Source organism: Undibacterium parvum (genome assembly GCF_003955735.1).
Lineage (GTDB): Bacteria > Pseudomonadota > Gammaproteobacteria > Burkholderiales > Burkholderiaceae_D > Undibacterium > Undibacterium parvum.
The window spans coordinates 3,282,644-3,397,986 of sequence record NZ_CP034464.1 but is presented as its reverse complement, the minus strand read 5'-3'; the positions used below and the strand labels follow the sequence as shown (position 1 = coordinate 3,397,986).

At 50.3% G+C, this 115,343-nt stretch carries 97 protein-coding genes and 3 tRNA genes (2 of these 100 running past the window's edge); 34 read left to right on the top strand and 66 right to left on the bottom strand.

Features of this window, described 5'->3' with window-relative positions; all coding sequences use genetic code 11:
- Positions 1 to 81, top strand: the final stretch of a protein-coding gene (locus tag EJN92_RS14850; RefSeq protein ID WP_126128539.1) for a Rossmann-fold NAD(P)-binding domain-containing protein. The gene continues 555 nt to the left of window position 1, outside the view; 81 of the gene's 636 nt are visible here — the last part of the coding sequence; the start codon falls outside the window, past its left edge; it ends in the stop codon at positions 79 to 81.
- Between the two features lie 67 nt (positions 82 to 148).
- On the opposite strand, the gene EJN92_RS14845 is transcribed toward EJN92_RS14850, so the two are convergent.
- Positions 149 to 2,494: a PAS domain-containing sensor histidine kinase gene (locus tag EJN92_RS14845; RefSeq protein ID WP_126128538.1), complete on the bottom strand. Its 2,346-nt coding sequence runs from the start codon at positions 2,492 to 2,494 to the stop codon at positions 149 to 151.
- Between the two features lie 526 nt (positions 2,495 to 3,020).
- On the opposite strand from EJN92_RS14845, the gene EJN92_RS14840 reads away from it, so the two are divergent.
- Positions 3,021 to 4,043: a SphA family protein gene (locus tag EJN92_RS14840; protein ID WP_126128537.1), complete on the top strand. Its 1,023-nt coding sequence runs from the start codon at positions 3,021 to 3,023 to the stop codon at positions 4,041 to 4,043.
- Positions 4,044 to 4,080: 37 nt separating this feature from the next.
- Positions 4,081 to 4,695 (top strand): chalcone isomerase family protein, encoded by a 615-nt coding sequence (locus tag EJN92_RS14835; protein WP_126128536.1) that lies wholly within the window; start codon positions 4,081 to 4,083, stop codon positions 4,693 to 4,695.
- Between the two features lie 115 nt (positions 4,696 to 4,810).
- Here EJN92_RS14835 and EJN92_RS14830 read toward each other — a convergent pair whose 3' ends face one another.
- The 14 genes from EJN92_RS14830 to EJN92_RS14765 all read right to left on the bottom strand — a co-directional run bounded on the left by EJN92_RS14830 (position 4,811) and on the right by EJN92_RS14765 (position 19,253).
- Complete coding sequence (locus tag EJN92_RS14830; protein ID WP_126128535.1) at positions 4,811 to 5,317, bottom strand: DUF3016 domain-containing protein; 507 nt, start codon at positions 5,315 to 5,317, stop codon at positions 4,811 to 4,813.
- A gap of 193 nt (positions 5,318 to 5,510) precedes the next feature.
- Positions 5,511 to 6,602 carry a porin gene (locus EJN92_RS14825; RefSeq protein WP_126128534.1) on the bottom strand — a complete coding sequence of 364 codons (1,092 nt, stop codon included), beginning with the start codon at positions 6,600 to 6,602 and terminating at the stop codon, positions 5,511 to 5,513.
- A 361-nt stretch (positions 6,603 to 6,963) separates the two neighbouring features.
- On the bottom strand, positions 6,964 to 8,199 hold the full coding sequence (locus tag EJN92_RS14820; RefSeq protein WP_126128533.1) for a multidrug effflux MFS transporter: 1,236 nt from the start codon (positions 8,197 to 8,199) through the stop codon (positions 6,964 to 6,966).
- A gap of 206 nt (positions 8,200 to 8,405) precedes the next feature.
- The gene (locus EJN92_RS14815; protein WP_194074940.1) at positions 8,406 to 9,620 is read right to left on the bottom strand and encodes a THUMP domain-containing class I SAM-dependent RNA methyltransferase; all 1,215 of its coding nucleotides are present in this window, start codon (positions 9,618 to 9,620) and stop codon (positions 8,406 to 8,408) included.
- A 145-nt stretch (positions 9,621 to 9,765) separates the two neighbouring features.
- Positions 9,766 to 10,368 carry a 2-hydroxychromene-2-carboxylate isomerase gene (locus EJN92_RS14810; RefSeq protein ID WP_126128532.1) on the bottom strand — a complete coding sequence of 201 codons (603 nt, stop codon included), beginning with the start codon at positions 10,366 to 10,368 and terminating at the stop codon, positions 9,766 to 9,768.
- Between the two features lie 53 nt (positions 10,369 to 10,421).
- Positions 10,422 to 10,844 carry a CopD family protein gene (locus EJN92_RS14805; protein ID WP_126128531.1) on the bottom strand — a complete coding sequence of 141 codons (423 nt, stop codon included), beginning with the start codon at positions 10,842 to 10,844 and terminating at the stop codon, positions 10,422 to 10,424.
- 133 nt (positions 10,845 to 10,977) lie between these two features.
- The gene (locus EJN92_RS14800) at positions 10,978 to 12,255 is read right to left on the bottom strand and encodes a glutamate-5-semialdehyde dehydrogenase (RefSeq protein WP_126129949.1); all 1,278 of its coding nucleotides are present in this window, start codon (positions 12,253 to 12,255) and stop codon (positions 10,978 to 10,980) included.
- Positions 12,256 to 12,432: 177 nt separating this feature from the next.
- Positions 12,433 to 13,464, bottom strand: coding sequence for a DNA polymerase III subunit delta (gene holA, locus EJN92_RS14795; RefSeq protein ID WP_126128530.1), 1,032 nt, complete (start codon positions 13,462 to 13,464; stop codon positions 12,433 to 12,435).
- A 4-nt stretch (positions 13,465 to 13,468) separates the two neighbouring features.
- Entirely contained in the window at positions 13,469 to 13,984 is a 516-nt protein-coding gene (locus tag EJN92_RS14790) for an LPS-assembly lipoprotein LptE (RefSeq protein WP_227869562.1), read from the bottom strand.
- Positions 13,984 to 16,629 carry a leucine--tRNA ligase gene (gene leuS / locus EJN92_RS14785; RefSeq protein ID WP_126128529.1) on the bottom strand — a complete coding sequence of 882 codons (2,646 nt, stop codon included), beginning with the start codon at positions 16,627 to 16,629 and terminating at the stop codon, positions 13,984 to 13,986. Before leuS ends, EJN92_RS14790 begins: the two co-directional genes overlap by 1 nt.
- 109 nt (positions 16,630 to 16,738) lie before the next feature.
- Complete coding sequence (locus EJN92_RS14780; RefSeq protein ID WP_126128528.1) at positions 16,739 to 17,194, bottom strand: ExbD/TolR family protein; 456 nt, start codon at positions 17,192 to 17,194, stop codon at positions 16,739 to 16,741.
- 29 nt (positions 17,195 to 17,223) lie between these two features.
- Positions 17,224 to 17,883 (bottom strand): MotA/TolQ/ExbB proton channel family protein, encoded by a 660-nt coding sequence (locus EJN92_RS14775; RefSeq protein WP_126128527.1) that lies wholly within the window; start codon positions 17,881 to 17,883, stop codon positions 17,224 to 17,226.
- A gap of 15 nt (positions 17,884 to 17,898) precedes the next feature.
- Positions 17,899 to 18,705 (bottom strand): 4-hydroxy-tetrahydrodipicolinate reductase, encoded by an 807-nt coding sequence (gene dapB, locus EJN92_RS14770; RefSeq protein ID WP_126128526.1) that lies wholly within the window; start codon positions 18,703 to 18,705, stop codon positions 17,899 to 17,901.
- A 14-nt stretch (positions 18,706 to 18,719) separates the two neighbouring features.
- Positions 18,720 to 19,253 (bottom strand): outer membrane protein assembly factor BamE, encoded by a 534-nt coding sequence (locus EJN92_RS14765; RefSeq protein ID WP_126128525.1) that lies wholly within the window; start codon positions 19,251 to 19,253, stop codon positions 18,720 to 18,722.
- A 125-nt stretch (positions 19,254 to 19,378) separates the two neighbouring features.
- Between EJN92_RS14765 and fur the strand changes: the two genes are divergently transcribed.
- Positions 19,379 to 19,816 (top strand): ferric iron uptake transcriptional regulator, encoded by a 438-nt coding sequence (gene fur / locus EJN92_RS14760; protein WP_126128524.1) that lies wholly within the window; start codon positions 19,379 to 19,381, stop codon positions 19,814 to 19,816.
- A 51-nt stretch (positions 19,817 to 19,867) separates the two neighbouring features.
- Here fur and EJN92_RS14755 read toward each other — a convergent pair whose 3' ends face one another.
- The 3 genes from EJN92_RS14755 to EJN92_RS14745 all read right to left on the bottom strand — a co-directional run bounded on the left by EJN92_RS14755 (position 19,868) and on the right by EJN92_RS14745 (position 22,111).
- Positions 19,868 to 20,272 carry a response regulator gene (locus EJN92_RS14755; RefSeq protein WP_126128523.1) on the bottom strand — a complete coding sequence of 135 codons (405 nt, stop codon included), beginning with the start codon at positions 20,270 to 20,272 and terminating at the stop codon, positions 19,868 to 19,870.
- Between the two features lie 54 nt (positions 20,273 to 20,326).
- Positions 20,327 to 21,346: a heat-inducible transcriptional repressor HrcA gene (gene hrcA, locus EJN92_RS14750; RefSeq protein WP_194074939.1), complete on the bottom strand. Its 1,020-nt coding sequence runs from the start codon at positions 21,344 to 21,346 to the stop codon at positions 20,327 to 20,329.
- 78 nt (positions 21,347 to 21,424) lie between these two features.
- Positions 21,425 to 22,111, bottom strand: coding sequence for an HAD family hydrolase (locus EJN92_RS14745; protein ID WP_126128521.1), 687 nt, complete (start codon positions 22,109 to 22,111; stop codon positions 21,425 to 21,427).
- A 79-nt stretch (positions 22,112 to 22,190) separates the two neighbouring features.
- Here EJN92_RS14745 and EJN92_RS14740 point away from each other — a divergent pair, with 79 nt between their 5' ends.
- The 4 genes from EJN92_RS14740 (at position 22,191) to EJN92_RS14725 (ending at position 26,855) form a co-directional block, all read left to right on the top strand.
- Complete coding sequence (locus EJN92_RS14740) at positions 22,191 to 23,084, top strand: NAD kinase (protein ID WP_126128520.1); 894 nt, start codon at positions 22,191 to 22,193, stop codon at positions 23,082 to 23,084.
- Positions 23,085 to 23,181: 97 nt separating this feature from the next.
- Positions 23,182 to 24,828 carry a DNA repair protein RecN gene (recN, locus tag EJN92_RS14735; protein WP_126128519.1) on the top strand — a complete coding sequence of 549 codons (1,647 nt, stop codon included), beginning with the start codon at positions 23,182 to 23,184 and terminating at the stop codon, positions 24,826 to 24,828.
- Between the two features lie 72 nt (positions 24,829 to 24,900).
- Entirely contained in the window at positions 24,901 to 26,007 is a 1,107-nt protein-coding gene (gene hemH, locus EJN92_RS14730; protein WP_126128518.1) for a ferrochelatase, read from the top strand.
- Positions 26,004 to 26,855, top strand: a complete 852-nt coding sequence (locus EJN92_RS14725) for a symmetrical bis(5'-nucleosyl)-tetraphosphatase (protein ID WP_227869561.1) — start codon at positions 26,004 to 26,006, stop codon at positions 26,853 to 26,855. The genes hemH and EJN92_RS14725 overlap by 4 nt, the downstream gene beginning before the upstream one ends.
- A gap of 53 nt (positions 26,856 to 26,908) precedes the next feature.
- Here the strand turns inward: EJN92_RS14725 and EJN92_RS14720 are convergent, their stop codons facing one another.
- The 6 genes from EJN92_RS14720 to EJN92_RS14695 form a co-directional block, all read right to left on the bottom strand.
- Positions 26,909 to 27,622, bottom strand: coding sequence for a lysophospholipid acyltransferase family protein (locus tag EJN92_RS14720; RefSeq protein ID WP_227869560.1), 714 nt, complete (start codon positions 27,620 to 27,622; stop codon positions 26,909 to 26,911).
- A 256-nt stretch (positions 27,623 to 27,878) separates the two neighbouring features.
- Positions 27,879 to 29,165, bottom strand: a complete 1,287-nt coding sequence (locus EJN92_RS14715) for a dihydroorotase (RefSeq protein ID WP_126128516.1) — start codon at positions 29,163 to 29,165, stop codon at positions 27,879 to 27,881.
- Positions 29,166 to 29,178: 13 nt separating this feature from the next.
- Positions 29,179 to 30,147: an aspartate carbamoyltransferase catalytic subunit gene (locus EJN92_RS14710; protein ID WP_126128515.1), complete on the bottom strand. Its 969-nt coding sequence runs from the start codon at positions 30,145 to 30,147 to the stop codon at positions 29,179 to 29,181.
- Positions 30,140 to 30,652, bottom strand: coding sequence for a bifunctional pyr operon transcriptional regulator/uracil phosphoribosyltransferase PyrR (gene pyrR, locus EJN92_RS14705; protein ID WP_126128514.1), 513 nt, complete (start codon positions 30,650 to 30,652; stop codon positions 30,140 to 30,142). Before pyrR ends, EJN92_RS14710 begins: the two co-directional genes overlap by 8 nt.
- Entirely contained in the window at positions 30,649 to 31,044 is a 396-nt protein-coding gene (ruvX, locus tag EJN92_RS14700; RefSeq protein ID WP_126128513.1) for a Holliday junction resolvase RuvX, read from the bottom strand. The genes pyrR and ruvX overlap by 4 nt, the downstream gene beginning before the upstream one ends.
- The gene (locus EJN92_RS14695; RefSeq protein ID WP_126128512.1) at positions 31,044 to 31,721 is read right to left on the bottom strand and encodes a YqgE/AlgH family protein; all 678 of its coding nucleotides are present in this window, start codon (positions 31,719 to 31,721) and stop codon (positions 31,044 to 31,046) included. The genes ruvX and EJN92_RS14695 overlap by 1 nt, the downstream gene beginning before the upstream one ends.
- A 125-nt stretch (positions 31,722 to 31,846) precedes the next feature.
- Here EJN92_RS14695 and EJN92_RS14690 point away from each other — a divergent pair, with 125 nt between their 5' ends.
- The gene (locus tag EJN92_RS14690) at positions 31,847 to 33,319 is read left to right on the top strand and encodes a cryptochrome/photolyase family protein (protein ID WP_126128511.1); all 1,473 of its coding nucleotides are present in this window, start codon (positions 31,847 to 31,849) and stop codon (positions 33,317 to 33,319) included.
- Between the two features lie 67 nt (positions 33,320 to 33,386).
- Here EJN92_RS14690 and EJN92_RS14685 read toward each other — a convergent pair whose 3' ends face one another.
- The 6 genes from EJN92_RS14685 to EJN92_RS14660 form a co-directional block, all read right to left on the bottom strand.
- Positions 33,387 to 39,614, bottom strand: a complete 6,228-nt coding sequence (locus tag EJN92_RS14685; protein ID WP_126128510.1) for a hybrid sensor histidine kinase/response regulator — start codon at positions 39,612 to 39,614, stop codon at positions 33,387 to 33,389.
- A gap of 94 nt (positions 39,615 to 39,708) precedes the next feature.
- Positions 39,709 to 42,042 carry a methyl-accepting chemotaxis protein gene (locus EJN92_RS14680; RefSeq protein WP_126128509.1) on the bottom strand — a complete coding sequence of 778 codons (2,334 nt, stop codon included), beginning with the start codon at positions 42,040 to 42,042 and terminating at the stop codon, positions 39,709 to 39,711.
- A gap of 48 nt (positions 42,043 to 42,090) precedes the next feature.
- Complete coding sequence (locus tag EJN92_RS14675) at positions 42,091 to 42,690, bottom strand: chemotaxis protein CheW (protein ID WP_126128508.1); 600 nt, start codon at positions 42,688 to 42,690, stop codon at positions 42,091 to 42,093.
- 21 nt (positions 42,691 to 42,711) lie between these two features.
- On the bottom strand, positions 42,712 to 43,077 hold the full coding sequence (locus tag EJN92_RS14670; protein WP_126128507.1) for a response regulator transcription factor: 366 nt from the start codon (positions 43,075 to 43,077) through the stop codon (positions 42,712 to 42,714).
- Positions 43,078 to 43,093: 16 nt separating this feature from the next.
- Positions 43,094 to 43,489: a response regulator gene (locus tag EJN92_RS14665; protein WP_194074993.1), complete on the bottom strand. Its 396-nt coding sequence runs from the start codon at positions 43,487 to 43,489 to the stop codon at positions 43,094 to 43,096.
- A 195-nt stretch (positions 43,490 to 43,684) separates the two neighbouring features.
- The gene (locus EJN92_RS14660) at positions 43,685 to 43,855 is read right to left on the bottom strand and encodes a rubredoxin (protein ID WP_126129946.1); all 171 of its coding nucleotides are present in this window, start codon (positions 43,853 to 43,855) and stop codon (positions 43,685 to 43,687) included.
- Positions 43,856 to 44,037: 182 nt separating this feature from the next.
- On the opposite strand from EJN92_RS14660, the gene thiD reads away from it, so the two are divergent.
- The 6 genes from thiD (at position 44,038) to otnI (ending at position 52,280) form a co-directional block, all read left to right on the top strand.
- Positions 44,038 to 44,877 carry a bifunctional hydroxymethylpyrimidine kinase/phosphomethylpyrimidine kinase gene (thiD, locus tag EJN92_RS14655; protein WP_126128505.1) on the top strand — a complete coding sequence of 280 codons (840 nt, stop codon included), beginning with the start codon at positions 44,038 to 44,040 and terminating at the stop codon, positions 44,875 to 44,877.
- 44 nt (positions 44,878 to 44,921) lie between these two features.
- Positions 44,922 to 46,208, top strand: a complete 1,287-nt coding sequence (gene hemL / locus EJN92_RS14650) for a glutamate-1-semialdehyde 2,1-aminomutase (protein WP_126128504.1) — start codon at positions 44,922 to 44,924, stop codon at positions 46,206 to 46,208.
- Positions 46,209 to 46,386: 178 nt separating this feature from the next.
- Positions 46,387 to 48,225, top strand: coding sequence for a TolC family outer membrane protein (locus EJN92_RS14645; protein WP_126128503.1), 1,839 nt, complete (start codon positions 46,387 to 46,389; stop codon positions 48,223 to 48,225).
- Between the two features lie 225 nt (positions 48,226 to 48,450).
- Positions 48,451 to 49,131, top strand: coding sequence for a transglutaminase-like cysteine peptidase (locus tag EJN92_RS14640; RefSeq protein WP_227869559.1), 681 nt, complete (start codon positions 48,451 to 48,453; stop codon positions 49,129 to 49,131).
- A gap of 82 nt (positions 49,132 to 49,213) precedes the next feature.
- Complete coding sequence (locus EJN92_RS14635) at positions 49,214 to 51,133, top strand: bifunctional diguanylate cyclase/phosphodiesterase (protein WP_126128502.1); 1,920 nt, start codon at positions 49,214 to 49,216, stop codon at positions 51,131 to 51,133.
- Positions 51,134 to 51,479: 346 nt separating this feature from the next.
- On the top strand, positions 51,480 to 52,280 hold the full coding sequence (gene otnI, locus EJN92_RS14630; RefSeq protein ID WP_126128501.1) for a 2-oxo-tetronate isomerase: 801 nt from the start codon (positions 51,480 to 51,482) through the stop codon (positions 52,278 to 52,280).
- Between the two features lie 78 nt (positions 52,281 to 52,358).
- Here otnI and EJN92_RS14625 read toward each other — a convergent pair whose 3' ends face one another.
- The 13 genes from EJN92_RS14625 to mpl form a co-directional block, all read right to left on the bottom strand.
- Positions 52,359 to 64,577, bottom strand: coding sequence for an Ig-like domain-containing protein (locus tag EJN92_RS14625; RefSeq protein ID WP_126128500.1), 12,219 nt, complete (start codon positions 64,575 to 64,577; stop codon positions 52,359 to 52,361).
- 92 nt (positions 64,578 to 64,669) lie between these two features.
- Entirely contained in the window at positions 64,670 to 65,284 is a 615-nt protein-coding gene (locus tag EJN92_RS14620; protein WP_126128499.1) for a response regulator transcription factor, read from the bottom strand.
- Positions 65,285 to 65,311: 27 nt separating this feature from the next.
- Entirely contained in the window at positions 65,312 to 66,724 is a 1,413-nt protein-coding gene (locus EJN92_RS14615) for an HlyD family type I secretion periplasmic adaptor subunit (RefSeq protein WP_126128498.1), read from the bottom strand.
- On the bottom strand, positions 66,724 to 68,928 hold the full coding sequence (locus EJN92_RS14610; RefSeq protein WP_227869558.1) for a type I secretion system permease/ATPase: 2,205 nt from the start codon (positions 68,926 to 68,928) through the stop codon (positions 66,724 to 66,726). The genes EJN92_RS14615 and EJN92_RS14610 overlap by 1 nt, the downstream gene beginning before the upstream one ends.
- 268 nt (positions 68,929 to 69,196) lie before the next feature.
- On the bottom strand, positions 69,197 to 70,165 hold the full coding sequence (gene corA / locus EJN92_RS14605; RefSeq protein ID WP_126128497.1) for a magnesium/cobalt transporter CorA: 969 nt from the start codon (positions 70,163 to 70,165) through the stop codon (positions 69,197 to 69,199).
- Between the two features lie 84 nt (positions 70,166 to 70,249).
- On the bottom strand, positions 70,250 to 70,720 hold the full coding sequence (locus tag EJN92_RS14600) for a hypothetical protein (RefSeq protein WP_126128496.1): 471 nt from the start codon (positions 70,718 to 70,720) through the stop codon (positions 70,250 to 70,252).
- Complete coding sequence (gene mtgA, locus EJN92_RS14595; RefSeq protein ID WP_126128495.1) at positions 70,717 to 71,403, bottom strand: monofunctional biosynthetic peptidoglycan transglycosylase; 687 nt, start codon at positions 71,401 to 71,403, stop codon at positions 70,717 to 70,719. Before mtgA ends, EJN92_RS14600 begins: the two co-directional genes overlap by 4 nt.
- Entirely contained in the window at positions 71,400 to 72,248 is an 849-nt protein-coding gene (gene aroE / locus EJN92_RS14590) for a shikimate dehydrogenase (RefSeq protein ID WP_126128494.1), read from the bottom strand. Before aroE ends, mtgA begins: the two co-directional genes overlap by 4 nt.
- A complete protein-coding gene (locus tag EJN92_RS14585; RefSeq protein WP_227869557.1) occupies positions 72,245 to 73,141 on the bottom strand; it encodes an energy transducer TonB in 897 nt (298 codons plus the stop codon). Before EJN92_RS14585 ends, aroE begins: the two co-directional genes overlap by 4 nt.
- Positions 73,142 to 73,179: 38 nt before the next feature.
- The gene (locus EJN92_RS14580) at positions 73,180 to 75,273 is read right to left on the bottom strand and encodes a ribonuclease catalytic domain-containing protein (protein ID WP_126128493.1); all 2,094 of its coding nucleotides are present in this window, start codon (positions 75,271 to 75,273) and stop codon (positions 73,180 to 73,182) included.
- 168 nt (positions 75,274 to 75,441) lie between these two features.
- Positions 75,442 to 76,023, bottom strand: a complete 582-nt coding sequence (locus EJN92_RS14575) for a chorismate--pyruvate lyase family protein (protein ID WP_126128492.1) — start codon at positions 76,021 to 76,023, stop codon at positions 75,442 to 75,444.
- Positions 76,013 to 76,582, bottom strand: a complete 570-nt coding sequence (locus EJN92_RS14570; protein WP_126128491.1) for a YqiA/YcfP family alpha/beta fold hydrolase — start codon at positions 76,580 to 76,582, stop codon at positions 76,013 to 76,015. The genes EJN92_RS14575 and EJN92_RS14570 overlap by 11 nt, the downstream gene beginning before the upstream one ends.
- 17 nt (positions 76,583 to 76,599) lie before the next feature.
- A complete protein-coding gene (mpl, locus tag EJN92_RS14565) occupies positions 76,600 to 78,000 on the bottom strand; it encodes a UDP-N-acetylmuramate:L-alanyl-gamma-D-glutamyl-meso-diaminopimelate ligase (protein ID WP_126128490.1) in 1,401 nt (466 codons plus the stop codon).
- A 96-nt stretch (positions 78,001 to 78,096) separates the two neighbouring features.
- Between mpl and EJN92_RS14560 the strand changes: the two genes are divergently transcribed.
- The 15 genes from EJN92_RS14560 to EJN92_RS14495 all read left to right on the top strand — a co-directional run bounded on the left by EJN92_RS14560 (position 78,097) and on the right by EJN92_RS14495 (position 92,170).
- Positions 78,097 to 78,714: a hypothetical protein gene (locus EJN92_RS14560; protein ID WP_126128489.1), complete on the top strand. Its 618-nt coding sequence runs from the start codon at positions 78,097 to 78,099 to the stop codon at positions 78,712 to 78,714.
- A gap of 12 nt (positions 78,715 to 78,726) precedes the next feature.
- The gene (locus tag EJN92_RS14555; RefSeq protein ID WP_126128488.1) at positions 78,727 to 79,263 is read left to right on the top strand and encodes a TlpA family protein disulfide reductase; all 537 of its coding nucleotides are present in this window, start codon (positions 78,727 to 78,729) and stop codon (positions 79,261 to 79,263) included.
- A gap of 78 nt (positions 79,264 to 79,341) precedes the next feature.
- Positions 79,342 to 79,779, top strand: coding sequence for a type II 3-dehydroquinate dehydratase (gene aroQ, locus EJN92_RS14550; RefSeq protein ID WP_126128487.1), 438 nt, complete (start codon positions 79,342 to 79,344; stop codon positions 79,777 to 79,779).
- 111 nt (positions 79,780 to 79,890) lie between these two features.
- Positions 79,891 to 80,349 carry an acetyl-CoA carboxylase biotin carboxyl carrier protein gene (gene accB, locus EJN92_RS14545; RefSeq protein WP_126128486.1) on the top strand — a complete coding sequence of 153 codons (459 nt, stop codon included), beginning with the start codon at positions 79,891 to 79,893 and terminating at the stop codon, positions 80,347 to 80,349.
- Positions 80,350 to 80,445: 96 nt separating this feature from the next.
- Positions 80,446 to 81,813, top strand: a complete 1,368-nt coding sequence (gene accC / locus EJN92_RS14540; RefSeq protein WP_126128485.1) for an acetyl-CoA carboxylase biotin carboxylase subunit — start codon at positions 80,446 to 80,448, stop codon at positions 81,811 to 81,813.
- 82 nt (positions 81,814 to 81,895) lie between these two features.
- Positions 81,896 to 82,807: a 50S ribosomal protein L11 methyltransferase gene (gene prmA, locus EJN92_RS14535; protein WP_126128484.1), complete on the top strand. Its 912-nt coding sequence runs from the start codon at positions 81,896 to 81,898 to the stop codon at positions 82,805 to 82,807.
- A gap of 14 nt (positions 82,808 to 82,821) precedes the next feature.
- Positions 82,822 to 84,081, top strand: coding sequence for a DUF3426 domain-containing protein (locus EJN92_RS14530; protein WP_126128483.1), 1,260 nt, complete (start codon positions 82,822 to 82,824; stop codon positions 84,079 to 84,081).
- Between the two features lie 105 nt (positions 84,082 to 84,186).
- Positions 84,187 to 84,318: a hypothetical protein gene (locus EJN92_RS22015; protein WP_265415586.1), complete on the top strand. Its 132-nt coding sequence runs from the start codon at positions 84,187 to 84,189 to the stop codon at positions 84,316 to 84,318.
- A 123-nt stretch (positions 84,319 to 84,441) separates the two neighbouring features.
- On the top strand, positions 84,442 to 85,380 hold the full coding sequence (gene rbsK, locus EJN92_RS14525) for a ribokinase (protein WP_126128482.1): 939 nt from the start codon (positions 84,442 to 84,444) through the stop codon (positions 85,378 to 85,380).
- A 119-nt stretch (positions 85,381 to 85,499) separates the two neighbouring features.
- Positions 85,500 to 86,495, top strand: a complete 996-nt coding sequence (locus EJN92_RS14520; protein ID WP_126128481.1) for a BMP family lipoprotein — start codon at positions 85,500 to 85,502, stop codon at positions 86,493 to 86,495.
- 79 nt (positions 86,496 to 86,574) lie between these two features.
- Complete coding sequence (locus tag EJN92_RS14515; RefSeq protein WP_126128480.1) at positions 86,575 to 88,104, top strand: ABC transporter ATP-binding protein; 1,530 nt, start codon at positions 86,575 to 86,577, stop codon at positions 88,102 to 88,104.
- Between the two features lie 9 nt (positions 88,105 to 88,113).
- Positions 88,114 to 89,220 (top strand): ABC transporter permease, encoded by a 1,107-nt coding sequence (locus EJN92_RS14510; protein ID WP_126128479.1) that lies wholly within the window; start codon positions 88,114 to 88,116, stop codon positions 89,218 to 89,220.
- Complete coding sequence (locus tag EJN92_RS14505; protein ID WP_126128478.1) at positions 89,213 to 90,181, top strand: ABC transporter permease; 969 nt, start codon at positions 89,213 to 89,215, stop codon at positions 90,179 to 90,181. Before EJN92_RS14510 ends, EJN92_RS14505 begins: the two co-directional genes overlap by 8 nt.
- 119 nt (positions 90,182 to 90,300) lie before the next feature.
- Positions 90,301 to 91,302: a nucleoside hydrolase gene (locus tag EJN92_RS14500; protein WP_126128477.1), complete on the top strand. Its 1,002-nt coding sequence runs from the start codon at positions 90,301 to 90,303 to the stop codon at positions 91,300 to 91,302.
- Positions 91,303 to 91,327: 25 nt separating this feature from the next.
- Positions 91,328 to 92,170 carry a 2OG-Fe(II) oxygenase family protein gene (locus EJN92_RS14495; RefSeq protein ID WP_126128476.1) on the top strand — a complete coding sequence of 281 codons (843 nt, stop codon included), beginning with the start codon at positions 91,328 to 91,330 and terminating at the stop codon, positions 92,168 to 92,170.
- Positions 92,171 to 92,378: 208 nt separating this feature from the next.
- Here the strand turns inward: EJN92_RS14495 and EJN92_RS14490 are convergent, their stop codons facing one another.
- From EJN92_RS14490 to EJN92_RS14470, 5 genes are all read right to left on the bottom strand, one after another.
- Positions 92,379 to 93,119: a hypothetical protein gene (locus tag EJN92_RS14490; protein ID WP_126128475.1), complete on the bottom strand. Its 741-nt coding sequence runs from the start codon at positions 93,117 to 93,119 to the stop codon at positions 92,379 to 92,381.
- A gap of 417 nt (positions 93,120 to 93,536) precedes the next feature.
- Positions 93,537 to 94,706 (bottom strand): ABC transporter permease, encoded by a 1,170-nt coding sequence (locus EJN92_RS14485; protein ID WP_126128474.1) that lies wholly within the window; start codon positions 94,704 to 94,706, stop codon positions 93,537 to 93,539.
- 54 nt (positions 94,707 to 94,760) lie between these two features.
- Entirely contained in the window at positions 94,761 to 95,918 is a 1,158-nt protein-coding gene (locus EJN92_RS14480) for an ABC transporter permease (RefSeq protein ID WP_126128473.1), read from the bottom strand.
- 11 nt (positions 95,919 to 95,929) lie between these two features.
- A complete protein-coding gene (locus tag EJN92_RS14475) occupies positions 95,930 to 96,652 on the bottom strand; it encodes an ABC transporter ATP-binding protein (protein ID WP_126128472.1) in 723 nt (240 codons plus the stop codon).
- On the bottom strand, positions 96,649 to 97,869 hold the full coding sequence (locus EJN92_RS14470) for an efflux RND transporter periplasmic adaptor subunit (RefSeq protein ID WP_126128471.1): 1,221 nt from the start codon (positions 97,867 to 97,869) through the stop codon (positions 96,649 to 96,651). The genes EJN92_RS14475 and EJN92_RS14470 overlap by 4 nt, the downstream gene beginning before the upstream one ends.
- A gap of 168 nt (positions 97,870 to 98,037) precedes the next feature.
- On the opposite strand from EJN92_RS14470, the gene EJN92_RS14465 reads away from it, so the two are divergent.
- Positions 98,038 to 98,838, top strand: coding sequence for a spermine/spermidine synthase domain-containing protein (locus EJN92_RS14465; protein WP_126128470.1), 801 nt, complete (start codon positions 98,038 to 98,040; stop codon positions 98,836 to 98,838).
- Between the two features lie 74 nt (positions 98,839 to 98,912).
- On the opposite strand, the gene EJN92_RS14460 is transcribed toward EJN92_RS14465, so the two are convergent.
- The 4 genes from EJN92_RS14460 to gloB all read right to left on the bottom strand — a co-directional run bounded on the left by EJN92_RS14460 (position 98,913) and on the right by gloB (position 102,226).
- Positions 98,913 to 99,170, bottom strand: a complete 258-nt coding sequence (locus tag EJN92_RS14460) for a hypothetical protein (protein WP_126128469.1) — start codon at positions 99,168 to 99,170, stop codon at positions 98,913 to 98,915.
- A gap of 317 nt (positions 99,171 to 99,487) precedes the next feature.
- On the bottom strand, positions 99,488 to 100,063 hold the full coding sequence (locus tag EJN92_RS14455; protein WP_126128468.1) for an elongation factor P: 576 nt from the start codon (positions 100,061 to 100,063) through the stop codon (positions 99,488 to 99,490).
- Positions 100,064 to 100,183: 120 nt separating this feature from the next.
- Positions 100,184 to 101,371 (bottom strand): elongation factor P maturation arginine rhamnosyltransferase EarP, encoded by a 1,188-nt coding sequence (gene earP, locus EJN92_RS14450; protein ID WP_126128467.1) that lies wholly within the window; start codon positions 101,369 to 101,371, stop codon positions 100,184 to 100,186.
- Between the two features lie 69 nt (positions 101,372 to 101,440).
- Positions 101,441 to 102,226 (bottom strand): hydroxyacylglutathione hydrolase, encoded by a 786-nt coding sequence (gloB, locus tag EJN92_RS14445; RefSeq protein ID WP_126128466.1) that lies wholly within the window; start codon positions 102,224 to 102,226, stop codon positions 101,441 to 101,443.
- A gap of 26 nt (positions 102,227 to 102,252) precedes the next feature.
- Between gloB and EJN92_RS14440 the strand changes: the two genes are divergently transcribed.
- Positions 102,253 to 103,011 carry a class I SAM-dependent methyltransferase gene (locus EJN92_RS14440; RefSeq protein WP_407701522.1) on the top strand — a complete coding sequence of 253 codons (759 nt, stop codon included), beginning with the start codon at positions 102,253 to 102,255 and terminating at the stop codon, positions 103,009 to 103,011.
- Positions 103,012 to 103,092: 81 nt separating this feature from the next.
- Positions 103,093 to 103,527, top strand: coding sequence for a ribonuclease HI (gene rnhA, locus EJN92_RS14435; protein ID WP_126128464.1), 435 nt, complete (start codon positions 103,093 to 103,095; stop codon positions 103,525 to 103,527).
- Positions 103,528 to 103,574: 47 nt separating this feature from the next.
- Here the strand turns inward: rnhA and EJN92_RS14430 are convergent, their stop codons facing one another.
- A complete protein-coding gene (locus EJN92_RS14430; protein ID WP_126128463.1) occupies positions 103,575 to 105,119 on the bottom strand; it encodes a thioredoxin family protein in 1,545 nt (514 codons plus the stop codon).
- An 8-nt stretch (positions 105,120 to 105,127) separates the two neighbouring features.
- Here EJN92_RS14430 and EJN92_RS14425 point away from each other — a divergent pair, with 8 nt between their 5' ends.
- Positions 105,128 to 105,319 carry a hypothetical protein gene (locus EJN92_RS14425; protein ID WP_126128462.1) on the top strand — a complete coding sequence of 64 codons (192 nt, stop codon included), beginning with the start codon at positions 105,128 to 105,130 and terminating at the stop codon, positions 105,317 to 105,319.
- Positions 105,320 to 105,366: 47 nt separating this feature from the next.
- Here EJN92_RS14425 and EJN92_RS14420 read toward each other — a convergent pair.
- From EJN92_RS14420 to EJN92_RS14360, 13 genes are all read right to left on the bottom strand, one after another.
- A tRNA-Glu gene (locus tag EJN92_RS14420) sits at positions 105,367 to 105,442 on the bottom strand.
- Between the two features lie 137 nt (positions 105,443 to 105,579).
- Positions 105,580 to 105,655: transfer RNA gene (locus EJN92_RS14415), tRNA-Glu, on the bottom strand.
- A gap of 135 nt (positions 105,656 to 105,790) precedes the next feature.
- Positions 105,791 to 105,866, bottom strand: a tRNA-Ala gene (locus EJN92_RS14410).
- Between the two features lie 72 nt (positions 105,867 to 105,938).
- Positions 105,939 to 107,354: a glutamate--tRNA ligase gene (gene gltX, locus EJN92_RS14405; protein WP_126128461.1), complete on the bottom strand. Its 1,416-nt coding sequence runs from the start codon at positions 107,352 to 107,354 to the stop codon at positions 105,939 to 105,941.
- Between the two features lie 203 nt (positions 107,355 to 107,557).
- On the bottom strand, positions 107,558 to 108,415 hold the full coding sequence (locus EJN92_RS14400) for a formate dehydrogenase accessory sulfurtransferase FdhD (RefSeq protein WP_126128460.1): 858 nt from the start codon (positions 108,413 to 108,415) through the stop codon (positions 107,558 to 107,560).
- Between the two features lie 187 nt (positions 108,416 to 108,602).
- Positions 108,603 to 108,962: a hypothetical protein gene (locus EJN92_RS14395; protein WP_126128459.1), complete on the bottom strand. Its 360-nt coding sequence runs from the start codon at positions 108,960 to 108,962 to the stop codon at positions 108,603 to 108,605.
- A 10-nt stretch (positions 108,963 to 108,972) separates the two neighbouring features.
- On the bottom strand, positions 108,973 to 110,142 hold the full coding sequence (locus tag EJN92_RS14390; RefSeq protein ID WP_126128458.1) for a formate dehydrogenase subunit gamma: 1,170 nt from the start codon (positions 110,140 to 110,142) through the stop codon (positions 108,973 to 108,975).
- Positions 110,143 to 110,166: 24 nt separating this feature from the next.
- Complete coding sequence (locus EJN92_RS14385; protein ID WP_227869556.1) at positions 110,167 to 110,412, bottom strand: hypothetical protein; 246 nt, start codon at positions 110,410 to 110,412, stop codon at positions 110,167 to 110,169.
- Positions 110,409 to 111,047: a formate dehydrogenase FDH3 subunit beta gene (gene fdh3B, locus EJN92_RS14380; protein WP_126128457.1), complete on the bottom strand. Its 639-nt coding sequence runs from the start codon at positions 111,045 to 111,047 to the stop codon at positions 110,409 to 110,411. Before fdh3B ends, EJN92_RS14385 begins: the two co-directional genes overlap by 4 nt.
- 23 nt (positions 111,048 to 111,070) lie before the next feature.
- Positions 111,071 to 114,031 carry a formate dehydrogenase subunit alpha gene (locus EJN92_RS14375; RefSeq protein WP_126128456.1) on the bottom strand — a complete coding sequence of 987 codons (2,961 nt, stop codon included), beginning with the start codon at positions 114,029 to 114,031 and terminating at the stop codon, positions 111,071 to 111,073.
- Between the two features lie 15 nt (positions 114,032 to 114,046).
- Entirely contained in the window at positions 114,047 to 114,238 is a 192-nt protein-coding gene (locus EJN92_RS14370) for a hypothetical protein (RefSeq protein ID WP_126128455.1), read from the bottom strand.
- Between the two features lie 296 nt (positions 114,239 to 114,534).
- Positions 114,535 to 115,149: a TorD/DmsD family molecular chaperone gene (locus EJN92_RS14365; RefSeq protein WP_126128454.1), complete on the bottom strand. Its 615-nt coding sequence runs from the start codon at positions 115,147 to 115,149 to the stop codon at positions 114,535 to 114,537.
- A gap of 49 nt (positions 115,150 to 115,198) precedes the next feature.
- Positions 115,199 to 115,343: the 3' portion of a 4Fe-4S binding protein gene (locus EJN92_RS14360; RefSeq protein WP_126128453.1), read on the bottom strand. 1,937 nt of this gene lie beyond the right edge of the window; the window shows 145 of its 2,082 coding nt (coding positions 1,938-2,082); its start codon lies off the right edge, out of view — the gene reads right to left on this strand; its stop codon occupies positions 115,199 to 115,201.

The following is a 115,343-nucleotide window of genomic DNA, read 5'->3' as shown; positions in this document are numbered from 1 at the left end:
AAACTGGCCAAAGCAATGCTGTGCGCGGGATTAAGCGCTAAGCCGGGTATCCATGTGATTGAATCGGAACAGCTACATTAGCAGGGCATGCGTCGTGACATAGCGCCTTGAGCAGGCACTGAATATCGATTGCTCAATCTGCGTCTATCTAAATTTGCTGCGCAGCAATCTGAGGAAAATGCACGGTAAAGCAAGTGCCCTGCCCCAATTCGGAAGTGACAGTTAAATCGCCGCCCAACACCGCGGTGGCTAAATTACGCGAAATCGACAAGCCTAGACCAGAGCGGCCCTGGCCTAAGCGTGTGGTAAAAAACGGGTCAAACACCCTTGCCAATATATCTGGCGCCATGCCTATGCCGTCGTCGCTAAAGCTGAGCGCTATTTGCCCCTCTACCAGCTCGACAGAAATTCGTAGATTTCCATGACTACGTCCGACAAAGGCATGGGTCAAGGCATTTTCAACCAGACCGACGGCAATCTGACTCAAAGGCTCGGGATAACTATCGCAGACAATATCGGCCGCGATCTGGTACTCAATCTGCCAGCCAGGCTGGACTAGCTTTTGATTGTGCGCCAGTACGCTATCTTGTAACAGGTCCAGCAAATTAAACCTCTCGCGCTGCGCCTGGCGCCTATCCACCGCAACCTGTTTAAAGCTAGCCACTAATTGTGCGGCACGTTCGCAAGCGCGCGTCATCAAGGCTGCCAGGGAAGTGACATCAAGCATATAACTATCAAGTTGCGAGCGCCGCAAATCACCACGGGCAATGCTGGCACTGACATCCTGGCAAAGCTCGCTCAAGGTAGATGCAGCCATCAAGGCGTTGCCTATCGGCGTATTGAGTTCATGCGCCACACCGACCACCAAAGAACCGAGCGCCACTTGTTTCTCGGCCTGTAGCAGATCAGCCTGGGCTTTTTGCAAAGCCGCCTCTGATGCTTTAAAGCCAGTACGGTCTTCCACCAGCCAAATCGTGCCCTTACTCAGGTCTTTAGGATCAGCCAGATAGGCGATCAACTTCACCCACAATCGTTTTTGGCCGTTGCTATGCTGGGTATACAACTCGGTTTGCAGAGACAGTCCGGTGGATAATAAGGGAAAGGCCATCTGACCAAAGGCCTCGTATTCGTCCTGCGAACTAAAAAAAATCGAGGCTGGAGAGCCGATAGCTTGCCCATCCGGGTAACCGAACATTTCGCCGAAACGCGGATTGTAACGGGTGATTTTTCTATCTTTGGTAAACAAAATACCGATGGAGGCATTTTCTACCAGCGCCTCCAGCTCGCGCATGGATTCGGCTAGTTGCTCACGGGTGCGCCTGGTCACTTCGGTATCGACCACGATCCAGATACTGCCTTGACTAATATCCGCCGGATTGAGTGCCTTACCGTGTAAATGACACCAGCCTAAACTGCCGTCTTTACGTTTGCACTGAACTTCGGTCTCATACGAGCGTCCGCCATCCATCACTCTGGCCGCCTTTACCCGAAACTCCTGATAGGCTAGTTCACTAGGGAAAACCGAGATGGTAGGCAAGCCCACCAGGCTTGCTGCGGCATAGCCGAAGATCTCGGCAGAACGATCGTTGCAACGCTGTATTTTATGTTCGCGGGTATAAATAAATCCTACCGCAGCATTGGCAAAAACCGCCTCCAGCTCCAACAGAGTTAGGCGATTTTCTTCCTCAGCCGCTTTGCGGGCGCTGATATCCGTGAAGATCCAGATCACTTCATCACCCACCAGGGTAGAACCTTGCACCTGGCTACCGGTCGCATGCACCCAAATCAGATGCCCATCGCGGTGCGGCATCTGTAACTCGGTGCTAAAAGACCCATGGGTCTTAAGAGCCGGATAAACCTGTCGACTTAGCTCGCCAAAGTGCGCCTCATCGCGAAACAACAGGCGCGTCGAACGGCCTAATAATTCTTCGGCGCTATAGCCAAACATGCTGGCCATACGCTCGTTACAACGTGCCACTGTGCGCTGATGCGAGTACAAAATGCCGACTGCCGCGCTGTCAAAGATGGCGCGCTGCTCTTCTAAGGTTTGGCGCAGTTGTTGCTCATGCAGATGTTCAAGCGTGACATCCTCAACAAACCACAGTGTGCCGTCTTGCTTATTATTGCGATTGACGGCCTTAGCAGAAAAGCGCGCCCAAAACAGACTGGCATCTTGCCGACTAGCTTGTATATCGGCCCGAAACGCCTTGCCCGCTGTCAGCGCTGGCCCCGCAATTCGGCCAATTTCCAGATAATTTTCAGGAATAGAGAAGAACAAGAGACTGGCTGGTTTGCCTAGCAATTGCTCGCTTTGATAGCCCATGATCTCCAGGAAACTAGCATTTGCCTGCAGCATAATGCCATCCTGCGTGAACAAAATGCCCATAGGAGCACCATCCATGATGGCATCGTATTTCAGCAGCGTATCTGGAGTTTCTAAAGATACAGTCTTAGCAAGCCTCGCAGTTTGATCAATTTTGTTTCCAGCACTCACAGCTTTATATCCTAGTCACACAAATTAGCTCTGCGGACAAACATCCGCATCAAATACGACATTATGCAGTCATAAAACTATGTCAGATATAAAAGAATGCTGCAAAGCTAGACAAATATCCTATATTACTCATATAGCAAAAAGCATAAATCCATTGCCCAGATCCTAGTCCTAAGACACTAGTGATAATGTATTAAATTCTTGTAAGAGTGTTTAAAAGTGCATTATTAATAAAGTGAAGTCTACTTAAAAAGCAAAGTCTCTTGTCTTCTTATTTAGAGAACTGTCTCTTCTGAGTATTACCTCTAATAAATCTTTATTCTTGACAATAGCCTGTTGATACTATCCAGTTTGAAATTTTTTACATCTACTTACACGTGATCGTATCCACTTGTTGGTGAAGGACTCCATGAGAGGGCTAACATTAGCGTCGTTTAAGCTTCACGACTATTTTCCTTCCTAGATAAAATAAAAATGTAAGCAATTTACTATTCGAACTCATACGCAACTTTTGGAAAGAAAAATCATGCAAGTACGTAAATCATTATTACTCATCGCCAGCGCCACCAGCTTACTAGGCAGCAGCCAATTGGTCAGCGCGGCAGAAAACAGCGAAGTCGCAGTACCTTTGGGTATCTGGGGTCTGGACTCAGCAATCCTGCCGGTCTCTGGCCTGTACGGCCAAGTTTTGCTACCTAGCTATAGAGCCAGCGTCGCTAAAGATGGCAATGGTGATGATGTCTCCTTCGCCAAAACAGTTCCTGGCATTCCAGTGACAATTAGAGGCACAGTCAATGCCAAGATTAAAGTTGACGCCGTCGTCCCAAAACTGGTCTACGTCAGCCCAGACCCGATTCTTGGTGGCCGTATTGGTGCCTATATCGCGGTTCCGCTGCTAGATAAAAGCCGCGAGGTCGTCGTCAATGTCACAACGCCACTACCTGTCCCTGGTTTGCAACAAAAAATCGCTCAAGGCGCATCCCATGCCGCCAGCGGCAATGAGCGTGGTTTGGGCGATATAGAAGCCACCGCATTCATAGGCTGGAAATACGAGAGCCTGTCTATCGTTGCAGCGATGAATGTAGACTTGCCGACTGGTTCGTTTAATAAAGATAGCCAAGTTAATTTAGGCATGAATTCTTACTCCTATCGCCCTTTGATATCAGCAGCCTGGTCAACTGAGTCGGGCTTCGATTTTGCCGGCGCACTGGGCTACAACATCAGCTCTGCCAACCGCACGACCAACTACAAATCAGGTCAGTATTTGCAGTTTGAATACGTAGGCACTTACCAGTTTTCAAATAATATTAAAGCTGGCCTGCAGGGCTACTACATAAATCAAACCACCGATGACAAAGATCCTAGCGGCAGCAGCGCCGTGCCTATTCTGAATGGCAACCGCGCTCGGGTAACATCATTGGGACCAGTGATGAGTTATCTGTCGGATGATTTAAAGACACAGCTTGAAGTCAAATATTTCCGCGAATTTTCTGCGAAAGCCCGACCAGAAGGCGACATGGCCTTGGTTACGGTTAGCCGTCTGTTTTAAAAAAATAAAATTACTTCACCTGCCTAGAGGGCGAGACATGAGAACAAAAAATCTTGTAAAAACCACGCTAAAGCTAGCTAGCTCAGTAGCATTAGCGACATGCTTAATGGCCGCAGCGGTTTCAAGCTCGCACGCTAGGGATGTCAATGGTGTCAATATGGAGGAATCGTATGTTGTTGATGGCCAGAATCTGATACTCAATGGCGCTGGTGTGCATGTTATCAACCGCGTTAATATTTTTGCGATTGGCTATTACCTGCCCAAACAAAAGACGACCCAGGCCGAGTTATTAGCCTCGCCCGGCCCTATCCGTCTCAAACTGGTGATGATCAAAGCGGTGGAAAGTGAATTAATGAGCCGCCGCTTTCTGGCCGACATGCGTACCAGCACCAGCAAGGATGAGCGCATACAATTACTCAGTCAGTTAATGGCTCTGGGTCAAGGCTTTGCCACAGTAGGCGACTGGAAAGTCGGTGATGTGATGTCGATAGAATGGAATAAGAGCAAGGGCACTTCTTTTTACTCGAATGGCAAGCATATTGGCGAACCCCTCAAAGACGATTTAACCATGCAGGCGATCATGCGTATTTGGGTAGGCGACAATAGCGCTTCACCAAAGTTAAAGCGGCAATTGCTAGGCGAAAAAGACTAAATTACGCAGTCTATGAATCATCTGTAAATGCCGTAAATCATGTTTAATCGCATCATTTACGGTATTTTTTGAGAGTCAGTTTACTCTCGCTTGAGGCAGTTCTGCTTTCAAACTGCTAGCGAGTCGGGAAAATTTTCTTTTTCTGCTGCGCATCAAACCAGTCACGCAACATTCTCTCCTCATACGGAAAGCCAGAGTTGCTGACTAAGGATTTGGTTTTAGCCATAAAACCCATATCTCTGAGTTGCTCAGTACCCGAGGCGAGCAAATCGCCTTTTTGATTTTTCAAGGTATAAGTAAAACGCATACTCGGGCTATACAGGTCTTTCACGATACGGATATCGCGGCTCGCCATACTGTAGCCAGCGTTCACATCCCCAGCCAGATCGATATCGGTGATATTGACTTCTAACTGGTTATCATCTGGAAGCTTTTTTGCCAGGTCGGCAAACATGGCTTCAAAATCACTCATCAAGCGCTTTTGAAAAGCATCTCGATTTTCATTGCCGGGCCGAATATCCGTAAATTTATCGGGCGCTTGCCAGCTTACTTTAGATACGCCAGCAAACACGGCAGTTGGAAAAGTAGTGGCGACGATTAAAGCAATGAAGAAATGTTTCATGCTAACTCTCCTTTAGGGACAAAAATAAATATCAATGCCCAGTTCACACACCTGAGATTAGATACTCTCTTGTTCGAGTCCACAAGCAAAGCAGAGTTCCACTACAAAAAAAAATTTTAGAAAATAAAAAAGGAGGGCTAAAAAGCCCTCCTTTTTTTATATCAAATCAATGCAAGCTTACGCCTGCAGTTGATTAGAAAGCGTGACGGATACCGACGTTGAACAATTTGTCTGAATTACCGCTATAGCTAGTAGTAACTTTGCCAGTAACTGGATCTTTTATATTTGCAAGAACGTTGTAGTTCGCTGCTGTATCGTTCTTAGTTTGTGAGTAAGAAGTGTACAGGTTAGTACGCTTGGACAAGCTGTATGTGTAACCCAAAGCAAACTGAGTTGCATTTGCGTTAGATTTCACTGTATCAGTGATACGGCTGTAATCAGCGATGATAGAGCCAGCACCAACTGGTACTGTTGCACCAATCATCCATACGTTTTTCTTAGTCAAAGCAACTGTAGTACCGTTACCACCTTTGAGCAATTCGTAGGCAGCGTGCGCTTTAGCCATACCGAAGTCATAAGTACCACCGATCAAAGTTTTTTCGCCAGTGTTAGCAATAGTAGCTGCTGGATCTTGACCATCTTTTGCTTTTTCGTAAACGATGCTAGCAAAAACAGGACCATCGCTGTAAGTACCAGACAAAGAACCTACACTTTTAGCCGAATTGTTACCAGCTTCTTCGCCGAAAACATACAAAGCAGAAGCAGAGAAACCACTCATTTTAGGAGTAGAGTACACAGCTGCATTGCTGAAACGATTTGTTGTCGAGAACAAACGGCTCATGTCGCCAGCCAAACCAGCGCCGAAAGGATCGATAGACTCAGAAGCAACATAAGTCAAAGATTTTTGACGACCGAAGTTAACCGCACCGAAATCACCAGACAAACCTACGAAAGCTTGACGGCCAAATGTAGCTGAAGAGTTGCTTACGTATTTACCTTGAGCCTTGTCAAAATCAGTACCTTTTTCAGAAGCACCAGTATCAACGCCTACACCCATTTCTAATACGAAATTAGCTTTCAAGCCATTGCCCAGATCTTCAGTACCTTTGAAGCCCAAACGGGAGCCTGATTGAACACCGCTGTCCAAAGAGTACTTAGTAGCTGTGCCATTGTCGTCACGTACCACGCCCATGTCTACAACACCGTAGACAGTCACAGAAGATTGAGCCAAAGCGGCACCGGAGAAAGCACCCATCAGAGCGAGCGCGAGTAATGATTTTTTCATAGCTTTTATCCAAAATATAAAAATAATTTTCTGTTGCAACACAACAAATACACAACAGAAACAGGTTTGCAGGTCTAATTTAAAGCCTTGAACTTGTATTGCTATCCAATGACAATAAACACTATACCTGCGGAAAATGACAATTTGATGAATTCCCTAAGCACTGCCACCAACATTCTCGCCTATGTCGTATGCCATCCACATTGCTGCTAACGACATCTTGCGACACCAGACTACGAGATTTGTTAGATACCACATTAACAAATTAGTTCGCATTATAACTAAAAAAAGCCAATGCTGCATAGCACCAATGAAGTAAGGCTATTTAAAACGAATTCAAGCCCTCTTGATAAGATATATTTTAGCGTGGCATTTCTGCGACAACTTGAGCCTGCGCAAGCTCCTTACGTCGGTATTCACGCCCCGCATACCAAAGCGACATCCCTAACAGCGCAAACAGCAGTTGCCCACAGGCCAACAAGAAGGCGGAATGATCGAGTGCTGGCGCAACCAAGCCGGCCACTACCGCGCCTAATAGTGTCAGCATGGATGACTGACAAGAGGCGACAATCCCACGGATGTGGGGGAATAGATCGAGAACTCTAATCGTGACTGGCGGTGCCACCAGAGACATGCCGAAGCTATAAAAAAACAGAGGCAACACCGACCAAGGCAACATAGGCGGCCAAATCGCGTGAAAAACCACATTGCAGATGGCCGCACCGACTAGAAAAGCAAAGCCAACCGCCAGTTGCAAGGCGGCCGAGACTTTGCCAGCGAGTCGATTAGCCGCCAGCGCCCCGAGAAAAATACCGGCTACCGAAGGTACAAATTGCCAGCCGAATTGATCGGCACCCAATTTCAGATGTTGAGTAATGAAGGCGGGCGCTGCCGATACATACAAAAACAGCCCGGCAAAATTGCAGGCAACCGTTCCAGCCTTCAAATAAAACAGGGGTGACTTAAAAACGCCCTTATAGTTGAGCCACAAGAATTCGGCACTAAAGGGCTGGCGTTTTTCTGGTGGCAAAGATTCTGGTAAATATTTATAACAAGCCCATAGCAATAACAGGGTGTAGACAAACAATAATAAGAAAATACTGCGCCAATTACTGAAACTGACGATCCAGCCACCGATAATCGGAGCGATCGCGGGCGCGATCGAGAAGATCATGGTCACCATCGATAACAGCCGCTCGGCTGGCGCACCGGCATACAGATCACGGATGATGGCGCGTCCTATCACCATGCCAGCACCGGCGGACACGCCTTGCAGTATGCGAAAGCCCCACAGATAGTGCACGCTATGCGCCGAGGCGCAGCCAAACGAGGCCACCGCGAAAATAACTAAGGACACCAACACCACGTTACGCCGCCCAAACGCATCCGACAAAGCACCATGCCACAGCGCCATGACCGAAAAGGATAAAAGATAGGCTGTCAGGGTTTGCTGTACCTCGATAGAGCTGGCCTGCAGACTGCTCTGTATCGCCGGAAAGGCCGGTAAATAGGTGTCGATAGAAAACGGCCCCAGCATGGCCAAGGCCGCCAGTAAGCTGGCTAGAGCGAAGTTACCGTAATGAGGACGTGTTTGCATGTAGGCTATCGTGGGATGAATACCTGCGGCCGCAGGCATGTAATTTTAAAGCGAGACATGGCCCGCCGCGCAATAGGCATGCGGGTCTTGAGCCGGTCTGGCCTGCAGCCCGCATGCAGATTGCGTCTTGGCGGGGTCTATAAAAAAAGCCTAGCCTGGGCGCTAGGCACTTTTTCCAGACCAGCCTTAGCAACTAGGCGGCGTAATTAAGCGTCGGACTTAGGCTTCGCTTCTTCGCGACGATTAAAACCTGCCACCATATCGAAACGGAACAAACGGCATTCCAGCGCACCGTTGAAAAATGGCGTTTTACGCGATTCTTTTAAACGCAAAAATTTAGGCAAACCCAAATCGGCGGTAAACAAGAACACGCTCCAGCCAGTAAAACGCTGCTTCAAGGTCGTGCTAAAAGAGCTGAAAAAATCACGCGCCAAGTCATCCGGTTCCAGACTGCCATCACCACGCACACCGATACGTTCGCCGTAAGGAGGATTGGTCAGCAAGATTCCCGGCGCGTCGGTCGGAGCCTTGATCTCTTGCGCCTCGATTTGTTTGAGTGGCACTTCAAATTTAATGCCGGCCTTGTTCAAATTATTCCGTGTCATGACGATGGCATCGCCGGAAATATCACTTCCGAAAATACTAGGCACTTCTGGAATATGCGTCAGCTTGACCTGATCTTTAATCGCTTGCCACTCTTCCTGGTCAAAACTACCAAATTTTTCGAACGCGAACTCTCTATGCAAGCCTGGAGGTATGCCTGCCAGCATTTGCGCCGCCTCGATCAGGATGGTGCCGGAACCGCACATAGGATCGAGCAAAGGGATGCCAGGCTTCCAGCCAGCAGTACGCAACAATCCAGCCGCCAGATTCTCGCGCAGCGGGGCGTCGCCAGTTTCCAAACGCCAGCCACGCTTGAACAGCGCCTCGCCAGAAGTATCCAGATACACCGTAAAATTACGCGCATCCAGAAAACCGACAATACGCATATCCGGCATTTTGGTATCAACCGATGGACGCTGGGTAAATTGATCGCGGAAGCGATCACAGATCGCATCTTTGATTTTCAAGGTCGCAAATTCGAGACTCTTGAGCGGGCATTTAATCCCGGTGACATCGACGCGTATCGTGTGGTGATAGCCGAACCAGTCTTCCCATGGCTGCTCCAGTGTCAGGTCATAAATATCATTCTCGTTGATGTAGCCTGAATGCGCCATGCGCAGCAGACAACGCGAGGCGATACGGGAATACAGATTAATGCGATAGGCGTCAGATAACTCGCCGGAACAATGCACACCGCCCGGCACTTGCGTATGCACGTGCAGGGTCTTGTTGATCTGGCCGATTTCATTGAGCTCTTCGGCCAATGCCGCTTCCAGGCCGCGTGGGCAAGGGCAAAAATAGGAATAACGTGTTTTCATGGGTGAACCTTTTATCCGTTGTGATTCAAATTAAACCTGCAGGCACCGTGCCTGTCAGGGTGTGACGAAACTGCTTATTACTCAACTTATTGCTCAACTTATTGCTCAATGATTATACTGATCCTACCAGCATGTTGGTGGCCGCTTACTTCTGAAAAGCCCGTTCTAAAAAATCTAGTCTATCCTGACCCCAGAAACTTTCACCCTGGTACACGAACCAGGGTACACCAAACACATTGGCGGCGATTGCCTCATTAGTGAATCTGTCGTAATCGGCTTGTACGCTGGCGGTCTCAGAAGATTTCAGCAATTGCTTGCCATCCAGTTCGCAATCAAAAGCCAAGCCAGCCAGAGTATCCGCATCGGCGATATTTTTTTGTTCAGCCCACACCGCACGCATGATGGCGCCACTCAGATTAAGCGCCGCCTCAGTACCATGCGCCAATTGTGCAGCGATAATCATTAGAGCCGCAGGATCAGCAGCCACAGGGAAAAAAGTCGGCTGCACATGCATGGGTAACGCCAAATATTCGCTCCAGCGCTGCATTTCTGTCAGGCGATAGGCCTGACGCTGGGGTGCTCGTTTAGCCAAAGGCAAGCCACCCGAAATGGCAAATACTTTCCCTAAATCGAAAGGCTTGATCTCTATCTTGACGCCCTGCTGTTTAGCCAGATCAAGGAAGCGTTGATGCCCCAAATAAGCCCAAGGTGATTGCGGTGCAAAATAGTATTCACAGACTTTACTCATGCTCAACTCCAGTTGCTGTTAGCTAAAAAGACAAAAATCCTTGGTTAATTTCTTTAAAATGGTTTTACCACCACCAAGATCACCGCAATCAACATCAAGACCACCGGCACTTCATTAAAATAGCGATACCAGACATGGCTGCGGGTGTTGCGTTGCCCTTCAAATTTTTTCAGGATACTGCCGCAGGCGTGGTGATAGCCTATCAGCAGCAAGACGATGGCTAACTTGGCGTGCATCCAGCCATTGCCGGGGCCGCGCCCTATGCCATAGCCCATCCACAGCCAGATACCCAGGCCCAGTGCTGGAACCGCCAAGATCGTCATAAAGCGATACAGTTTGCGCGCCATCAGCAGCAAGCGTTCGGAGGCATTGGCTTCAACTTCCTGCGCCAGGTTGACAAAAATTCTGGGCAGATAAAATAAGCCAGCGAACCAGGAGGCGATAAAGACGATGTGTAGAGCTTTGATCCAGAGCATGAGTTTTTTCCTAATTAATTATTCGCGTACTTCACCATGGTGAAGTGGGGACTACACGGGGCATGCCCCGTGCCTGCGTAAGGGTGTGGGCTTGCAAGGCAGCACATCGTTTGCATGGCACTTATTCACGTGCTTACTCACGCACTTCACCGTGGCCAAACACCACGTATTTTAATGATGTCAAACCTTCCAGTCCGACCGGTCCGCGCGCATGTAGCTTGTCGTTGGAAATTCCGATTTCGGCACCCAGGCCATATTCAAAGCCATCGGCAAAGCGGGTCGAAGCATTCACCATCACAGAGGCAGAATCAACCTCACGCAAGAAGCGCATCGCCAGGCTGTAATCCTCGGTAACGATAGACTCGGTATGCTTAGACGAATAGGTATTGATATGCGTAATCGCCTCATCCATATCTGCCACCACCTTAACCGCCAGGATAGGCGCCAGATATTCGGTGCTCCAGTCAGCTTCGGTGGCGCTGGCCAGATACGGATATCCAGCCAAGATCTGCGCTGCAGCGACATCGCAACGCAACTCCACTTGCTTGCCAGCGTACAGTTCGGCCAAGGCGGGTAACACTAGCGGCGCGATGCTGTGCGCCACTAACAAAGTTTCCATGGTATTGCAGGTGCCATAGCGGTGACATTTAGCATTAAAGGCAATCGCGATCGCTTTTTGCAGATCGGCTTTACCGTCGATATACACATGGCAAATGCCATCGAGATGCTTGATCATAGGTACCGTGGCTTCGCGCATCAGGCGCTCGATCAGACCTTTGCCGCCACGCGGCACGATCACGTCAACATACTGCGACATAGTGATTAACTCACCGACGGCCGCTCTATCAGTAGTAGCGACGACTTGCACCGCATCGGCTGGCAAACCAGCGCCAGCCAAGCCTTCTTTGACCAGCGTTGCCAGCGCCTGGTTGCAGTGCATCGCCTCGGAACCACCGCGCAGTATCGTTGCATTGCCGCTCTTGATACACAGACCGGCGGCATCCACCGTGACGTTTGGACGGGCTTCGTAAATAATGCCGATCACGCCCAGCGGTACCCGCATCTGGCCGACCTGTATGCCACTAGGCCGATACTTCATATTCGAAATCTCACCGATGGGATCGGCCAGACTAACGATTTGCTCCAGACCTTCGGCCATTTTGGCGATGCCCTGCTCGGACAAAGTGAGTCGGTCAAGCATGGCAGCATCCATACCGCCCGCTTTGGCGGCTGCCAGATCAAGCTCATTGGCGGCGCGCAAGGCGGGCGCTTCGCGCCGTATCGCCGCGGCGATCAGTTGCAGCGCTAGATTTTTGGTGGCGCTGTCGGCTTTCGCCATGGCACTAGAGGCCTTGCGGGCGCGCATGCCTAGCTCGTTCATGTAGTGCTTAATGTCTATCTTGATATCCATCTCGGCTTTCAATCTTATTTGTGTCTGGTCTAACAGGGGATGCCAGATAGATCCTTGCGCCATCAATATACTCCACCCTGTATATTTTAATCGCGCAATCAGGATGCCGGCAACCCATGCTGTTTTTGCCTATACTCCCCTATTTTCTCAAAATAGAAGGGGCGAGCGGAGCTAGCTTCAGGCAGATCCCGGAGCGCTGCGCGCTACCCGCAGACCCAATTGCAGTAAGGCATCCCAGGCATCGCCAGCGAAGGCCTTGGCGCGCAAACCCTTGACCATTTTATCGACTTGCGCCGCCTCTTGCAGTGCAGCCTGCAAGCTGGCCAGGCTAACGCGCCGTAAAGCGGGCTCCATCAATTTTTCGCGTGGGCCCCAGATCCTGAATTCTTTCAGCATCACACCTAAAGGTCGCCCCTGTGCCATTCCGGCCTTCAGTTTAAGTAAGGTACGCAGCTCTTCAGCCACTGCCCATAGCACCAGCGGCAGCGCCTCGCCCTCGCCCTTCAAGCCTTCCAGCATGCGCACCAGACGTGCCACATCACCGATCAGCATTGCCTCATTAAGTTTAAACACATCGTAGCGCGCCACATTGAGCACGGCATCGTGGATCACTTCGAAACTGAGCTTACCCGGTGCCTGCAACAGACCTAGTTTTTGGATTTCCTGATGCGCGGCAAGCAGATTACCCTCGACTCTATCGGCGATGAAATCGAGGCTTTGCCTATCGGCACTCTGCCCTTGGGCTGACAGGCGCTGCGAGATCCAGCCTGGCAATTGCGCCCGCTCCACCAGAGGGATGTCGATATACACGGCAGCTTGCTGCAAACTGGTCACCCACGCCGCCTTTTGGGTGGCCCAATCGAGCTTAGGCAGGGTGATCAGAGTCAGATTATCGGGAGAAAGTTTGGAGATATATTCCTGTATCGCGGCGCCACCATCTTTACCTGGTTTGCCAGTAGGAATGCGCAAGTCTATCAATTTTTTATCGCCAAACAGCGATTGCGACTGATTCGCCGCCAGCAAGGCCCCCCATTTAAAACTACGCTCTACGCTTAAGATGTCTCGCTCAAAAAATCCCTGAGTCTTGGCAACCTTTCGAATTTTATCGGCAGTTTCCAAGGCCAGCAAATGCTCATCACTGGTGATAACATACAAGGCAGACAGACCTTTAGAGAGATGAGCGTCAACCGCATCAAAGCGCAATTGCATGCTGTTATTCCATTTTCAGCACGGCGAGCCGGCGCATAATTTGCTGCACCAAGTCACTCTGCATGTCGCGATACAATAAAGCCTCTTCGGATTCTTTCGCCAACACCTGGGATTCATTAAAACTAATAGTACGTTTTAAACTGATCACGGTCGGCACTAAGACTTCCTTGCCAGAGGTATCGACCACTCGAAAGCGAAAATTATAGATCAGCTTATATTCGCGCGCGCGTCCCTGACTATTGTAGGAAAGTATGGCTTTTTCCCGAGTTTCGGCCAGCACTTGCAGCGCCACATCGGCACTTTTGGCGTCTGCCGCTATCGTGGTCTGGCCACTGGAACGAATATTTCTTTTCAATTCCGCGCCTAGCGGTGAGCTGAGCGGCATATCCACAAAAATACTAGTGAAGGGGAACACCACGGCGCCGCGCAAGGCGAAGCCGCAAGCGGACACGCTCAGCATCATGACGATGATGCTGAGCGCACTCAGCCATTTGCGCATAGGAGAAGTCAGGCTTTTCATCAGGCGACGATATTGACTAGTTTGCCTGGCACGATGATCACCTTTTTCGGTGGACCATCGAGGAATTTCTGTACGCTTTCAACCGCCAGCGCAGCTGCCTCTATCGTCCCCTTGTCTGCATCTTTGGCGACCTTGACGCTACCGCGCAACTTGCCATTGACTTGTATCATCAGCTCTATTTCATTCTGAACCAAAGCCGCCTCATCGACTTGCGGCCATGGCGCATCAATGATTTCGCCAAATTCTGCCGCCAGAGCTAGCTCGACCCAGAGCGCATGCGTGATATGCGGACACACCGGATACAGTGCACGCAACAGGATACTGAAGGACTCACGCAGCACTGCCGCATGCCCTTCACCTTCAGGCTTGAAGGCCTCTATTGCGTTGAGTAACTTCATCGCGCCGGAAACGACCGTATTGTATTGCAAACGCTCGTAATCGGCATCGATCTGTTTTAAAGTCAGATGCACTTCGCGGCGCAGGCTCTTGACGTCCGCGGCATAGGTATCGGGCGCGATACTAGCGCCAGCACCGCTGGCAACCGTTGCCGACAATTTCAAAGCAGTTGCCCACAGGCGACGCAGGTAACGCGCAGCACCTTCTACCCCACTATTATTCCAAGCTGCACTTTGATCCGGAGGGCCGGCAAACATGGTAAACAAACGTGCCGTATCAGCGCCGAATTGCTCGATAATATCCTTCGGTTCGACTACATTGTTCTTGGACTTCGACATCTTCTCTATGCCGCCCATTTGCACAGGCTGACCATCGCTTTTCAGGATGGCGGCAACCGGACGACTTTTCTCGTCGTACTGCACTTCGATTTCATTCGGGTAGAACCAGATCTTCTTGCCGCTAGCTTCTTCACGATAATAAGATTCGTTCAGCAGCATCCCTTGCGTGAATAAGTTCTTGAACGGCTCGGAGATTTTCACCAGACCCATGTCGCGCATAGCCTTAGTCCAGAAACGCGCATACAACAAATGCAAGACCGCATGCTCAACGCCACCGATGTACTGATCCATACCGGCATCACCCATCCAATAGTCGTTGCGTTCATCGACCATAGTCACCGCGTCCGGGCAGGTATAGCGCATAAAATACCAGCTGGAATCGACAAACGTATCCATGGTGTCGGTTTCGCGTTGCGCTGGTTTGCCACATTTTGGACATGGCACATTCAAAAATGCTGCATGGGTTTTTAATGGATTACCAGATCCATCAGGAATACATTCGGTCGGCAAAACGACCGGCAAGTCAGCGTAAGGCACTGGCACATCACCGCAAGATTCACAATGAATAATAGGGATAGGCGTGCCCCAGTAACGCTGGCGGGAAATACCCCAGTCACGCAGACGCCAGGTAGTTTTCTTTTCACCGATTTGCTTTTCTGCCAGATCGGCGGCCACCGCATCGACTGCAGCTTTGTATGCGAGACCATCATATTTACCAGAATTAACCGTAACACCGCGCTGTTTGTCGCCATAGGAATCAGCCCAGGCATCTGTAGTGAAAGCTTCGCCTTCAACTGCGACCACTTGTTTGATGGCGATCTGATATTTTTTAGCAAACGCAAAATCGCGCTCATCATGCGCCGGCACACCCATTACTGCGCCATCGCCATATGTCATCAAGACGTAATTGCCGACCCACACCTCGACCTGCTCACCAGTGAGCGGATGAATGACGAACAAGCCGGTAGGCATGCCTTCCTTTTCCTTGGTTGCCATCTCTGCTTCGGTAGTGCCGCCGGCTTTGCAGACTTCGATGAAAGCCGCCAACGCTGGATTATTTTGTGCAGCGACTGTCGCAATCGGATGCTCAGCTGCCACTGCGCAAAAAGTCACGCCCATAATGGTGTCTGGGCGCGTTGTGAACACATACATCTTGCCGTCTTGCAGCAGCGTGCCGGAAGCATCTGTAATCTGATGCGGGAAAGCAAAGCGTACCCCTTCGCTCTTACCTATCCAGTTACGCTGCATGGTGCGCACTTGATCGGGCCAGCCATCCAGATCGTCTATGCTATCAAGCAATTCATCGGCATATTGGGTAATGCCGAAGTAATAGCCAGGAATCTCGCGTTTCTCAACTAAAGCACCGGAGCGCCAGCCGCGACCATCGATCACCTGCTCGTTCGCCAACACAGTGTGATCAACCGGATCCCAATTGACGACCTGGGTTTTTTTATACGCAATGCCTTTTTCCAGCATCTTCAGGAACAGCCATTGATTCCAACGATAATAATCAGGATCACAGGTTGCCACTTCACGGGTCCAGTCAAATGCCAGGCCTAAGGGCTGCATTTGCGACTTCATGTCTGCTATATTTTCGTAAGTCCACGCCGCCGGAGATTTTTTATACGCAATTGCTGCGTTTTCGGCAGGCAAACCAAAGGCGTCCCAGCCCATAGGCATCAAGACGTTATAGCCTTGCATCCGTAACTGGCGCGCCAGCATGTCATTAATCGTGTAATTACGCACATGGCCCATGTGCAATTTACCTGAAGGGTAAGGCAGCATAGAGCAAGCGTAGTACTTACCTTTGGGAAAACGCGTATCGTTCTCTACCGTTGTGTAAGCATCGATTTTCTTCCAATGCGTCTGTGCTGATTGCTCGACTTCAGATGGGGTATATTTTTCTTGCATGAGGACTCAATAGTGGCGATGACAGATAAATTGCGCGGAAATTCCAATTAACCCTGAATTATAACTGCTTAGTGCCCGTATTTAAAAATGAGCGGATGGCAGGCTTACTCTATTTTAGGAAGGATTTGGCAGAATTGGGACTAATATTGCTCTCTGTGATGAAACCGATTTTACTTATTCCTTGCGTCTGTGCCGCAGCCATCACTTGTGCAATGAGAGCGTATTGGGTAGTTTGATCGGCGCGCAGGAGTAATTGAGCTTGCGGCATACGCTTAGATAAGGCAGACAATTTCGCATCAAGTTCGGACATTTTTATCACTTCTGCATTCCAATGCAAATTGCCCTTGTCATCGATGGAAAGCGTGGTCGAATCCGCCGCTTGCCCAGTTGCCTTTGCCTGCACCTTAGGCAAATCTACTGGTATGGAATGCATTAGCAAGGGGGCTGCGAGAATAAAGATCACTAGCAACACCAGCATCACATCTACCATGGGTGTCACGTTAATCTCAGACATACTCGGTAAAGGGCTGCGCTCAGAGCTTGAATTAAATTTACCAAAAGCCATATACACGCTCCCCTTACCAGTGCTTGAAACTACTCTGCCTTACTCAAATAGGCATGTAAATCGTAGGCAAACGCATCCAATTCGGCAAACGTAATTCGATTAATCCGGTTAAAGGCGTTATACGCCAAGACCGCTGGAATCGCCACGATCAAGCCAAGTGCAGTCATGATCAAGGCCTCACCGACCGGCCTGGCCAATTGATCTATCTGTACAATTCCAGAACCAGCGACCGAACTCAGGGCGTGATAGATGCCCCAGACCGTTCCCAGCAAACCGACAAAGGGCGCGGTCGCACCTATCGACGCCAAAGGGCTCAAACCAGACTCTAGCTTGACGCTGACCCGATTGAGCTCTTGCCGCAGAGCCTGAGTCAAGACATCAGAAATCTCGGCCTTGGCATTTAATGCGCCACTGCGCCCTACTGGATCAGCGGCAGCTAAGGCTTGCCGCGCCAAACCGGCGAACACATCTTCCGTATCACTTGCACTGAGCAAGGCCAGCGCATCTTGATTGCTTGGAGACTTCCAAAATGCAGGTAAATTCACAGCAGCCGCACGAATCTGCCTGAACGACCAGGCCTTAGCAAGAATCGTGGTCCAACTCAAAAGAGACATCAGCAGCAAAACATAGCTGAGTAAATGACTAAAGCCATCCACTTGTGTCCAATACTGAGTGAGCGCAGCGGACATGTCTCTAGTTCAAACTTAATTTAAACCAAGCACATCATACATATCGTAAAGACCGGTCTTTTTATCCGCCAGAAAACGAGCCGCACGCAAACTGCCATGTGCATATGTGACGCGACTAGATGATTTATGCGAGATTTCAACTCGTTCACCGATACCGGCAAACAAAACCGTATGGTCACCAACGATATCGCCACCACGTATGGTTGCAAAACCGATAGAAGAAGGATCGCGCTCACCGGTAACACCCACCCGTGAAAACACCCCTACTTCATTTAAATCGCGACCTAAAGTATCAGCGATGACTTCACCCATCTTCAAGGCAGTACCAGAAGGCGCGTCAATTTTATGGCGATGATGCGCCTCGACTATCTCAATATCGTAGCCGTGTGAAAAACTTTTCGCTGCCATTTCCAAGAGCTTTAAGGTGACATTCACGCCCACGCTCATATTCGGAGCAAATACGATCGCGGTTTTTTCTGCCGCTGCAGCAATCGCCGCCTTGCCTGCCTCATCAAAACCAGTCGTGCCTATGATCATCTTAATACCATGTTCGGCACAATATTCCAGATGTTTGAGTGTGCCTTCCGGGCGGGTAAAGTCAATCAGATAGTCAGCATCAGCCAAGGCAATAGAGAAATCTGAGGAAATCAAAACCCCTGCTGGTTTGCCCAAGGTCGCGCCGGCATCACTACCAAGAAATGCTGACTCAGGTATATCCAAAGCCCCGGCCAAAACTGTGTCTTGCGCTTCAGCGATGCTCTCTACTAACATCTTCCCCATGCGGCCTGATGCGCCAGCCACTGCAATTTTTAATACCGTCATATCACTAGTCTTTCTTATTTTTTCTTGGGAGCTTCGATGTCTGGAGAAGTTGCCGCCTTCATGCCTATAGCCGAACTGGTAATGTGTGCCAGATAGTCTTTTTCGGTCGGCAGATTGCCGCCCTCAAAGCGTTCCACGGTATTATTTTTAAAGAAGACGGTGACACGGCTAGTCACCAGTTCACCGTCGGTTTTCAGCAAACGGAATGGATAATCCCATCTGTCTTCATGAAACATATCGGTCAATAAAGCAGTACCAAGCAGGAAGCGCACTTGCTCGCGTGTCATACCGTTCTTGAGTTGAGATACCATTTCTTGAGATACAAAGTTTCCCTGCTGTATCGTCATACGATAGGGAGAAACGTAGCCAAACAGTTTATTTAAGCCCGTAGGAGCGATCACTTGAGTGCCATCCGTCTCGGTAGTAACTGCCGGTGCATCCTTCAGCAAGGGGCTTTTCGTGGTGCAGCCAGATAAAAAAGCAACCAAGCTAAGGCCAAGCAATGCGCTTAGCGTGTGGTGGGATTTCTTAGAAAACAACAATCGCATAGAGAACCTCAATATATTGAGCAAAAATGTAGGAGCTGCAAATTTCAGATAAGATGGCAATATAAATATTAGCAGTCGCCAAAACCCTATATCATAAAGCAGATAGTAATTCATTTACCGAAAACATGACGAATAGCACCCCCAACCTCAAAGCTAGCGGATTAAAGGCGACCTTACCGCGTCTAAAAATCTTGGAAATATTCCAAAGCAGCTCAGTCCGGCATTTGACAGCGGAAGATGTGTATAAGATCCTGCTGAATGAAAATATGGATGTAGGCTTAGCCACAGTCTATCGGGTATTGACACAATTCGAGCAGGCAGGCTTATTGCATCGCAATCATTTTGAAACCGGCAAAGCCATCTTTGAATTGAATGAAGGCTCACACCATGATCACTTGGTTTGCCTCAATTGCGGCATGGTAGAAGAATTTTATGATGAAGAAATAGAACGCCGGCAGCAGGCCATCGCAGACAGCAAAGGTTTCACGATTTCAGATCATGCCTTGGCGCTTTATGGCTATTGCTCAAAGCCAGACTGCGGTCCCAAAAACAGAAAAAATTAACAGAAAAAACTAAGCATTTTAGTTTGCCGCCTAGTTTTTTTCGCAGTGATATCAATGTGGGTTCTGGCGCTGCTGGCGAATTTTCGTCGCCACTTGCGCCACCGCATCTAGCACCTTTTTTGCATTAAACGGCTTCACGATATAGCCGCTAATCCCCGCATGTACTGCCTCGGTCACGGTTTCCTGATCCTTGTTTGCTGTGACCATCAAAATAAATACATCTGGCATGACTAATTTAATGCTTTTCAGGGCTTCTAAACCGCTGACCTTAGGCATGACCACATCGAGCAAAATGATGTTTGGCTTTAATTTAATCGCCATTTCATGCGCCACATCACCATCGGTAGCCTCGCCCACCAAGTTGTAATCCTCGCTTCTCAAGATAACTCTTAAAGTTTCTCTTGTGATATCGCTGTCATCAACAATCAATATGGAAATATCTTTATTATTTAACATAGCGGCTCATTATTGATTAGTAAATTTTATTTGCTTTGCACTCATCTACTTAATTTAATGACTAAGTGCATTCGAGAGAAGTTTGGCGGTGATATCCACAATAGGGATTACCCTTTCATAAGCCATGCGAGTTGGCCCTATCACGCCCAAGGTACCTACAATCTTACCATTAACCGCATATGGTGCTGTCACCACGCTCATCTCATCCATAGGCACTAGATTCGATTCACCACCGATAAAAATCTGCACCCCGGTCGCCTTACTCGACATATCCAACAATTGCATTAAACCAGTTTTTTGCTCAAACATGTCAAATAACTTACGCAAAGACGTCATGTTCGAGGACAGATCTGCCACATTCAACAAATTGCGCTCACCTGAGATCACGACATCGTCAGCATGCTCAGCCATGGCGTCACTTCCAGCCTCTACTGCGGCCTGCATTAAACGCGACATGTCATCGCGCAACTGGCGTAACTCAGTAGTGATACGCAAGCGCGCATCATCAAAACTAAGTCCGCCAAAATTTTGATTCAGGTAATTTGCTGCCTGCACTAATTGCGAGGGGCTGTAATCGACATCGGTCAGCAGTAGGCGGTTATGCACTTCTTTACTTGGTGTGACCACCACCAACAAGATACGTTTTTCCGATAAACGTAAGAATTCAAGCTGCTGAAAACTAGACTCTTGGCGCGCGGTCATGACTACGCCTGCAAACTGCGACAAAGACGACAAAACCTGAGCCGCATTGGCGATAATTTTTTGCGGTGGAGTGGAAAAAATGCGCGACTGCAAACGTGATTCCAAAGCTGCTTCATCGATCACTTGTACCGTCAATAACTGATCGACGAAAACACGATAACCAAGCGGCGTCGGCACCCGCCCCGCTGAAGTATGCGGGCTAGTAACGAAACCCATGTGCTCCAGATCCACCATCACATTGCGTATCGTGGCGGGCGATAATTCTAGCCCGGATATTTGCGACAGCGCACGCGATCCGACTGGCTGCCCGTCAGCGATATAGCGTTCCACCAGAGCCTTGAGCAAGGTTTGTGCACGAGTATCAAGTTGCATAAAAATTTATTCAGAAAATATGAAGAAAATCGGAAATACCCTGCGTTACAGACTAGCGTAAATTTTACGACTGACTCACTATAGATAGGTAAAAATTTGATGCAAATTCGAAATTGTGACATCCGGTTTGACGTGTTGATGACGCGTGTCTTCGGGTTTTAAGTTTCGACGATTCATCCATACTCCCTGCATTCCGACCTGCTGCGCTGCAGCCACATCCAAAGCTAAATCATCCCCAACAAACAAGACTTGCTGAGGCAGTAAATTTAAGGCGGCGCAGGCTGCTGTAAAAATACGTGGATCAGGCTTAGCGCAACCAAAACTATGGGCTGCCAACGACACTTTAAAATACGGCGCCAAACCTATTGCCTGCAAATCCGCAAAACCATTCGAGATTGAGCCTAAAGATACCTGCGTCTGCAGCTGATTCAACACGGGTATGACTTCATCATACAATTGCACCTTATTGCGCGCATCAGCAAACACCGCCATGGCTTGATCCGCCAAACTTTGATCGCTACCGTATTCATGAAACACCTGACTCAACATGGTATGCCTGAGCGCCCACAAATCATACTCGAAGCGCGGATTGGTTTTCACCAGCGCCTGCCTGCGTTTGCGCAAACTCTCTATCGTATGATGTTGCGCAATGCCAGGAGCATGCACATCCATCCACTGATGCAAAGTCAGTTCCGCCTGCATAATGACCGTTTCTACGGGCCACAAAGTGTCGTCCAGATCAAACAGCACCGCTTTAATACTCATACTTACTCACTTTTAATATTCACAACATAAGTAATTATGTTCTAATCTGGCTCATCTTTGCGATCAATCCACGTACTTTATGACTTCTCCTGCAAAAACTATCGCACTAGTCGGTAAGTACAATGCGCCGGGCATTACCGAATCCCTGATAGAACTGGCAAATTTTCTGGATCATGCCGGACATACCGTCGTGTTAGAGTCAGAAACTGCACTCAACATGGATCTGAAAAACTTTAGCCAGATGGCCGCGCCAGAAATTGGTAAATATGCGGACGCTGCCATCGTTCTCGGTGGCGATGGCACCATGCTGGGTATTGCACGCCAGCTGGCACCTTACAATGTTCCACTGATAGGGATTAATCAAGGCCGCCTGGGCTTTATTACGGATATCCCGCTGGAGCGCATGATCCCTGTCGTCACAGAAATGCTGGATGGAAAATACGTTTCTGAGCGTCGTAGTTTATTGCAAGCCATCGTAATACGTGATGGCAATCAAATCTTTAGCGGCATGGCATTCAACGACATCGTTGTTTCGCGTGGCGCTGGCTCTGGCATGGTTGAATTGCGAGTCGATGTGGACCAACAGTTTATGTACAATCAACGCTCTGACGGTCTGATCGTATCCACCCCGACTGGCTCTACCGCGTATTCCCTGTCAGCCGGAGGCCCCCTGCTACACCCGAGTTTATCCGGCATCGTGATGGTACCGATCGCGCCACATGCGCTATCTAACCGACCTATCGTTTTACCTGACACTAGCGAAGTCAGTATAGAAATCGTGGCAGGACGCGACATCAGCGTCAACTTTGATATGCAATCCTTCGCGAGCTTGCTGTATCAGGACAGGATAATCATCAAACGTTCGGCCCATACCGTCACCTTTCTGCACCCGCAAGGCTGGAATTATTACGATACTTTGAGAGAAAAATTACACTGGAATGAGTATCCCTCGGTAGAAGGCGCTTTGCGTTAAAATAAGCACTGGTTTCTGCCATGCTATTTCGCGGCTGTATTTTTAAGTTTTAATTTCCAGCAGCGCCTTCTTCCTCAACCTTTTCCTGTCAAACCCTATGCTGCGCACGCTTGCTATACGTGATTTTGTTATCGTTGATGCGATAGAACTAGAATTTTCAAATGGATTCACCGTTTTCACGGGAGAAACCGGCGCCGGAAAATCTATTTTGATCGATGCACTGGCGTTGGCGCTGGGTGGCCGTGGCGATGCCAGCATGGTCAGAGAAGGTGCCGCCAAAGCCGAAATTTGCGCGACATTTTCGATTAATCCACAAAGCGCTATGTGGCTAGAAGAAAATGATTTTAGCGATGCTGAACAAGAATTATTGCTCAGACGCGTAATAGACAATGCAGGGCGTTCCAAGGCTTACATCAACGGCAGCAGCGCCACTGCATCCCAGTTGCGCGAATTGGGAGATATGCTGGTCGACATTCATGGCCAACACGCCCATCAATCACTGTTAAAAGCCGATGCCCAACGCGACTTACTCGATATGCAGGGCGGCTTACAAAATCAGGGCATAACGGTAAGCACACTGTTTAAGCAATGGCGTGCCCTGAGCAAGCAACGTGAACAATTCGAGAATAATGCGAAAAACATTTTGCTAGAAAAAGAACGCCTGGAGTGGCAGGTGGGCGAACTAGAAAAACTCCAGGTCAAACCTGGGGAGTGGGAAGCCATCAGTCACGAGCACAGCCGCTTGGCACATGCAGCCAGCCTGCTGGAAGGCGCACAAGAAGCGGCTGATCTAATCTCAGAGTCTGAGCATCCTATGTTGTCTCAACTCACTTCGCTACACCAAAAACTTTCTAAATTGCAGAGCTTCGACGCGGCATTGACGCCGGTGATAGAGGCGCTCGATTCGGCCCGGATTAACTTGCAAGAAAGTGCTTACGCACTCAATGATTATTTAGGCCGGGTCGAACTTGATCCAGCGCGCCTGCGTGAAGTCGATGCCAGAGTCGAGGTGTTACACGCTACCGCAAGGCGTTTTCATGTAGCACCAGAATTACTGCATCAAGAGTACGCGACACTCTCTAGCCAACTGCAACAATTATCTGGTGTCTCAGATATGGCGGCGCTAAAAGCACAGGAAGAACAGGCTCAGCAAAAATATCTAGAGCAAGCCAAAAAACTTAGCCACTCACGGGCAACAGTGGCACAAGATTTAGCTAAAGCAGTCAGCAGTGCGATGCAAGACCTGAGTATGACAGGTGGATCGTTTGGTATCGCCCTAAACCCTTGTGAAGCGAGCGCTAACGGCATCGAGCAGATAGAACTTCTCGTCGCCGGACATGCGGGCGTACAAGCCAGACCCTTAGCCAAGGTTGCATCTGGCGGTGAATTGGCGCGTATCTCCCTGGCGATTTCTGTGATTACTTCTTGCGCCACTGCGACCCCTACCTTGATTTTTGATGAAGTCGATAGCGGCATAGGCGGTGGTGTGGCCGAAGTCGTTGGTAGACTACTCAAACGACTAGGGCAAGACCGCCAAGTCTTGTGCGTCACCCACTTGCCACAGGTGGCGAGCCAGGCGAATCATCACTTTGAAGTCAGCAAGGGCAACGATGCCGGCCGTACCGTTTCGCGCATAGACAGCCTGGACAACAAGCAAAGAGTAGAAGAAATCGCACGCATGTTGGGTGGCATAGAAATCACCGCAACCACGCGCAAACATGCCAGAGAATTGTTAGCGTCTTAGCCGCAATTAAAACAATTAAACAATTGAGTTAAATTTAAACGCAACATCAAAAAGAGTAAGACCAAAAATATTATGCCTTTTCATAAAGAGCCGCCCTACGCACACGGAACGATCGCTAAAACCGCGGTCGTCTTAATCAATCTCGGCACACCCGACGCACCGACCGCAGCGGCAGTGCGGCGCTATCTAAAAGAATTTTTATCCGATCATAGAGTGGTGGAAATCCCCAGAGCGATCTGGTGGTTAATACTCAATCTGATCATCCTGCCATTTCGTTCCAGCAAATCGGCCGCCAAGTATGCCACTATCTGGAGCAAAGATGGCTCGCCTCTCAAGATCCATACCGAAAAACAGGCCTTGTTATTACAGGGTTATCTAGGGGAACGAGGTCACGAAGTAAAAGTGACTTATGCGATGCGCTATGGATCGACCAATATCCCGGAAGTGCTGAGCAAACTGAAAGCTGAAGGTTATGAACGCCTGCTGATACTGCCAGCGTATCCGCAATATTCCGCCACCACCACCGCGTCTAATTTCGATGCGGTGTTTCGCCATTATCAGCAAGTGAGAAATATTCCTGAGCTGCGCTTTATCAAAAACTATCATGACCATGAGGCCTACATTCAGGCACTGAAACACTCCATCCTGCATTACTGGCAAAGCAATGGAAGACCAGAAAAATTGGTCATGAGTTTCCATGGCTTGCCAAAAGCTTTTTTAATGCGCGGCGACCCGTATCACTGCGAATGCTACAAAACTGCACGCTTGCTGGCCGAACAATTAGGCTTAAACAAGGAACAGTATGTGGTCACTTTCCAGTCTAGACTGGGGCGAGCGGAGTGGCTGCAACCCTACACGGCACCGACAGTGCAAGCCTTAGCCAAGCAAGGGCTCAAGCGTATCGATGTGGTGTGCCCGGGATTTATTGCCGACTGTCTGGAAACGCTAGAGGAGATCGCGATGGAAGTGCGCGATGACTTTCTGCAAGCAGGCGGTAAAGAATTTCACTATATCCCTTGTTTAAATGAGTCTCCTGAATGGCTGCGCGCCCTAGCTGAAATTACTGAGCAACATCTGATAGGTTGGCCGACCATGATGACGGGCAGCTTGCGCGAACAACTCAAGCAGCAGGCTTTATTAAGCAGGTCAGAAGCGAAACGTTTAGGTGCAGAACATTGAGCCCTGAAATAGCCTCTGGAAATGCCTGTTACGTCATTGGTGATATCCAGGGCTGCTGCGATCAACTGGAGCAATTGCTAGCGTTGATCTCCCATACAGCACCGACAGCAAAGATTTTGTTTGCGGGTGACCTGGTTAATCGCGGCCCTAAATCACTGCAAACTTTAAGACTAGTCAAAGCCATGGGCGCGCGCGCCGACAGTGTCTTGGGTAATCACGATCTGCATTTACTAGCGGTCGCCAATGGCCTACGCCCAGCTCACAAGAGCGATACCTTAGATGAAATCTTACAAGCACCCGACCGCGAAGAATTATTAGACTGGTTACGGCAGCGCCCGCTCGCCCTAATCGAGCAAGGGCATTTACTAGTGCATGCTGGCGTATTCCCGGCTTGGAGCATAGAGCAGACGCTGGCCCTGGCGCACGAGGTAGAGCAGGTACTGCGTGGGCCTGACTGGCTGAGTTTATTGCGCGAGATGTATGGCAATACACCAGAGCGCTGGAGTGATGATTTACACGGCAGCGAGCGTTGGCGCGGCATCATCAACGCGCTCACCCGTATGCGTTATTGCAGCCTGGATGGCGCGATGGATTTTGACAGCAAGGATGGCATGGCAGCTACGCCGCCAGGACTGTTACCGTGGTTTGACATCGCAAACCGAAACAGCGCGGGTCAGCCTATCATCTTTGGTCACTGGTCTACCCTGGGCTTAGTGCTGCGACCGGATCTGATTAGTCTCGATACCGGTTGCGTCTGGGGCGGCAAACTGACTGCAGTTTCGCTGCCTGGCAGAGACGTACTGCAAGTGGACTGCCCACAGCAGCAACGGCCTGGAAAATCCAAGTAATCATCCAGGGCGATGTTAGGCGCCCGGCTCACAACGGCATTAAGCGTTGATCTCTATGCTTTGATCTCTATGCTTAAGCTGTGCGCGACCGCCACTCGCGCCGCTTGTGCGATTTCTCTGCGATGCGCATCGACTGTGCTAATCGAGCGCAACTGACGCAACTCTGCGGTGATTTTTCCGCCACCAAAGATAGCCTGCATGCTTTCAACGATCGTCATCTCGCCAATAAAATCCACGGCAGAATGCAATTTGCCACTGGCATCCAGATAGCGAATAGAGAAAGGCTCGACCGGCACTTGCGCCTCGATCGCAGCCTCAAACAGATTGGCGTGAAAAGGCAGCACTGAACCTTGCGCAGCGGTGGTCCCCTCCGGAAAAAACGCGATGCGTTTACCAGCGTGGATTTGATGCACCAAGCCTTCGTAGATACGCCTCACTTCTCTTTGTTTACCGCGCTCCAGGAAAATTGTTCCGGCTTTTTGACTCAGCCAGCCTATGATAGGCCAGCTACGGATGTCTGATTTGGCGACGAAATAACAAGGCTGCTGTGTATTCATAACAAAAATATCTAGCCACGACACATGGTTGGAGACGATCAGCGCGCGCGATACTGCAGTGCCCTCACTGTCATCGATAAATTTCAATTGCACTTGAAAGATCGTCAGCAAACGCCCAGACCACCAGCGTATCAGGCGCTCGTGAGTGGCGATTTTACTCAAGGGGAAACACACCCCACAGATCAGCAACCCCACCAACAGGTGGGACATCAAACATAGTAAACGCCAAGCGATCATGCACTGCCTCTAGGAACATACTCATCTGGAGTATGACTAATTATTTAAAATTGCCCGCATAGAATATGCGCAAATGGGGAGTCATCACAGATACCCCCTCTTTTTTAAAATCCAGATTGGAACTTAGGTAATATTATCCCAGCTAGGCGTGCCGCCGCAGACAGTACTTCAAGTACGGCAAGGCGGATACAAGGACGCTGGGGCGGTTTTACGTATGTCCTATTGAAATTTACTTCAGAGCGTCAAACGCGATATGACCCGCCACGATGGTCGCCTTCACCACACCCGGCAATTCATAGCCCAGAAATGGGGTGTGCTTGCCCTGGCTGACCAAGGCACTAGCAGCCACGGTCCAGCGCTGACTGGCATCGAACAAACACAGATCGGCGACCTGCCCAACCGCGATTTGACCGCATGGCAGATTCGCCAGTTGCGCTGGTTGATGCGTAATTTTGCCTAACACCTGCGCCAAACTAACGGGCTCACGACTTTCTTCAGCCCACTTTAAAGCCAGGGACAGCAGCAACTCAAGCCCTGTCGCGCCTGGCGAAGCCTCGGCAAACGGCAACAACTTCTCGTCATCATCAACCGGTGTGTGGTCTGAGCAAATCGCATCGATAGTGCCATCGCGCAAAGCTGCCTGTATCGCATCCCTATCACGCTGACTGCGTAAAGGTGGCGTCATACGTGCATTCGAATCGAAATAGCCGATATCTGCGTCGGTCAGATGCACATGGTGGACGCCGACGTCGCAACTTAATAACAGACCTTCTTGTTTGGCCTGGCGCACCAAATCCAAACCTGCGGCAGAAGAGATACGACATAGATGTACTCTGGCACCAGTGGCGCGCATCAACTCAAACAGGGTATGCAAGGCAATCGTTTCACTCATCACAGGCACGCCAGAGAGGCCCAAACGCGTCGCCAGGGGGCCGCTATGGGCCACCCCGCCCTTGCCGATAAAGGCATCTTGCGGACGCAACCATACCGTGTAGCCAAAGGTACTGGCATATTGCAAAGCGCGCTGCAAAACATTAGTGTCTTCTATCGGCTCTTCAGCTTGCGAGAAGCCGACGCAACCGGCCTCGGTGAGCGCTGCCATCTCGGTCAGTGCCTCGCCCTTCAAGCCCAAGGTCAATGCCCCCAAAGGGTAAACGTGGGCTTTATTTTGCACGCGCGCTCTTTGCTTGAGCATCTCGACCAAGCCGGCTTCGTCCAACACCGGATCGGTGTCGGGTGGGCACACCAAGCTAGTCACACCGCCACGCATGGCGGCTTGTAATTCGGATTCCAGCGTCGCTTTGTATTCAAAGCCTGGTTCGCGCAAACGCGCACTTAAATCCACCAGGCCAGGCGCCAGCACCAGACCGCTCGCGTCGATCACTTTATTCGCGATAAAATCAGCAGGGGCAGCCCCCATCGCAAGTATCTTACCTGCCGCAATAAACACATCCTGCACGGCATCCATACCGCTGGCAGGATCGATCACACGGGCATTCTTAATCTGAATTTTCATCTTTTTGTTTTCCTTACTCGCCACTAGTGCCAGCGACTATGCTCATGACCGCCATCCGCACTGCGATACCAAAAGTGACCTGAGAAAGTATCACTGACTGCGGGCCATCAGCGACCGCAGAATCAATCTCTACGCCGCGATTCATAGGTCCGGGATGCATCACGATGGCATCCGGTTTCGCCAGCGCCAGACGCTCGGGAGTTAATCCATAATTTTTAAAATATTCTTGCGCCGATGGCAGCAACGCACCATTCATACGTTCATTTTGCAAACGCAGCATGATGATGACGTCCACGCCCTTCAAGCCTTCGTTCATATTATTGAAGACCCTGACACCCATTTGCTCCAAGCCGCCTGGCAATAAAGTACGCGGGCCTATGACGCGCACTTCTGGCACGCCCAGGGTAGTAAGTGCATGAATATCAGAGCGCGCTACGCGGCTATGCAGTACGTCACCGATGATGGCCACCGTCAAATTACTAAAGTCTTTCTTGTAATGGCGAATGGTGTACATGTCCAGCAAACCCTGAGTCGGATGCGAATGTCGGCCATCGCCAGCATTCACCACGTGCACATGATGCTGCTTAGTATCGTTGAGGTGTTTGGCAATCAGATGCGGTGCACCTGAGGTCGCATGACGCACCACAAACATATCGGCGTGCATGGCAGCCAGATTGTCGATGGTATCGAGCAAAGACTCGCCCTTGCTGGCGCTAGAAGCCGCGATATTGAGATTAATCACATCCGCTGACAAACGCTTAGAAGCGATTTCAAAGGTGGTACGAGTGCGCGTCGAGTTCTCAAAAAACAAATTGAAAACGCTTTTACCACGCATCAAAGGTACTTTTTTCAGCTCGCGGTCACCAATGCTAACAAAGGAAGAGGCGGTATCGAGAATGTGATTAACGATGGACTTAGGCAGGCCATCTATGCTCAGCAAATGCTGAAGCTCACCATGTTTATTGAGTTGGGGATTATGCATGATCGATCGAAAGGCTTAGTTTTCCATCCACTGCACGCTGCAGATGAACGGAGGAAGTAGTGTCAAAATTGGCGGAGTAAGCAACAAAGTCAGCAGCGACCGGTAATTCGCGGCCACCGCGATCAACTAGTGCTGCCAGCAGGATTTTTGCCGGCCTGCCATAGTCAAATAATTCATTGATAGCAGCGCGGGTGGTGCGGCCAGTGTACAGAACATCATCGACTAAAATAATGGTGGCGTCATCCACATCGAAAGGAATTTTGGTGGGCTTCACATCGGGATGTAAGCCTTTTTTAGCGTAATCATCACGATAAAACGAGACGTCGATATAGCCTAAGGCATCATCCATACCTAGATCAGTCGCCAATCTTTGCGCCAACCAGGCACCGCCGGAATAAATACCAACGATCGCCAATTTTTGTATGTGCGCGGTCTGGGTCTTAATCTGCGCAAGCAACTGCAGATACAGGGCTTCGGCATCTAGAGAGGATTTCATAGTTGTCATCTGGTTTGGTCAAAATATTGTTGCAAAATGAGCGCAGCAGCGTGGTCATCTATTCTCTCCCCGCGCTTCGCATGCAAGACTGCGGAAGTGTAACGTTCATCTACCAGCACAGTCGGCAAGGAAAAGCGCCCTTGTAACTGATGGGAAAATCTTTGACAGCGTTGCGTCATTTCGTGGGATGCGCCATCTGGATGGGTAGGTAAGCCCACCACACATAAGACCGGCTGCCACGCCAAAATTAACTTAGATAACTCAGCAAATTTGCCGTCATTGGTCGCTGCACTAATAATGGTCAGAGGTTCTGCTTGCCTGAGTAAGGTGTTACCAACGGCAACCCCGATACGTTTCAATCCAAAATCAAAAGCCAGAATGGTTCCGGATAACTCGGACATCAAGCATGCCCTGCATCGGCGACCAGCATCAGAGGATCGATCCCCAGCAATTTCATCGCCGCAACAAAGCGCTCTTCCAAGGGCAAATCAAACAAAATCTGCATATCAGCCGCAACCGTCAGCCAGCCATTGGCAAGTATCTCTTGCTCCAACTGCCCGGCGCTCCAGCCCGAATAACCTATGCTGAGCATCATGCGCTCTGGCGCTTCACCCGCCGCTACTGCCTCCAGGATATCGCGCGATGTCGTAAAAGCGATTTCGTCAGTCACTTTTAAGGAAGACGAAAATTTTCCAATGGGTGCATGTAACACGAATCCTCGGTCATCTTGCACAGGGCCACCAAACATCACCGGATGTTTGCCCATAGGATGCGAGTCAGGTATATTTTCCAGCTTCAAATCTATTCGATCAAATAAACCAGCGACCGTCATATCGGTCGCTTTATTGATGACTAAGCCCATGGCGCCGCGGGCATTGTGCTCACAAATATAAATAACCGTGCCGCCAAATATAGGATCCAACATAGAGGGCATGGCAATCAAAAAATGATTACTTAAATTCAGCTCGTCTGATCGAGAGTTTTCTACGGACAAGCCGACCGCAGCAGGCGTGCTGAGATTCGAGGTGCCTTGTGCGCCAAATAAATTGGTGTGGATAGAGGTAATTTGCTTCGCCATTTCGACATTTTAGCATTTTTACGTGCTTTTTCTATGTGTGCTATGGTGTTCGCGCTGGATTTTATCTCCAAACGTGAGAAGTTTCTCCTCAAAAAATTTCGTCAGAAACAGCACCATAAAAATCAATGCTTAAAACCATACGCCCCCCTCTAAACACTAGCCTAGTCTGGTTCAGACGCGATCTACGTTGTTTTGACCATGCCGCGCTGTACGCCGCATTAAAACAAAGCAAGTCAGTGTACTGTGTATTTATTTTTGACAAAGACATACTCGACTTACTGCCAAGTAAAGACAGGCGCGTACACTTCATAGATCAAAGTGTGCGGGAACTTGCGGCAGAAATCGAAAAAATGGGCGGTAATTTAATCGTACGTTATGGCTCTCCAAAACAGGAGATTCCCAAACTTGCCCTAGAGTTACAAGCCCAGGCAGTTTTGGTCAATCACGATTACGAACCTCAGGCGATACAGCGTGACTCCCAGATTAAGCTGTCGCTAGCTCAGATTGATTGCGATTTCTTGAGTTTCAAAGATCAAGTGATTTTTGAAAACGACGAAGTATTAAGCCAAGCCGGCACACCGTTTTCCATTTTCACACCGTATAAAAATGCCTGGCTAAAAAAATTTCTAGCCGGTGGCGATGATTTTTATTGCAAACCCTATCCAGTACAAACATACGCAGAAAAGCTGAGTAAGTACAGCTGCGCTGAATTTCCGGACTTGGGACGTATGGGTTTTGCCGCGATAGATCAGTCGGAACTGGCATTACAAGGTGGAATGAAAGCTGGCGCGATTCTATTTGAAGATTTTTTATCCCGAATACACAATTACGAACTAGCACGTAATTTCCCAGCGATCAAAGGCCCCTCTTACTTGTCGGTGCATCTGCGCTTTGGGACGGTTTCCATTCGTCATCTGGTGCGAGAAGCAATCAATTGCGTCAGAACCGGCAACGCTCACCAAGGGGCTCAGGTTTGGCTCTCCGAATTAATTTGGCGTGATTTCTACTTCATGATTTTGCAGCATCACCCCCGTGTAGTGGATCGCAGTTTCAAAGCTGATTACGATGCCATAGTCTGGGAAAGCGGCACGCATGCGGAGCAAGTTTTTATCGCGTGGTGTGAAGGCAAAACTGGTTATCCTTTAATCGATGCTGCGATGCTGCAATTAAACAATACAGGGTATATGCATAATCGACTGAGGATGGTTACAGCCTGCTTTTTAGTCAAAGATCTTGGAATAGACTGGCGATGGGGAGAGCGCTACTTTGCCTTACATCTGAACGATTACGATCTTTCGGCAAACAATGGCGGCTGGCAGTGGGCCGCCTCGACGGGCTGTGATGCGCAGCCATACTTTCGTATTTTCAATCCGATTACTCAATCGGAAAAATTCGATCCTCAAGGAAAATTCATACGTCGCTATCTCCCGATACTGGCGCGATTGGAGAATAAGCAAATCCATGCGCCATGGATGCTGAGTTCGAGTGTTCTCAAACAAGCTGGAATCACTTTGGGCGAAAATTATTCAGAGCCGATAATCGCCCATGATGAAGCAAGAAAAACTACTTTAGCACGATACGCCGTAGTCAAAAAATAGACAAAAAAATGCATCGCTTTGAGCGATGCATTTTTTTGGAGATTATTTCTGTCTAGTTGGATTTAAATTATTTTCCGACAAAACCCGCAATCGCACCTAATAAATCATCTTCGCGATAGGGTTTACCAAAGTACTCATTCACACCCAACTCGGCTGCATAGTTGCGATGTTTATCCGCAGTACGCGAGGTAATCATAATAATAGGAATATGACTAGTGCGCGCGTCACTACGAATATTGCGAGTTAAATCGAAGCCATCCATCCTAGGCATCTCAATATCAACCAACATCACGTCCGGCGTCACCGATTGTAATTGCTCAAGTGCATCAATGCCGTCTTTCGCCAAGACCACATGGTAACCCTCACGCGATAACAAGCGCTGAGTAACACGTCGCACAGTCAGAGAATCATCGACCACCATCACGGTATGTTGCGTACGCAAACCCTGGACTGGAACAGTCTCTTGCTTAGACGTATCTTCGCTAAGATTGGCGATTGCGCCGATCTCCGGAGTGGCACCAGTCAACTGCAGGTCATGGTGACGGGTACGCTCATGTTCCATTTTATGCGCCAAAGGCACAGGATTGAGAATTAGAACGATGTCACCTGAACCCAACACAGTAGCACCTGCAATACCAGGCATACGCGCTAATTGTGGTCCAATATTCTTAACCACGACCTCGCGATTGCCGACAATATCATCGACGTGAATAGCAACTCTATCGTTACCACTCTTCATGATAAGCAGAGGTGAATACTGTTGCGGCTGCGGCACTACATTGCTTTCACCCAGTATGCTAGAGAGGAAGTAAATTGGCACCAGACTACCTTGCCACATGATGCCGCCATCGTTATAAGCATTCGCCAGCACAGCTGATTTCAATTGCTGAACTTGCTCAACCAAGACAGATGGAACCGCGAAGGTTTTGCCGCCGGCCGATAAGATAACGACCTGAGTCACCGCCAGGGTCAATGGCAAATGAATGGTGAAATGCGCACCTTTGCCCTCGACAGAATTGACCGAAACTCGCCCGCCCAATGATGCAGCCTCTGAACGCACAACGTCCATACCGACACCACGTCCGGCTAACTCGGTAACTTCACTGGCAGTGGAAAAACCGGGCTCAAAAATCATATTAACGACATCGGCATCGCTAATACTATCTTCATAACCAAGCAGACCGACTGTCTTCGCTTTGTCACGAATGCGCGCTAGGTTCAGGCCTTGTCCATCATCCGTAAAGTGAATAACAACTTCATTACCCTCTTGCCGAATTTCAATGAGAAGTTCTCCGGTCTCTTGCTTGCCATTCTCACGGCGACGCTCGCGTGACTCTATCCCATGCACAATCGCGTTACGCAATAAATGCTCAAATGGACCGACCATTTTTTCCAGAACGCTGCGATCAATTTCAATTGATGTACCGCGTATGTCAAGATTGACGCGCTTATCCATTTCTTTGGAGGTTTGGCGTGTCACTCTATACAGCCGCTCAGAAATACTGGCGAACGGTATCATCCTTACCCGCATCAAATCCTGCTGGAGTTCACGCGTCAAACGTGCCTGCACATGCAAATCATTGGTTGCGCCATCGATAGTGCGATGCAAGTTTTGCTGTACGGTAGCAACGTCGCTGACGCTTTCCGCCATCATGCGTGTCAACTCTTGCAAACGAGTAAAGCGATCAAATTCCAAGGGATCAAATTCACGATCACCCGAATGCGCCATACGTGATGTGATTTGTGTTTCCGCCTGAATTTCAACTTCGCGTAATTGATCACGTAAACGATTCACGTTATCGGTCAATTCTATCAGGGACGATCTCAATGTCCCCACTTCATTCTCCAATTTGGAGCGTGAAATTGAGACTTCACCAGCCTGATTGACTAAGCGATCCAAAATATCAGCACGTACCCGCACCAAGGCAACCGGACCAGCTGGAGTGCTGACCGCGACAGCAGGAGCAATAACAGATCTTGCGGCAGCCAAAGGCTTTTGGCTGACTGGCGCAAAGCCGGCCAACTCGTTACCAGCAGGGGCAAGCGGATCGAGTGAACCGCTCTCCAAGGCTGCCTGAAACTGTTCCAACTCTTGTGCCGGACTCAATTCTGCATACGGCGTGCTCTCGACTGCAGCACTTGGGTTTTGCAAACGATCGAACAATTGCATGCTGTAGTCATGCCGAGACAATAAATCGTCCAGCAATGGTTGGCGTACCGCGCCACCGCTATGCATCAAACTCTCAATGCGCGTTTCCATGTCATGCGTATGCTGCCCCAATTGCATCGCACCCGCCATACGGGCACTACCCTTGATCGTATGCATGAGACGCAAAATTGCTTGCGGTATCGAAGCATCGTCGGGCTGTTGCTGCCATGAGCGCAGCAATTGTCCAACCATAGGCAAGAGATCATTTCCCTCTTCTATAAAAACCGGCAACAAATCTATATCTAAATCGTCTTTCAGCTTTACATCAAACTCTGAAGACGATGGTGGCACCTCATATGTCTCAACCACTAACGCGGCAGGAACGGCCTTATTTTCAGGCTGCATTTCATCTTTTGGCGTATTCACTGCAGCTTCAGCGACCGGATCAAGCTCTATCGCCACGACAGTGTTCACAGATTCTGGCACTGGCTCTAGCGCTACAAGCATATCTTCTTGAGCAACATCTTCATGAGCAACATCTTCATCGAGTGACAGTGGTGCTAGAAGATCGAGGTCAGTCGTTACTTCTTTTACTTCGGCAGCAAACGTATCGTGTATTACACCATCCTCGGATGAACTCGGGTTAAAAGACTCTTCTGTGACAAGTGCACTTTGATCGAGCCTCTCATTGGTCGATGTAATGAATTCATCATCGTCATCACCAACACCTGAACGGAAAACCACGGCTTGAAGTAGCTTTTCCAACTGAAGTATTTCTGCCGGCTCATGTTGCGCCATTTCAGATACTGCAAACTTCTTAAGCATAGACTTTAAGCAATCTACCGCATGATCAAGCACATCAAATTCGCTTAACTCCAAGCTAACTGGATGACGCTCTACACGTTGCAAGACCATTTCTAAACTATGCGCCAACTCTTGCGCCGCAATCAGACCGACGGTAGCAGAACTTCCCGCAAGTGAGTGTGCAGCATGCACAGAGTGTCGTGAAACATGCCTAGAAGATTCATGCCGCCACTCAGCAAAGTCTTGTGATAAAAAGCGTACGATTTCATCTGTCTCTGCCATGTAGATGGTATGCAAAGGCAGGCTAATTTCGATATCACCGATGCGCTTAACGTTGTCGTCTTGAACCAATAATGGCGAAGGGAAATCAATGATTTCCGCACTTTCGATCTGCTGCGACAAGTCTTCTGAAGTAGTCTCATCAACTTGAATCGATGCTTCTTGATTAGTAAAAGTATTCTCAGAAACAGGCTCAGCAATTTCATCGACTAGAACAGGCATCTCAATTTCAGATACTGAATCCGAACTCAATTTCGGATCAGCAAGCTCTGTCAAAGCAACAAATGCGCTAGGGTTGGTCGAAGTTGTTTGCAAAGAAAAATCAAGAGCTTCCGAGTCATCAGGTTCAAAAACTGCCGCAGCAATAAGCTCAGGCTCATCCAACTGGATCTCGGACAAGGGGGTCTCAATTTCAACGCTTGGTTCGATCATTTCGTCTGATCGAGCACCCGATGAGTCTGGATTTAAGTCAACGCCGCTTAACTCTACAGCTTCAACACTATCGAGCGCCGCGATTTCAACAGCAGTTACAGTATCTGTCGGTGACGCTAGTTCAAGCACGTCTTGGCCATTTTTTAGTCGTTCGGCTGCGGCAATAATTCCGGCACCTGAACGATGGGCTTGACCAGTTTCTTTCAAGTCAGACACCCATGCGGACAACTCAGGCTCAGTCAAATCCAGCAAAGCATACAAGGGTTCGGCGCCCTCACGGGACTCCGACAACCATAAATTCATGACTTGTTCGATACTCCATGCCGCTTCGCCAAAGACCATCAAGCCGACCATGCGGCCACTTCCTTTTAGCGTATGGAAAGATCTACGTAAGCTAATAAGATGCTCTTGGTTCGTCGGGTCGAGTCGAGATAAAGGCACGGTATGACGTACATACTCAAGGACCTCTTCAGCCTCCTCTAGAAAAATCTCAAGCAACTCAGCATCTATTGCCTCATCATTTATCGGCAAATCGACAGCAGGAGTAATCTCCTGAGCGCTACTAATTTGCGTCGTAGCAACAACAATATTATTCAGATCTTCAGATGATGAACTAAAGTCCGATTTATCCAACAAATCAATCGCAGCGCGCGCACGCGCACTGGCGTCTGCATCATCCAACAATATCGCAACTGATCGTTCGGACTCAAGTGAGTCTTTTAGCTGAGCCTGCAATTCCGAATTATTTGGTTCTTCCACCAGGGAAACCGCAAGTCTCGCTGATTCATGCTGCTGATTACTCAACTCTTGCTCAGCCGTCATCATTGTTACTAGCGGAGTAGCTGGTTCCATTTGCACTGAAGGCAGCAATTCCTTTTCAGCTGGTTTTTCCAACAAATTCGAACGGAATACGCCTATAGAAGTATCAAAACTAAATTTCTTCTTGGCTAACTCGGGTTGATTTTGTAAGGTTTCTATGAAAAATGACAATGCACCTACATTTTGAGCAACATTGCGATAAGCATCAGAATCAGTATCGATTTCATCTGCATCATGCGCATCAGAAAACTGTTTAACTACGGCACGAACATGTTCGACGGCCAACATTGCATCATCTTGATCCAGAATTGCTAAAGCGCCGCCAATCTGGTGCAAAATCCCGTCAACAGGTGCTAACACCTCGCTGTTTGCGGCATCTCTAAAATACTCATCCAAAGTCTTTTCCACTTGACGCAGACTAACCTGCATCTCAGAAACAAGCACAGACATGGTTTTCTTTTGCTGCGCCTCTCTTGACAGGTCGCCCATCCAACTCGCTTGAGTAGGAGGCTCGTCACCAGAGACAACAGCAAGCAGTCGCGCAGCTATCTCGTCAGCACGATCGGAAAAATCGCTAGGTAAATGAGTAATCTGCTCCAGCGCATTCTCGACAAAAAGCAAACTCGTGGCTAGTTCCAGCCCCATCTTACTTCTATCAGGTGAACCCTCAGCATGACGCGCAATTCCACTTAGTTCGCGCAGCAATTTATACAATGGCGGCGAATTCAAGCTAGCGCCCGACTCAGCCAAATCCTTCATTTTTTGAGAGAATTTATCGGCCAATCCTGTGTCGCCATTTGCAATCCGTCCCCACAAGTTTTTGACTAGCGACAATTGCTCTTTCGCCGCAGCTAAAATATTTGCAGAAATTTGACCATAATTTTTTTGCTCATAATCAAGTGGAACCTGATTATTTAGGCGATAAGCCAAAAGGATTTGAGCAACGAACGGCGACGGTTGATCAACTTGGGCAATAAAGAATAAGGCGTCCCTTAGCAAGCGCTCGGGAATAGTAGTAACGCCATCAACTAGGCGTCTTATCTGGAGATTAATTCGTCCAAATATCTGTTTCACATATTGCTTATTTTCGATCGCACCTTGCGCTACCGATTCAGAAAATCCGCGCATAACCAGCCAAAATGCTTTTGCCTGAGAAGTACTTTGAGCTTGTTCGATTTCTTTAATTAAGTCATGCATAGCCCGGACTGCGACCATTTGCTGTTCATTTTCCTTAGCCGTCAAAACATTGAGTAGGAGCTTCTCAAAACGTTGTCGCAAATTAGAATAATTCACGGGCTTAATCGGATGTACCAGCGTCAGCTCTGGGATTTTTTCATGAACGGACAAGGAAGGAAAAAATAAATCCGCCGGATGTATTCTTTCCGCACCTTTAATCTCTAACAAGGCTCGATAATAAGGAAACAAGCGCACTGGTTGATGAGCACCACCGCTTAGCAAATCTTCCAAATAGCACAATATTGCGTGAAAAGCATCGGAGATAACATCGACGTGAGCGCGACTAATTTCTAGTTGCCCAGACTGCAAACGATCAATCAAATCTTCTATTGTTTCAGTAACAATAGATACGCCATCGATATCGACAATTTGTAAGGCGCCGTGTGCTTGATGTAGATAACTTTTAGCGTGAAGCAAGGTCGTCGATTGTGCTTCTGCGTCCTGTGAAGTCGCATCTAATAACAATTTCCCTGCATTGCTTATCGCTTCCCGCACCTCGCCCATAACCCAAGACAAGGGGCCAATATCAAATTGCTCTTGGGGGATTTCTGGAGAATTAGAAAAACTAGATGTCATGCGTGTACCCCGCAAACTCAATGGGCGATAGGCCGCAACCTATCGCCGTGCATTTATGATCAGGCTGAAATATTTTCAGCCCAAGACTGAAAAATCAGGCCGTAACTCGGAAACGGGAGACCGAGTTCTTGAGTTCTTCAGCCAACATTGACAACTCCATAATCGACTGCGCAGTTTGTTGAGTACCACTCTGAGTTTGCTCAGTAATAGTCAAAATGTGCTGAATGTTTTGAGCCACACCGTTTGCAGAAGTTGCCTGCTGCTCCGTTGCCAACGAGATACCTTGAATCAATTCAGCTAGGCGATTCGAAACGCTACGAATTTCGGACAACGCAGTACCCGCAGCATCTGATAGTTTTGCTCCTTCAACCACACCCTGAGTGGATTTCTCCATAGCGGCAACCGCATCATGAGTATCCGTTTGAATCGTTCTTACCAAGGCGCCAATCTGTTTTGTTGCCTCAGCTGAACGTTCCGCAAGACGCTGAACCTCTTCCGCAACCACCGAGAAACCTCGACCTGCTTCACCTGCGGACGCTGCTTGAATCGCTGCATTCAAGGCCAATACGTTAGTTTGCTCGGTAATATCAGAAATCAATTCGGTAATCTCACCAATCTCTTGTGAGGATTCACCCAGACGTTTAATCCGTTTTGAAGTCTCTTGAATTTGCTCGCGAATCTCATTCATACCTTTAATCGCATTTTCCACAGCGTGTGCACCTTGCTCAGCAGCAGCAACCGATTGACGCGCAACTTCGGCCGACTCATTCGCAGAACGAGAAACCTCGGTAATATCGTTTGCCATCATAGTCACCGCGTGTCCAGCATCAGCGATTTCTCTCGACTGTTGATGTGAGGCTTCCAGCAAATCGTTAGAAACGCCCTGTGCTTGTGAAGACGCTGAAGTAACTTGAACCGCAGTATTAGTAACCCGACCGACCAATCCACGCAACTCTTCCACGGTGTAATTAACCGAATCGGCAATCGCACCAGTAATGTCTTCCGATACCGTAGCTTGAACAGTCAAATCTCCATCAGCAACTTCTTGCAACTCATTCATCAGTCGCAAAATCGCAGCCTGATTTTGGTCATTTGCTGACTTTGCTTCTTCTTCTTGCTTCTGGGCTTGCAACATCTGTATATCTGCATTTTTGCGTCGGGCGTCCGCTTCTTTGGTGCGATTACGACTATCTTGTAACAATACAATAGCAATACCGACAGCTGCCAACAAAGCACTAACAGCACTTACCAAGATCATCCAAAAAGTCCAATTGATCGAATCTTGCTGCAAAGTATAAGTTTTCTGCAATTTGGTAATTCTTTGCTTCAAATCTTCATTTTCGTTAAACAGCAATTGCTCTGCTTGTTTTGCGCCAATGAAATTTTGCAAGTTACCAAGAATACTGGAAACAGAAACTTGATAGTCCGCAAAAGTTTTTTGCAACTCAGTCAATTTCTCACGAGTATCGGCATCTTTTGTTGCGCTAATACGTAAAATTTCGCTACCATTCAAAAAGCCATCCACCAAATCACGGAAGGTATTGGTATCTTTACCAAGCAGAAAAGCTGTTTCAGGATTAACACCTTCAGCAACCAAAAATTCATTCGCACTACGACCTAAGCGCTGAGTCAACATAACCAACTGGCTTGAGGCTGCAATTTCGCGCGATGAGCCACCGCCCTGCAACTTCAAAGTAGAAATTTGTTCAGTTAATTCAAGTAAAACTGGCGATAAGGTATTCAATTTTTCGAGCGTCTGTCCAAAACCAGTCAACTCTTTACGCAAATCCAAAATGGTTTTAGCTGCCTTGTCCGAATTTTTCCATGCTTTTTGTGTGTCTTTTACCACTGGCTCCAACTTTGTATCTGCAGCATCAACATCGCGTCCTTGATATGCGCCACCACTCAACAAAACGACCAAGTCACTATTGAGTTCCTTGCGGCTTTCATCGAGTTGCTTAAACGCAGCAGGATTACCCTGAATCGCATTTGGCGCTGCCTTACCGATACGTTGTGAATGCATCAAAGCATCACCGGCAATCTGCGCTTGTGTTGAAATCAATGCAGATTGTTTCGCATTTAAAAATACAAAAATACCACTCAATAAGAGTGCAACGCCCATTGAAATCAACAGAACGCGTATTTGTTTTTGTAATGGCAAGTGCCCGATAAGTGGAAGCCTGACGTCTCCACCTTTTTCGAGCGCATCACCAATAAAAGTTGCATCAGCATGATTCTCAGCTGCTTTCGATATTGGCGCGTCACTCTGAGCAAGCTCATTCGTTTCCGATGAGGGCGTCAGCATTTTGACATTCGCAGCCTCTTCTATAGAGCCAGTAGCGTTTATCAACTCCCGGGCACCATCTTTCTCTAGCTCAAGTTCTTGATCTTGTTTTTTCTTGGACAAAAACGGTAGTTTAAACGCCATTACTAGGTCTCCTAATCGATTGAAATACTGTACTAATTTTATTGAAAATTACAAACCAACGTGCAAAAATTCTTGATTTTGCACCAACATTGACAAACTAAGTTCAGACCAAAGTTTCCCGTCTTGATCACGATGCACGGCAACAATCCAAGGCTTATGCTCAAGCCCCGTGCTGCCTGCATTCGTATCAGCGCTGACTTCTGCCTCCATTTCACTGGAATTCCGCAAACCGAGAACCTGAGAAACTAATAGTCCGCTATTAAACGCCAAAGTTGGCGCAAATGCGACTACTCGGCACGACGAATCCAAGACAGTAGCTTGACCACCATCAAATCGAGCCAGATCAACTACACTAGTTAAATTACCTCGGACATTTGACAATCCAAGATACCAATCTTTAGTGAGCGGGACTTTTACCATATGCCCAGCACTTACTATCTCTCCAGCTTCGCGCAAATCAAGTAGGTAACGGGATTGACCTATCATAATTCCTAATTGGCTAACCCTTAGCTGCGTCCCACGTTGAGCTTCCTGCATGCGATCCATCAACTGAGCCTGGAATTCACGCAATCGGGTACGTCGCACAGCCGGATCAGATTTGGGTACTTTTAGACCGGTCGCTGCTGACTCACGCAAAGTTTGGTTCATAAATAGTCCGAAATAAACAAATTAACCGAGAGCCGCAATTTTGGCCAGCAACTCTTGTGGATCTATAGGCTTCACCAAATAGTCCCGAGCACCTTGACGCAAACCCCAGATACGATCAGTTTCTTGATTTTTACTAGTGCAAATAATGACCGGAATATCTTGCGTCTCAACATCACGCGCGATAGCCCTTGTGATTTGAAATCCATTTTGGCCTGGCATGACGACATCCATCAGTATTAACTGTGGCTTGTCAGCCTTAATTTTCGTCAGGGCCTCTTCGCCATTTTCGGCGGTAGAAACAGAAAAGCCATTCTTGACCAAAATATCAGTCAAGAAATAGCGTTCGGTCGGTGAGTCGTCGACCACTAGAATTTTTTGTATAGTCATTTTTTACGCCTTAAAATTATTTTGATGCTTGCACTGAGGTGTAATTACGAACCGTTTTAAGCAAACTGTCTTTCGTAAACGGTTTAGTCAAATATTCATCCGACCCCACCATTGCCCCACGCGCCCGATCGAACAAACCATCTTTGGATGACAGCATGATTACCGGTGTATTGCGAAATTTCGCACTTTTCTTAATTAGTGCGCAGGTTTGATAACCATCCAGTCTAGGCATGAGTATGTCGCAAAAAATCAGGTCTGGATGAGTGTCATTAATTTTTGCCAAAGCGTCAAAACCGTCTTCGGCTAAAATTACTTTATACCCCACTTGCCCTAAAAATATTTCAGCCGATCGACGGATAGTACTACTATCATCGATCACCATGATTTTTAAGTTTTCATTACCTGTCAACATTGACATAAAATTATCTCAGATTAGCTGGGTTGAAAGTCATACATCACTTTAACAAAATTTAGCTGTCTTGCGCCATCTTTTTCCATCAATAAACATTTCAACTTTAAATTCGATAGTGCAGACTGGCATAAGGCTAAAATTATGTGCATAAATTGAAGAAAATTCTTATTTGATAGTAATTTTAGTTCAACTCTTTTAAATTGCCAGCATTTCGAAGTCTTCTTTACGCGCTCCGCATTCGGGGCAAGTCCAATTCATAGGGACGTCGGCCCATAAGGTGCCAGCCGCTATACCGTCTTCCGGCATACCATGCTCCTCCTCATAAATCCAACCACAAATCAGGCACATCCACGTTTTATATCCCACACTTGCCACCTTATCAATAGACACTACCAAAATCCTTCAATCAAGTAAAATACCGTTACGCTCTCAAAATCGCATGAGAAATATGATTTTTTGATAAACATGTATAAAACATCACAATTCACGAGATTTTTTGAGCACTGACAATCATTTTCCGCAAAAACAGCTATATTAATCTACCCCACGTGCAAAACCAAACACCCTTACTCATTCTAACATTTGGTGAATCCGATCCTGTTGCCGCGGCAGGCATACAGGCCGACCTTGCAACTTTCATTGCGATGGGTTGTCACGGCTTACCTGTATTGACTGCAATATTGATAGGAGACACCTCTCAGGTCGACGACGTCCATCCGCTTGAGGCAGAACTGGTGAGTGATCAGGCTAGGACACTGCTTGAAGACATGGAAATTACAGCAATCAAAATCGGTCAATTCGGGAGCGTAGAGAATATTACCGTAATTGCCGAAATCATCTCGGATTACCCCGAAATGCCAGTGGTTCTCGATCCATTTAGCTCAACTGCTCAACTTAACGAAGCGGAAGAAGAAGACTGCTTGACAGCGATACAAGAATTACTCATCCCTCAAGCAAGCTTGTTACTTATTTCTGCAGTTGAGCTTTCTAGGCTGGCAGAGAACTGGCGCGAAATCGATAATGACGACAAGCATAAGGATATAAGTTCTGATGCATTGCATCTAGTCGCATCGGGCTGTGAATATGTCCTGGTGACTGGAATCTCGGGCACAGGAGATGAAGAGGTGAATACCCTGTTTAATGATACTGGAGTTGTGCGCAGTGATCATTGGAAGCGCATACCCGGCTTATATCTTGGAGCCGGAGAAACTTTATCAGCAGGGATTACTGCGGCACTCGCAAATGGACTAGAGATGTCCGATGCTGTGCGTGAAGCACAGGAGTTTACGGTGGCAACGCTGCTCAATGCACAACGGATAGGAATGGGTAGGCAGATGCCTAATCGTTTTTTTTGGGTTAACGATAGTGACCCAAAAATCCCCGAATAAATAGATACTAAGCATTTTTTAATCATTAAATTTACGTAAAAATCATGACCAATAAAAACGAAAACTTATTTCTTCGAGCTCAAAAAACAACACCAGGAGGCGTAAACTCTCCGGTACGCGCATTTCGCTCGGTTGGTGGGACCCCCCGTTTTATTCAGCGCGCTGAGGGTGCATATTTTTGGGACGTTGAAGATAAGCGCTACATCGACTACATAGGCTCTTGGGGGCCGGCGATTGTTGGTCACGCTCACCCTAAAGTTGTTCAGGCAGTACAAGAAGCCGCCGCACGTGGACTTGGTTTCGGAGCGCCAACCGAAGGCGAGATCGAAATGGCAGAAGAAATATGCAAGTTAATGCCATCGATAGAGCAAGTCAGATTGGTTTCCAGTGGCACTGAAGCGACCATGAGTGCCTTAAGGCTTGCGCGAGGCGCGACCAATCGCGACAAGATTATTAAGTTTGAAGGTTGTTATCACGGCCACGCTGACTCGCTATTGGTCAAAGCAGGGAGTGGCTTACTAACACTAGGCAATCCCACTTCGGCAGGTGTTCCGGAAGACTTTATCCAGCACACTTTGGTGCTTGATTACAATAACAGCCAACAGTTGGAAGACTGCTTTAAAGCGCACGGAAAAGACATAGCCTGCGTCATCGTGGAGCCGGTAGCTGGCAATATGAATCTGATCAAAGCCACACCCGAATTTTTACGCACTATGCGTAGACTTTGCACAGAGTACGGCAGCGTATTGATTTTTGATGAAGTCATGTGCGGTTTTAGAGTTGCATTAGGCGGAGCTCAAAGCCTTTACGATATTCAACCTGACATTACGGCACTGGGTAAAATCATAGGCGGTGGTTTGCCTGTTGCTGCTTTTGGTGGGCGCGCAGACCTGATGGCCAACATGGCGCCCTTAGGCCGAGTTTACCAAGCCGGTACTTTATCGGGCAACCCTGTGGCAGTGGCGGCAGGATTGACCACCTTGAAACTGATACAAGAACCGAATTTTTACGAACAACTCTCATCACAAACAAATAAATTAGTACGGGGTTTATCCGAGGCTGCACGCAAGGCTGGCGTCACTTTTTGTGCGGATTCTATAGGCGGGATGTTTGGACTTTATTTCGCTCAGAGCATTCCTGCTTCTTACACAGAAATGATGGCGACCGATAGTGCTAAATTTAATCGTTTCTTCCATTTGATGCTGGATGCTGGCGTATATCTGGCCCCCTCGGCTTTTGAAGCTGGCTTTGTCTCAGCGCAGCATGATGATGCGATTATCGCGGCAAGCATCGCTTGCGCCGAAAAAGCCTTCGAGCAATTGGTATCGTAAAAAAATAAAAATAAGTTAATTAATTGATCACAATGAGCATCTTATATTTTCCACATGGAAATAATAAGATGCTTTTTTGTTAGGGAATGTTATTTCTACCCGCTAATAGCTTCCCTAGATTTTCACATTCTGTTACTTTTCGGATCATCAATTATTTATCCCATTCTTTGATCGAATCATGCAAATACGCTTACGTAAAAAATACTTAGCATTGACCCTGGCATTTTTACCACTGTATGCCTGCGCACAAGTACAAACTTTAAAAGATGCAACCCAGCAGGCTATTCTATCCAACCCGGAAGTACTAGCACGCTGGCACAACTTTCAGGCGGCGGGTTCAGAGCGTGAAGCCGCTGCTGGCGGCTACTTACCGAGCGTAAATCTGAGTGCTGGCGCCGGGCGTGATCAAAACGAAAATCGTTTGGGGAAATCCGACTTTAATCGCAATGGCGCCACCTTAAGCTTGAATCAAATGCTTTACGATGGCTTTTCCACGCGCAACGAGGTCAAACGTCTTGATCACACGCGCCTGGTAAAACTATTTGAACTTCGTGATGCCTCTGAGAGCGTTGCCTTGGAAGTGATACGTGCGTATTCGGACATTTTACGTTACCGGAAATTAGTTGGATTGGCAGAGGACAACTACGTACGTCACCGCACGGTTTTCGAACAAATACAAAGAAAAGTCAGCGCGGGTGCAGGGCGCCGTGTCGACCTAGAACAAATCTCTGGACGGCTTGCCTTAGCTGAGGCTAATTTACTGACCGAGACTTCGAATTTACACGATGTCAGTGCCCGCTTTCATCGTCTGGTTGGCACCCAAGCGAATAAGAATTTAGAAAACCCTGCCTTGCTGAGCAAGGATATGCCATCCGATATTGGCGCAGCCCTAGCTTTGGCGAATAAACAGCATCCTAGTCTGCTAGCAGCCATAGAAAACATACGCTCGGTACAAAGCTCGCAACAGGCACGCCGCGCCAGCTATCAGCCCCGGGTTGATTTTCGTGCGCGAACTGAGCACGGAAATAACATAGACAGTATTAGCGGTCGTACCAATAACAACACCGCCGAAGTTGTTCTATCTTGGAATTTATTTAACGGCGGTAGCGACAGTGCTCGCGTACGTCAATCCGCCGACCTGATCAATTTGGCACAAGATCAGCGTGACAAAGCTTGTAGAGATGTGCGCCAGAATGTGGTCATCGCATTTAACGACACGCGCAAACTCACCGAGCAGTTAAGCTACCTAGATCAACACCAATTGTCGATAGAAAAGGCCCGTGATGCGTATCGCCAGCAATTCGATATTGGCCAAAGATCTTTGCTCGATTTACTCGATACTGAGAACGAATTATTTCAGGCCAAGCGATCGTTTATTGGTGCCGAATACGACTTGTTGTACGCGTATGCCAGAACCCATGCCGGTATGGGCTCGTTGTATAGTGCTTTGGGAATTACCCAGCAAGACGCAGGTCCATTGCCGAACATGGAGAATAATGACCGCGACGATGTACCTCAAAATTGCCCATTAGAAGCAACTGAGATCTATGTTGTGGATAAAGTCGCCCTAAACGCACGTGCCAACCAACAAATTGGCCAAGTGCCCGCCGCGATTGCAAAAAACCCTCTACCAACAACGCCAATAAGCGTAGCACCAAATTTATCGGCATCAAAAACCGCAGTACTCAATGGGCTGCAAAAATGGCGTGAAGCCTGGATGGGCATGAATCCTCAAGCGTATTTTGAGATGTATTCAAAAAAATACACGTCTCGCGAATCATGGAAATCTGCGCGGAAAGCCCGGCTACTGGGAGCGCAAAAAATTGCTCTCAACCTGAGCGATATTAAAGTTGCGATTCAGGACGAAAAACATATGACGACTAGCTTCCGTCAAGATTATCAGTCTCCCGGCTACAAAGATGTACTAGAAAAAACCCTGTATTGGGAAGAGATTGGCGGCACCTGGTTAATCGTCAATGAGACAGTAGACGGACCACCGAATGCCAAACAATGGTAAATCGATGAAGTAAGCAAAATAGCCCGCGCTTGTTAAAGCTGACGGGCTATTTTTTTGAGCGCAGACTTGCTTAAACATTTTTTCAAATTAAACATTGAACAATGTTGCATAGAAGCAGAGAAATTAGTGCGCGTTTGATATATAGTGGCAGTCAAATTCAAGCATCGCCAGCCAGCAATACCGAGCTTTCGACTTTGCGTATTTCCTCTATTTTCAAAGCCTCACTTGCCTACGCCACTACGTTTATTGTCGACATTTTCAAAATTGGCTTTCGTAGTGCTGAGCTCACTCGTGCTTATTCCTGGCAATGCGCTGGATCTGGGGCGAATACAAGCTAGCTTAAAAAATCTGGGCGGGAATCAACAAGTTTTTGTCGAGTGGAGCGCTGTCATGCAAAGCTATGGCGAGGCGACGATTGAAACGAAATTGCAAAAGGTGAATGAGTTTTTTAATCGAAAAATTCTGTACACCGATGATCTAGAGGCATGGGGGCAATCTGATTATTGGGCTACGCCCATGGAAAGTTTAGCCAAAGGTAAGGGCGATTGTGAAGACTATGTGATCGCAAAATATTTCACTTTGCTCAATATGAACATCCCAGATAAACAGCTGCGACTCATTTACGTTAAGGCGCGTATCGGTGGCCCTGCTAGCAATGTACAACAAGCGCATATGGTGTTGGCATACTACGCCTCCGGTGAGGCCGAACCTTTAATCCTTGATAATCTTATTTCCGAGATTCGACCAGCCTCACGACGCAGCGATTTGTTTCCTGTTTTTAGTTTTAATGGTCAGGGTGTGTTTGCCGGTGCCGCCGCCAATGCCGCACTTGGCCCCGGTGGCACCGGTCGTTTAAGCCGCTGGCAAGACCTGCTAGAGCGTGCCCGTCGCGAAGGATTTGATTGATGCTAATAGCATTGTTATGCGTTTGCCGCCAGGCGCGAATCTGCGATGTCCGGAATTTTTTGATATTTAAAAAGGAAGTGTAATGTCAATGTATCGCCAACTTTGGCTTGCCATCATACTCAGCACCTTGCTCGCCTCTATCGGCAGTTTGCTGGCCTCCACCCTCAATTCGCGCGCCTACCTCAACGAGCAGTTGCGCATGAAAAATGCCGACAATGCGACAGTACTGGCACTTTCCCTGAGCCAAAAAAATATCGATGCCGTTGAGCTTGAGTTAGTCGTTGCTGCTCTGTTTGACAGCGGTCACTATAGTTCGATTAGCGTTAGCGACAGCAACGGCAAAGAATTCATCACACGCGTTGCCGCGCCTGAAAAAACCGCGGTTCCGGCCTGGTTCATCCAAGCTTTCCCGATACTATCAACACCTGGCCAGGCACAAATTAGCAGTGGCTGGAAACAATTGGGCACGGTCTCGCTCGTGACGCAGAGTAGCTTTGCCTACCAGACCTTGTGGCAATCCACCAAAGACATGATGGCGACACTAGCCTTGTCCGGCTTGATCGCCGGTTATTTAGGGACCCTCATCTTACGACGTTTACGAAAACCGCTCAGCGCCGTCATCGCACAAGCTAACGCCATGACTGAGCGCCGGTTTATTATCGCTCCAGAATCGAAGGTGCCAGAATTACGGCAATTATCGACGGCCATGAATTCCACAGTTAGTTTACTTAAATCCATGTTCGCAGAAGAAGCCGAACGCTTGGAAACCTTGCGTCGGCAGGCCAATACCGACCCTGTCTCAGGCGTGGCCAACCGTAGCCATTTTATGGCGCAATTGCATGTCATGGTTGAGGCTGAAGACGCCCCGGCAGGTAGTCTAATCATGTTGCGTCTATCGCATTTGGCAGAGATCAATAAGCAACTTGGTCGTAATAAGGTCGATACTCTACTCAAAAGACTCGGTGCTGTATTGAACCATCAAGCAAGCCAATTGCCGGAAGCTTTTGCAGCGCGCATGAACGGCACCGATTTTGCCTTATTGTTCCGGCAAACCGATGCAGCCCTGGTGGCGGCTTCAGTCTTGGACTTAATCTCTAAGGAACTGGCCGAAATCGAGAATAATCCTGTCACTGCTTACCTAGGTTACGGTCAATTTGAATTTGGAATTTCTCCAGGCGCCCTGCTATCTCAAGTGGACGAAGCCTTGGCCAGCGCAGAGATAGGCGGCGTCAGCGCAGTACGACAGGCTGCGCCTTTAGATATAGCGCAAGCACCAAGAAGCAGTGAAGAATGGTCAAAACTAATTCATCGAGCACTCGAGCAGCAGTGGGTAAAATTGGCGCTGTTCCCAGTAGTCGATTTCGCGAAAAAAACTTCGCATGCGGAATCCGCCCTGCGCCTCATGTTTGGTGGAGAATGGTTTCCGGCTGGCCGTTTCCTGCCGATTGCAGAGCGCCTGGGATTGACCGATAAACTCGATTTAGCAGCGATCAATTTAGGCCTTAATGAGTTGAGTCGAAATAGCCAGATGGACGATATCGCGATTAATTTATCGGCGCAATCGATACAAAATCCAGCTTTCAGAGAGCAATTACGCGCCCTACTGTTATCGCGCCCGGCTGTCAGCAAGCGTTTGTGGCTGGAGGTGCCAGAGAACGGCGTATTTGCCAACCTCGACGCATTTCGAGCCTTCCATCGCGACGTCAGCGCCAGTGGTTGCAAACTAGGAGTGGAACATTTTGGACGGCAATTCGACAAGATCAATCTCTTGCATGATCTTAAACTCGACTATGTCAAAGTTGATGCGGGCTTCATCCGTGGCATAGACATGAATGCCGGAAATCTAGCCTTCGTCAAAGGCATAGGCTCTATCGTGCACAGGATGGGCTTGCAAATATTTGCAGAGGGCGTGAGCTCTAGCGGCGAATTATCCAGTCTATCTGAGCTTGGCATCGATGGCGTCACCGGACCAATGATAGGTCAATCGACCGAGACTAGCTAAGCAGTTTCGGCTAGCCGCAGTGGTGTTGGTAAATCGCGATAGACGTACCATTGAGCCATGCTCAGACTAGCGATTTCAACAGGGCACCTGCCCAGCACGCATATTCCATGCGCCTTTCCAAGGTGCCTGTCCGCTAAGCCGCATGGAATATGCGCGTCCAGCTAGGTGCTTTGCAAATTTTGAGTTGTATTGTCCCTGCCAAATAATAATTTATCGGTTCATCTGATTTTTCAAGTACAGCTTTACAGCCTGCAGATATGCGATGCCTAGCGCTTTAATTTTCCGCTGAAGTACAGACCTAAAGCATGAAAAACCTTTTGAGCCCTCATCGATCCGGAGTATTAACATGCCAAAATTTGCAGCTAATCTGAGTATGATGTTTAACGAAGTCGCCTTCCCACAGCGTTTTGCCGCTGCCGCTGCAGCAGGCTTTAAAGCGGTGGAATTTTTGTTTCCGTACGAGCATTCGCCACAGCAGCTCGCGTCTTGGCTGCAGCAAAACCATTTGGAAAACGTTTTATTTAATCTACCGCCTGGTGATTGGGGTGCAGGCGAGCGCGGTATCGCTGCCCTGCCTGGTCGCGAGGTGGAATTTAAAACTGGCGTGGCGCGTGCGCTTGAATATGCATTAGCTCTGGGGACCAAGCGTCTGCATATGATGGCGGGAATCCTAGCTGCCGATGCCGATCCTCTGGTATATCGAGCGCAGTATTTGAGCAACCTAGGCTATGCGGCACGCGCAATGGCTGAACACGGTATCTGCTTAATGATAGAAGCAATCAACCCCAGAGACATGCCGGGATATTTTATCAACACTCAGGCGCAAGCCCATGCCCTGCGCGAAGAATGCGGCGAGCCCAACGTCAAAGTACAAATGGATTTTTATCACGCACAAATCGTCGAGGGTGATTTGTCTATGTGCTTGCGAAAGCACTTCGATGGCATCGGTCATGTACAGATCGCCAGCGTTCCCAGTCGCAATGAACCGGACCAGGGTGAAGTGAACTACCCTTACCTATTTAATTTACTCGATGAACTCGGATATGAAGGCTGGATAGGCTGCGAATACCGTCCGCGCGGACGCACGGAAGACGGACTGGGATGGCTACAAAAAGCGATGCAGCAGACCGCCATAAAAATCAAATAAGCCACCGCCAAAACAAAAAAACAGGGCGAAGAAATCGCCCTGTTTTGCTACACATTTCAACTAAATATACGGATCAAATTAGTCAACGATTAATTTTCCTTTTGTCAGCAAATCATTGATGATAGCCGCATCATCAGCACCGGTCAGTAAGACGTTACTTAAAGTAATAACTTGATCATCTTTAGCAGCGCTAAACCCACCTGCAAAGCCGCCAGTACTACTAATATGCACGACAGTGTCATTACCAGTTTTTACAAAATGCAAGTAATCACCCAAATTACCGTTGCCGCTAGCATGGTTTTCACCTTGTAACAAATCACGCAAATCAAGTCTATCGCCACCAGCGCTGAAAGCTGCAGGATCAAAATCAGTCACTCTATCGTTTGCGGGTAAAGTGGTAGTGCCAGCGTCTCCAAGTGACCAGCGGAAAGTATCGGCTTCGGTACCGCCGGTCAGTGTGTCATTTCCAACTCCACCTACCAGCACATCTTTTCCAGCGCCACCAAGGATAATGTCATCGCCACTACCGCCGAATACCCTATCGTCGCCATTACCAGCGTTGATCGTATCATTACCGCCCATGCCAGAGATGAAGTCTGCGCCCGCTGTACCAGTCAAAGTTTCGTTACTGTTAGAACCATTAAAGACGGTAGTATCAGTCACGATATTGACGAACTGCGTCACTGAATCCCCTGCCGTGGCACCGGTAGCGGTAACCGCAAGCAAGGCTGAATTTGTGCCCAGATTGCCAACTGCAAGCTCGGCTTGCGTCCAACCAGTGAGGTCGACGATCTGCCCTACACTAGTGGTCGTGACACTATGCCCGCCCACACCGTCGCTAAAGGTTGCGCCTATCGGGGCCCCGGTGACCTCGATATGTGTATAGTCATTGCCGACCAAGGCAAAGCGAACCGATCCACCGTCATTATCGAGCACAGCATTAGCGCCAAGATTATTACTCTCCACTGCATAGATCGCCTTAATCTGCGCGCCTGTGAGCGTTCTGTCGTAGATACGAGCATCATCTAAGGTACCGTTCAAGTAACGGTCAGTCGCCGCGCCATCGTCCGCTGTAACGCCAAAGCCTAGGAATTTATTAGGCATAATCGCACCAGGCAAGATATTGCCTGAGCTATTGAGTACGCCATCCACCCAGACCTCGGTTGCTCCAGTGGTGAAATTATGATTCATTGCCACGTGATGCCATTTACCATCATTGATAGGATTTGTACTCTGAAATCCTAACGTGTCCGCCATCCCAAAACCGATACGTCCATTACTATCTAACCAGCCCCATTGAATATCGGTTGTGCCACCGTTATTTTCCATACCGATAACACTAGGTGAATTCCAACCTATCGATCCACCAGTCTGCGTTGTATTCAACCAGAACACCAGCGATGCGCTACCGCCACCAGAGCCATTACCACGCAAAGGATCAGTTACAGATGTGGGCAAGGCAAGGTAGCCGCCATCGCGCGCGCCACTAGTCGTCGACCAGATACCGTTGAACTGCATACCAAACCCTTCATGACCGTTCGCCGTGAAAGTCGGGCTCCTATCAACACCGCCAGCGATACCATCGGTACGTGTTCCTATCTGATCTAGCGTAGGATAAATATTTGTCGTAGTCGTACCCACACCTTCATTAAACGTCCAATGCTGGACATCCTGTACGCTCAGATCAACTCGTGGCGATACTGCGATAGACAAGGTATTGGGTACGGTGTCATACAGGTTACCGCTATCACGCACACTAAAAGTGAAGTTTGCGTAACTAGCTCCGTTCGCATTCGCAGCCGGCGTAAATGTCAGACTACTTAATTCAGTGCTTAGCAAAACCTGCCCTGCAATCACAGTAACGCCATTTAATTGCAAAACACCGTTGCCGGGCAAGGTGTCGATACGTATTGCCGTCGGTGTGGAATTTAAACCATCCTCGACATCGTTCATACGGAAATCAGCAATGCTGAAATGGTAAGGCGTATCCTCACCGGTCGTCACCGCACGATCAATCCCCAATGGCGCATCATTGACAGCGGTCACCGTAATGATCTCATTCGCATTGGAAGTGAGTAGGCCATCAGTAATCACATATTGGATGCTCACTTGACCATTGAAGTTCGGGCTAGGCGTAAAACTAATAATATTTGCCGCAGTGATATTGACCGTACCGCCAGTGACTAAAATAGTTTGGGCAATACCAGGAGTAAGCGCTATGCCGTTGATGCTCTTGATAGTTGGAGTGGTGCCATCAGGATCACTATCACCGCTTAATGGTGTCAATGTAATCGCGCTGCCATCTTCTGACATCGTGTAGCGATCATCGACAGCAACCGGAGCCTCGTTCACGTTGCTTTCTTTTAAAGTAATGATCGCAGCGGTGCTGTTACCTGCTGCATCAAACACCGTAACGCTATAGTTACCAGTGTTGGGGCCTTGCTCAAAGTCGTTCACGGCCGAAGCCGCTCCGGCTGCAGTCAAGGTAATGGCGCCGGTGCTATCGATTTGATAGTAGCCATCAGCGCTGGTATTGGTGCCAGTCACGGTGAACTTGTAGCCTGTCACACCCTTGGCATCACTGGCCATCACATTAGCGATAACGCTATTAGCAGCACTGTTCTCAGCATAGCTAAAAGTTTGCGCTGCAACTGCAGGTCCGGTGGTGTCGACTGTGTAAGTATGGTCGGCTGTTGCTACTGCTGGATTGCCGGCCGTGTCGGTGCTGCTGACGCTGGCGTGGACATTGCCGTTGCCCAGTAAATCAGCGCCTGGTACGGCCACGCTGTAGCTGTAGTTACCCGCTGTGCCGGTCACTGTGGCGTTGTAGGTGTGGGTACCCACAGTCAGGGTTACGATATCACCGGCTTTGGCGTCACCGCCTACCGTGCCGCTTAAGGTGACGAGCTTACCGGAGCCTGATTCTGCAGCATTGACGATGTCGTCACCGGCGACCGTAGCGATGGTGATACTGGCGCTCGCTGTGGTGTCGACTGTGTAAGTATGGTCAGTCGCTGCAGTGGACGGATTGCCAGAGGCACTCATTGTGCTGACGCTGGCGTGAACATTGCCGTTGCCCAGTAAATCAGCCCCAGGTACTGCGACGCTGTAGCTGTAGTTACCGGCAGTGCCGGTCACTGTGGCGTTGTAGGTGTGGGTACCGACGGTCAGGGTCACGATATCACCGGCTTTGGCGTCGCCGCCTACCGTGCCGCTTAAGGTGACCGGTTTATTCGATTCTGCGGCGTTGACGATGTCGTCTCCGGCTACCGTGGCGATGGTGATACTGGCGCTGGCTGTGGTGTCAACTGTGTAAGTATGGTCGGCTGTTGCTACTGCTGGATTGCCGGCCGTGTCGGTGCTGCTGACGCTGGCGTGGACATTGCCGTTGCCCAGTAAATCAGCGCCTGGTACGGCCACGCTGTAGCTGTAGTTACCCGCTGTGCCGGTCACTGTGGCGTTGTAGGTGTGGGTACCCACAGTCAGGGTTACGATATCACCGGCTTTGGCGTCACCGCCTACCGTGCCGCTTAAGGTGACGAGCTTACCGGAGCCTGATTCTGCAGCGTTGACGATGTCGTCTCCGGCTACCGTGGCGATGGTGATACTGGCGCTGGCTGTGGTGTCAACTGTGTAAGTATGGTCGGCTGTTGCTACTGCTGGATTGCCGGCCGTGTCGGTGCTGCTGACGCTGGCGTGGACATTGCCGTTGCCCAGTAAATCAGCGCCTGGTACGGCCACGCTGTAGCTGTAGTTACCCGCTGTGCCGGTCACTGTGGCGTTGTAGGTGTGGGTACCCACAGTCAGGGTTACGATATCACCGGCTTTGGCGTCACCGCCTACCGTGCCGCTTAAGGTGACGAGCTTACCGGAGCCTGATTCTGCAGCGTTGACGATGTCGTCTCCGGCTACCGTCGCGATGGTGATGCTGGCGCTGGCGGTGGTGTCGACTGTGTAAGTATGGTCGGCTGTTGCTACTGCTGGATTGCCCGCCGTGTCGGTGCTGCTGACGCTGGCGTGGACATTGCCGTTGCCCAGTAAATCAGCCCCAGGTACTGCGACGCTGTAGCTGTAGTTACCGGCAGTGCCAGTCACTGTGGCGTTGTAGGTGTGGGCACCCACAGTCAGGGTCACGATATCACCGGCTTTGGCGTCGCCGCCTACCGTGCCGCTTAAGGTGACGAGCTTACCGGAGCCTGATTCTGCAGCGTTGACGATGTCGTCACCGGCTACCGTCGCGATGGTGATGCTGGCGCTGGCGGTGGTGTCGACTGTGTAAGTATGGTCGGCTGTTGCTACTGCTGGATTGCCCGCCGTGTCGGTGCTGCTGACGCTGGCGTGAACATTGCCGTTGCCCAGTAAATCAGCCCCAGGTACTGCGACGCTGTAGCTGTAGTTACCGGCAGTGCCGGTCACTGTGGCGTTGTAGGTGTGGGTACCGACGGTCAGGGTCACGATATCACCGGCTTTGGCGTCACCGCCTACCGTGCCGCTTAAGGTGACGAGCTTACCGGAGCCTGATTCTGCAGCATTGACGATGTCGTCACCGGCGACCGTAGCGATGGTGATACTGGCGTTGGCTGTGGTGTCAACTGTGTAAGTATGGTCAGCTGTTGCTACCGCTGGATTGCCGGCCGCGTCGGTGCTACTGACGCTGGCGTGAACATTGCCGTTGCCCAGTAAATCAGCCCCAGGTACTGCGACGCTGTAGCTGTAGTTACCGGCAGTGCCGGTCACTGTGGCGTTGTAGGTGTGGGTACCAACGGTCAGGGTCACGATATCACCGGCTTTGGCGTCGCCGCTTACCGTGCCGCTTAAGGTGACAGGTTTATTCGATTCTGCAGCGTTGACGATATCGTCTCCGGCGACCGTGGCGATGGTGATACTGGCGCTGGCTGTGGTGTCGACTGTGTAAGTATGGTCAGCTGTTGCTACCGCTGGATTGCCGGCCGTGTCGGTGCTGCTGACGCTGGCGTGAACATTGCCGTTGCCCAGTAAATCAGCCCCAGGTACTGCGACGCTGTAGCTGTAGTTACCGGCAGTGCCGGTCACTGTGGCGTTGTAGGTGTGGGTACCAACGGTCAGGGTCACGATATCACCGGCTTTGGCGTCGCCGCTTACCGTGCCGCTTAAGGTGACCGGTTTATTCGATTCTGCAGCGTTGACGATGTCGTCTCCGGCGACCGTGGCGATGGTGATACTGGCGCTCGCTGTGGTGTCGACTGTGTAAGTATGGTCAGTCGCTGCAGTGGACGGATTGCCAGAGGCACTCATTGTGCTGACGCTGGCGTGGACATTGCCGTTGCCCAGTAAATCAGCCCCAGGTACTGCGACGCTGTAGCTGTAGTTACCGGCAGTGCCGGTCACTGTGGCGTTGTAGGTGTGGGTACCAACGGTCAGGGTCACGATATCACCGGCTTTGGCGTCGCCGCTTACCGTGCCGCTTAAGGTGACAGGTTTATTCGATTCTGCAGCGTTGACGATGTCGTCTCCGGCGACCGTGGCGATGGTGATACTGGCGCTCGCTGTGGTGTCGACTGTGTAAGTATGGTCAGTCGCTGCAGTGGACGGATTGCCAGAGGCACTCATTGTGCTGACGCTGGCGTGAACATTGCCGTTGCCCAGTAAATCAGCCCCAGGTACTGCGACGCTGTAGCTGTAGTTACCGGCAGTGCCGGTCACTGTGGCGTTGTAGGTGTGGGTACCAACGGTCAGGGTCACGATATCACCGGCTTTGGCGTCGCCGCTTACCGTGCCGCTTAAGGTGACCGGTTTATTCGATTCTGCAGCGTTGACGATGTCGTCTCCGGCGACCGTGGCGATGGTGATACTGGCGTTGGCTGTGGTGTCGACTGTGTAAGTATGGTCCGCTGTTGCTACTGCTGGATTGCCGGCCGTGTCGGTGCTGCTGACGCTGGCGTGGACATTGCCGTTGCCCAGTAAATCAGCCCCAGGTACTGCGACGCTGTAGCTGTAGTTACCGGCAGTGCCGGTCACTGTGGCGTTGTAGGTGTGGGTACCCACAGTCAGGGTTACGATATCACCGGCTTTGGCGTCGCCGCCTACCGTGCCGCTTAAGGTGACAGGTTTATTCGATTCTGCAGCGTTGACGATGTCGTCTCCGGCGACCGTGGCGATGGTGATACTGGCGCTGGCTGTGGTGTCGACTGTGTAAGTATGGTCAGCTGTTGCTACCGCTGGATTGCCGGCCGCGTCGGTGCTGCTGACGCTGGCGTGGACATTGCCGTTGCCCAGTAAATCAGCCCCAGGTACTGCGACGCTGTAGCTGTAGTTACCGGCAGTGCCGGTCACTGTGGCGTTGTAGGTGTGGGTACCAACGGTCAGGGTTACGATATCACCGGCTTTGGCGTCACCACCTACCGTGCCGCTTAAGGTGACAGGTTTATTCGACTCTGCAGCGTTGACGATGTCGTCTCCGGCTACCGTCGCGATGGTGATACTGGCGTTGGCTGTGGTGTCAACTGTGTAAGTATGGTCAGCTGTTGCTACCGCTGGATTGCCGGCCGCGTCGGTGCTACTGACGCTGGCGTGAACATTGCCGTTGCCCAGTAAATCAGCCCCAGGTACTGCGACGCTGTAGCTGTAGTTACCGGCAGTGCCGGTCACTGTGGCGTTGTAGGTGTGGGTACCGACGGTCAGGGTCACGATATCACCGGCTTTGGCGTCGCCGCCTACCGTGCCGCTTAAGGTGACCGGTTTATTCGATTCTGCGGCGTTGACGATGTCGTCTCCGGCTACCGTGGCGATGGTGATACTGGCGCTGGCTGTGGTGTCAACTGTGTAAGTATGGTCGGCTGTTGCTACTGCTGGATTGCCGGCCGTGTCGGTGCTGCTGACGCTGGCGTGGACATTGCCGTTGCCCAGTAAATCAGCGCCTGGTACGGCCACGCTGTAGCTGTAGTTACCCGCTGTGCCGGTCACTGTGGCGTTGTAGGTGTGGGTACCCACAGTCAGGGTTACGATATCACCGGCTTTGGCGTCACCGCCTACCGTGCCGCTTAAGGTGACGAGCTTACCGGAGCCTGATTCTGCAGCGTTGACGATGTCGTCTCCGGCTACCGTCGCGATGGTGATGCTGGCGCTGGCGGTGGTGTCGACTGTGTAAGTATGGTCGGCTGTTGCTACTGCTGGATTGCCCGCCGTGTCGGTGCTGCTGACGCTGGCGTGAACATTGCCGTTGCCCAGTAAATCAGCCCCAGGTACTGCGACGCTGTAGCTGTAGTTACCGGCAGTGCCGGTCACTGTGGCGTTGTAGGTGTGGGTACCGACGGTCAGGGTCACGATATCACCGGCTTTGGCGTCGCCGCCTACCGTGCCGCTTAAGGTGACAGGTTTATTCGATTCTGCAGCGTTGACGATGTCGTCTCCGGCGACCGTGGCGATGGTGATACTGGCGCTGGCTGTGGTGTCAACTGTGTAAGTATGGTCGGCTGTTGCTACTGCTGGATTGCCGGCCGTGTCGGTGCTGCTGACGCTGGCGTGGACATTGCCGTTGCCCAGTAAATCAGCGCCTGGTACGGCCACGCTGTAGCTGTAGTTACCCGCTGTGCCGGTCACTGTGGCGTTGTAGGTGTGGGTACCCACAGTCAGGGTTACGATATCACCGGCTTTGGCGTCGCCGCTTACCGTGCCGCTTAAGGTGACAGGTTTATTCGATTCTGCAGCGTTGACGATGTCGTCTCCGGCGACCGTGGCGATGGTGATACTGGCGCTGGCTGTGGTGTCGACTGTGTAAGTATGGTCAGTCGCTGCAGTGGACGGATTGCCAGAGGCACTCATTGTGCTGACGCTGGCGTGGACATTGCCGTTGCCCAGTAAATCAGCCCCAGGTACTGCGACGCTGTAGCTGTAGTTACCGGCAGTGCCGGTCACTGTGGCGCTGTAGGTGTGGGTACCGACGGTCAGGGTCACGATATCACCGGCTTTGGCGTCGCCGCCTACCGTGCCGCTTAAGGTGACAGGTTTATTCGATTCTGCAGCGTTGACGATGTCGTCTCCGGCGACCGTGGCGATGGTGATACTGGCGTTGGCTGTGGTGTCGACTGTGTAAGTATGGTCCGCTGTTGCTACTGCTGGATTGCCGGCCGTGTCGGTGCTGCTGACGCTGGCGTGGACATTGCCGTTGCCCAGTAAATCAGCCCCAGGTACTGCGACGCTGTAGCTGTAGTTACCGGCAGTGCCGGTCACTGTGGCGTTGTAGGTGTGGGTACCCACAGTCAGGGTTACGATATCACCGGCTTTGGCGTCGCCGCTTACCGTGCCGCTTAAGGTGACCGGTTTATTCGATTCTGCAGCGTTGACGATGTCGTCTCCGGCGACCGTGGCGATGGTGATACTGGCGCTCGCTGTGGTGTCGACTGTGTAAGTATGGTCAGCTGTTGCTACCGCTGGATTGCCGGCCGCGTCGGTGCTGCTGACGCTGGCGTGGACATTGCCGTTGCCCAGTAAATCAGCCCCAGGTACTGCGACGCTGTAGCTGTAGTTACCGGCAGTGCCGGTCACTGTGGCGTTGTAGGTGTGGGTACCAACGGTCAGGGTCACGATATCACCGGCTTTGGCGTCGCCGCTTACCGTGCCGCTTAAGGTGACAGGTTTATTCGATTCTGCAGCGTTGACGATGTCGTCTCCGGCGACCGTGGCGATGGTGATACTGGCGCTCGCTGTGGTGTCGACTGTGTAAGTATGGTCAGTCGCTGCAGTGGACGGATTGCCAGAGGCACTCATTGTGCTGACGCTGGCGTGAACATTGCCGTTGCCCAGTAAATCAGCCCCAGGTACTGCGACGCTGTAGCTGTAGTTACCGGCAGTGCCGGTCACTGTGGCGTTGTAGGTGTGGGTACCAACGGTCAGGGTCACGATATCACCGGCTTTGGCGTCGCCGCTTACCGTGCCGCTTAAGGTGACCGGTTTATTCGATTCTGCAGCGTTGACGATGTCGTCTCCGGCGACCGTGGCGATGGTGATACTGGCGTTGGCTGTGGTGTCGACTGTGTAAGTATGGTCCGCTGTTGCTACTGCTGGATTGCCGGCCGTGTCGGTGCTGCTGACGCTGGCGTGGACATTGCCGTTGCCCAGTAAATCAGCCCCAGGTACTGCGACGCTGTAGCTGTAGTTACCGGCAGTGCCGGTAACTGTGGCGTTGTAGGTGTGGGTACCCACAGTCAGGGTCACGATATCACCGGCTTTGGCGTCGCCGCCTACCGTGCCGCTTAAGGTGACAGGTTTATTCGATTCTGCAGCGTTGACGATGTCGTCACCAGCCACCGTGGCGATGGTGATACTGGCGCTCGCTGTGGTGTCGACTGTGTAAGTATGGTCAGTCGCTGCAGTGGACGGATTGCCAGAGGCACTCATTGTGCTGACGCTGGCGTGGACATTGCTGCTGCCCAGTAAATCAGCACCAGGTACGGCCACGCTGTAGCTGTAGTTGCCCGCTGTGCCGGTCACTGTGGCGTTGTAGGTGTGGGTACCAACGGTCAGGGTCACGATATCACCGGCTTTGGCGTCGCCGCTTACCGTGCCGCTTAAGGTGACAGGTTTATTCGATTCTGCAGCGTTGACGATGTCGTCTCCGGCTACCGTCGCGATGGTGATACTGGCGTTGGCTGTGGTGTCAACTGTGTAAGTATGGTCAGCTGTTGCTACCGCTGGATTGCCGGCCGCGTCGGTGCTACTGACGCTGGCGTGAACATTGCCGTTGCCCAGTAAATCAGCCCCAGGTACTGCGACGCTGTAGCTGTAGTTACCGGCAGTGCCGGTCACTGTGGCGTTGTAGGTGTGGGTACCGACGGTCAGGGTCACGATATCACCGGCTTTGGCGTCGCCGCCTACCGTGCCGCTTAAGGTGACCGGTTTATTCGATTCTGCGGCGTTGACGATGTCGTCTCCGGCTACCGTGGCGATGGTGATACTGGCGCTGGCTGTGGTGTCAACTGTGTAAGTATGGTCGGCTGTTGCTACTGCTGGATTGCCGGCCGTGTCGGTGCTGCTGACGCTGGCGTGGACATTGCCGTTGCCCAGTAAATCAGCGCCTGGTACGGCCACGCTGTAGCTGTAGTTACCCGCTGTGCCGGTCACTGTGGCGTTGTAGGTGTGGGTACCCACAGTCAGGGTTACGATATCACCGGCTTTGGCGTCACCGCCTACCGTGCCGCTTAAGGTGACGAGCTTACCGGAGCCTGATTCTGCAGCGTTGACGATGTCGTCTCCGGCTACCGTCGCGATGGTGATGCTGGCGCTGGCGGTGGTGTCGACTGTGTAAGTATGGTCGGCTGTTGCTACTGCTGGATTGCCGGCCCCGTCGGTGCTGCTGACGCTGGCGTGTACATTGCCGTTGCCCAGTAAATCAGCACCAGGTACGGCCACGCTGTAGCTGTAGTTACCGGCAGTGCCGGTCACGGTGGCGTTGTAGGTGTGGGTCCCAACGGTCAGGGTCACGATATCACCGGCTTTGGCGTCACCGCTTACCGTGCCGCTTAAGGTGACAGGTTTATTCGATTCTGCAGCGTTGACGATGTCGTCTCCGGCGACCGTGGCGATGGTGATACTGGCGCTGGCTGTGGTGTCGAGCACTGCAGTGTCCGTACCAGGTGCAGAGACATTGCCAGCTTGGTCCGTGACCGTTGCACTCACAGACAAGGTCGCGCCTTCGGCCGGTTTGGCAACCGTGCTGCTGTAAGTACCTGCAGTGATTTCTGCGGCGGTTAAGACATGGCTTTGCGGTGTCGTGCCATCAGTAATCGTCAGAGTGTCGCCCGCTTTAGCCGTGCCTGGCAAGGCGACTGTAACTGCCACTGTGCTTGCGGCTCCGAGTTCTGCTTTACTGATCAGGCCGTCGTTGTTGCTGTCGGTGGTGATCGTGATCGTTGGTGCTGCGGTCGCCGTTGTGTCTAAAGTCGCGCTGTCGGTGCCCGGGGCTGAGACATTGCCTGCCTGGTCGGTGACGGTTGCTGTGACCGTTAAGCTTGCACCTTCGGCCGGTTTGGCAACCGTGCTGCTGTAGCTACCAGCGCTAATTTCTGCTGCGGTCAAGACATGGCTTTGCGGTGTTGTGCCATCAGTGATCGTCAGAGTGTCACCTGCTTTAGCGGTGCCTGGCAAGGCCACGGTGACGGCTACTGTCGTCGCTGCACCGAGTTCTGTTTTACTGATCAGACCGTCGTTGTTGCTGTCGGTGGTGATCGTGATCGTCGGAGCTGCCGTGGCGGTGGTGTCAACCGAACCGTCATCCGTACTAGTGGCTTGATTACCGGCCGCATCTCGGCCACTCGCCACTACTTTGTAAGTACCGTCCGCCAAAGGTAACGCAGGTGTCGCATTGTAAATACCACCGGTCTGTACCGTGGCAGTGATGGTCTGCGACTTACCTGAACTATCGGTCACAACTAGCGTAATCGTACTGCCTACAGGCAAATCACTGCTACCGCTAATGGTCGGGGTGTTATCACTTGTATTATCCGGTGCTTGAACAGTGATGACTGGTGGAGTGGCATCTACCGAGCCACCGTCTGTACCAGTGGCTGGATTGCCTGATGAATCTTTACCGCTTGCAACCACGCTATAAGAGCCATCTGACAAAGCGGTCGTCGGCGTCGCGCTATAAGTTCCATTCGGCTGAACTATCGCAGTAATGGTCTGCTGCGTACCGCCGCTATCGGTAATGAGCAGCGATATCGTGCTGCCTGCGGGCAGATTACTAGTACCCGAAATGCTAGGCGTACTGTCGTTTGTATTGTCCGGTGCATCAACGGTAATTACAGGCGATGCATTATCGATCGCGTTTGCAAGCAATCCTGCTGAGCGCTCTATTGGTAAAATAGTGGCCGTCGTGGCGGCAGCGCCAAAGAAGGATTGGGGTGTAACCGCTTCTGCGATTCTGTCCAACTGCACAAAGCCATTACCATCGCCGACATCGCCGCCACCAAGGCCGGCCGCGGTTTCTTCGAGTAATTTATCGAGACTATTACCTCCAATTACTGCATTGGCGACATTTGCGGCGAGCGCGGCATCTGGCAACAAGGCCGCTGCGGCGATTTCGGTTTGGGCGGGTGCGTACACACTAGCGTCAAGTGTGACCGTTTCGCCTTCTCTCAGGAGATAGTTGCGGCCTTGATCAAACGCCAACTCCACGCGTCCGTTTGCCTCGGTGACGATAACATCATTTTCATAAATGACATCACCCAAATGAAGTTGATGCTGACTACCGTCCGCAGAACGTACTATGGCCTGGCCTTGAAGCGCAACGACTTTACCAACGATGTTTGCTGAACTTGCCATGATAGATCTCCGGACGAATGAATAAGAATGTCCGTACTCTAACAAGAATGTTTCCAAAACCCAATTGTACCTAAGTACTAGGCTGGCATCATTTAACTATCTTTTACCAATAAGGCCAATTGCAGGCGATCACGTACCTGAAGTTTTTCGAAAATAGCACCTACGTGCGCCTTGACGGTGCGCTCAGTGATAGCCATCTGCAGCCCTATCTCTTTGTTACTGCAACCCAAAGCTATCGCCTTGGCGACCTCAATCTCACGCTCCGTCAACTTGCTGGCCCAAGACTTACTGCTAACCGCATGCAAAACCAATTCAGGCGTGGGCGCACTCAATAGACGTTGCATGATAGATTCACCTATCCACAAGCCGCCTTGCGAGACCACTCCAGCGATTTTTTCCAGCACCTCGACGCCTGCGTGCGTATTGCAATAAGCGCGCCCACCAGCCGAGAACACTGCCAAAGCTTCCAAATCATTGGGCATATCACTCATCACAACCAAAGCTTGTATTGGAAAATACTTGCGCGCTTTCGCAATTTGTTGCGCCACGGAAGCATCCGTCGACAGGCGCAACCAGATCACCCCAGCATCGACCACGGCAACAGTTTCCGTTTCCAGGCTAACAGTAAGTGCGCGTGGAAAGGCTTGCAGCCAAGTCTCCAAAGAGTTCGCGGTTTTTGATACAAAAATATGTTGAATCGGTTTCAACTTAATATCCTATAGAGATGATGTTCATCATCGTTCAGTTAAGGCAGATTGTTTCGCTCTTAAGACAGGTTTGAGCAGGTAAGAAAGTATAGTTTTCTTACCGGTAATGATATCCACCTCGGCCACCATACCCGGAATAATCGGCTGGCCACCGGATAAAGCGGCATTTGTGGTCGACACTCTCACAATATAGAAAGTATTGCCGCGTTCGTCGGTGACCGAATCGGCCCCTATGTGCTCTAATTTTGCCTCTAAGCCACCGTAGGTGGAGAAATCATAAGCAGTAAATTTCACCACGGCTTTTTGTCCCGGCGCCAGGAAAGCGATATCTTTTGGAGCCACCTTGGCCTCCAATAATAATTTACCTTCAGTAGGCACCACCTCTACCACATCACGGCCTGGCTGCACCACGCCACCAACGGTGTTGACCAGCAAGCGCTTGACCGTACCACGCACCGGCGAGCGTATTGCCGACTGCTTGACCTTATCCGCCAGACCGGTACCGCTTTGTATCAGAGCATTTAATCTTGCCATGGTTTCTGACAATTCTTTACTAGCGTTGTTACGGGCTGCCAATTCGACTTCTTGTATTTTCCGATTCGCCTCACCGATTGCAGCCTGAGTACGGGCGATCTGCGCGGTGGCGATATCGCGCTCCCCCTTGAAGCGGGACACATCGCGCTCCAGGCGGAGTAATTCAACTTCAGAAACAGCGCCAGAACCGAGCAAGGGTTTGGTGACAGACAGCTCTTTTTGACTAGACTCATACGCTTGCGAAGCTTGTCTTTGGCGCGCGCTAGCCTCGGCCTGCTCCTGCCCTCTTTGCGCCAACTGCTGCCGCGCAATGGAGACTTGCGCCTGCATTTCAGAATTCGCAGTTTCATACAGACGCTGCTCTTCATCTGCGGTTTTAGGATCTTCCTGCATTACCTCAGGCGGTGGCACAAAAGCCTTGCCATCCCCCAAGGCACGCAAACGCGCGGCCTTGGCGGTGAGGGAAAGATATTGTGACCGGTTTTCTTTGACGGAGGACTCAAAACGGGTGGTGTCTACCTGTAGCAAGATCTGCCCTTCCTTGACTACCTGTCCCTCCTTGACCAAAATCTCGGTGACGATACCGCCGTCCAAACTCTGCAATACCTGCAACTGTCTTGATGGGATAACCTTGCCCTCACCTTTGGTGATTTCATCCACGTGCACCAAACCAGCCCAAAGTATAAACAATAGGAAGGAGCCCAAGAGTGCATGCAAGAGTATGCGCGCGCGCAATGGCTCCTGTTGCAGAATGATGCTATCCGCATCCTGCATGAAGTCAGATTCAGGAAGGCTGACATCGTCCTTCCAGCGCTCTAGCCACAGTCCGGGTGAAATACCGAAACGCAGACGCAGTTTCTCCATCCATGCAATCATTGCCAAGCCAAACAAGCGCAACTTAGCCATTATTTAGCCCTCCCAATCTGACCAGATTGCAAGGCCGCCATGACTTTATCCTTAGGTCCATCCGCTACTATCATGCCGTGATCGACCACGATAATACGACTTGCCAAATCCATCAGGCTAGGCCTATGAGTGACGATGATCATGGTTTTATGCATTGCGTATTTGCCGATACGCTCTTTGAACTGCGCCTCGGATGGGTAATCCATCGCGCTAGTAGGTTCATCTAACAAGAGCACAGGCGGATCCAATAATGCGGCACGCGCTATCGCTATACTTTGACGCTGTCCGCCAGAGACATTTTCACCACGCTCACTAATGAGCATATCAAAACCTTCCGGGTGGCTATTCACAAACTCGGTCAGCCCCGCCAGCTCTGCCGCAGCGACCACGGCCCTATCATCCGCATACGGAGCGCGGATGGTGATGTTTTCACGCAGACTGCCATAGAACAACATAGAATCTTGCTCAACATAGCCTAAACTACGGCGCAAGTCGGCAGGATCCAATTGGCGCAGATCTACGTCATCGAGTAACACAGCCCCCTTAGTCGGTGCGTACAAACCGAGTATCAGTTTTTCCATAGTCGACTTGCCTGAGCCTACCCGGCCTATGATCACGACACGTTCGCCTGGCGCGATCTTAAAACTGACGCCGCGTAGTGCCTCTTCGCTACGGCCAGGATAACTGAAATGCACGTTTTTAAATTCTATCTGTCCGAGAATTTCAGGTCTGTGCACAAACGCGCTCTCATCACTGCGCTCTGAGGGTGTCGCCATGATTTTCTCCAGCGATGCCAGAGAATTCTTGGCGCCCTCATACTGCAACAGTAATCCGACCACCTGTCCGACTGGCGACATAGCACGTCCCGCCAACATGGTCGCTGCAATCAAGCCCCCCATAGTCATCATTTTTTCATGGATCAGATAGACACCGGCGATTACCACTGCCACGTTCACCAATTGCTGTATTGCGGCCGCACCATTGATGCTGGAGGCGGAGAGCAGCTTAAGGTCGGAATTGACGCGCGCCAAAAATGCCGTGGTTTTTTCCCACTTCGCTTGCATCTGGCTTTCCGCGCCATGCGCCTTGATCGTTTCCAAGGTGGTCAGGCTTTCGACTAAAGTCGAATTACGCAAGGCGGCGGCACGGAAAGTCGTCTCCGACAATTCACGCATCTTGTGCTGCACCATATAGCTATAAATGACCACGATAATGATACCAAGCATAGGCAATAGAGCCAAAGGCCAGGCGATCCAGATCAAGGCAAATAGGAATAGAATGGCGAACGGTAGATCAATCAGCGCGGTCACGGTAGCCGATGCAATGAAATCTCTGACTGTTTCAAACGAGCGTAAATTTGAGGCGAAAGCACCAACCGAGGCGGGTCTTTGCGACATACGCATGCCCAATACGCGCTCCATGATCAGTGCTGATAATTTTAGGTCGATGCGATTGCTCACCAAACTGATGAAATGCCCGCGCAATAAGCGCACCACATATTCGAGTATCAGCACAAGGCTAATACCAAAGGCAAACACCCACAGCGTTTCAACTGCAAAATTGGGAACCACTCTGTCATACACGTTCATGGTGAACAAAGGCATGGCGAGTGCGAACAAGTTAATCAGCAAGGCCGCCGCCAATATGTCTTTAAATATAGGTTTTTGTTCGAGGATCGCGCCCCAAAACCAATGCCGCTGCGGCACCACTACCAAAGGCGGGGTACGCTGATCAAAACGAAAATGCGGACGGGAAAAAATTGCAACGCCAGAATAGCGCGCCTTGAGCTCATCATGCCCCATGCTGACAGCGCCTTGCCCAGAATCAGGCAATAACAATTGCGCACTCAAACCATCTTCAGACCACTTTTGCAATAAGCAAGCCTCATTATCCTTTAACAAAAGAATAACGGGAAAAAGTGCCGTATCGATTTTATTTAGATCACGTCTGACCACCTTGGCGGAAAAACCGGCATGCGCAGCAGCTCTGGCAAACAATGAAGGAGTCAATCCCTCAGCTAGCAAAGGAAGCCCAGCAGACAAAGCGGCGCGGGTGCTCGGTCTACCGTGGATGCGGGTCAACTCGACCAGACAATCGAGCAAAGGATCGCGATGCAATAAATCCTCACGAATTCCGGTGCCAAAGCCCGCGGTATTGCGGGCATTCACTGGGGCCGGATCTAAAGGCGTTTCCATTTGTGTCATGCGTATCGCACCTTATCTATTTCTAAAGCCTTGGAATACATCAAGGACTTGAGCCACTACCACAATTTCATCCTAGAGCAAATTTACCAAAGAATTATCTTCGATGAATAACAATATTGCAATAGCGAAAGTTTAGCTTAAAGGCTAAGCCTAGTATTTTTAAGCTTCTGATAACAATCGTTGACATTTTTATGAGAGAGTTGCGCAGTTCAGGCTTGTACAGCAAACTCTCGCATTCGTAAATTGGATACAGATTCGACACTGAAATTTATTTCAGCCAACCACGTTGCCTGAAATACCAAAACGGAGTAATCGCGGAAGCCAGCATTAAGGCAAGCGCAAAGGGATAGCCAAATGTCCAATCCAATTCGGGGAACCAGCCGTGGAAATTCATCCCATAAATACTGGCGATTAAGGTAGGAGGGAGAAAAGCCACCGAAGCGACCGAGAATATTTTAATGATCTTATTCTGGTTAATATTAATAAAACCGACGGTGGCATCCATTAAGAAGTTGATCTTATCGAACAAAAATGAGGTATGTCCATCCAGTGATTCTATATCGCGTAAAATTTGTCTAGCTTCCTCAAACTGCTCAGAATTTAATAAACGCCCGCGCATCAAGAAGCTGACAGCGCGCCGAGTATCCATCATATTGCGGCGGATTCTCCCGTTCAAATCTTCTTCTTGCGCAATCGCGTTCAAGGCCAGTGCGGCATCCTGATCTGAAAAGTTTTTTTGTAGAACCGCGCGACTGACGTCTTCCAGATTTTGATAAATACCTTCTAGTGCATCGGCCGAATATTCGGCATCGGTCGCATACAAGTCCATCAAGACATCTTTGTAATCTGCAATAGAGCCTGGTCGTGAACGCGCCCGCATACGCACCAGACGAAACACCGGAAGATCGACCGCATGCACGGAAAATAAAATATCGCGTGCCAGAATAAAAGCCACCGTCACAGTACTGGCTGGCTGATCGTCATCATCAATTAAAAAATCTGTGCGTAAATGCAGATCTCCGCTATCGGCTTCGTAATAACGGGCTGATGCTTCAATATCCTTGACCTCATCCTCGCCCGGCAAGGTCACGCCATAGATACTTTTTACCCATTCGCGCTCATCCTCGTTCGGGTCGGTGAGATCGACCCAAATCGGCAAAGTATTTTCCAGGTCTTCCCGATTTTCAACATTAATCTGGCTCAAGCGCCCGTTATGCAAGACAAAAACATTAATCATGCTTGACCTCTAAAAAAAGCAAAGTGTGAAAATGAGGATATAGAACAAGTTAAACCAAAGCGCGAAAGTAATCAACGCTGTTGGCTACTTACTCAATTTATCGATCATTTTCATTTTTAAGTCGACCTCGGAAGCATCTTTATCTTCGTTCGGCTTGGTCACTGGTTTGGGTGCATCTGCGCGATTATCATGCAGTTTGATGGTGCGCGTCGTTGCATTATTACTCAAGCACTCAGTATCCGAATAGACCACTTTGCCGTGAATAGTGCAACGCTGGACACCGCTCTCTATCGTCACCGTGGACTGTAGGTCCGCCGATTTAGAGAGCGCTTTATTGGTCGCGGTCGCAGTCGCCGCAGCCTTAAGCCCACTGACACTTTTTAATTCATTCGAAATCACGTCGGCAGAATGGCCCCAGCGTGCCCGCAACTCGGGAAATGGCAAATGCCCATACCTAGCCATGTAGAGAAACAGCATCGCCATCACCGTGATTAACATCATCAGTAGCGCCGTCATGAACAAGCTAATCGCACCTTTTTGACTTTGAAAAATCATGGCAACTCCGCGGAATTCATACGCTTTAAGATTAATTCACTGCGTTTTTGTAAGTAAACCGAGCCGGTATGTGTATCAAAAAACCGCGGCTTTGGCAGCATAACGGCAAGTCTGGCCGCTTGCGCTGGCCCCAGTGCTGCCGCACTAATTTTGTAATAATGTTGTGAGGCTGCCTCGGCGCCAAACACCCCGACACCCCACTCCACCACATTTAAATAGATCTCGAGTATGCGCTCCTTACTCATACACAATTCCAGCATATAGGTAATGATCAACTCCTGACCCTTACGCAAATAACTGCGTTCACCGGATAGAAAAAGATTTTTAGCCAACTGCTGAGTGATGGTCGAGCCGCCGTATTTGAGCTTGCCCTTTTTTTGATTTTTTTCGTAAGCCTTTTGCATCGCATCCCAATCGACACCGTCATGCTCAGAAAACCCATCGTCTTCGGAACTGATTACGGCGCGCTTCAAATTGACCGAGATACGGGCGTACGGTACCCATTTATGCTGCAATTTTGCATCAGGATTTTTTTCCTGCAAGACGGATAATTGCTGGCGCATGAAACTGGTGGAACTCGGGTTGAAATTAATCCACCAGCAAATTTGCAAGAAAAAATAGATCTGCAATAGAAAAAATAATCCTAGCGGCAGCAAGATCAACCATAGAAGTAATTTTTTCATTGCGACTCCAAAGCCCGGCGCAACTCCAGCATCAGTGCTGCCGTTTCTGGGCGCACGCCACGCCAGATATAAAAAGATTCAGCCGCCTGCTCTACCAGCATCCCCAAACCATCACGCAATTGCGCGCCCTGAGTTTGCGCAAAGCGCAAAAACGCCGTCATCTGCGCGCCATACATCATGTCGTAGGCTAAGGTATTACTGTCAAACAAAGTGGCTGAAATCGGCGGCACCTCATCACTGAGACTGGCGGAAGTCGCATTAATAATCAGATCAAACCTGCCTTGCAAGGCAGCCCATACACAGGACTGCAATTTGACAGTGCCGTTGCCATGCTGCTGCGCTAATACTATTAATTCTTCTGCCTTACTCAGAGTGCGATTGGCGATCACAAACTCAGCAGGCTGCTCAGACAATAGTGGCAGCAAAACCCCACGCGCCGCGCCGCCCGCACCTAATAATAAGATGCGCTTATTTTTCAATGCAATGCCAGCATTGCGCACAATATCATTGACCAAACCGACGCCGTCGGTGTTATCACCAAAAATTTGATCTCCATTAAAGCTGAGGGTATTCACGGCACCGGCCAGTTGCGCACGTGGCGACAGTTGTGTCGCCAAAGCATACGCCTCCAACTTGAAAGGCACAGTCACGTTCGCGCCTTTGCCGCCCGCCTGCCGAAATGCCGCAACGCTAGCAGCAAAACCATCCAGCGGGGCCAGTAGCCGCGCATATTCCATATGCTGCGCGCAAATGCCTGCGAAATGCGCGTGGATGCTGGGTGATTTACTGTGGGCGATAGGATTACCTATCACCACATACTGATCCGGCGCAGAGAAATGACTCATTTTGCCCCTCCGCGCAATTCTGTCTCCAGTTGTTCATCCCGGGTAAATTTAAAACGGGTAATCACTACCCATAAATCATCTTTATCCTTTGAGCGCATATTCGGCGGGAATTTCCCAAAAGGAGCGGCGCGCCTTACGATGCGCAAGGCAGCGGCATCCAGCGCAGGATTACCTGAAGACTTCTCTACCTTAGGTCCGCCATCTCTTTCGTAGATGCTGCCATCCTGGAAAATCGGGATATAAATAATCAATTCGCCATACAATTTACGCCCATCTTTTTGCGGGAAATTCATGGTTCCCATATCCTCTACGCGTTTTTGCAAGGCCTTGTAATACATGGCGTAGCCAACTGCCTGAGTGCTGGGAGTAATGAAAGTTTTGCGCGGACGTTTATTCTGGTCTTCTATGGTCTGAGAAATTTCGGCGGCCATACGCGCTAGCGCCTGCGTACTGTCCTGAGTATCTTTTCCTGTGTTATAGAGTTTATTTTCTTCTGGCGTCAGTTTTTCATTCGGCTTTTGCGTCGACAGCTTGGTCTTACTACGAACCTGATCCATCAATTTTTTCTGGTTCTCTTCCAATTCTTCTATCTGTCGCTTGGCCACCATGACGCGTTCGCCATTTTCGGTTTTACTCATGTCTGGCAAAGGCGATTTGGACCGACCACTATCATTTGCGCCACCGCCATCGAGATTGGCTTGCGCCAGCGCTTGCGCATTGATCGGTTTTTTATCGTGTTTGGCATTGACTAAAATGACTTCCAAACCAGGATCGGTGGCAGGAGTCTCAGCCGGTCTGGGCGCGACAAAATGCATCAACAACAGCATACCGTGCACCACCACGGAAATGAAAATAGCAGAAGTCAGTATCAGGTTATCAAGAATCGATTTCACAAATTTTTATCACAAAAATACAGAGATTAATCGTTAGCCTAAGCGCTCAGGGTATCGTCAGGACCAGTGGCTGACTCGGACTCGGAATCAGCCTCCGCACTCTCTTCGGCCAGTGTTTCCGCCTGAGTTTCAGCGTCAGTTTCAAATTCAGCCGCCTCGCCATGTGTGTCGGTGCTGGTTTCAGCGCCATCAACTTGCTCGGCTTCCTCCTCCATGCCCTCATCGGTGACGGTCGTGAGCATTTCTAATAAGCGTGCTTCAACACTCAGATCGAGCTCATTCCAACGTAAGATATCGAGCTTGACCTGAGCACCGCGCGCCACCGATGGCATGCCTGCTAAACGAATAATTAGAGGAATTTCTACCAGGCGCAAAACTTCATCCTTCAACACCACGGCTTCCACCTGGCGCTGGTTTTCTTGCTGCAACCAACGTAAGCACCAATAACGTTCCATATTATTTTGGAAGTCGGAATACGCTGAATAGGCCGCCTCAAAAGCCGAGACGATGGCGAACAGGTCAGCATCTTTCGGTTTAAACGGTGCCACCAAGGGTGCTGTCACACCATTTTGTACGCAGGCGATGATTTGCCATTGATTGACTAAATCGGTGTAACGGCGCAGCGGTGAGGTGCTCCAGGCATATTGATCGACCCCTAAGCCCTGATGCGGCGCGGCATGTGTCACCATGCGCACCTGCATCTTGGCAGCCCAGCCACCAGAGCCGCCGCCTTGCGCGCGATAAATACCCGGCACGCCATGATCGGCCATGAACTTGCCCCAGGTGCTATTGGCGAAGATCATCAGTTCTGCAACCATTTTATCTAAAGGTGCACCGCGCTTGCGTCTAACGATAGAGACCACATCGTCATCCACATAAAAATTAAAATCGACCCGATTGGTTTGCTCAGGTTTCAGGCCAAAGCCTTCGCGCTTAGCCATGCGACCTTGCTCCAGCACCAGCGCCCACTGCCAGATCAAGGCAATGTCGGCTTTGTGTGGGTACTCACCAGCGTCATTGGCGAGGTTCTCTTCCGTCACCAGCGTGTCGAGATCATTGTGTCGAAGATTGGCCGCCATCGGCACCGCTTCCACCTTGGTTTCGGTGGACAGCACGCTCCAGTCCTGCATATCCAAAGTCACATACAAAGACAGCGCGGGGCGGGTTTGCCCAGCTCCCAAAGTGTAGGTCTCGACCAGCGCATCGGGCAACATGGTGATTTTGTCGCCCGGCATGTACACGGTCGACATGCGCGCGCGCGCCATCAGATCGAGCGCATCATCGCGCTTGATACCTAGCGTAGGCGCTGCGATATGAATACCGATGCGTACCTGATTGTCGGCTAAGCGCACCACAGAAAAAGCATCGTCGATCTCGGTGGTGGTGACATCATCGATAGAGAAGGCTTGCACCTCGGCCACCGGCAAATTATCCGGCAAAGCAGGAATCGCCACATCAGGAAAAGCCAGTCCCTTAGGGAAGCTCTCAAATAAAAATTTGGATAAGTGAAAATCTTTGGCGCTGGCGAGACCGCCGCACTCCAACATCAACTGCGCGGGCGCAGTTTGCAAGGCATCGCAGGCTTCGGCCCAGGCTTTATATTCTATGCTGTTCTTGTCTGGCTTAAACAGCAATTGCAAAGCCAGCGCCTTCAATTGCTCAGGCAAACGGTGCTGCTTCAGATGCTCGACATACGACGCCTGGATCAAGGCTTGTTGCTTTTTCTTTTCTATGCCCGCTAAGGCCGCCTTCAAAGAAATCTCTGGCGCGGCCTTATAACGACCACGGCCTTTTTTATAAAAATAGATGGGTGCGGTATGCAGCGCCAGGATTAAACCGGCAGCCTCGACCGCTTGTGGTGCGTGGCCAAAATATTCGGCACCGAGCTCAGCGAAACCAAATTCTTCCTGACCCGCGACTTCCCACAAAAACTCCAGATCGATCTCAGTTGCCACCAATTTGGCTTGCTCCATCAAACTGGCCGCATCGGGCGTCGCAAATTGCAGCAAGACATCCTTGACCCTGACCTTGCTACGCTTGCCACTGGCAAGTTCTACCTGGTAAGCCTCGCCGGCCTGCGACATCACACTACCCGCCTTAAAATCACCGGATTCTTCAAAAAATAAATTCATTCCACACTTCTCTTCTGTCTTATTGATAGAGCTGAACGCAAGCAAATAATGCCTTTCATTCGTCGCTCTATTTATTTAAATTGGAGGGAGTATAGTAAAACACCAGCCAATTGCGCACGTATTACTTGCGCAAAGCAACGGCATACCTCTATACCCCCTCCTAGTATCTTATTTATTCAAAAATTCAATTGCAGGTAAAAAAACTTCGGTCACCAATAAACAGCCGCCCTTACGCCGAAATACTGAGCGTCGCGCCAATAAGCTGTCGACATCCTCGTCCAGCAACTGCAAAGCATGAATCCGCCGCATTAAGGCATGGTCAAAGCGCAAGCGTGCGTAACTCAAGGCGCAGCGCTCTACCAAGGGATCCTTAAACAAAGTGCTGCCCAGGGATTTTTCACCGAGCGCCGCGAACAAAGGCCATTGCGATGCGCTGGCCGTAAGCGGTACCACGGTGTGCGCATACACCATCGCGTCACCGTCGCAGCGTAACAACACATCGCGCTCCAGCACTTTCTGAGGTCTATGCAAAGCGATCTCGGCAAATTCATCGGCCAGACAAATAGCCTGCCGTTGATGCAAGCGCTGCACCCGAAACTGCTGGCTAGCTGCCACCAACCTGGCCGTCAAAGAGGCTCGATTAATCAGCCAATCGCGCATAGGCGCAGAGGCGCACACCGCATTAACATGATTATGCCATTGCGCAGCCTTCAAAAACTGCGTAGAGCGCTTAGACGACTTAGTTTGCATCACAAAACGTCAGGATAGTAGCAAGATGATCCACCACATCGGCCATCCCATGATCGCTACCGTTTATGATGATTTGCCGGGCGGCCGGATAATGCGCCTGCATTTCGCGCCAATCGAGCACCTCGTCACCGGTGGCTGCCAGTAGCAAATAGCGCTCTGGCCGGCTAATCTGCGCCACCTCGTAAGACCGTAATTGCGCCACATACTCAGGCTTAAATTCAAATAACTCATCGCTATGGTAGGCCGTCGTCACACCCACATATTTTTCCAGATCACGCGGCGGCTTGACTGCCGGATTGAGCAATACCGCTTTGCAGCCGTATTGCTCGGCCAACCAGGTCGCATAATAACCGCCCAGCGACGAACCTATCAGGGTCACCGCATGCGCAGGATAGCTTTTCAGTAGCTCCTCGATCAGCTGTATCGCCAGTAAAGGCGAAGCTGGCAGTTGCGGGCAAATATACTCATCAGCGCGCCCGATCTGCTGCAAATACTCGCCCATCTTGCGCGCCTTGAATGAGCTTGGGGAAGAACGGAAACCATGTAAATACAAAATCATGCGGAACTCGAATTAGATTAAGGCGTAACGACAGTCGCCGCCAAGGCCGTCAGCAGTTTTTGATGAATGCCACCAAAACCACCATTGCTCATCGCCAAAATCGTATCACCAGCGCGCGCCTGAGCCACGATCGCAGCCACCAGGGTATCGAGATCAGTAAAGGTCTTGGCTTTATCACCCAGCGGCGCCAGGGTTTCGGCCAGATCCCAACCGACTACATCCTTACCGCTACTGGCGCTGTACGCAAACACCAGGTCAGCTTGCTCCAGACTCGCTGGCAAAGCTTGTTTCATACTCCCTAGCTTCATGGTATTTGATCTAGGCTCAAGCACCGCCAGGATTCTGGCACTGCCGAGCTTGCGGCGCAAACCCTCAACGGTGGTCGTGATTGCGGTCGGGTGATGGGCAAAATCATCCACCACAGTAACGCCCGCAGCCACTCCGCGCACTTCCATGCGGCGTTTGACGTTGACAAATTGCGCCAGCGCCTCGATGGCGAGCGCCGGCAACACACCGACATGCTTGGCTGCGGCAATTGCCGCCAGCGCGTTCATACGGTTATGTGCGCCATTCAAAGCCCAGTTGACTGTGCCCTGCAATTGGCCATTAAAGTACACCTCAAAATCTTCGCCCCGCTGCAAGCGCAAGCTCCAGCCTTGTTGAGCTTGTGCGTGCTCGGTGTCAGCAAAAAATTCGACTTCGCTCCAGCAGCCGCGTTGCAATACATTGCGCAATGTGGCTTCTTGACCATTGACGATCAAGCGACCTATGCCAGGCACGGTACGCACCAGATGATGGAACTGGGTTTCTATCGCCGCCACATCCGGAAAAATATCGGCGTGATCGTATTCCAAATTATTTAGAATCGCAGTTTTCGCGTGGTAGTGCACGAATTTACTGCGTTTATCAAAAAATGCAGTGTCATATTCGTCCGCCTCGATCACAAAAAAATCACTAGCGTTCGCGCCAGAAAGGCGCGCCGAAATGCCGAAATTGAGTGGCACGCCCCCAATCAAAAAGCCCGGCGCGTAGCCAGCAAATTCCAGTATCCAGGCCAGCATGGCCGAAGTCGTAGTCTTGCCGTGAGTCCCAGCAACCGCCAGCACCCACTTGTTTCGTAAGATGTGCTCACCCATCCATTGCGGGCCTGAGATATACGGCAAACCACGGTTAAGTATCTCTTCCATTAAAGGATTGCCGCGCGAGACCACGTTGCCGATCACAAATAAATCGGGCGCTAATTCGACCTGCTCATTAGCAAAACCCTCGGTCAAAGTGATGCCCTGCGCCTGCAACTGGGTGCTCATAGGCGGATACACGTTCGCATCACAACCGGTCACCGTATGACCCGCTTCTTTTGCCAAGACTGCCAGGCCGCCCATGAAGGTGCCGCAAATACCTAATATATGAATATGCATTTTTTGCTTATTTTTGTACGTAAGGATGTACTAAATTTAGAATTCCGCAATTCTACCTGAGAGACGCAGCTATTCCGTATGCGTTATGATGTAACAATGATGATTACAACTCCTAACGATGCCGAAGCGCTGCGCACAGAAATTGCGATGCTGGCGGCAAAAATGATCGCCGAAGATGGCACTGACTATGGCTCAGCCAAACGCAGAGCCGCCAAACAAATCCTCGGCAATAGCAAAGTGCAAGGCAATATCCTGCCTGATAACGCCCAGATAGAACAAGAAGTACGTGAGTACAATGCCCTGTTTTTTGGCGATAGTCAGCCGCAACGCTTGCACTTACTAAGAAATATCGCCTTAGATACCATGCTCGATCTAGAGCAATTTAATCCCTATCTGGTCGGTGCGGTCTTAAACGGCACTGCTGGCAAACACTCAGATATCTACCTGCACCTGTACGCAGACAATAGCAAAGAGGTGGCGATTTTTTTGCTGAACAAGGATATCCAATTTGAAGTATCCGAGCATTTCAATAAACGCAACGAATCGATCGAAACCCTGAGCTTCTTACGCCGCCAGGAAGGTATACATTTATTACTACATAGCATGGACGATATACGCATAGGCGCCCGCAACGAACGCGCCAACATCGCAGCGCTGCGCAATCTGATCGCAGAAAGCCAGAGCACTGACACATCAACTAGCGATACTCTTTAAGAATTACTTCACATGAATAAACGTTTTCTCTCGATTGCCTTGGTATGCGGCCTCCTATTTGCGGCGATTGGCGCCTACGTAGGCATGCAAGGCATACAAGTTCAGCCACCGCAGAACGGTGCCGTGCAAAAATTAATGAACCTGACACTGACTGACAGTCTGGGCGCACCACAAAAATTATCGCAATGGCAAGGAAAAATTCTTGTAGTTAATTTCTGGGCAACCTGGTGCGCACCATGCGTACAAGAAATGCCAGAGTTGTCCGCATTACAAAAAGAATTAGGCAAAAACAATGTTCAACTACTTGGCCTTGGCATAGACAGCCCCAGCAATATCAAGGATTTTGCAAAAAAATATGCCATTACTTATCCACTATTTTCGGCCGGCATGGAGGGCACCGAGATTTCTCGCTTGCTAGGCAATCAAGCCGGTGGCTTACCCTTCACCCTACTTATATCAACTGACGGCAACATAATAAAAACTTATTTAGGCCGTCTGAAAATGGATGAATTACGTGCAGATATAAGTAAAATAACAGGAGCGCCTTAATTTAACGCGATAGTTTTCCTTGCAAGCACGTGCAATTGACGGCAAAATGCGCTCACCTTCGTAAAATCATTAGAGATTATGGCAAGTAAGCTGCTGCTGCTAAACGGACCAAACCTGAATTTATTAGGGACGCGCGAACCTGAAGTGTATGGGTCGAGTACGCTGGCCGACATAGAATCGGCTGCCAGAATACAAGCTGAAACTAGCAACGCCAACCTTGTCACATTTCAGAGCAACCACGAAGGTGCACTGATAGATCGCATCCATGCGGCACGTGATGAGCAGATCGATGCCATCATTATTAACCCTGGTGGATTAACCCATACCAGCGTTGCACTGAGGGATGCCTTGGCCGGAGTGGCAATCCCTTTCATCGAAGTGCATATTTCCAATGTGCATCAAAGAGAGTCATTTAGACATTACTCTTACCTTTCTGGCATCGCTAAAGGTGTGATCTGTGGCTTGGGCATAGACGGATATCGCATGGCGATTGACTTCTCCTTAAAAAATCTATAAATTCTCGCATCTTCACGCAATTAACCGATATTGACTTATAATTGCGCTCATTCTAATAACGCACTCTGAGATAATTTAATGCTCAGAGGCATCTTCATAGGGGGATTTCACATGGATTTAAGAAAACTCAAGACCTTGATCGACCTAGTGGCCGAATCAGATATTGCAGAACTCGAAGTCACCGAGGGTGAAGGTAAAGTTCGTATCGTTAAATCCTCAGCCATGCAACAGCCGCAGATGATGATGCAACCTCAGTATATGCAGCAAGCGATGCCAGTTGCCGCAGCTCCAGTTGCCGCAGCGGCAGCCGCTCCAGTGGCCGCAGTTGTGCCTGATGGCCATGTCGTAAAATCCCCTATGGTCGGCACCTTTTATCGCTCAGCCTCGCCAGGATCTGCCCCGTTTGCAGATATCGGCAAGGTCATCAATCAAGGCGACACCCTGTGCATTATCGAGGCAATGAAACTTTTGAATGAGATCGAAAGTGACTTCTCCGGTAGCATCAAACAAATTCTGGTGGAAAACGGCCAACCAGTTGAGTACGGTCAGCCGCTCTTCATCATAGGCTAAACCGGCTTAATTATGGCTCTTACCTGGCGCTGCATAAGCACATGTAAGAGATATTGCCTGCAAGGCTAAAACCATTGCCAAAGCATATCGAAAATCATGTTTGAAAAAATTCTTATCGCCAATCGCGGCGAAATTGCCCTACGTATTCAACGCGCCTGTCGCGAAATGGGCATTAAAACTGTAGTCGTGCACTCAGAAGCCGACCGCGAAGCCAAATACGTCAAATTAGCCGATGAATCTGTCTGCATAGGTCCTGCGCCGTCAACGCTTAGTTATCTCAGCATGCCAGCCATTATCAGCGCGGCAGAAGTGACCGATGCCCAGGCGATCCATCCGGGGTACGGTTTCCTGTCTGAAAATGCGGATTTCGCTGAGCGCGTGGAGCAATCTGGCTTTGTATTTATTGGACCGCGCGCTGAAACCATACGCATCATGGGTGATAAGGTCTCGGCCAAACACGCCATGATCGCTGCCGGTGTTCCCTGTGTACCTGGCTCAGAAGGAGCCTTACCGGACGATCCGAAAGTAATCGTACAAACTGCACGCAAAGTTGGCTACCCTGTCATTATCAAGGCCGCTGGTGGTGGTGGTGGACGTGGTATGCGGGTAGTGCACACCGAGGCTGCCTTGCTTAACGCAGTCACGATGACCAAGGCGGAAGCAGGCGCAGCCTTTGGCAATCCTGAAGTCTACATGGAAAAATTTCTGGAAAATCCACGTCACGTGGAAATCCAGATTCTGGCCGATCAACATGGCAATGCCATCTGGTTAGGTGAGCGCGATTGCTCGATGCAGCGACGTCACCAAAAAGTGATAGAAGAAGCACCGGCACCAGGCATTCCTCGCAAAATCATAGAAAAAATCGGTAACCGTTGTGCCGAAGCTTGCCGCAAGGTTGGCTATCGCGGCGCCGGTACTTTTGAATTTTTATACGAAAACGGTGAGTTCTTTTTCATAGAAATGAACACCCGCGTTCAGGTTGAACATCCGGTCACAGAAATGATTACCGGTGTCGATATCGTACAAGAACAAATCCGTATCGCCTTTGGTGAAAAGCTGCGCTTCAAGCAATCTGATATCGAATTGAAAGGGCACTCTATAGAATGCCGTATCAATGCCGAGGATCCGTTTAAGTTCACGCCTTCTCCAGGTCGGATTGCCACCTGGCACACCCCAGGCGGCCCGGGAATACGGGTAGATTCACATGCGTATGCTGGCTACTATGTGCCGCCACACTACGATTCCATGATAGGCAAGGTCATTTCTTACGGTGCGACGCGCGAACAAGCGATCAAACGTATGCAAATTGCGCTCTCCGAAATGGTGGTAGAAGGGATACAGACCAACATCCCTTTGCACCGTGAATTGATGATCGATGCCCACTTCATAGAAGGTGGCACCAACATTCATTATCTGGAACATAAATTGGCGGATATGCCAGATTTATCAAAAAAATCGAAATAGAAATACGCAACACCAACGGGGGGAAGCTAGCTAAAAAGTTAGCCTCCCCCTAATGGCGAATATTAGGACTAAAGGGTAGAACATGGGTTGGATAGAGATAATCATAGAAGTTGCACGCGACCACGCTGAAGGCCTGTCGGATGCTCTGATGGAAGCCGGTGCCTTATCGGTTTCCGTAGAAGATGCGGATGAAGGAACAGATGCGGAGCGGCCTCTGTTCGGCGAACCCGGCATGGAACCTGACGAAAACGCCTGGGATCGCAGCCGTGTCGTGGCGCTGGTCGATACCGACACCAATCACGCCGCGATCGTGGCCGAGGCTGCCGCCGCAATAGCGCTAGCCGAAGTGCCCGCTTACACACTGCGTTCGGTCGCCGATCAAGATTGGGTACGTCTGACTCAATCGCAATTTGAACCTATCCATATCGGCAAAAATATTTGGGTCGTGCCTAGCTGGCACGCGATTCCTGATGCCAATGCCTTAGTCCTGGAACTCGATCCGGGTCTCGCTTTTGGTACCGGTAGCCATCCGACTACCCGCCTGTGCATGGAGTGGTTGGAAGCGCATGCGCCTAAAGATTCCTCAGTACTCGATTACGGTTGCGGCTCCGGCATTTTGGCCATGGTGGCCGAAAAACTCGGTGCCAAGGCTGTCATCGGCGTGGATATCGATCAGCAAGCAATCGAATCGGCACGCTTTAACGCTGAGCGCAATCGCTGCAATATCGAGTTTTCTTTACCTAAAGAATTTGGCAATGCCCATCCAGCGACAGAAAAATTTGATGTCGTGGTCGCCAATATTCTGTCTAGCCCCTTGAAATTGATGGCCCCTATGCTGTCAGGACGTGTGGCTGCTGGTGGTGCATTAATTTTGTCCGGCGTATTAGCGCGTCAGGCCGAAGAAGTTGCCGCGGCCTACGCCCCCTTCATCACGCTCACAGTCTGGGCTGAACATGAAGGCTGGGTTGCCTTGTCCGGCAATTTGGCAGCATAAGTTCCGCTTCCCGCATGGCCCTCGCCACTCAATGCCCGTATTGCCATACCGCTTTTCGGGTTGCCAATGATCAACTAAAACTGCATGCAGGTTTAGTGCGTTGTGGCGCGTGCCAGCAAACTTTCAATGGCATAGAGCATTTACTGTCTCCTGGTCAGGCTACTGTTGCCCTGGTCGCGCCGCCTGCAAACCCTGTCAGCGCTGCAGCTGCAGCTGCGACTGAGGCTGCCCCTGCAGACTCGCGAGCAGTTGCAGAGACGACGACTACGGTCACCAGCAGCGCTGCGCCAGCAGTCTCAGTAGCCGCTCAGGCAAACACAGCGCATCTAGCCTCCGCCAGTGCTCTGGAATTTGATATGGGTCAATTCGAGCTGAACAAGCAGGCTGAGCTTGAAGCCGACGCTGAGGCTGCAGCTAAACCTGATGCTGAGGCAAGCTCCAGCCCTGAGCTTGCGCTAGATGCCGAAGTACACGACCTGGAGCTAGAAATACGCTCTACCCTGATGAATCAGGAAGATACAGACTGGTCTATCAACACAGCTCCTAAAAGCGAAACTGAATTTGAGTTGGCTAGCGCGGCAGCGATTACCGAACAGGCGCGCAATGAATCTGCCTTAGAGCGCAAGGAACCACACTTTACTAGCGATGAGAGCGAACAAAGCGAAGCTAACGAGTCCACCAGTGACGAGCTAAATCCGGACAGCGCAAACGATAATGACAACAACGACGACGATGAAAATCATTTAGAGAAACCCGATTTTGTCGTCAAGGCCGAGAAACAAAAAAACCGCAGCCGTGCAATACGCTATCTGATGCTGTTTTTTTCCTTCTTATTGCTACTGAGCCTGCTGGCGCAAAGCACGTACAGCGCGCGCGACATGATCGCTGCCTGGTTCCCGCAGACCAAGCCCACACTGCAAAAGCTCTGTGTAACGCTGCGGTGTCAAATTGCCCTACCCTCGCAAATCGACATGATCACGATAGAGTCGAACGAGTTGGAAGCACTGGAGACTGGTAGCAAAGTTTTCTCCCTGGCGCTGCAATTGCGGAACAATAGTGCGACCTTACAAAACTGGCCTATGCTGGAATTAATCCTGAACGATGCAAAAGGAAAAGTATTGGTCCAACGAGCCTTTGCTCCCAGTGAATACCTGAGCAAGCAAGAGGATATCTCCAAAGGCTTCGGTGCCGGCAGCGAACAACCCGTAAAACTATTTTTTGAGTCCAGTGCAGGCAAAGCATCCGCTTACCATGTCGGCATGTTTTACCCCTAGGCGCTGGGCTAGCCGGGTCTGGTCTGAAGCTGGTTTGATTTAACAGCAATCGGAATCGGAATCGGAATCGCAAAATAGATTTATAAAACCGCTGGCGCAATGTCTATGCGCCTTACAGAAGCTTTTGGCTTGAAAAGCCGCATGGATAATAGCAACTGGCTCCCAAATGCACGTGAAAATCTTATGCGTTTTGTCGGTCAGCAGGCGATACACCGCAAAGCTAAGGAGTCGCTGTAAAACACGACAAATAGAGCTCGATCGTAAGTAGTTCTTGACTTGCCTAGAGCTAGCATAGTTAAATACCAAAATGATGGCGCAAACGATTGCGCACCCCATTTTTGATCATGAGAACCGAAAAAAATGAAGCCTCGCATCACCGTAGTTGGTAGCGTCAATATGGATTTGGTGTTCCGCACACCGCGCATGCCCGCCATAGGCGAAACTTTGCATGGCCACGAATTTCGTCAAATCCCAGGCGGCAAAGGTGCCAACCAAGCGGTAGCCGCAGCCCGCCAGGGTGCTGCTGTCAGCTTTATTGCTGCAGTCGGTGATGATGGCTTCGGAGAATTTTCACGTAACTGCCTCACCACAGAAGGTATCGATCTAAGCTTTCTGAGCACCTGCAAGGGTCTGGCTACCGGTGTCGCCGGGATTATGGTGGAAGACTGCGGAAATAATAGTATCGTGCTGGCAGCTGGCGCCAACGCCGCTTTGTCGATAGCTCACATAGACGCTGCCAGTGCCGCCATCAGTTCGGCACAGTACTTAATCTGCCAACTAGAGACACCTATCCCTACAGTGAGCCGTGCAATTGAGATTGCGCATACGCATGGGGTAAAAGTGATACTCAATCCGGCACCGGCTTTCGCCTTGACTGATGCGCTATTGCAGCAAGTCGACTACCTGATCGTCAACGAAACCGAGGCCTCGCAATTAAGTGAGATCACCGTGCTCGATCAAAACAGTGCCGCCCTTGCCTCTCAGGTTTTATTAAAACGTGGCGTTGGCGTAGTCTTGCTGACCATGGGCGAACACGGCACATTAATTACCCAGACCACAGGCACGCAATTCATTCCAGCAATTAAGGTTGAGGTGGTCGACACCACTGCCGCTGGCGACACCTTTGTCGGTGCCTTTGCAGTCGGTCTGGCAAATGGTTTGAGCTTGCTTGAAGCTAGTATTGAGGCACAATATACCGCCGCCCTGACCGTTACCAAACTCGGCGCGCAAACCTCGATACCGCAGCGCCAGCAAGTGCTAGAGTTCATGGCACAGCGAAAATCCACCGCCGCAGAATAAGCGGCGATCGCATCAGTGGCTGCGCTTAAAATCAAACTCGTGATAGTCTTAATAGCCTTAAAAAATTGTCGATCCGCTTAGCTCGACGCATACAACATCTAGCCCCTTAGGATATACCAATGAAACTCCATAGTCTCTGTCTGGCACTGGCAAGCGTGTTCACTGCGGCCAGCGTACATGCTGCCGATCCTAAGTTGGCGGTGATTTATGATGCGGGCGGCAAGTTTGATAAATCCTTCAATCAGTCGGCCTCGGAAGGCGCTGAGCGCTTCAAGAAAGAAACCAAAATCGGCTATATGGAAGTACAGGTCGCCAGCGACACCCAGACCGAACAGGTGCTGCGCAATCTGGCCCGTAAAAATGTAGACCTGATCGCAGCAATTGGTTTCGCCCAAAGCCAGGCCGTGCAAAACATTGCCAAAGAATTCCCGAAAACAAAATTTGTCTTGATTGATGGCGTCGCCAGCGGCGACAACGTCAGCTCGGTTTTATTTAAGGAGCAAGAAGGCTCTTACCTGGTCGGGGTAGCGGCAGCCATGGCAACTAAAACCAAAAAACTGGGCTTCATCGGCGGCATGGACATTCCGCTGATACGCGCCTTTGTCTGCGGCTATGCGCAAGGTGCAAAATCGGTAGACCCGAAAATAGAGATTACCCAAAATATCGTCGGCAGCACCTCCTCCTCCTGGAACGATCCAGCCAAAGGCGCAGAACTGGCGCGTGCCCAATTTGAACGCGGCGTCGATGTCCTATTCGCGGCCGCTGGTGGCAGCGGCATGGGCAGCCTGCAAATGGCCAAGGAAAAAGGCAAGCTGGCAATCGGCGTCGATTCTAATCAGAATGCACTACACCCTGGCACCATGCTTACTTCTATGGTCAAACGGGTGGATCAGGCTATTTACGACAGTTTCATGCAAGTGAAAAATGGCACATTTAAAGGTGGCATTTCAAACAAAGGCCTGAAGGAATCCGGAGTCGATTGGGCGCTCGATAAAGATAATCGCAGCCTGATCACACCTGAGATAGAAAAGCGGGTGAACGCCGCCAAACAAGACATTTTGAGCGGCAAAGTAAAAGTCATCGATTCGCGCGAAGCGAACAAGTGTCCGGTCTAATCGCAGCCTGCATTTTAGTCCGCATGGCCGCCTACAACATCGCCCGCATCACAGTCAGCTTTTCTCTTTAGAACCTCGTATGCACGCAGCCGTAGAATTTCAACACATTTCAAAACGTTTTGGCGCGGTGCAAGCCAATCGCGACGTCAGTTTCGCCGTCGCGCCCGGTTCCATCCATGGTGTCATCGGTGAGAACGGCGCTGGCAAGTCGACACTGATGAGCATACTGTATGGCTACTACCATGCCGACGAGGGGCAACTGCTGATCCATGGTCAGGCACAAAAAATACGCAACAGCCAGCAAGCGATACAGCTAGGCATAGGCATGGTGCATCAGCACTTCATGCTGGTCGAGAACATGACGGTGCTCGACAATGTCATGCTCGGTAGCGAAGGCGGATTTCGGCTGGCTCCCAAGCGTAGCCTGGTTGAGGCAAAGCTGCGCGAAATTTCTCAGCGCTACGCATTGGACGTCGATCCACTAGCGCGGATAGAGGATTTATCGGTAGGCGTGCAACAGCGCGTCGAGATTCTCAAGCAAATTTATCGCAGCGCCAATATCCTGATTTTAGATGAGCCGACAGCGGTACTGACGGTGCAAGAAACCGCATCCTTATTTGATGTCTTGCGCTTGTTTAAGGCGCAGGGTAAAACCATCCTGCTGATCAGCCACAAATTACAAGAAATTCTCGACATCACCGATGAAGTGACGGTGATGCGCGCCGGCGCCGTGGTTGGCTCTCTGCACACCGCCAACACCAGCAAAGAAGAGCTGGCAACGCTGATGGTAGGTCGCCCTATCGAGACCCATTTGCCGCGTGCGCCTTATGCGCCGGGCGCTACCGTACTCGAAGTACGCGATTTGCAACTGCGCAATCAACAACAGCTCAGCTTGTTGAAAGATATTAATTTCAGCATACGCGCTGGCGAAATCGTCGCGATTGCAGGCGTCTCTGGCAATGGCCAGAGTGAGTTACTCGAAATCATTAGCGGCATGCGCTTAGCCTCCGCTGGAAGTATGCACTTTTTAGGAAAAGAGCTGCCCGTGGCGCATCGTAAAGATGCCGATGGCCTGCCTGCCGAGTTCCGCGCACTAGGGATAGCCCATGTGCCGGAAGACCGCTTGCGCGATGGCGTCATCAAAAATTTCTCGGTGATGATGAACAGCTTTCTCGGCTACCAAAATCAAGTCAAAAAACGTTTTGGCCTGCTCGATTTTTCATCCATCTTAAAAAACTGCCGCGCGCTGCTAACGCAATTCGATGTGCGCCCTGCCGATCCCGATTTGCGTATCGGTCTGCTATCGGGCGGCAACCAGCAAAAAGTCGTGATCGCCCGCGAAATCGCTGCTCAGCCCAAGCTCATGCTGGTCGGCCAACCTACCCGCGGCGTGGATATCGGCACCATAGAAACCATCCACGCCCAGTTGCTGGCGATGCGCGATGCCGGTGTGGCGATTTTATTGGTGTCGGTAGAACTGGAAGAAGTACGTGCGCTGGCCGACCGTATCCTGGTGATCTCGGGCGGGTGTATTACCGGCGAGTTAAAGGCGGAAGAATTTGATGCCACCCGTATCGGCCTGCTCATGGGCGGCTTACATAAATCATGAGAAACGCGTATGAATAATTCCGATCTGCCACGCTGGGCCACGGCGCTGCTACTGCCTTTACTCAATTTGCTGTCTGCCTTGTTGGTGGCGGCACTGGTGATCTATTTACTCGGCGAAAATCCACTCGAATCGCTAAGCATACTGATCAATGCCGCCGTCCTCAATCCCGAAGGTCTGGGATATACCTTGTTTTATGCCTCTACCTTTATCTTCACAGGTTTGTCGGTCTCGGTAGCGATGCAGGCCGGCTTATTCAATATCGGTAGCGAAGGCCAAATGTACCTGGGCGGACTAGGCATTACTCTGGTGGTGTTAGCGCTGGACGCCAGCCTACCGTCCTGGATCTTAATCCCGCTGGCATTGGTCGCCAGTGCCGTCTTCGGTGCCGCCTGGGCTTATCTGCCTGGCTATCTACAAGCAAAGCGCGGTAGCCACGTGGTGGTCACCACCATCATGTTTAACTTCATCGCCGCCAGCCTGATGAATTTCATCATCGTCGCCTATCTGATACCGGCCGGCCAGCAAAACACCGCCAGCCGCATCTTCGCCGACAGTAGCTGGCTGCCGAAACTCAACGCAGTGTTCCCGATTTTAGGCGAGACGCCACTCAACATCAGCTTCGTGCTGGCCTTACTGGCGCTGGTGATTTACGGTATCGCGGTATGGCGCTCGGCCTGGGGTTATCAATTGCGCGCTACCGGCCTGAACCAGCATGCAGCACATTACGCGGGCATCTCTATCACCAAGACCATCGTGGTGGCGATGTTGATTTCCGGTGCCTTGGCCGGACTCGGTGCGGTCAATTCGCTGATGGGTTCTACCCATTACCTGAACCTGAATTTCCCGGCCGGTGCCGGCTTCATCGGCATTGCGATTGCCCTGATGGGACGCCAGCATCCTATCGGCATCTTGCTCTCTTCTATCTTGTTTGGCGCCCTAATCCAAGGCGGATTTGATCTGTCACTAGAAAAACCGAATATCCCGCCTGAGACCTTTATCTTCATCCAAGGCCTGATCATTCTATTTTGCGGCTCCATGGAAAATCTGTACGCACCAGCACTGAGCGCGTGCTTTAAAGCAAAATCTACATTCACAACAAGGAAGAGCGATGTTTGAAGACTTCCACCTCGCCAGCATCCTGGTCGCTACCATACGCAATGCGCCAGTGCTGATGTTTGCCGCTTTGGCCGGGCTGTTTGCCGAGCGCAGCGGTATCGTCGATCTGGCGCTAGAAGGCAAGATGCTCGCTGCCGCCTTTGTCTCTGCCGCTGTGGCTTATGCCACCCAGAATCCCTGGCTGGGCGTATTAGCTGGTGTAGGCATTTCGGTTGCCGTAGCGATGTTGCAAGGTTTCGTCAGCATCACACAAAAAGGCAATCAACTGGTAGCGGGAATCGCGCTGAACATTGCCATCAGCGGCCTCACCTTTGTGCTGGCGCAGTTTTTCTTTGCGCAGGGCGGCCGTACCCCAGACCTGGGTCAGGCGCGCCTGTTTGACATCGTCTTGCCAGGTTCTGCACTGGTGGCCGATATCCCTTTCCTGGGATGGTTCTACACCCAATTTTTAGGTGGCCACAGTGCGCTGGTATATCTGGCCTTCGCGCTGATCCCTGTCGTTCACTGGATTATCTATCACAGCAGCTTTGGCTTGCGTCTACGCGCAGTCGGTGAAAATCCGCATGCTGCCGATGCCGCTGGCGTCAGCGTAGAAGCCACCCGTTTCATGGCGATGTTATGCGCCGGTGTGCTGTGTTCTTTCTCCGGCGCTTACCTGTCGCTGGTGCAGAGCGGTTTTTTCCTGCGCGACATGTCGGCCGGTAACGGCTACCTGGCATTGACGGCCTTGGTGTTTGGTAACTGGCGTCCTTTACATACGGCACTCGGTTGCCTGATGTTTGGTTTTTTTGCTGCGCTACAGGTACAGATAGAAGGCGTGACTTTCCCAGGCGTAGGAAAAATACCCGGCTCACTGATACAGATGATTCCGTATGTGATTACCGTCATCGTACTGGCAGGCTTGATGGCCAAATCGGTCGCACCTAAAGCCATAGGCCTACCGTTTGTGAAGTCACGTTAACTTAATTCCTAATCTTAAGCCCTAATTTAATACGGCCTGCTTGAACCAGGTCTCTAGCAATCTGCAGCGAAGCTTGGGTTCGACCTTTACGGCAAAGCTTCGCAGTCCAGGAGAAAAAAATGAGTACTTCTAGCGCTAAACATAAAGTTATTTTTGATACCGACCCGGGTGTCGATGATGCCATGGCACTGTACTTCGCCCTTGCGCATACTGACATCGACGTGATCGGTATCACCACCACCTTCGGTAACGTCACCGTAGAACAAGCCACTACCAACGCCCTGTATCTGACCCGCATCGCCGGCCGTGCTATTCCGGTAGCGCAAGGCGTAAACGTACCGTTCGCCAAAGCGCCTGGCACGCCGCCAGATTTTATTCACGGTGCCGATGGTCTGGGCAATTTGCCTAGCCGCATCGAAGCCGGCGGGCAAGCTGAGCCACTCAGTGCTGCCGAATTCATCGTCAAGATGGCGCGTCAGCATCCCGGTGAAATCACCCTGGTCGCTGTCGGCCCGCTGGGCAACCTGGGTCTGGCCTTGAAGCTGGAACCTCAATTGCCTAAGCTCCTCAAACAAGTGGTTCTGATGGCCGGTGCCGTCGATGAGCCGGGCAATGTCTCGCCCGTAGCGGAAGCGAATGTCTGGAACGATCCGGATGCCGCCGATCTGGTATTTACCGCAGGCTGGGATCTGACCATGGTCGGTCTCGACGTCACGCACCGCGTGGTCTTGCTGTCGAAATTCTTTGAGCGTCTGGCCCAGCATCACAAACACGTCGCCATGGACACGCTGCATCACGCGGTCATGTTCTACAGCGATTTCTACAGCTCTATCCGTCCCGACATGGGACATGGTTGTTATGGCCACGACGTGCTGGCGTTTGTCTGGCTGGTCGCACCGGAACTGTTCAAGACCCAGAGCGGCCGCGTGCGCGTCGCTACCGAAGGGATAGCCAATGGTCAGACCATGATGGCAAAACTGGCGATCCCTTACCCGCAAGCTGGCTGGGAAGCGGACAAGCCAGAGACCCGCGTCTGCATGGAAGTCGATGCCGCCGCTTGTGAAAAACTGATAGCCGAGGTTCTGGCCAGTGACTGGTTGTTAGCGCCATTAAGCAAATAAGCAAATAAGCCAAAAAGGGAAAAATATGTTCATCCAACCAGTCGATTACCGCAGCCCGGATGCGGCACAAAAATTCACCGAAAGCCTGCACAACACCGGCTTCGGCGTCTTGACCCATCATCCGCTGTCGCAAACTTTACTTGAAACTATCTACAAGGAATGGTACGAGTTCTACCAGACCGATGCAAAGAATCAGTACCAGTTCGACCCGGTAAAAATGGATGGCTATTTTTCTCCTAAAATTTCAGAGACCGCCAAAGGCTATACCAAGCGCGACCTGAAAGAGTTTTACCATATCTACCCAACCGGCCGCTTCCCTGCCGAAGTATCAAAAGCGGCGCTGGACTACTATGCCCAAGGTGCTACGCTGGCCGCCGAGCTGCTGCAATGGGTAGAGCAATATACGCCGACTGACATCAAGTCCAGATATTCTATGCCGTTGTCCGACATGATCACCGGCAGCGATCTGACCTTGCTCAGGGTCTTGCACTATCCGCCTTTACGCGGCGACGAAGAGCCTGATGCAGTGCGTGCCGCCGCCCACGGTGACATTAACCTGCTGACCCTATTGCCAGCCGCCACCCAAGCCGGTTTGCAGGTACTGGGCAAAGATGAAGAATGGCATGATGTACCCTGTGATTTCGGCATGCTGATCGTGAATATCGGCGACATGCTGGACGAAGCATCGCAAGGCTATTACCCGTCTACCATACACCGGGTACTCAATCCAACTGGCGAAGCCGCCAAGCAATCGCGCATCTCTCTACCGTTATTCCTACACCCCCGCCCCGACGTAGTACTATCAGAACGCCACACCGCAGGCAGTTATCTGAATGAACGTTTGATAGAGTTAGGCGTTAAGAAGTAAGTAGCCTAATTGGCCATCACGCTCACCTAGAGCCTGGTGGCCATTTTTTACAGTGCCCTGCCCGCTCACGCATATCCCACGCGGGTTTCCAGCCACATGCCTTGGTAAGCCGCATGGAATATGCGCAGTGGCAGGGTGACTTGTAAGATTTCATGTGGAGCAATGGATAAAGCCCATTACGCCCTGCAAAAATTTACGCTGTATAGCCTTATTTTGTAGTTTCGGGTAAAGATTCGACTTGAATGAATTTTTCCTTTGGAAATAATTTTTTTGCAGTACAACGTAAATTTGAAAAAGCAGCTGGTACTTCTTTCGCTGAAAAATCAACATGTTTATATATTTGATCTACGCCTTGAATAGCTCCATGAAAAAGTTTTTCTCCAAAAATTTCAACTAACTCTTCCTTCGTGAAATTTTTTCCGTTCAATTTCTTTTCACTGATAATTTTTTGGAGCTCTTCAATATACATTTCATTTCGTGAGCTCAATGCTATCTTAGTAACGTCAAAACCTTCTTGAACAATAGTTAGCTTCATTAGAATTTCAATCTCATTGGTATCAAGATCAAGGAGAAAAGATAAATCACCAAAATTTTGTACTAAATCGTTATATTCAGGTGGTTTAATTGCCGGGAGACTAAATGCTCTGTTTGGTTTATCTCTGAATGGCTCAATTTCTTTCAATATATTTTGTAACGCATTATGTTGCCTTGCCAAGACGAATAGAGCTAAATTCAATGCTGATTTCTTCTTTTTCAATTCCTCTTTATCGTCTTTCAGTGAATTTAATCTAAATGCTAAAACCGCACCTAGAAATGTAGTAAACGCTGGCAATATTAATTTGAAATTGGTGCAGTATTTATTGTCGATTAAGTATATGGAAAATATTCCCATTATAGAAAATCCAATTCCTATATTGGCAAACGTATGAGATGTCGATTTTTTAATCATTTATTTCCTTGGGAAAAATTATTTGCCTTTGTTTAATTTTAATTCTTCGCGTTCATACTGCTCACAAGCACACCAGTTCTAAATGCCGTTAGCGTTCTAACGCAAAATCGTAGCACTGTGTGATTAGCTAAGCATAATCGCACACATGTCTCTGTACCGTCGAGTATCTAAACACGGCCCCTGCCACCACGCATATTCCATGCGCTTCTTCAAGCAACATCGGCCTGCGAGCCGCATGGGATATGCTCGGTGGCGGCATGCTTGGTTTAATTCTGTCGTTATTGTGCGATTGCTGGCCGGTGGTAGACCGGCGGCTACTCCCGTTTCTTGCTTCGCCAAGAAACGGAAGCCAAAAAAGGCGACGCAAAGTTTTGCATTTGTTATTTTAGACCGCCCTTGGTAAAACCCTATCTGGTTTCAGCTGGCGCGCAGGCAATCGACGATCTTCATTCTGGCGGCTTGCCAGGATGGGATGAAGCCGCCGACGAACCCCATGAATAGCGAGAACAGTAAAGTTTTCAAGGCGATTTCCGGCGTCAGCTTAAATTGAAATGCCAGCTCGCTGAAGGTCTGGAAATTGGTCGTGGAGATATCGACCGTTTGCATCCAGGATGCGGCAAACAAGCCGATCACGCCACCGACCAGCGACAGCAATAAAGATTCCAATAAAAACGCCAATAACACCGCAGTACGCCGAAATCCCAGGGCGCGCAAAGTCCCGATCTCGCCCACTCTTTGTGCCACGGAGGCAAACATGGTGATCATGGCGCCGACCACGGCACCGATAGAAAAGATCACCGACAGACTCAGCCCGAGGATGCGGATGAAGGTCGCCAAAGCTTCGCTTTGCTCGGCATAAAACTGTATCTCTGGCTTAGCTTCTATCTGCAAACGCTGGTCGGCTTCGATCGCGCTTTTGAGGCGATCAAAAGCAGACTGATCTGCCAGACGGAACACAATGGTGGAGTAAGCGTTGCGTCTGAACGCTGCCATCATCTGCTCCGAATCGCCCCAGATTTCGCTGTCGAAGCCAGTCTTGCCTGAGTCAAAAATGCCGACCACCAGCCAATCGCGTTGAGCGAAGTGCAGCGTCTCGCCCAAACCCGCGCCACGAAAACCGCTGGCAATCGCCTGGCCGGCAATGATCTCCGAGCTGCCTGGCCGAAACATACGGCCATGCTTTAACTGCACTTGTGGACGCAATTCTAGTGCCAGCGCCGAGGTACCGCGCACCGTCACATTGCTAGGTTTGCCATTGCTGCGTTTGGGCAGATTATTTAGCACCACCGGTTCTTTGCTGAGCAGGCGCAGACCATTGCCGTTGGTCGCGATGCCCGGCAAGCTTTCGATGATGGCGGCCTGGCCCCGGTCTATGCCGCTATTGATCTCTGCACCGGCCCCTTTGCGCAACACCAGTACATTATCGACCTGGCCGGTTGCCACTAAGGTGGCACGTATGCCCTCGCTCATCATCAGCACCGTGGCAAACACAAACACCACCAGCGCCATGCCGCCAGCGGTCAATAGCGTGGTCACGCGGCGTACCCAAAGATTGCGGGCGATGTAAGAGAGAGGAATTTGTTTCATGTCGCTTTCATGTCACTTTCATATCGCTTTCGTATCGTGCTCATACGCACTACCTCAGGCAACGTGCCGTAAGCCGTTGACGATATCGATGCGGCTCATTTTCCAGGCCGGCCAGGCGGCAGCCACCACGCCGACTATCGCACTGGCAAGTAATTGCAGTGCCATGGTCGTTTCGGAAACCACAAAACTAGGGAACAAAGTACCAACGGCTTTGGCAAAAGCGGCAGCGATAGGCAAAGTCACTAGCATGCCTAGTCCGCCGCCCATCAGGGCGATCACCAGACTCTCGCCAAACAAGAGTTTCACCACAAAGCCAGGTGAAAACCCCAGCGCCTTGAGCGTTGCGTATTCCGCTAGGCGCTCACGCGCCGTCATCGTCATGGTATTGGCCATGACTGCCATGATGATGATGACGATCACAAAACTAACGGCGTTAATCGCCACCAGAATGGCTTCGCTCATGGAGACAAAACCTAACTGAAAGGCTTTCTCGGTTTCGGTCAAGGTCTCTGCCAGTGAATTTTTAAATTGTGCATCGATACGCTCTGAGATTAGTGGCGCGTTATTCGGCTCATTAATGCGCACCACATAGACGCCAACATAATCGGCCCCCTTAGCGCTGCGCTTGCGTACCGATTCAGCCAAAAACTGCCAATGAAACAGAAACTGCGATTCGTCGGTTTTAGCGTCTACCCCATCCCAGATGCCGCGCAAGGTAAAGGCCCAGGTGCCGGGGAAAATCGTACCGCGCAGCGGGATTTGATCACCAATTTTCCAGCCATATTGATTGGCCAGTTTGCGCCCGACGATCGCGCCCTGACGGTCTAGTATGAAGGCTTTTTTTTCGTCCTCATTGAGCACGTATTCAGGATACAGCGCCAGATAACTGGCCGGTTCGACCGCAAACTGCGGAAAGAAATTGCGTTCGGTAATGTAGATGCCACCAAACCAGTTGGACCAGCTGATACCAGTGACCCCCTCAACGGTTTTTAAGCGCTCAGCGTAATTGAGCGGCAGCGGAAACGTCAGCGAAATCGCATTGCGGGTAATCAGGCGCGTACTTGAGGTCCCGTCCACACCAGCATACCAGGCATCGATAATGGTGCGCAGCAAGCCAAACGCGCAGATAGCCACGATCAGTCCCAGCATGGTGAGCAAGGTACGCAGCTTATGCCGGAAGGCGTTTTTGAGCAGCAGACGAAAAATAAACATGGTCGGCTTCGCTAGTGCGCAGGTACAGCCGCTTCATCTGGCACCAGTACGCCTTTTTCCAGATGAATCAGGCGTTTGGCACGTGCCGCCGCCTTAGGATCATGGGTCACCATGACGATGGTCTTACCCAAATCGCTATGCAATTCCTCCAGCAAATCCAAGACTTCGCCGGCCGTAACTCGATCCAGATCGCCGGTCGGTTCATCGGCTACGATCAGGGTAGGGTCAGTGACTAGCGCACGCGCGATTGCCACCCTTTGCTGCTGGCCGCCTGAAAGTTCATTCGGATAGTGATCCATGCGATCGGTCAAACTCACCATCCCCAACGCCGCCTCGACATGCTCCTTGCGCTGTGCGCGCGACAGGCTGGTGAGCAGCAAAGGCAGTTCGACGTTTTCAAACGCGGTCAACACTGGCATCAGATTGTAGAATTGAAAGATAAACCCGACGTTGGCGGCGCGCCAGTCGGCCAACTGGCCTTCGCTTAAATTAGCGATATTCACGCCGCCGATTAGTATGCTGCCGCTGGTGGGCTTGTCGATCCCGGCGATCAGATTGAGCAAGGTGCTTTTACCTGAGCCGCTAGGCCCCATCAGAGCGATAAACTCGCCGGACTGCACCGCCAGATCGACCCCCTCCAGCACAGGAATCACTTGTCCGCCACGCACATAAGATTTATTGAGTTGGTGGATGCGGATCAGCGCGTCGGCGCTGTTGACGCTACTGGCGCTCATTTACTCGCCACCACGATTTTTGCACCGGTCTTGATTTTTTCCGAGGGTGACAGCAATAGCTTATCGCCGGACTTCAGCGCGCCCGTCACTTCACTATTGTCACCGATCTTGCGTCCCAAACTCACCGCAACCGCTTCTACGCTATCGTCCTTGATGCGAAACACCCATTTTTTACCATCACGCTCGACTACCGCCTTGGGATTCAGCGCCAGTAAGGCTTGCTGATCGGCGTCGCTCACTGCTTGCGACAGAATAGTCACCTTGGCGCTCATTTCAGGCAGGATACGGGCGTCAAGTTTCTCAAAGCGTATCTTGGTCATGACAGTCGCTTTGGCTCTATCCACGGTCGGCACAATACCGACGATGCTGCCGCGAAAACGTGTATCGGGTAAGGCATCTAAAGTAATTTCTACCGGCTGACCTATCTTGGCCTTGGCCAGATTGCTTTCCGAGACATCGGCCTCGACTTCCAGGGTACTCATATCGGCCATCGTGACGACCGCGCCCTGACTACCGGCTGCGCTAGAAAAGGGCGTGATAATGTCGCCCACATTGGCGTTCTTGATAAGCACTACGCCATCAAAAGGGGCGCGAATCTCGGTAAAATCCTGATTGACCTGCTGCACCTTAAGCTGCGCCTGTGCCACCGCCACCGCAGACTGACTCAATCGCACTGCCGCTCTACTCGCATTGACGCGATTGTTCGCACTATCCAAGGCTTGCGGCGAGACAAAACCTTGCGCTTTTAAACCCATGGCACGTTTTAACTCTGATTCAGCATTGACCAGTTCAACATTGGCTTGCGCGACTGCGGCCTCGCTCTGACGAATGCCGGCCTGCGCTTGCGCGATAGCAGCCTGCACATCGCTGGCATCCAGACGTGCCAGCACCTCGCCCTGTTTGACCTGGCTGCCTTCACGCACATTGAGCATGACTAATCGCCCTGTCGCCTTACTTGCAACGGCTGCACGGCGCTGCGCCACCACATAGCCGGAAGCGGTTAATTGCGCATATTGCTGCGAGGGATAAGTGGTCACAACCGAAGTCACCTGCACCTCATTCTTGGACGGTTTGAGGACAAAACCTGCTGCCGCCAGCAACACTAGCGCCAACACTATCCAGCGTCCCCAAGCGCGTTTCTTGACCGGCCCATTGCCAGCGCGGTCGATTTTTAATTGCTTTAATGCCGAAGGTGGCGCAGATGGAGTCGCAGTCATGGGATGTCAGCTTCTATCATTAAGGAGGTGAATTGGCGAAGGAATTTTACACTGATTAACTTTTTAACACCATGTGTGCGATATTTTTTAGAATCCCTTAATTTACGGGATAATTACGCTTTCAGCGGATACGCCCGGTATCCCCATTGATAGCCTTCGATAGACCCCATGTCCAGCAAATCTCGCACTAAAACAGAATTACATCCCACCCATCCGGAAGTGTCCATCTCAGAATTTCGGGGCGTACGCTCGCTGCACCTGAACGACGATTTCAGCGGCGATACCGCGTATGCCGCGATCCAAGGCTCGATGCGCATGGCGGTACCAGAACAGATAGAACTGGAATACGTGCAGCAAATGATGATGTGGATGTTATTTGTCGAGAATCCAGCGCACATCGTGCAACTCGGTCTGGGCGCGGCGGCGCTGACCAAGTTTTGTTATCGCTATTTTCCTGAAGCAAAAGTGAGCGCGATTGAACTCAATCCGCATGTCATCGCGATCTGCCATGCACAATTTCAATTGCCAGAAAACGATGCGCGCCTGCAGATAATAGAAGCTGATGCACTCGATTTCGTGATGAATCCTGCGCGCCATGGCAAACTCGATATTCTGCAAGTCGATCTGTATGATGCAGAGGCGCAAGGCCCGGTGTTAGATAGTCCTGAGTTTTATCAGGCCTGCGCCGATTGCCTAAGCGAAGACGGCATGATGACGGTGAATTTATTTTCCAGTGCGGAGAATCGCATTAAAAATCTGGCAGCGATGGAGACGGCCTTTGATGCCGTGGTGTGGTTACCAGAAGTGCATGATGCCAACGTCGTGGTATTGGCGTTTAAACGTGCGCCAGCCATCGATTTTGCAGTTCTGTATCAACGTGCCGCGATTATCCGTGTCAATTACAAGTTACCGGCACCGTATTGGGTCAATGGCTTGAAAGAGTGGATGACGCTAGACACAGAAGCCTGAATCTAGCACACAAAAAAACAGGCGATGCTAATTCGGCATGCCTGCGGGTACCACTGGAGAATTCTAAGAGTGTTTTAGGCGGTTGTATTGATACGGGTCCCAGTAACCTGACCGCTCGTATTCACGGAAGGCGTAGGCGGCTTTGGGGCTGGCTGATTATTTACTTGCTCGGGTTTAGCAGCTGCTGCGGCTTGCTTAGCCGGGGCCTGACTAGACTCAGGAGGCTTCACCTGTGCATTGACTTTGGCCGCAGCCGCTTTCTGGATATCGTTCGTGCTGATAGCTTTGACGGGTGGAGGCGCGGAAGCAGCCTGAATACCGGAAATTGCCATGATGCTCACCTTTATTGTAGATCTACTCTTGCAATCGGACCAATGTCTGGTTTCAGCATAGAAGAGTTCTTAGGATAGTTCAAGTGCAGCGCTAAGATATCCGCATTTGAGTCAGCCCGCGTGCTCGCACAATTCAGAAAGTCTAAATACTCCTACCGAGTATATTTTCGAAGCGCAAGACGAATATGCGCGAACACCATGGTTTTATAAAAATTTAGGGGGAGTATATCCAGATTCGCCTAAAACAGCAGAAAGCGATGGACGAAAAAAAACGCTGCCTAACTCAAGGATAGGCAGCGTTTTTTTTGATGCAAAAATTAGTTGCGGATGACGCGCTTGTACTCGTTAGTGCGAGTATCGATTTCTATCATATCGTCCTGGCTCACGAACAGTGGCACTTGAACATTATGGCAATGCGCTTCAACTGCATTTTCTATCTTCGCGTCTTTCAAGACGTTGCCTGAAGTATTACCTTTGACTGCTGGCTCAGAGTAAATAATCTGGCGCACGATCGTAGTTGGCAATTCAACAGAAATTGCTTTGCCATCATAAAAAATCGCTTCGCATTCCATGCCGTCTTTCAGGTAATGCAAAGCATCGCCCAAATTCTCTTCTTCGATTTCGAACTGTTCGTAGTCTGCATCCATGAAAACATACAAAGGATCAGCGAAATAGGAATACGTTACTGGCTTTTTGTCGAGAACTACGACATCAAACTTATCATCACCGCGGAATACGTTTTCTTGAGGACTATTGGTCAACAGACTCTTCATCTTCCACTTGTAGGTGAAGCCCGTGCGGCTTGAACCATTGACGTCAGAACGCAGCACGATCATAGGCTTGCTATCGACCATAATAATGTTGCCAACACGAATTTCTTTTGCAGGTTTCATAATAAATATACGTAAAAAGTAGGTTGCGTAAAAATCATCTGTCGCCTACTGGTAACAACACCGCAAGCTCACGTTTGATTGAATTTTAAAATAGGTTAAAATTTAACCGCACATTTTACCTCATTTTTGCGCGCCACCTAAATTAAGTGTGTCGACAAAGTGCAGTAAATTTGATGTCATATCGCCATTGCTCGCGAGTTGCTGCTGCCAATCTTGCGCCATCGCCTGCATTTTTGGCATATCTTGCAAAAATTTTTGCCATAGCTCAGTCCACTCTGGGGCAGCTAAACTCTCCACTGCAAGCGCATTCCAGGCGCACGACAGCCTATGTAAATGCTCGGCGTCCAGCGCATAGCGGTCTAAGAAGGCAAGTAGTTTTTTATGGTGAAGGTTTTCGTCTTGTGGATAAATATGCCAGATAAAGGGTTTAGCAGCCCACTGCGCCCGCACGAAAGAATCCTCACCCCGCACAAAATTAAGATCACATGCCCACAGTAACTTGTCGTAATCAGTCTGTGGAATAAACGGCAATACATGCACGCTGAGAGCGCCGTGTGTGGCACTCGCCCCTACCTTCGCCTCGCCGCCCAAAAAGGCCTGCACAGCCTCCACCGCGACACCTTGCGGCACCAGGCAGGTAATCGGGCGCTTGCCAGTTTTCCAGGCCTCAAATAAGGCGCTGACCGGCGCTTGCGGATAGCAAAATAAAGCGATCTTAAAACTGTCCATCTGCGCCGCAGTGAGGCCAAACTGCGCTAAAAATGCATGCATAGCTACCGGATCAGACTGAAATTGCTGGCGCTCCTGCTGCAAGCAGGATTCCATCAACAGCCCTCCGGTTTTCGCAGTAAAGCCGGGGAAGAAAAAATACTTGGTGAGCGGCAAGCGTGGATGCGGTGACGACAAAGTATGGCAACCCTCAACCCATTCCTCTGCCGTCAAACCCTCCAGATTGAGCCAGACTGGGCGCGGGGTACGCTCGGCCATCGCATTGATTAAACCCGGCGGTATATCGCAGGCAAAAAATTCGATCACGATATCTGGCACCTCAACTACCGTAAACCGCCCATCCTGATCGCGCCAATGCCTGACCAGCACTCCAGCAACGACTTGCTGTTCGAGGTCGATAGCGACTTGCGGGCAGATGCGTTGAAAACTGATTAAGTCGTCCACCCATAAACTCACGGCAATGCCATGCTCTTGCTGCAACTGTCTGGCGAAACGCCAACAGATACCGATGTCGCCATAGTTATCAACGACTTTACAAAACAGTGCCAGGGATCTAGGCGTATTTTTTTTTAAATGCATTTTTGATGAGACGGGTAAAAATTTTTATTGGTCGCAAGCCTGAGGACTGACTTCCAGACTTAGGAAAAATTAGGCGAAGTTGTTTTTCCATTCGCGTATTGCGGCAAAATAACTAACCTCGTCCCCATCCGCAGGATGCTTCCCGGCGACCAGTAAACCTTTGCGGATAGACGCCACTCTACTGCGCAAAAAAGGATTGGTTTGTTTTTCTAAGGCCAGCACACTAGGCACGGTGGCCAGACCATTTTGGCGCATGCTCTGCGCGCTCAGCATGCGCTGCCGCAAAGCTGAGTTCTCTGGCTCTAGCGCAAGCGCAAAACGTAAATTAGATAAGGTGTATTCATGCGCACAATGCACCAAAGTATCGTCGGGCAAGGCTGCCAACTTATCCAGTGATGCCAGCATCTGCTTGGGACTACCTTCAAACAGGCGACCGCAGCCACCGGCAAACAAGGTATCACCACAAAACAGCCAATGCTGTTCAGGCGCGAAATAGGCGATATGCCCGGCAGTATGACCAGGCACATCGATAATATGAAGCGTCAAGCCTAGCACCTCTATCGTGAGCTTATCGTCTTGCCCTAATGGATGCGTAACTGCAGCAATATTGTCATTCTTAGGCCCATACACGGGCACAGCGGCGTACTGCAACAAGGCGGGCACACCTCCTACATGATCGGCATGGTGATGCGTCAGTAAAATAGCGCTAAGCTGCAAGCGATGCAGCGTCAATGCTGCTAAGATCGGGGTCGCATCGCCCGGATCGACCACAACAGCATGCTGCCCATCATGGATAATCCAGAGGTAGTTGTCGTCAAAAGCCGGGACGGTTAAGATACTGAGGGAATTCTTCATAGACGGTTTTATTAATAGTGGAAACTGTGAATCATCCCATTATAGACTTAGGTACTTGGTTAGCGCAGCCAGCAGGCAGCTATATCCGCGCATGGGAGCAAGCGCAACTCGATCAATTGACCGCAGATATCTTTGGCTACAACGCGCTACAGATAGGGCAGCCGCAGATCGCGGCGCTTGCAGCGAGCCGTATGCCGAATAAATGGCTGGCGACCACCAGCATGCAAAACATCGCGACCAGTACACTATTGATCGATTTTGCCGAGTTGCCGTTCGCCTCGCAAAGCATAGATCTGGTGGTATTGCCGCATGTGCTGGAGTTCGCGGCTGAACCGCATCAAGTCTTGCGTGAAGTCGAGCGCATCTTGATACCTGAGGGCAGATTAATTATTAGCGGCTTTAGTCGCACTAGCTTATGGGGCGCCAGACAACTCGCCGGACGCATCACGGGACATCATTTTTTGCCGAAACAAGGCGAGTTCATCAGCGCGCCGCGCATGAGGGATTGGTTGAAATTACTCAATATGGAAGTCATGCCGACTCAATTCGGATGCTATGCCCCGCCTTTTCAAACCGAATTATGGTTGCAGCGCTGCGGTTTTATGGAGCATCTCGGCGCGCGCTGGTGGCCGTATCTGGGTTCTGTGTATATGATGCAGGCAATTAAGAGAGTGAAAGGCATGCATTTAATCGGTCCCGCATGGAAAGCGCAGCGCTTCCCACGAGGACGCGCATTACCGGTCACCAATAAAACCAGCAAGTCGAATAAATTTCCAGCAAAATAAAGCCAATCAAAACAATCAGTGATGCACTCAATTTTGAGTGCGCCGCAAGTATGACAATTAGAACAAAGGATGTAGTTTAGGATGGATAAAATTAGTATTTACACCGATGGTGCGTGCAAGGGAAATCCTGGTGTAGGCGGTTGGGGTGCCTTGCTGATCGCAGGGGAAAAAGAAAAAGAACTCTTTGGCGGTGAAAAAGACAGCACCAATAATCGCATGGAATTAATGGCGGTGATACAGGCACTGACAGTCTTGAAGCGACCTTGCGAAATTATCTTACATACCGATAGCCAATATGTCCTAAAGGGAATTACCGAGTGGATACAGGGCTGGAAAGCCAAGGGCTGGAAAACTGCCGCCAAGACTCCAGTTAAAAACGTCGATTTATGGCAAGCATTAGATCAAGCCAGAAACACCCACAAGATAGAATGGAAATGGGTTAAAGGTCACTCCGGCCACCCCGGCAATGAACGCGCCGATCAACTGGCTAATCGCGGCGTGGATTCGGTACGTTAAATGCCTGTTACCCGCAGCGCGCCAACTCAGCACGCTTCATCTTCCAACTAAGATTTTTGCAGTAAGGCCAGGCAACTCGTACGCTGACTATCATTGGCAGGTAATTTAGAACAAATGCCATCGAGTTGGCTGCGCAGTTTTTGCACCGTAGCCTGATGTTTACCCTCTTTATTCCAATCGCCTATTTTTTTACTCATACGCTCCATAGCAGTCCGATTGCGTTCAAAGAAAGCGTTTTCTGTCGTCGCCACTTCGGTTAACACCTGTTGTGCAATCTTTTGTATCCTAGCCTCGTCTTGCGGGGCCAGCTCTATCATGCCATTGACATAGCTGACACCCCACTGCAGGCGCGTCGCGGGCCCTTTGGCCGCGTTGTAAGCTTGCTCGTACCAGTTGATAGCGCCTGCTTTGTCTCCACGTTTTTTGGCATTCGCCCCCAAGCTGGACATGAAATAATAGGCTGAGTGCGAACGGCTCAATTCTGCCTTTAACAAGGCGTCAGACGCATCGAGTAAATCGAGATCGCTCAAAGCATGTGCAGCAGCATTCACCACCGACTGACGTTCATAACTATCGGTGGTGGCGCGCTCTATCTGGGTAATGCTCTTTTCCAGGCTGTTTTGCAGGTTTTTCTCAGGGCCCGCCTTGGCGAGGCTAGCGATAGCGATTTGCCCGCTGATCGCGCTCAGTCTATCGGTCTTGGAGAGACTGGTATCGTCGGCCAATTTAATCAAAGCAAGATTCCAGATCTGGCTTAACTGGCGGCGCGACTCGGTATTGATGGATGTGAGCAACTCAATTACTTCACCCGGTGACGCAGTGAAAAGATCCATATTATCTCTAGCGATGCGGCTATCAGTGAGCGCCTTACTGAGCTTGGCTAGCGCTTGCGATTTATCGATCGCGGCGCCTGCGTCAGCCGGTTTTACGCTGGCACTGATTACGATCGCCTTCATATACAGGCGCGTGGCACTGGCCTTGTTGGGACACGCTTCAGACAAGCGCAACAAACTAGCGACCACGTCTTTACTACTAATGAGCTTTTGCTCAGGATCATCCCAAGAGTAATCGGCCAATAAACTCCAATCTTCGGCGCTGAGTTTTTTACTGCCAGCCAAAGCTAGTTTTAAGGTGTCGGATACCGACAAACTAGCATTCATGGCGCGCTTGAGCACTTGTACGTAACGCTCGCCATCCACCTCACCCGGCAAACGCGTGATTTCGCTGCCATCAGGCTTAAATAAGATCATCGTCGGATAGCCGCGCACCTTGAAACGCGCCGCCAATTTTTGTGCGCCAGGACTATCACCATCGAGATAAACCGGCACAAAATGTCGTGATTTATCGATGAAATCTGCACGATTAAAAATCGTCGCCTTGACCTGATTGCAGGGCGGACACCACACCGCGCCCCAATATAAAAACACCGGCTTATTGCTTGCCTTTGCCAAGGAAAACGCAGCGTCAACATCATTGTCTTTGCGCCATTCTATGTCCGCATGTGCAGCCTTAGCTGACTGGATTTGATCAGCAGCATAACCCGGATAAGAGAAAATCAAGCCAACAGCAATTGCAATCGAAAATAATTTCATATCTAAGGATGTCCGATAAGCAGCAAAAATGGCGGCCAGCAAGCCGTAAATTAAGTTTGCTTAGTGTAGCAAGAGTAGCAGTTGAGTTTAGATATTTTTTGGTGCGCGGTGGCACTTCCCAAAAGGCAAGAAACGAGGAAAGTATTACAATTCGGAAAAAAGAAATTGAAAAAAAGAAATTGAAAATAAAAAAGCCTTGATTTCTCAAGGCTTTTTTACATTCCGATGTGCTTACACCAGAATATTTTGGCGTCCCCAAGGGGATTCGAACCCCTGTACTCACCGTGAAAGGGTGATGTCCTAGGCCTCTAGACGATGGGGACAATGATCTGTCCGTATTACTGACCTGTTTGCTACACGCTAAATATTATTTAGCAATTTATGCCATGCTGACATAAATAAAAAAAGCCCCGACCTAACAGGGCTTTTTCAAACTTCGATTTAAAAAATCAAAGTAATTTGGCGTCCCCAAGGGGATTCGAACCCCTGTACTCACCGTGAAAGGGTGATGTCCTAGGCCTCTAGACGATGGGGACAATAATCTGTCCGTGTTACTGACCTTTTATAACTTACTCTATACATAAACAAGCAAGAGCAATATTATATACTACTTTTCTTGATACTAGCAAACTACTTGCATTTAACTAGACTCATGAAACTCTGCTTTGAACTGGTGGAGGTGAGCGGAATCGAACCGCTGACCTCTTGCATGCCATGCAAGCGCTCTACCAACTGAGCTACACCCCCAGCGCAAAACAGAAACGAGAGTATAGCAATATTTCTCTCGTTTTGTAAAGGCTTAGTCGCGCTTATCTCGAACTATTCGGCGATTTTACTCAAACGCGCCAGAACCACTTCGCGCCCGAACAACTCAACGACCGCATCGATAGACGGCGTCTGCAATTGCCCCGTCAACAGCAAACGCAAAGGCATCGCCAGTTGCGGCATCTTGAGTGCAAACTTAACCAGAATTTCTTTCAGCATGCTAGCCAGTGCGGCTTTATTCCACTCTACCGTTTGACAAGCCTGCGCATATTCGAGCAAGGCAGGTAAGACAGCGGCATTAATATGCAGCTCACGCAAAGCCGCATCGGCTTGCGGTTGGCGGTAGAACAGCATGCAGGCCAAACCCAATTCCAGGGTAGTGTTGACGCGCTCTTTCATTAAGCCAACCACCGCGGCCAGATCTGGAGCATACGCAAACTCAGCACCCAAACCCAGCATCTGCGGGCGTATCAACTCTGCCAGTCTTTGATTATCGGCCGCCTTGATGTAATGATTATTCAGCCATGCCAGTTTCTCAGGATTGAACTGCGCCGCAGATCCCGACAAATGACTAAGATCAAACCAGCTGCACATCTGCTCCATAGAAAACACTTCATCGTCGCCATGGCTCCAGCCCAGGCGCGCCAGGTAATTCAGCATAGACTCGGGCAAATAACCCTTTTCGAGGTAATCCATGACACTGACCGCATCACGACGCTTAGACAACTTCTGACCATCGGTGCCCAAGATCATCGGCACATGCCCGTAATGCGGCAATTTGGCGCCTATCGCCAGCAGGATATTGATTTGGCGCGGGGTATTATTGACGTGATCATCGCCGCGTATCACGTGGGTGATTTGCATGTCATTATCATCGACCGCAACGCAAAAATTATAGGTAGGAGTGCCATCAGGACGGGCGATCACCAGATCATCGAGTTCACGATTACTAATGGTGATCTGTCCCTTGACCACATCGAACCAACTTACATCTCCATCCAGCGGGTTTTTAAAACGAATCACGGGCTTACGATCGGCTGGCACTGCTGGCAACACCTTGCCCTCTTCAGGACGCCAGGTGCCATCGTAGCGCGGCTTATCACCGGCTGCACGTTGACGTTCGCGCATCGCTTCGACTTCCTCTTGCGAAGAGTAGCAATGATAGGCAGTGCCCTCAACTAGCATCTTGGCCAGCACTTCGCGATAGCGATCCATGCGTTTCATTTGATAAAACGGACCTTCATCGTGCTGCAAGCCCAGCCAGCTCATGCCGTCCAGAATCGCCTGCACCGCTTCTGGGGTGGAACGTTCCAGATCGGTATCTTCTATCCGCAACACAAAAGTGCCGCCGAAGTGACGGGCGTAGGCCCAACTGAACAAGGCGGTACGTGCGCCACCCACATGCAAATAGCCAGTCGGGCTAGGCGCGAAACGGGTACGAACAGGAGTAGTCGGAATGGCTGCAGTCATGGGATGGTGCGCTAGCAAGGCGATAATCAAATACTTGGGCAAGTAAAGAGATCAAAGGCGCGAGCAAGACGGAAAAAGTTAAAAGCGTCATTTTACCGTTTTCGGAGATCAGATGATAGGCGCAGCCGGCCTAGGCAGTAGAACAGTAGAACAGTTGAACTGTGAAGCATTGCGTACTACACCTGGGTGTGGACGGATGCAGCTCAGACTTTAAACAAATCTGGATTAAGCGCAGCCGATGGTGGCTCTAATTCAAATTCGAGTCGCTGCGGATGCGTCAGGAGTAAAAAATGCCGTCCGGTGCAGCGAGAAAATAAGCTCATACCCACCTGTTCAGCCACTTGCAGCCCCATCTCGGTGGTGCCGGAGCGCGATAACAAAACCGGTATCCCCATTTGCGCGCCCTTGATCACCATCTCAGAGGTGAGCCTGCCAGTGGTGTAAAAAATTTTATCGCCACCCTGCATATCATCTAGCCACATCTTGCCAGCGATCGCATCGACCGCATTATGGCGACCGACATCTTCGACGAAATACAGTAAATCCCCGTTGGCGGAAAACAGAGCGCAGGCATGTACAGAGCCGGCTTTTTTATAAATCGATGGATGGGTGCGTATGCAGTCCACCACACGGTACAGCGCAGATTGAGTGATTTTGGCATCGAGCGGTAAATGGATTTGATCGACCTCATCCATCAAGCCACCAAACACCGTGCCCTGCCCGCAACCCGTGGTCACCACGCGTTTGGCAGTACGCTCTTCTATGTCGCTGACACCTTGATGGGTAGTCACTGCGACCGCATTCACCTCCCAGTCGACTTGCACTGCGGCGATTTCATCCAGTGAACGGATCAGGCGCTGGTTGCGCAAATATCCGAGGATTAAAGCTTCTGGATTGGCGCCTATCGTCATCAAAGTGAGTAACTCGCGCTTATCCAAATACACGGTAAGGGCACGCTCACAGGGAATCGAAATAGTCGAAGAACGGCCACGCTCATCGAGCACCGTGACTTCTTTGGTCAGTGCCGTCTGGGACTGCGTCAGGCTAGGCAAAGATGACATAAGCCGCTTAAGTGAGGAGGTTAAAGGTAAGAGCGCCGCATACTCACCCCTAGTATTATTTAAACACCCACGTATCTCGTGCGCAAATGACAGCATTTAAAAAGTATTTAGGGGAGTATATGTAAAGCCCTGGTATTTTTTTAGCTCTGAGCACGCCCCAAGGAAAACCTTACTCAGATTAAACCACTTATTTTTTCGGCGCGCTAGCCGCCGGGCTGGTCGCCACCACGGCGGACGCTGGCGTTGCTGCGGCTAGCGGCGCAGGCCCGGCAGGCGCCGCAACATACGGCCCAGGATCTGCGCAAGCTGGTGTCGCTAGCGGAGTCGGTGCTGCACTGCCCTTGGCTTTCAAATAGCCTGCAGCGACTTTATCCTGAGCTTTGCACAATTGATACGCGCCCACTTTATCCGACCAGGCAGTCTTGGCTTTCGCCTCTGCCGCTTTCAATTTTGCCTCTTCGCTAGGCGCAGCTAATTTGGCAAAGCTACTGGTGGCAAGGCCTAAGCTGGCGATACAAAAACCGGCGATCAAGATTATTTTTTTCATGTTGATTCCATCAAGCGTTCGAAGAACTCACATTAGCTGTATGCGCAGGCTGAGCATGGCTGCCATTGCCTGCTGGCTCGCTGCGCAGTCTAGGGACTTTGCCATTTTCTATATCGGCATACCAGGCTTCATGGTGCTCCTTGGCCCAAGCGTCATCCACGTAACCCGTGCGCATAGAAGCGTAGGCCCCTTCCATACCCAGCGTCCCCAGATAGATATGCCCCATCACCATCGTTGCCGCCAAAATCGCAGCGATGACGTGAATGATATTGGCGATCTGCATATTGGCTCGGCTATATTCCAAAGCAGGCACCAGCATATCGAGCACCAGGCCGGATGCACTCACCACTAAACCCAGACCGACCACGGCACCCCAGAATAAGATTTTTTCGCCAGCATTGAAACGCCCAGAACTGACGTGCTCACCACTAACTAAGCCACCAAATTTAGCCAGCCAAGGCAGGTCGGTCGCATTTGGCAAATTATCTTTTACGAATTTAATAAAAAATAAGATGATGGAAATAGTAAATACCGGACCAATAAAATTGTGTATGTTTTTACACAAAAAAGCCAACCAACCAAACAGAGTTAAGCCAAACACCGGCAATAACACGTGCTTGCCAAATAAGATGATCATGCCTGATACCGCCAGCGCAACAAAACTCAGCGCCATGCTCCAGTGTAAAGTACGCTCGCCCGGCGTGAAGCGCTCGATCAGGCGTCCCGTCAATGCAGTTTGTAACTTAATCTCGCCCCGCCAAAAATAAAATCCCGCGATAGTCGCCGCAACGGTCAGCAATAGCCAGCCACCTAGCATGGTCAAGGGCCCGTTGCGATATTGGCGCCAAGCCTCACCCGCAGTAGTTGCACGGGCTTGCCCTGGAAACTGGGTTTTGCCCTGAATCAGAACGCCAGTCTCCAATCCTGGCAAACTAGAATAATGTTTTGTACCGTCGTTGACCAGTCGAAAAGTAGGCGCAGCATTGCCCGGTTGATCGCGACTGCGCTCAGCTTGATTTTGCTTAAGGATATCGATAGATTCGACCGCGCCCAAATTGGCGCTCGTAACGACCGCACTGGCGGATGTCTCGGCAGCAGTGGCAGGCGCATTCTGCGCGAGGGCCAAACTGCTAGCGGCACTCGCCAAGGCCAAGCTCACAACGGCAATTAAAGTTTTCATGTCAACTCGCAATTGAAGTTCATCCTAGTTGGTCTTGAGATACTCGTTTTGATACTGACCGCGACTACGAATCTGCGCCTTCCAACTCTCTTCATTACCGGCCGTCCAGCCAGCAACCACATGCTCGTTTTTGGCACCAGCCCAGGCTTTTTCGCCGCGCGAGCCGGTCTTATTACTCAATGCTTGATTGCGCTCGCCACAGGCAGTCAGGCTTAACATCAAGACTAAACTCATCGTCGTCATGCCCGTCAGACTCTTCACGGTTTTCATGATTTTTTCTCAGTGCTTGCGAGTTCTGGCTTGGCTTCGGAATTTGTCGCTTTGCCATAGGCCGTGCCCCAACCCCACACCTCACTACCTTTACCGCGTCGCACCACGCGATTACGGAAAATATCCGAGATCACATCACCATCTCCGCCCAGCAAAGCCTTGGTAGAACACATCTCGGCGCAGATCGGCAATTTACCTTCGGACAGGCGATTACGTCCGTACTTTTCAAATTCAGCTTGCGAACCGTCTTCTTCCGGGCCGCCGGAACAAAAAGTACATTTGTCCATCTTACCGCGCAAACCGAAAGCGCCATTTGACGGGAATTGCGGCGCGCCAAACGGGCAGGCATAAGAGCAATAACCACAACCTATGCAGATATCCTTATTATGCAAAACCACGCCTTCGTCGGTGCGATAAAAACAATCGACCGGGCAAACTGCCATACAAGGCGCATCCGAGCAATGCATACAGGCGACCGACATCGATTTCTCTTGCCCGATCACGCCGTCGTTGACAGTCACGACACGACGCCGATTCACGCCCCAAGGCACTTCATTTTCATTCTTGCAGGCGGTCACGCAGCCATTACATTCTATGCAGCGCTCTGAGTCGCAGATAAACTTCATTCTTGCCATTTTATTCTCCTGTCCCGGACCGATTAAGCCGTGAATTTTTCGATGTTGCAGATCGTTGTCTTGGTTTCCTGCATCATGGTCACAGAATCATAACCATAGGTGGTTGCCGTATTCACCGCCTCGCCACGCACGATAGGCATGGCACCTTCAGGATAGAATTCTTTCATATCCTTTCCTTGCCACCATCCGGAAAAATGGAAGGGAATAAACGCTGTACCGGCATCGACCCGCGGCGTAACCATGGCCTTGACCTTGATACGCGCACCGGTCGGGGTCGACACAATCACGAACTCGCCGTCACGGATGCCGCGATCAGAAGCCGCTTTTGGATTAATTTCAACGAAATTTTCTTGCTGCAATTCAGCCAACCAAGGATTAGAACGCGTCTCCTCACCACCGCCCTCATACTCAACCAAACGACCAGAGGTGAGGATGATAGGAAACTTCTCGTACATCTTGGTCTCAATATTCTTCTGCTGTACCGATTTGTACAAAGTAGGTAAGCGCCAGAATGATTTCTTATCGTCATGTGTAGGGTATTTCGCCACCAGATCAGGGCGGGTACCGAACAAAGGCTCACGATGCAGAGGAACCGGATCTGGGAAGTTCCAGACCACCGCGCGCGCCTTGGCATTGCCAAACGGGTAGCAGCCATGCACTTTCAAGACCACACGTTGAATGCCGCCTGACATATCGGTTTTCCAGTTCTTGCCTTCCGCTGCTTTTTGTTCGGCTTCGGTCAAGTCACTCCACCAGCCCAGTTTCTTCAGCAGGACATGATCGAATTCAGGATATCCGGTAGTAATATCGGCACCCAAAGAATGCGAACCGTCTTCAGCCAGCAAACTGACGCCTTCGCGCTCTACGCCGAAGTTGGCACGGAAGTTACCGCCGCCATCCATCACATGCTTGGAGGTATCGTAAAGATTTGGCGTGCCTGGATGTTTCAACTCAGGGGTGCCGTAACACGGCCAAGGCAGGCCAAAATAATCACCAGTCATATCGTAACCAGTAATGGCATCCTTACCGCCCTTGCATTTGAGTGTTTTCACATCAAACAAGTGCATATTGCGCATATGCGATTTAAGACGATCCGGTGATTGACCTGTATAGCCTATCGTCCAAGTGCCGCGATTAATTTCTTGCAGCATCGATTCAGGTTCCGGCTCCATCATGCCGCCCTTGCCTGGCACTAATTTTAGCTTCGCCACCAACTCTTTTCCAAAACCGAGTTTTTCCGCTAACTGATACATAATCATGTGATCGGTGCGCGATTCAAACAAAGGTTCTATAACTTTTTCGCGCCATTGTATAGAGCGATTCGAGGCAGTGACTGAGCCAGACGTTTCAAATTGTGTAGCTGCCGGTAACAAATACACCTGACGTTTGGCATTTAACTCCTGGCCTTCAGTCGTCATCGCCGCCATCGCCGCAGTCGCTGATGGATAAGGATCGATCACCACCAATAAATCAAGCTTATCAAAGGCTTTCTTCATTTCCAGACCACGGGTTTGCGAATTCGGAGAATGTCCCCAGAACACCATTGCCTTGACACTATTTTCCTGATCGATCAACTCGCTTTTTTCCAAAACCGCGTCGATCCAGCGCGACACTGTCGTGCCAGATTTTTCCATCATGGCTTGTGAAGGGTATTGTTTCTTCACCCATTCATAATCAACACCCCAAACATTGCACCAGTGCTTCCAGGCCCCCGTTGCTAAACCATAATAGCCAGGCAGAGAATCCGGATTCGGGCCGACATCGGTCGCACCCTGAACGTTATCGTGGCCACGGAAAATATTGGTTCCGCCGCCAGATTTACCGACATTACCTAAGGCTAATTGCAATAAGCAGGAAGCTCGGACTATCGCATTGCCTATGCTGTGCTGGGTTTGCCCCATGCACCAGACTACCGTGGACGGACGGTTTTTCGCCATGGTTTCAGCGGCTCTAAAGACTTCCGCTTCCGGCACACCACAAGCCTCTTCGACTTTTTCCGGCGTCCACTTCATGACTTCTTCTTTGACCTTTTCCATACCATACACGCGGTCATTGATGTACTGCTTATCTTCCCAGCCATTTTTGAAAATGTGGTACAGCATGCCATACAGGTAAGGAATATCCGAGCCTGAACGTATCCGCACATATTGATCAGATTTCGCCGCAGTACGGGTATAGCGCGGATCCACCACGATCATCTTGCAGCCATTTTCTTTAGCATGCAGCATGTGCAGCATCGATACTGGATGCGCCTCTGCCGCATTCGAGCCTATGTACATCGCGGCTTTAGAATTCTGCATGTCGTTATAGCTATTGGTCATCGCCCCATAGCCCCAGGTATTCGATACCCCGGCAACTGTCGTCGAGTGACAAATACGCGCTTGATGATCGGTATTATTCGTGCCGTAAAACGAGACAAATTTACGCAGCAAGGCCGCCTGTTCGTTATTGTGCTTGGACGACCCGACGAAGAAAGCCGAGTCTGGACCAGAGACCTTCTTAATGTCTAATAATTTTGCAGAAATTTCTGTTAAGGCCTGATCCCAGCTAATGCGCTGATATTTGCCGTTAACCAGTTTCATTGGATACTTGAGTCTGTACTCACCATGTCCATGCTCGCGTAACGCAGCACCCTTGGCACAGTGAGCACCGAGATTGATCGGTGAATCAAATACCGGCTCCTGCCTCACCCATACCCCGTTTTCGACCACAGCGTCTACCGCGCAACCGACCGAGCAATGCGTGCAGACGGTACGTCGCACTTCTATCTTGCTGCCAGCATCTTTAGCACCAACGGCCGCCTTGGCTTTTTGTATCAAACCTAGCTGCGAGGCTGCAATACCGGCTCCCACACCTATGCCAGAGCGTTTCAAGAAGCCGCGTCTATCCATAGTTGGTAAGGCGCGCGACAAAGTGTCTGCGAGACTAGATGAAAAACGATTTTGTGCGCGCGATCCGGCGTCACCCTTGCGAGTTAACAACATGGCTTACCCCGTTGGTCAGATGGTTGTAGTGCGGTAGTATTTTTTGACGTGCTCAGTAAGGCGATAACCATCGCCCTCAGGCTCACTAGCGGTGGCTACGTCATTTATGTTTTTTTGAGGGCTGGCAGTTACTTTTACCGCAACGATTGCTGCAGCTGCAACACCCAAGCCAGCTAACAAGCCACGACGTTTGATTTTCTGTTCCATTTTTATCTCTTTCTAGCGCGATAATAAGTTTAGAGGCAGATCATCAAAAACTGACTGATAGGGTTTGCATGCTGCATACCGCGCCTCCGCGACACTCTGTGCTTATTGGGCACCTTAATGTACAAATAATTGAGCACGTTAATAAACATTTCCTCAATATACATTACTTACATCATATTACAATAAATTGCCCAGTGAACATCAATTCACAATGAAACATTTTCATCTCCGCAACACGATAACCAAAAATACTTACTCTTGGCTTTCATTCAACCAAAAAATTTCAGGGCAAGATCTCATTCCATATCAAAGGCCTGCATCTCCACTTCAAAAAATACCTTACTCAATCCAGCCAAGGCTGCATAAAATTTTGCATTTGGATGACCGCTAATCGCATCGCACAGATTCAAAATCCAAGCTTGCATATGTGTGCCAAAGAATTTTTTTTGATTCAGCACATTCGCTTGCAAAACATCATCCGAGGCGATCAGGTAGCGCATCACCTCACATAGTGAGGCAATGTGATCCTCGCTTTCAGTAATAGCGTCGGCTCTTTGTAAACCCATTTGCGCCAGATCGGTGCGTAAAGCTGCGAGCGGTTTCTCCATTAAAAAACCGCTCAGGTAATACGAGCCATATAACATTACTTCAGGTTTGCCGACACCAATAAAAAGCTGCTCATACTCCTCTCTCAGCACTTCGGCATTAGCACTGCGCGCAACCTCCACCAATACTGTCCATGCAGCACCAAGCACTCCTTCGCCATTGGTCTGCGCAGAAACCAATGTCGCCAATAATGCGCTCGATGGTGGCGCATAAAACAAAGTCGCTAGCAAACCATATAGATCGGCCCTCGCTGTTTCTTCGCCTTGATCCTGAGTTTCAAATTTAATAGCGTGTGCAGATGTCATTGAAGCTTTCTTTTTTTTCTCAATTTAATTTCTAGGCATAATCAGGTAGTTAATGCGGTCGGCTTAATTCTTTAGTCTGCATCATATCGATCACGCGGCAATCCGAACACATTTTTAGCCTATCAAGGTTGCCGGAAAATGCGCCGTGCCCAGCCAATTTGAGTAGCATAGTCTCCATCATTTTTGCTGTAGCA

Excerpts from the sequence above, each read along its gene's own strand:
- EJN92_RS14840 (WP_126128537.1), top strand. The coding sequence starts at position 3,021 with ATGCAAGTACGTAAATCATTATTACTCATCGCCAGCGCCACCAGCTTA.
- EJN92_RS14835 (WP_126128536.1), top strand. The coding sequence starts at position 4,081 with ATGAGAACAAAAAATCTTGTAAAAACCACGCTAAAGCTAGCTAGCTCA.
- EJN92_RS14830 (WP_126128535.1), bottom strand. The coding sequence starts at position 5,317 with ATGAAACATTTCTTCATTGCTTTAATCGTCGCCACTACTTTTCCAACT.
- EJN92_RS14825 (WP_126128534.1), bottom strand. The coding sequence starts at position 6,602 with ATGAAAAAATCATTACTCGCGCTCGCTCTGATGGGTGCTTTCTCCGGT.
- EJN92_RS14820 (WP_126128533.1), bottom strand. The coding sequence starts at position 8,199 with ATGCAAACACGTCCTCATTACGGTAACTTCGCTCTAGCCAGCTTACTG.
- EJN92_RS14815 (WP_194074940.1), bottom strand. The coding sequence starts at position 9,620 with ATGAAAACACGTTATTCCTATTTTTGCCCTTGCCCACGCGGCCTGGAA.
- EJN92_RS14810 (WP_126128532.1), bottom strand. The coding sequence starts at position 10,368 with ATGAGTAAAGTCTGTGAATACTATTTTGCACCGCAATCACCTTGGGCT.
- EJN92_RS14805 (WP_126128531.1), bottom strand. The coding sequence starts at position 10,844 with ATGCTCTGGATCAAAGCTCTACACATCGTCTTTATCGCCTCCTGGTTC.
- EJN92_RS14800 (WP_126129949.1), bottom strand. The coding sequence starts at position 12,255 with ATGGATATCAAGATAGACATTAAGCACTACATGAACGAGCTAGGCATG.
- holA (WP_126128530.1), bottom strand. The coding sequence starts at position 13,464 with ATGCAATTGCGCTTTGATGCGGTTGACGCTCATCTCTCTAAAGGTCTG.
- EJN92_RS14790 (WP_227869562.1), bottom strand. The coding sequence starts at position 13,984 with ATGAAAAGCCTGACTTCTCCTATGCGCAAATGGCTGAGTGCGCTCAGC.
- leuS (WP_126128529.1), bottom strand. The coding sequence starts at position 16,629 with ATGCAAGAAAAATATACCCCATCTGAAGTCGAGCAATCAGCACAGACG.
- EJN92_RS14780 (WP_126128528.1), bottom strand. The coding sequence starts at position 17,194 with ATGGCTTTTGGTAAATTTAATTCAAGCTCTGAGCGCAGCCCTTTACCG.
- EJN92_RS14775 (WP_126128527.1), bottom strand. The coding sequence starts at position 17,883 with ATGTCCGCTGCGCTCACTCAGTATTGGACACAAGTGGATGGCTTTAGT.
- dapB (WP_126128526.1), bottom strand. The coding sequence starts at position 18,705 with ATGACGGTATTAAAAATTGCAGTGGCTGGCGCATCAGGCCGCATGGGG.
- EJN92_RS14765 (WP_126128525.1), bottom strand. The coding sequence starts at position 19,253 with ATGCGATTGTTGTTTTCTAAGAAATCCCACCACACGCTAAGCGCATTG.
- fur (WP_126128524.1), top strand. The coding sequence starts at position 19,379 with ATGACGAATAGCACCCCCAACCTCAAAGCTAGCGGATTAAAGGCGACC.
- EJN92_RS14755 (WP_126128523.1), bottom strand. The coding sequence starts at position 20,272 with ATGTTAAATAATAAAGATATTTCCATATTGATTGTTGATGACAGCGAT.
- hrcA (WP_194074939.1), bottom strand. The coding sequence starts at position 21,346 with ATGCAACTTGATACTCGTGCACAAACCTTGCTCAAGGCTCTGGTGGAA.
- EJN92_RS14745 (WP_126128521.1), bottom strand. The coding sequence starts at position 22,111 with ATGAGTATTAAAGCGGTGCTGTTTGATCTGGACGACACTTTGTGGCCC.
- EJN92_RS14740 (WP_126128520.1), top strand. The coding sequence starts at position 22,191 with ATGACTTCTCCTGCAAAAACTATCGCACTAGTCGGTAAGTACAATGCG.
- recN (WP_126128519.1), top strand. The coding sequence starts at position 23,182 with ATGCTGCGCACGCTTGCTATACGTGATTTTGTTATCGTTGATGCGATA.
- hemH (WP_126128518.1), top strand. The coding sequence starts at position 24,901 with ATGCCTTTTCATAAAGAGCCGCCCTACGCACACGGAACGATCGCTAAA.
- EJN92_RS14720 (WP_227869560.1), bottom strand. The coding sequence starts at position 27,622 with ATGTCCCACCTGTTGGTGGGGTTGCTGATCTGTGGGGTGTGTTTCCCC.
- EJN92_RS14715 (WP_126128516.1), bottom strand. The coding sequence starts at position 29,165 with ATGAAAATTCAGATTAAGAATGCCCGTGTGATCGATCCTGCCAGCGGT.
- EJN92_RS14710 (WP_126128515.1), bottom strand. The coding sequence starts at position 30,147 with ATGCATAATCCCCAACTCAATAAACATGGTGAGCTTCAGCATTTGCTG.
- pyrR (WP_126128514.1), bottom strand. The coding sequence starts at position 30,652 with ATGACAACTATGAAATCCTCTCTAGATGCCGAAGCCCTGTATCTGCAG.
- ruvX (WP_126128513.1), bottom strand. The coding sequence starts at position 31,044 with ATGTCCGAGTTATCCGGAACCATTCTGGCTTTTGATTTTGGATTGAAA.
- EJN92_RS14695 (WP_126128512.1), bottom strand. The coding sequence starts at position 31,721 with ATGGCGAAGCAAATTACCTCTATCCACACCAATTTATTTGGCGCACAA.
- EJN92_RS14690 (WP_126128511.1), top strand. The coding sequence starts at position 31,847 with ATGCTTAAAACCATACGCCCCCCTCTAAACACTAGCCTAGTCTGGTTC.
- EJN92_RS14685 (WP_126128510.1), bottom strand. The coding sequence starts at position 39,614 with ATGACATCTAGTTTTTCTAATTCTCCAGAAATCCCCCAAGAGCAATTT.
- EJN92_RS14680 (WP_126128509.1), bottom strand. The coding sequence starts at position 42,042 with ATGGCGTTTAAACTACCGTTTTTGTCCAAGAAAAAACAAGATCAAGAA.
- EJN92_RS14675 (WP_126128508.1), bottom strand. The coding sequence starts at position 42,690 with ATGAACCAAACTTTGCGTGAGTCAGCAGCGACCGGTCTAAAAGTACCC.
- EJN92_RS14670 (WP_126128507.1), bottom strand. The coding sequence starts at position 43,077 with ATGACTATACAAAAAATTCTAGTGGTCGACGACTCACCGACCGAACGC.
- EJN92_RS14665 (WP_194074993.1), bottom strand. The coding sequence starts at position 43,489 with ATGTTGACAGGTAATGAAAACTTAAAAATCATGGTGATCGATGATAGT.
- hemL (WP_126128504.1), top strand. The coding sequence starts at position 44,922 with ATGACCAATAAAAACGAAAACTTATTTCTTCGAGCTCAAAAAACAACA.
- EJN92_RS14645 (WP_126128503.1), top strand. The coding sequence starts at position 46,387 with ATGCAAATACGCTTACGTAAAAAATACTTAGCATTGACCCTGGCATTT.
- EJN92_RS14635 (WP_126128502.1), top strand. The coding sequence starts at position 49,214 with ATGTCAATGTATCGCCAACTTTGGCTTGCCATCATACTCAGCACCTTG.
- otnI (WP_126128501.1), top strand. The coding sequence starts at position 51,480 with ATGCCAAAATTTGCAGCTAATCTGAGTATGATGTTTAACGAAGTCGCC.
- EJN92_RS14625 (WP_126128500.1), bottom strand. The coding sequence starts at position 64,577 with ATGGCAAGTTCAGCAAACATCGTTGGTAAAGTCGTTGCGCTTCAAGGC.
- EJN92_RS14615 (WP_126128498.1), bottom strand. The coding sequence starts at position 66,724 with ATGGCTAAGTTGCGCTTGTTTGGCTTGGCAATGATTGCATGGATGGAG.
- EJN92_RS14610 (WP_227869558.1), bottom strand. The coding sequence starts at position 68,928 with ATGACACAAATGGAAACGCCTTTAGATCCGGCCCCAGTGAATGCCCGC.
- corA (WP_126128497.1), bottom strand. The coding sequence starts at position 70,165 with ATGATTAATGTTTTTGTCTTGCATAACGGGCGCTTGAGCCAGATTAAT.
- EJN92_RS14600 (WP_126128496.1), bottom strand. The coding sequence starts at position 70,720 with ATGATTTTTCAAAGTCAAAAAGGTGCGATTAGCTTGTTCATGACGGCG.
- mtgA (WP_126128495.1), bottom strand. The coding sequence starts at position 71,403 with ATGAAAAAATTACTTCTATGGTTGATCTTGCTGCCGCTAGGATTATTT.
- aroE (WP_126128494.1), bottom strand. The coding sequence starts at position 72,248 with ATGAGTCATTTCTCTGCGCCGGATCAGTATGTGGTGATAGGTAATCCT.
- EJN92_RS14580 (WP_126128493.1), bottom strand. The coding sequence starts at position 75,273 with ATGAATTTATTTTTTGAAGAATCCGGTGATTTTAAGGCGGGTAGTGTG.
- EJN92_RS14575 (WP_126128492.1), bottom strand. The coding sequence starts at position 76,023 with ATGCAAACTAAGTCGTCTAAGCGCTCTACGCAGTTTTTGAAGGCTGCG.
- EJN92_RS14570 (WP_126128491.1), bottom strand. The coding sequence starts at position 76,582 with ATGATTTTGTATTTACATGGTTTCCGTTCTTCCCCAAGCTCATTCAAG.
- mpl (WP_126128490.1), bottom strand. The coding sequence starts at position 78,000 with ATGCATATTCATATATTAGGTATTTGCGGCACCTTCATGGGCGGCCTG.
- EJN92_RS14560 (WP_126128489.1), top strand. The coding sequence starts at position 78,097 with ATGATGATTACAACTCCTAACGATGCCGAAGCGCTGCGCACAGAAATT.
- EJN92_RS14555 (WP_126128488.1), top strand. The coding sequence starts at position 78,727 with ATGAATAAACGTTTTCTCTCGATTGCCTTGGTATGCGGCCTCCTATTT.
- aroQ (WP_126128487.1), top strand. The coding sequence starts at position 79,342 with ATGGCAAGTAAGCTGCTGCTGCTAAACGGACCAAACCTGAATTTATTA.
- accB (WP_126128486.1), top strand. The coding sequence starts at position 79,891 with ATGGATTTAAGAAAACTCAAGACCTTGATCGACCTAGTGGCCGAATCA.
- accC (WP_126128485.1), top strand. The coding sequence starts at position 80,446 with ATGTTTGAAAAAATTCTTATCGCCAATCGCGGCGAAATTGCCCTACGT.
- prmA (WP_126128484.1), top strand. The coding sequence starts at position 81,896 with ATGGGTTGGATAGAGATAATCATAGAAGTTGCACGCGACCACGCTGAA.
- EJN92_RS14530 (WP_126128483.1), top strand. The coding sequence starts at position 82,822 with ATGGCCCTCGCCACTCAATGCCCGTATTGCCATACCGCTTTTCGGGTT.
- EJN92_RS22015 (WP_265415586.1), top strand. The coding sequence starts at position 84,187 with ATGCGCCTTACAGAAGCTTTTGGCTTGAAAAGCCGCATGGATAATAGC.
- rbsK (WP_126128482.1), top strand. The coding sequence starts at position 84,442 with ATGAAGCCTCGCATCACCGTAGTTGGTAGCGTCAATATGGATTTGGTG.
- EJN92_RS14520 (WP_126128481.1), top strand. The coding sequence starts at position 85,500 with ATGAAACTCCATAGTCTCTGTCTGGCACTGGCAAGCGTGTTCACTGCG.
- EJN92_RS14515 (WP_126128480.1), top strand. The coding sequence starts at position 86,575 with ATGCACGCAGCCGTAGAATTTCAACACATTTCAAAACGTTTTGGCGCG.
- EJN92_RS14510 (WP_126128479.1), top strand. The coding sequence starts at position 88,114 with ATGAATAATTCCGATCTGCCACGCTGGGCCACGGCGCTGCTACTGCCT.
- EJN92_RS14505 (WP_126128478.1), top strand. The coding sequence starts at position 89,213 with ATGTTTGAAGACTTCCACCTCGCCAGCATCCTGGTCGCTACCATACGC.
- EJN92_RS14500 (WP_126128477.1), top strand. The coding sequence starts at position 90,301 with ATGAGTACTTCTAGCGCTAAACATAAAGTTATTTTTGATACCGACCCG.
- EJN92_RS14495 (WP_126128476.1), top strand. The coding sequence starts at position 91,328 with ATGTTCATCCAACCAGTCGATTACCGCAGCCCGGATGCGGCACAAAAA.
- EJN92_RS14490 (WP_126128475.1), bottom strand. The coding sequence starts at position 93,119 with ATGATTAAAAAATCGACATCTCATACGTTTGCCAATATAGGAATTGGA.
- EJN92_RS14485 (WP_126128474.1), bottom strand. The coding sequence starts at position 94,706 with ATGAAACAAATTCCTCTCTCTTACATCGCCCGCAATCTTTGGGTACGC.
- EJN92_RS14480 (WP_126128473.1), bottom strand. The coding sequence starts at position 95,918 with ATGTTTATTTTTCGTCTGCTGCTCAAAAACGCCTTCCGGCATAAGCTG.
- EJN92_RS14475 (WP_126128472.1), bottom strand. The coding sequence starts at position 96,652 with ATGAGCGCCAGTAGCGTCAACAGCGCCGACGCGCTGATCCGCATCCAC.
- EJN92_RS14470 (WP_126128471.1), bottom strand. The coding sequence starts at position 97,869 with ATGACTGCGACTCCATCTGCGCCACCTTCGGCATTAAAGCAATTAAAA.
- EJN92_RS14465 (WP_126128470.1), top strand. The coding sequence starts at position 98,038 with ATGTCCAGCAAATCTCGCACTAAAACAGAATTACATCCCACCCATCCG.
- EJN92_RS14460 (WP_126128469.1), bottom strand. The coding sequence starts at position 99,170 with ATGGCAATTTCCGGTATTCAGGCTGCTTCCGCGCCTCCACCCGTCAAA.
- EJN92_RS14455 (WP_126128468.1), bottom strand. The coding sequence starts at position 100,063 with ATGAAACCTGCAAAAGAAATTCGTGTTGGCAACATTATTATGGTCGAT.
- earP (WP_126128467.1), bottom strand. The coding sequence starts at position 101,371 with ATGCATTTAAAAAAAAATACGCCTAGATCCCTGGCACTGTTTTGTAAA.
- gloB (WP_126128466.1), bottom strand. The coding sequence starts at position 102,226 with ATGAAGAATTCCCTCAGTATCTTAACCGTCCCGGCTTTTGACGACAAC.
- rnhA (WP_126128464.1), top strand. The coding sequence starts at position 103,093 with ATGGATAAAATTAGTATTTACACCGATGGTGCGTGCAAGGGAAATCCT.
- EJN92_RS14430 (WP_126128463.1), bottom strand. The coding sequence starts at position 105,119 with ATGAAATTATTTTCGATTGCAATTGCTGTTGGCTTGATTTTCTCTTAT.
- EJN92_RS14425 (WP_126128462.1), top strand. The coding sequence starts at position 105,128 with ATGTCCGATAAGCAGCAAAAATGGCGGCCAGCAAGCCGTAAATTAAGT.
- gltX (WP_126128461.1), bottom strand. The coding sequence starts at position 107,354 with ATGACTGCAGCCATTCCGACTACTCCTGTTCGTACCCGTTTCGCGCCT.
- EJN92_RS14400 (WP_126128460.1), bottom strand. The coding sequence starts at position 108,415 with ATGTCATCTTTGCCTAGCCTGACGCAGTCCCAGACGGCACTGACCAAA.
- EJN92_RS14395 (WP_126128459.1), bottom strand. The coding sequence starts at position 108,962 with ATGAAAAAAATAATCTTGATCGCCGGTTTTTGTATCGCCAGCTTAGGC.
- EJN92_RS14390 (WP_126128458.1), bottom strand. The coding sequence starts at position 110,142 with ATGAAAACTTTAATTGCCGTTGTGAGCTTGGCCTTGGCGAGTGCCGCT.
- EJN92_RS14385 (WP_227869556.1), bottom strand. The coding sequence starts at position 110,412 with ATGAAAACCGTGAAGAGTCTGACGGGCATGACGACGATGAGTTTAGTC.
- fdh3B (WP_126128457.1), bottom strand. The coding sequence starts at position 111,047 with ATGGCAAGAATGAAGTTTATCTGCGACTCAGAGCGCTGCATAGAATGT.
- EJN92_RS14375 (WP_126128456.1), bottom strand. The coding sequence starts at position 114,031 with ATGTTGTTAACTCGCAAGGGTGACGCCGGATCGCGCGCACAAAATCGT.
- EJN92_RS14370 (WP_126128455.1), bottom strand. The coding sequence starts at position 114,238 with ATGGAACAGAAAATCAAACGTCGTGGCTTGTTAGCTGGCTTGGGTGTT.
- EJN92_RS14365 (WP_126128454.1), bottom strand. The coding sequence starts at position 115,149 with ATGACATCTGCACACGCTATTAAATTTGAAACTCAGGATCAAGGCGAA.